General features: G+C 66.0%; 99 protein-coding genes and 2 tRNA genes (1 of these 101 cut by a window edge). 49 read left to right on the top strand and 52 right to left on the bottom strand.

The window, feature by feature from the left end:
- Positions 1–1,033, bottom strand: partial view of a tRNA epoxyqueuosine(34) reductase QueG gene (gene queG / locus E8F12_RS25355; protein WP_280327964.1) — the 5' portion only. Its footprint begins 38 nt before the window's first position; only the first 1,033 of its 1,071 coding nucleotides appear in the window; it begins with the start codon at positions 1,031–1,033; its stop codon lies off the left edge, out of view.
- Between the two features lie 68 nt (positions 1,034–1,101).
- Between queG and E8F12_RS25350 the strand changes: the two genes are divergently transcribed.
- The 13 genes from E8F12_RS25350 to E8F12_RS25290 all read left to right on the top strand — a co-directional run bounded on the left by E8F12_RS25350 (position 1,102) and on the right by E8F12_RS25290 (position 16,161).
- Entirely contained in the window at positions 1,102–2,601 is a 1,500-nt protein-coding gene (locus E8F12_RS25350) for an NAD(P)H-hydrate dehydratase (protein WP_280327963.1), read from the top strand.
- Positions 2,589–3,056, top strand: a complete 468-nt coding sequence (tsaE, locus tag E8F12_RS25345; protein WP_280327962.1) for a tRNA (adenosine(37)-N6)-threonylcarbamoyltransferase complex ATPase subunit type 1 TsaE — start codon at positions 2,589–2,591, stop codon at positions 3,054–3,056. The genes E8F12_RS25350 and tsaE overlap by 13 nt, the downstream gene beginning before the upstream one ends.
- Positions 3,057–3,064: 8 nt before the next feature.
- Positions 3,065–4,501, top strand: coding sequence for an N-acetylmuramoyl-L-alanine amidase (locus E8F12_RS25340; protein ID WP_280327961.1), 1,437 nt, complete (start codon positions 3,065–3,067; stop codon positions 4,499–4,501).
- Positions 4,498–6,384 carry a DNA mismatch repair endonuclease MutL gene (gene mutL, locus E8F12_RS25335; RefSeq protein ID WP_280327960.1) on the top strand — a complete coding sequence of 629 codons (1,887 nt, stop codon included), beginning with the start codon at positions 4,498–4,500 and terminating at the stop codon, positions 6,382–6,384. The genes E8F12_RS25340 and mutL overlap by 4 nt, the downstream gene beginning before the upstream one ends.
- Positions 6,385–6,386: 2 nt before the next feature.
- On the top strand, positions 6,387–7,361 hold the full coding sequence (gene miaA / locus E8F12_RS25330; RefSeq protein ID WP_280327959.1) for a tRNA (adenosine(37)-N6)-dimethylallyltransferase MiaA: 975 nt from the start codon (positions 6,387–6,389) through the stop codon (positions 7,359–7,361).
- Between the two features lie 102 nt (positions 7,362–7,463).
- Positions 7,464–7,718: an RNA chaperone Hfq gene (gene hfq, locus E8F12_RS25325; protein ID WP_003453015.1), complete on the top strand. Its 255-nt coding sequence runs from the start codon at positions 7,464–7,466 to the stop codon at positions 7,716–7,718.
- Positions 7,719–7,730: 12 nt separating this feature from the next.
- On the top strand, positions 7,731–9,032 hold the full coding sequence (hflX, locus tag E8F12_RS25320) for a ribosome rescue GTPase HflX (protein ID WP_280327958.1): 1,302 nt from the start codon (positions 7,731–7,733) through the stop codon (positions 9,030–9,032).
- Positions 9,033–9,128: 96 nt separating this feature from the next.
- On the top strand, positions 9,129–10,295 hold the full coding sequence (gene hflK / locus E8F12_RS25315; protein WP_280292501.1) for an FtsH protease activity modulator HflK: 1,167 nt from the start codon (positions 9,129–9,131) through the stop codon (positions 10,293–10,295).
- On the top strand, positions 10,295–11,164 hold the full coding sequence (hflC, locus tag E8F12_RS25310; RefSeq protein WP_280327957.1) for a protease modulator HflC: 870 nt from the start codon (positions 10,295–10,297) through the stop codon (positions 11,162–11,164). Before hflK ends, hflC begins: the two co-directional genes overlap by 1 nt.
- Positions 11,165–11,269: 105 nt before the next feature.
- Positions 11,270–11,455 carry a DUF2065 family protein gene (locus E8F12_RS25305; protein WP_003453007.1) on the top strand — a complete coding sequence of 62 codons (186 nt, stop codon included), beginning with the start codon at positions 11,270–11,272 and terminating at the stop codon, positions 11,453–11,455.
- 34 nt (positions 11,456–11,489) lie between these two features.
- Positions 11,490–12,674 carry an ATP phosphoribosyltransferase regulatory subunit gene (locus E8F12_RS25300; RefSeq protein ID WP_280327956.1) on the top strand — a complete coding sequence of 395 codons (1,185 nt, stop codon included), beginning with the start codon at positions 11,490–11,492 and terminating at the stop codon, positions 12,672–12,674.
- Between the two features lie 101 nt (positions 12,675–12,775).
- Positions 12,776–14,071: an adenylosuccinate synthase gene (locus E8F12_RS25295; RefSeq protein ID WP_280327955.1), complete on the top strand. Its 1,296-nt coding sequence runs from the start codon at positions 12,776–12,778 to the stop codon at positions 14,069–14,071.
- Positions 14,072–14,226: 155 nt separating this feature from the next.
- Entirely contained in the window at positions 14,227–16,161 is a 1,935-nt protein-coding gene (locus E8F12_RS25290; RefSeq protein WP_280327954.1) for a methyl-accepting chemotaxis protein, read from the top strand.
- Positions 16,162–16,282: 121 nt separating this feature from the next.
- Here the strand turns inward: E8F12_RS25290 and E8F12_RS25285 are convergent.
- A tRNA-Leu gene (locus E8F12_RS25285) sits at positions 16,283–16,369 on the bottom strand.
- A 110-nt stretch (positions 16,370–16,479) separates the two neighbouring features.
- Positions 16,480–16,566: transfer RNA gene (locus E8F12_RS25280), tRNA-Leu, on the bottom strand.
- 205 nt (positions 16,567–16,771) lie between these two features.
- Here E8F12_RS25280 and rnr point away from each other — a divergent pair.
- From rnr to alr, 8 genes are all read left to right on the top strand, one after another.
- Positions 16,772–19,492: a ribonuclease R gene (gene rnr / locus E8F12_RS25275; protein WP_280327953.1), complete on the top strand. Its 2,721-nt coding sequence runs from the start codon at positions 16,772–16,774 to the stop codon at positions 19,490–19,492.
- Positions 19,489–20,235 (top strand): 23S rRNA (guanosine(2251)-2'-O)-methyltransferase RlmB, encoded by a 747-nt coding sequence (rlmB, locus tag E8F12_RS25270; RefSeq protein WP_280327952.1) that lies wholly within the window; start codon positions 19,489–19,491, stop codon positions 20,233–20,235. Before rnr ends, rlmB begins: the two co-directional genes overlap by 4 nt.
- Before the next feature lie 235 nt (positions 20,236–20,470).
- Positions 20,471–20,878 (top strand): 30S ribosomal protein S6, encoded by a 408-nt coding sequence (gene rpsF / locus E8F12_RS25265; RefSeq protein ID WP_280292508.1) that lies wholly within the window; start codon positions 20,471–20,473, stop codon positions 20,876–20,878.
- A 28-nt stretch (positions 20,879–20,906) separates the two neighbouring features.
- Positions 20,907–21,137: a 30S ribosomal protein S18 gene (gene rpsR / locus E8F12_RS25260; protein WP_003452992.1), complete on the top strand. Its 231-nt coding sequence runs from the start codon at positions 20,907–20,909 to the stop codon at positions 21,135–21,137.
- Positions 21,138–21,172: 35 nt separating this feature from the next.
- Complete coding sequence (locus tag E8F12_RS25255) at positions 21,173–22,066, top strand: hypothetical protein (RefSeq protein ID WP_280327951.1); 894 nt, start codon at positions 21,173–21,175, stop codon at positions 22,064–22,066.
- A 21-nt stretch (positions 22,067–22,087) separates the two neighbouring features.
- A complete protein-coding gene (gene rplI / locus E8F12_RS25250) occupies positions 22,088–22,534 on the top strand; it encodes a 50S ribosomal protein L9 (protein WP_280292510.1) in 447 nt (148 codons plus the stop codon).
- Between the two features lie 156 nt (positions 22,535–22,690).
- Positions 22,691–24,085, top strand: coding sequence for a replicative DNA helicase (gene dnaB / locus E8F12_RS25245; protein WP_280292511.1), 1,395 nt, complete (start codon positions 22,691–22,693; stop codon positions 24,083–24,085).
- Positions 24,086–24,156: 71 nt separating this feature from the next.
- On the top strand, positions 24,157–25,233 hold the full coding sequence (alr, locus tag E8F12_RS25240) for an alanine racemase (protein ID WP_280327950.1): 1,077 nt from the start codon (positions 24,157–24,159) through the stop codon (positions 25,231–25,233).
- A gap of 98 nt (positions 25,234–25,331) precedes the next feature.
- Here alr and E8F12_RS25235 read toward each other — a convergent pair whose 3' ends face one another.
- A complete protein-coding gene (locus E8F12_RS25235) occupies positions 25,332–27,239 on the bottom strand; it encodes a diguanylate cyclase (RefSeq protein ID WP_280327949.1) in 1,908 nt (635 codons plus the stop codon).
- A 209-nt stretch (positions 27,240–27,448) separates the two neighbouring features.
- Here E8F12_RS25235 and E8F12_RS25230 point away from each other — a divergent pair, with 209 nt between their 5' ends.
- The 5 genes from E8F12_RS25230 (at position 27,449) to E8F12_RS25210 (ending at position 37,886) form a co-directional block, all read left to right on the top strand.
- Complete coding sequence (locus tag E8F12_RS25230) at positions 27,449–29,740, top strand: YgiQ family radical SAM protein (RefSeq protein WP_280327948.1); 2,292 nt, start codon at positions 27,449–27,451, stop codon at positions 29,738–29,740.
- 390 nt (positions 29,741–30,130) lie between these two features.
- Positions 30,131–33,418 (top strand): transglutaminase family protein, encoded by a 3,288-nt coding sequence (locus E8F12_RS25225; protein WP_280327947.1) that lies wholly within the window; start codon positions 30,131–30,133, stop codon positions 33,416–33,418.
- An 89-nt stretch (positions 33,419–33,507) separates the two neighbouring features.
- Complete coding sequence (locus tag E8F12_RS25220; RefSeq protein WP_280327946.1) at positions 33,508–36,006, top strand: circularly permuted type 2 ATP-grasp protein; 2,499 nt, start codon at positions 33,508–33,510, stop codon at positions 36,004–36,006.
- Positions 36,006–36,941 carry a transglutaminase family protein gene (locus E8F12_RS25215; protein ID WP_280327945.1) on the top strand — a complete coding sequence of 312 codons (936 nt, stop codon included), beginning with the start codon at positions 36,006–36,008 and terminating at the stop codon, positions 36,939–36,941. Before E8F12_RS25220 ends, E8F12_RS25215 begins: the two co-directional genes overlap by 1 nt.
- A 96-nt stretch (positions 36,942–37,037) precedes the next feature.
- The gene (locus E8F12_RS25210) at positions 37,038–37,886 is read left to right on the top strand and encodes a mechanosensitive ion channel family protein (protein ID WP_280327944.1); all 849 of its coding nucleotides are present in this window, start codon (positions 37,038–37,040) and stop codon (positions 37,884–37,886) included.
- 151 nt (positions 37,887–38,037) lie between these two features.
- Here E8F12_RS25210 and E8F12_RS25205 read toward each other — a convergent pair whose 3' ends face one another.
- The 5 genes from E8F12_RS25205 to E8F12_RS25185 all read right to left on the bottom strand — a co-directional run bounded on the left by E8F12_RS25205 (position 38,038) and on the right by E8F12_RS25185 (position 40,868).
- On the bottom strand, positions 38,038–38,484 hold the full coding sequence (locus tag E8F12_RS25205) for a GNAT family N-acetyltransferase (protein WP_280327943.1): 447 nt from the start codon (positions 38,482–38,484) through the stop codon (positions 38,038–38,040).
- Between the two features lie 4 nt (positions 38,485–38,488).
- Positions 38,489–38,863, bottom strand: coding sequence for a DUF393 domain-containing protein (locus E8F12_RS25200; protein ID WP_280327942.1), 375 nt, complete (start codon positions 38,861–38,863; stop codon positions 38,489–38,491).
- Between the two features lie 10 nt (positions 38,864–38,873).
- The gene (locus tag E8F12_RS25195; RefSeq protein ID WP_280327941.1) at positions 38,874–39,305 is read right to left on the bottom strand and encodes a DUF3465 domain-containing protein; all 432 of its coding nucleotides are present in this window, start codon (positions 39,303–39,305) and stop codon (positions 38,874–38,876) included.
- A gap of 99 nt (positions 39,306–39,404) precedes the next feature.
- Positions 39,405–39,992 (bottom strand): TIGR00730 family Rossman fold protein, encoded by a 588-nt coding sequence (locus E8F12_RS25190; RefSeq protein ID WP_280327939.1) that lies wholly within the window; start codon positions 39,990–39,992, stop codon positions 39,405–39,407.
- A gap of 252 nt (positions 39,993–40,244) precedes the next feature.
- Positions 40,245–40,868, bottom strand: coding sequence for a LysE family transporter (locus E8F12_RS25185; protein WP_280292523.1), 624 nt, complete (start codon positions 40,866–40,868; stop codon positions 40,245–40,247).
- A gap of 120 nt (positions 40,869–40,988) precedes the next feature.
- Here E8F12_RS25185 and azu point away from each other — a divergent pair, with 120 nt between their 5' ends.
- Complete coding sequence (gene azu, locus E8F12_RS25180; protein WP_280327938.1) at positions 40,989–41,438, top strand: azurin; 450 nt, start codon at positions 40,989–40,991, stop codon at positions 41,436–41,438.
- A gap of 169 nt (positions 41,439–41,607) precedes the next feature.
- On the opposite strand, the gene E8F12_RS25175 is transcribed toward azu, so the two are convergent.
- Positions 41,608–42,507, bottom strand: a complete 900-nt coding sequence (locus tag E8F12_RS25175) for a LysR substrate-binding domain-containing protein (RefSeq protein WP_280292525.1) — start codon at positions 42,505–42,507, stop codon at positions 41,608–41,610.
- Positions 42,508–42,713: 206 nt separating this feature from the next.
- Here E8F12_RS25175 and E8F12_RS25170 point away from each other — a divergent pair, with 206 nt between their 5' ends.
- The 8 genes from E8F12_RS25170 (at position 42,714) to E8F12_RS25135 (ending at position 52,112) form a co-directional block, all read left to right on the top strand.
- Positions 42,714–44,204, top strand: a complete 1,491-nt coding sequence (locus tag E8F12_RS25170; RefSeq protein WP_280327937.1) for an aldehyde dehydrogenase family protein — start codon at positions 42,714–42,716, stop codon at positions 44,202–44,204.
- 28 nt (positions 44,205–44,232) lie between these two features.
- On the top strand, positions 44,233–45,516 hold the full coding sequence (locus E8F12_RS25165; protein ID WP_280327936.1) for an FAD-binding oxidoreductase: 1,284 nt from the start codon (positions 44,233–44,235) through the stop codon (positions 45,514–45,516).
- 393 nt (positions 45,517–45,909) lie between these two features.
- Entirely contained in the window at positions 45,910–47,031 is a 1,122-nt protein-coding gene (locus tag E8F12_RS25160) for a branched-chain amino acid ABC transporter substrate-binding protein (protein WP_280327935.1), read from the top strand.
- A 271-nt stretch (positions 47,032–47,302) separates the two neighbouring features.
- Positions 47,303–48,217: a branched-chain amino acid ABC transporter permease LivH gene (locus E8F12_RS25155; RefSeq protein WP_280327934.1), complete on the top strand. Its 915-nt coding sequence runs from the start codon at positions 47,303–47,305 to the stop codon at positions 48,215–48,217.
- 2 nt (positions 48,218–48,219) lie between these two features.
- Positions 48,220–49,506, top strand: a complete 1,287-nt coding sequence (livM, locus tag E8F12_RS25150) for a high-affinity branched-chain amino acid ABC transporter permease LivM (RefSeq protein WP_280327933.1) — start codon at positions 48,220–48,222, stop codon at positions 49,504–49,506.
- Complete coding sequence (locus E8F12_RS25145) at positions 49,503–50,375, top strand: ATP-binding cassette domain-containing protein (RefSeq protein WP_280327931.1); 873 nt, start codon at positions 49,503–49,505, stop codon at positions 50,373–50,375. Before livM ends, E8F12_RS25145 begins: the two co-directional genes overlap by 4 nt.
- Positions 50,372–51,088 (top strand): ABC transporter ATP-binding protein, encoded by a 717-nt coding sequence (locus E8F12_RS25140; protein WP_280327930.1) that lies wholly within the window; start codon positions 50,372–50,374, stop codon positions 51,086–51,088. Before E8F12_RS25145 ends, E8F12_RS25140 begins: the two co-directional genes overlap by 4 nt.
- An 85-nt stretch (positions 51,089–51,173) precedes the next feature.
- The gene (locus E8F12_RS25135) at positions 51,174–52,112 is read left to right on the top strand and encodes an ornithine cyclodeaminase family protein (RefSeq protein ID WP_280327929.1); all 939 of its coding nucleotides are present in this window, start codon (positions 51,174–51,176) and stop codon (positions 52,110–52,112) included.
- Between the two features lie 28 nt (positions 52,113–52,140).
- On the opposite strand, the gene E8F12_RS25130 is transcribed toward E8F12_RS25135, so the two are convergent.
- Positions 52,141–52,464, bottom strand: coding sequence for an antibiotic biosynthesis monooxygenase (locus tag E8F12_RS25130; protein WP_280327928.1), 324 nt, complete (start codon positions 52,462–52,464; stop codon positions 52,141–52,143).
- Positions 52,465–53,041: 577 nt separating this feature from the next.
- Here E8F12_RS25130 and E8F12_RS25125 point away from each other — a divergent pair.
- Positions 53,042–53,806, top strand: a complete 765-nt coding sequence (locus tag E8F12_RS25125; RefSeq protein ID WP_280327927.1) for an SDR family oxidoreductase — start codon at positions 53,042–53,044, stop codon at positions 53,804–53,806.
- Here E8F12_RS25125 and E8F12_RS25120 read toward each other — a convergent pair.
- The 7 genes from E8F12_RS25120 to E8F12_RS25090 form a co-directional block, all read right to left on the bottom strand.
- Positions 53,784–54,698 (bottom strand): glycerophosphodiester phosphodiesterase, encoded by a 915-nt coding sequence (locus E8F12_RS25120; protein ID WP_280327926.1) that lies wholly within the window; start codon positions 54,696–54,698, stop codon positions 53,784–53,786. The two genes, E8F12_RS25125 and E8F12_RS25120, sit on opposite strands and share 23 nt — an antisense overlap.
- Before the next feature lie 249 nt (positions 54,699–54,947).
- The gene (locus tag E8F12_RS25115; RefSeq protein ID WP_280327925.1) at positions 54,948–55,520 is read right to left on the bottom strand and encodes a HupE/UreJ family protein; all 573 of its coding nucleotides are present in this window, start codon (positions 55,518–55,520) and stop codon (positions 54,948–54,950) included.
- Between the two features lie 40 nt (positions 55,521–55,560).
- Positions 55,561–56,175 (bottom strand): urease accessory protein UreG, encoded by a 615-nt coding sequence (ureG, locus tag E8F12_RS25110; RefSeq protein WP_280327924.1) that lies wholly within the window; start codon positions 56,173–56,175, stop codon positions 55,561–55,563.
- A gap of 14 nt (positions 56,176–56,189) precedes the next feature.
- Positions 56,190–56,864 carry an urease accessory UreF family protein gene (locus tag E8F12_RS25105; protein ID WP_280327923.1) on the bottom strand — a complete coding sequence of 225 codons (675 nt, stop codon included), beginning with the start codon at positions 56,862–56,864 and terminating at the stop codon, positions 56,190–56,192.
- Positions 56,861–57,361 carry an urease accessory protein UreE gene (gene ureE, locus E8F12_RS25100; RefSeq protein WP_280327922.1) on the bottom strand — a complete coding sequence of 167 codons (501 nt, stop codon included), beginning with the start codon at positions 57,359–57,361 and terminating at the stop codon, positions 56,861–56,863. Before ureE ends, E8F12_RS25105 begins: the two co-directional genes overlap by 4 nt.
- A gap of 170 nt (positions 57,362–57,531) precedes the next feature.
- The gene (locus tag E8F12_RS25095) at positions 57,532–58,167 is read right to left on the bottom strand and encodes a TetR family transcriptional regulator (RefSeq protein WP_280327921.1); all 636 of its coding nucleotides are present in this window, start codon (positions 58,165–58,167) and stop codon (positions 57,532–57,534) included.
- Between the two features lie 293 nt (positions 58,168–58,460).
- Positions 58,461–58,988 carry a phage infection protein gene (locus E8F12_RS25090; protein WP_280327920.1) on the bottom strand — a complete coding sequence of 176 codons (528 nt, stop codon included), beginning with the start codon at positions 58,986–58,988 and terminating at the stop codon, positions 58,461–58,463.
- Between the two features lie 283 nt (positions 58,989–59,271).
- Here E8F12_RS25090 and E8F12_RS25085 point away from each other — a divergent pair, with 283 nt between their 5' ends.
- Complete coding sequence (locus E8F12_RS25085; protein ID WP_280327919.1) at positions 59,272–61,320, top strand: AsmA family protein; 2,049 nt, start codon at positions 59,272–59,274, stop codon at positions 61,318–61,320.
- A gap of 7 nt (positions 61,321–61,327) precedes the next feature.
- On the opposite strand, the gene osmE (E8F12_RS25080) is transcribed toward E8F12_RS25085, so the two are convergent.
- The 6 genes from osmE (E8F12_RS25080) to E8F12_RS25055 all read right to left on the bottom strand — a co-directional run bounded on the left by osmE (E8F12_RS25080) (position 61,328) and on the right by E8F12_RS25055 (position 65,320).
- Entirely contained in the window at positions 61,328–61,666 is a 339-nt protein-coding gene (gene osmE / locus E8F12_RS25080) for an osmotically-inducible lipoprotein OsmE (protein WP_280328096.1), read from the bottom strand.
- A 236-nt stretch (positions 61,667–61,902) separates the two neighbouring features.
- Complete coding sequence (gene osmE, locus E8F12_RS25075; RefSeq protein WP_280327918.1) at positions 61,903–62,274, bottom strand: osmotically-inducible lipoprotein OsmE; 372 nt, start codon at positions 62,272–62,274, stop codon at positions 61,903–61,905.
- A 104-nt stretch (positions 62,275–62,378) separates the two neighbouring features.
- Positions 62,379–63,644, bottom strand: coding sequence for an Hsp70 family protein (locus tag E8F12_RS25070; protein ID WP_280327917.1), 1,266 nt, complete (start codon positions 63,642–63,644; stop codon positions 62,379–62,381).
- Positions 63,645–63,734: 90 nt separating this feature from the next.
- A complete protein-coding gene (locus tag E8F12_RS25065; RefSeq protein ID WP_280327916.1) occupies positions 63,735–64,217 on the bottom strand; it encodes a hypothetical protein in 483 nt (160 codons plus the stop codon).
- 9 nt (positions 64,218–64,226) lie between these two features.
- On the bottom strand, positions 64,227–64,580 hold the full coding sequence (locus tag E8F12_RS25060) for a DUF6152 family protein (RefSeq protein WP_280327915.1): 354 nt from the start codon (positions 64,578–64,580) through the stop codon (positions 64,227–64,229).
- A gap of 293 nt (positions 64,581–64,873) precedes the next feature.
- Positions 64,874–65,320 (bottom strand): YqaA family protein, encoded by a 447-nt coding sequence (locus E8F12_RS25055; protein WP_280327914.1) that lies wholly within the window; start codon positions 65,318–65,320, stop codon positions 64,874–64,876.
- A 191-nt stretch (positions 65,321–65,511) separates the two neighbouring features.
- On the opposite strand from E8F12_RS25055, the gene E8F12_RS25050 reads away from it, so the two are divergent.
- The 3 genes from E8F12_RS25050 (at position 65,512) to E8F12_RS25040 (ending at position 67,495) form a co-directional block, all read left to right on the top strand.
- The gene (locus E8F12_RS25050) at positions 65,512–66,378 is read left to right on the top strand and encodes an oxaloacetate decarboxylase (RefSeq protein WP_280292549.1); all 867 of its coding nucleotides are present in this window, start codon (positions 65,512–65,514) and stop codon (positions 66,376–66,378) included.
- 106 nt (positions 66,379–66,484) lie between these two features.
- The gene (locus tag E8F12_RS25045; RefSeq protein ID WP_280327913.1) at positions 66,485–66,751 is read left to right on the top strand and encodes a DksA/TraR family C4-type zinc finger protein; all 267 of its coding nucleotides are present in this window, start codon (positions 66,485–66,487) and stop codon (positions 66,749–66,751) included.
- 219 nt (positions 66,752–66,970) lie between these two features.
- A complete protein-coding gene (locus tag E8F12_RS25040; RefSeq protein WP_280327912.1) occupies positions 66,971–67,495 on the top strand; it encodes a transposase in 525 nt (174 codons plus the stop codon).
- A 100-nt stretch (positions 67,496–67,595) separates the two neighbouring features.
- Here E8F12_RS25040 and ureC read toward each other — a convergent pair whose 3' ends face one another.
- From ureC to E8F12_RS24980, 12 genes are all read right to left on the bottom strand, one after another.
- On the bottom strand, positions 67,596–69,296 hold the full coding sequence (gene ureC, locus E8F12_RS25035) for an urease subunit alpha (RefSeq protein WP_280327911.1): 1,701 nt from the start codon (positions 69,294–69,296) through the stop codon (positions 67,596–67,598).
- 83 nt (positions 69,297–69,379) lie between these two features.
- A complete protein-coding gene (locus tag E8F12_RS25030; RefSeq protein WP_280327910.1) occupies positions 69,380–69,685 on the bottom strand; it encodes an urease subunit beta in 306 nt (101 codons plus the stop codon).
- A gap of 4 nt (positions 69,686–69,689) precedes the next feature.
- On the bottom strand, positions 69,690–70,190 hold the full coding sequence (locus E8F12_RS25025; RefSeq protein ID WP_280327909.1) for an N-acetyltransferase family protein: 501 nt from the start codon (positions 70,188–70,190) through the stop codon (positions 69,690–69,692).
- Positions 70,191–70,198: 8 nt separating this feature from the next.
- A complete protein-coding gene (gene ureA, locus E8F12_RS25020) occupies positions 70,199–70,501 on the bottom strand; it encodes an urease subunit gamma (protein WP_280327908.1) in 303 nt (100 codons plus the stop codon).
- 1 nt (position 70,502) lies between these two features.
- Complete coding sequence (locus E8F12_RS25015) at positions 70,503–71,342, bottom strand: urease accessory protein UreD (protein ID WP_280327907.1); 840 nt, start codon at positions 71,340–71,342, stop codon at positions 70,503–70,505.
- Positions 71,343–71,403: 61 nt separating this feature from the next.
- A complete protein-coding gene (gene urtE, locus E8F12_RS25010) occupies positions 71,404–72,102 on the bottom strand; it encodes an urea ABC transporter ATP-binding subunit UrtE (protein ID WP_280327906.1) in 699 nt (232 codons plus the stop codon).
- A 168-nt stretch (positions 72,103–72,270) separates the two neighbouring features.
- Complete coding sequence (gene urtD / locus E8F12_RS25005; protein WP_280327905.1) at positions 72,271–73,131, bottom strand: urea ABC transporter ATP-binding protein UrtD; 861 nt, start codon at positions 73,129–73,131, stop codon at positions 72,271–72,273.
- Complete coding sequence (gene urtC, locus E8F12_RS25000) at positions 73,132–74,220, bottom strand: urea ABC transporter permease subunit UrtC (RefSeq protein ID WP_280327904.1); 1,089 nt, start codon at positions 74,218–74,220, stop codon at positions 73,132–73,134.
- A complete protein-coding gene (gene urtB / locus E8F12_RS24995; RefSeq protein ID WP_280327903.1) occupies positions 74,220–75,788 on the bottom strand; it encodes an urea ABC transporter permease subunit UrtB in 1,569 nt (522 codons plus the stop codon). The genes urtC and urtB overlap by 1 nt, the downstream gene beginning before the upstream one ends.
- A gap of 216 nt (positions 75,789–76,004) precedes the next feature.
- Positions 76,005–77,270, bottom strand: coding sequence for an urea ABC transporter substrate-binding protein (gene urtA / locus E8F12_RS24990; RefSeq protein ID WP_280327902.1), 1,266 nt, complete (start codon positions 77,268–77,270; stop codon positions 76,005–76,007).
- 84 nt (positions 77,271–77,354) lie between these two features.
- The gene (locus E8F12_RS24985) at positions 77,355–77,564 is read right to left on the bottom strand and encodes a hypothetical protein (RefSeq protein WP_280327901.1); all 210 of its coding nucleotides are present in this window, start codon (positions 77,562–77,564) and stop codon (positions 77,355–77,357) included.
- A 138-nt stretch (positions 77,565–77,702) separates the two neighbouring features.
- Positions 77,703–78,299, bottom strand: coding sequence for a MarC family protein (locus E8F12_RS24980; RefSeq protein ID WP_280327900.1), 597 nt, complete (start codon positions 78,297–78,299; stop codon positions 77,703–77,705).
- A 149-nt stretch (positions 78,300–78,448) separates the two neighbouring features.
- Between E8F12_RS24980 and E8F12_RS24975 the strand changes: the two genes are divergently transcribed.
- Positions 78,449–78,718 (top strand): MoaD/ThiS family protein, encoded by a 270-nt coding sequence (locus E8F12_RS24975; RefSeq protein WP_280292563.1) that lies wholly within the window; start codon positions 78,449–78,451, stop codon positions 78,716–78,718.
- A gap of 20 nt (positions 78,719–78,738) precedes the next feature.
- On the top strand, positions 78,739–79,818 hold the full coding sequence (locus E8F12_RS24970; protein ID WP_280327899.1) for an exo-alpha-sialidase: 1,080 nt from the start codon (positions 78,739–78,741) through the stop codon (positions 79,816–79,818).
- Between the two features lie 203 nt (positions 79,819–80,021).
- Here E8F12_RS24970 and E8F12_RS24965 read toward each other — a convergent pair whose 3' ends face one another.
- The 13 genes from E8F12_RS24965 to E8F12_RS24905 all read right to left on the bottom strand — a co-directional run bounded on the left by E8F12_RS24965 (position 80,022) and on the right by E8F12_RS24905 (position 98,064).
- A complete protein-coding gene (locus E8F12_RS24965) occupies positions 80,022–82,799 on the bottom strand; it encodes a hybrid sensor histidine kinase/response regulator (RefSeq protein WP_280327898.1) in 2,778 nt (925 codons plus the stop codon).
- A gap of 111 nt (positions 82,800–82,910) precedes the next feature.
- Complete coding sequence (gene purD / locus E8F12_RS24960) at positions 82,911–84,200, bottom strand: phosphoribosylamine--glycine ligase (RefSeq protein ID WP_280327897.1); 1,290 nt, start codon at positions 84,198–84,200, stop codon at positions 82,911–82,913.
- Between the two features lie 219 nt (positions 84,201–84,419).
- Positions 84,420–86,027, bottom strand: coding sequence for a bifunctional phosphoribosylaminoimidazolecarboxamide formyltransferase/IMP cyclohydrolase (gene purH / locus E8F12_RS24955; RefSeq protein ID WP_280327896.1), 1,608 nt, complete (start codon positions 86,025–86,027; stop codon positions 84,420–84,422).
- A 90-nt stretch (positions 86,028–86,117) separates the two neighbouring features.
- The gene (gene fis / locus E8F12_RS24950; protein ID WP_028630726.1) at positions 86,118–86,438 is read right to left on the bottom strand and encodes a DNA-binding transcriptional regulator Fis; all 321 of its coding nucleotides are present in this window, start codon (positions 86,436–86,438) and stop codon (positions 86,118–86,120) included.
- Complete coding sequence (gene dusB, locus E8F12_RS24945) at positions 86,435–87,430, bottom strand: tRNA dihydrouridine synthase DusB (protein WP_280292568.1); 996 nt, start codon at positions 87,428–87,430, stop codon at positions 86,435–86,437. Before dusB ends, fis begins: the two co-directional genes overlap by 4 nt.
- Before the next feature lie 179 nt (positions 87,431–87,609).
- Complete coding sequence (locus tag E8F12_RS24940) at positions 87,610–88,965, bottom strand: DUF3426 domain-containing protein (RefSeq protein ID WP_280327894.1); 1,356 nt, start codon at positions 88,963–88,965, stop codon at positions 87,610–87,612.
- 58 nt (positions 88,966–89,023) lie between these two features.
- Positions 89,024–89,902: a 50S ribosomal protein L11 methyltransferase gene (gene prmA, locus E8F12_RS24935; RefSeq protein WP_280327893.1), complete on the bottom strand. Its 879-nt coding sequence runs from the start codon at positions 89,900–89,902 to the stop codon at positions 89,024–89,026.
- Positions 89,903–90,029: 127 nt separating this feature from the next.
- Positions 90,030–91,379 (bottom strand): acetyl-CoA carboxylase biotin carboxylase subunit, encoded by a 1,350-nt coding sequence (gene accC / locus E8F12_RS24930; protein ID WP_280327892.1) that lies wholly within the window; start codon positions 91,377–91,379, stop codon positions 90,030–90,032.
- Between the two features lie 17 nt (positions 91,380–91,396).
- Positions 91,397–91,858, bottom strand: a complete 462-nt coding sequence (gene accB / locus E8F12_RS24925; protein WP_280292572.1) for an acetyl-CoA carboxylase biotin carboxyl carrier protein — start codon at positions 91,856–91,858, stop codon at positions 91,397–91,399.
- Between the two features lie 26 nt (positions 91,859–91,884).
- Entirely contained in the window at positions 91,885–92,328 is a 444-nt protein-coding gene (gene aroQ, locus E8F12_RS24920; protein WP_151137447.1) for a type II 3-dehydroquinate dehydratase, read from the bottom strand.
- Positions 92,329–92,450: 122 nt separating this feature from the next.
- On the bottom strand, positions 92,451–94,226 hold the full coding sequence (locus tag E8F12_RS24915) for a protein-disulfide reductase DsbD (protein WP_280327891.1): 1,776 nt from the start codon (positions 94,224–94,226) through the stop codon (positions 92,451–92,453).
- Between the two features lie 125 nt (positions 94,227–94,351).
- Entirely contained in the window at positions 94,352–96,316 is a 1,965-nt protein-coding gene (locus E8F12_RS24910) for a methyl-accepting chemotaxis protein (RefSeq protein ID WP_280327890.1), read from the bottom strand.
- Positions 96,317–96,447: 131 nt separating this feature from the next.
- Entirely contained in the window at positions 96,448–98,064 is a 1,617-nt protein-coding gene (locus E8F12_RS24905; protein ID WP_280327889.1) for a PleD family two-component system response regulator, read from the bottom strand.
- Positions 98,065–98,357: 293 nt separating this feature from the next.
- On the opposite strand from E8F12_RS24905, the gene E8F12_RS24900 reads away from it, so the two are divergent.
- The 5 genes from E8F12_RS24900 (at position 98,358) to E8F12_RS24880 (ending at position 103,519) form a co-directional block, all read left to right on the top strand.
- Positions 98,358–99,428: a DUF2333 family protein gene (locus E8F12_RS24900; protein ID WP_280327888.1), complete on the top strand. Its 1,071-nt coding sequence runs from the start codon at positions 98,358–98,360 to the stop codon at positions 99,426–99,428.
- Entirely contained in the window at positions 99,428–99,952 is a 525-nt protein-coding gene (locus tag E8F12_RS24895; RefSeq protein ID WP_280327887.1) for an NUDIX hydrolase, read from the top strand. The genes E8F12_RS24900 and E8F12_RS24895 overlap by 1 nt, the downstream gene beginning before the upstream one ends.
- A 354-nt stretch (positions 99,953–100,306) precedes the next feature.
- Positions 100,307–100,678, top strand: coding sequence for a translation initiation factor Sui1 (locus tag E8F12_RS24890; protein ID WP_280327886.1), 372 nt, complete (start codon positions 100,307–100,309; stop codon positions 100,676–100,678).
- Positions 100,679–100,811: 133 nt separating this feature from the next.
- Positions 100,812–102,725, top strand: a complete 1,914-nt coding sequence (speA, locus tag E8F12_RS24885) for an arginine decarboxylase (RefSeq protein WP_280327885.1) — start codon at positions 100,812–100,814, stop codon at positions 102,723–102,725.
- Positions 102,726–102,895: 170 nt separating this feature from the next.
- Complete coding sequence (locus E8F12_RS24880) at positions 102,896–103,519, top strand: NAD(P)H-dependent oxidoreductase (RefSeq protein ID WP_280327884.1); 624 nt, start codon at positions 102,896–102,898, stop codon at positions 103,517–103,519.
- A gap of 51 nt (positions 103,520–103,570) precedes the next feature.
- On the opposite strand, the gene E8F12_RS24875 is transcribed toward E8F12_RS24880, so the two are convergent.
- Positions 103,571–104,029: a DUF2214 family protein gene (locus E8F12_RS24875; RefSeq protein ID WP_280327883.1), complete on the bottom strand. Its 459-nt coding sequence runs from the start codon at positions 104,027–104,029 to the stop codon at positions 103,571–103,573.
- Positions 104,030–104,124: 95 nt separating this feature from the next.
- On the bottom strand, positions 104,125–105,492 hold the full coding sequence (locus E8F12_RS24870) for an MATE family efflux transporter (protein WP_280327882.1): 1,368 nt from the start codon (positions 105,490–105,492) through the stop codon (positions 104,125–104,127).
- A gap of 141 nt (positions 105,493–105,633) precedes the next feature.
- Here E8F12_RS24870 and E8F12_RS24865 point away from each other — a divergent pair, with 141 nt between their 5' ends.
- Together E8F12_RS24865 and E8F12_RS24860 are read left to right on the top strand one after the other, a co-directional pair.
- A complete protein-coding gene (locus E8F12_RS24865) occupies positions 105,634–110,538 on the top strand; it encodes an alpha-2-macroglobulin (protein ID WP_280327880.1) in 4,905 nt (1,634 codons plus the stop codon).
- 173 nt (positions 110,539–110,711) lie between these two features.
- A complete protein-coding gene (locus E8F12_RS24860) occupies positions 110,712–111,242 on the top strand; it encodes a transposase (protein ID WP_280327879.1) in 531 nt (176 codons plus the stop codon).
- A 116-nt stretch (positions 111,243–111,358) separates the two neighbouring features.
- Here the strand turns inward: E8F12_RS24860 and E8F12_RS24855 are convergent.
- Positions 111,359–113,225 (bottom strand): tandem-95 repeat protein (locus E8F12_RS24855; RefSeq protein ID WP_280327878.1); only part of this gene is annotated, 1,867 nt, incomplete at its 5' end.

Here is a 113,225-nt window from a genome sequence, read left to right as displayed (position 1 = left end):
CCACATGCTCGCGCACCAGCGCCGAGGGGTATTCGCGGCGCAGGCGCAGAGCCTCCAGCACCGGGATACTTGAGGGCGCGTTGCCCAGGCCCACCGCCAGGTTGCGCAGCCAGCGCTCGTAACCGGCGCGGCGCAGCGGCGAGCCTTCGGTGCGGCTGAGGAACTCTTCCTCGCTCCAGCGGAACAGCTCCGCCAGCTCGGCGTTGTCCAGGCCGTGGCGTGGCTGGAAGTCACCCTCACCGGTGGAACGGGCGAAACGGTTCCAGGGGCAGACCATCTGGCAGTCATCGCAACCGAACACGCGGTTGCCGATCAGCGGGCGCAGGTCTTCGGGGATGCTGCCCTTGAACTCGATGGTCAGGTAGGAAATGCAGCGCCGCGCGTCCAGCTGGTAGGGGCCGACGAAGGCGGCGGTGGGGCAGATGTCCAGGCAGGCCGTGCAGCGCCCGCAGTGCTCGCTGCCGTGGGGCGGGTCCACTGGAAGGGGGGCGTCGACGAAGAGTTCGCCGAGGAAGAAGTAGCTGCCGGCCTTGCGGTTGAGCACCAGGGTGTTCTTGCCGATCCATCCCAGGCCCGCCTGTTCGGCTATGGCTTTTTCCAGCACCGGCGCGCTGTCGACGAAGGCGCGATAGTTGAACGGGCCTATGGCCTGCTCGATGCGTTCGGCCAGGTGCTGCAGGCGCTTGCGGATCAGTTTGTGGTAGTCGCGACCCAGGGCGTAGCGCGAGACGTAGGCCTTCTCCGGCTCGCCCAGGACCTTGGCCATGCGGCTGTCGCCGGGCAGGTAGTCCATGCGCAGGGAAATCACCCGCAAGGTGCCGGGGACCAGCTCATCCGGGTGCGAACGTTTGCTGCCGTGGGCGGCCATGTAATCCATCTCGCCCTGGTAGCCGGCGTCCAGCCAGCGTTGCAGATGGCCTTCGTGCTCGCCGAGCTCGACCCCGGTGATACCCACCTGCTGGAAGCCCAGTTCGCGGCCCCAGTCCTTGATGGATTGGGCGAGTGATGCGAGATCTTGCGTGGAGAGGGACATGCTGGGGCAGGAAACCGGGGCCGAGGTGGATATAATTCTGCCAGACCTCGCTGCCGTAACCGAATCCAATGCTGCCTTCTCGCGACGACCTGCCCCTTTCGCTCCATTCCGCCGACCAGGTGCGTGACCTTGACGCCCGCCTGATTGCCGCTGGCACTCCGGGTTTCGAGCTGATGCAACGCGCCGCCCATGCGGCCTGGCGCGCCTTGCGCCGCCGCTGGCCGGAGGCCGGCTGCCTCAGTGTGCTAGCCGGGCGTGGCAACAATGCCGGAGATGGTTACCTGGTGGCCGCGCTGGCCCAGCGCGCCGGCTGGCGGGTAAAGATCCTGGCCGTCGGCGCGGCGGATGCCCTGGCGGGCGATGCGGCGCTGGCGCGGGACGAAGCGATTGCCGCCGGAATCGCCATCCAGCCCTGGAGCGAATGTGCGGCCCTCGAAGGCGTGGTGGTGGATGCCCTGCTGGGCACCGGGCTGTCTGGAGCCGTACGCGAGCCCTATGCCCAGGTCATCCGCCTGCTCAACGCCAGTGGCCTGCCGGTGCTGGCCATCGACATCCCGTCCGGGCTCTGTGCCGACACCGGCCGCGTGCTGGGCGTGGCGGTGCGCGCGGACCTGACGATGACTTTCATCGGCCTGAAGCTGGGCCTGTTCACCGCCGACGCGCCGAACCAGGTAGGTGAGCTGATGTTCGACGATCTCCAGGCCGATCCCGTCCTGGTAGCGGCGACGCCGCGGGTGGCCGAACGCATGGCTGTCGGCAACCTGCAGCGTCTGGCGCCGCGCCCGCATACCGCCCACAAAGGCATGTTCGGCCATCTGCTGGTGGTGGGAGGCGACCGTGGCCTGGGCGGTGCGTCGCTGCTGTCGGCGGAAAGCGCGCTGCGCGGCGGCGCCGGCCTGGTGTCCCTGGCGACCCGTCCGGAGCATGTGCCGGCTTCGCTGGCGCGCCTTCCGGAGGTGATGTGCGCCGGGGTGAGTTCCGCCAACCAGTTGCTGGGGCTGGCGGAGAAGGCCGATGTCCTGGTGGTGGGGCCGGGGCTTGGCCAGGCCGCCTGGGGCCGCAGCCTGCTCAGCGCCGTGGCTGGCCTGGCGGTGCCGCAGGTCTGGGATGCCGATGCCCTGAACCTGCTGGCCAGCGAGCAGGTCCGGCTTCCCGCTGGCTGTGTGATTACCCCGCATCCGGGCGAAGCCGCACGCCTGCTGGGTATCCCGACCGCCGAGGTACAGGCCGACAGGCCGCGAGCCGCCCTGGGCCTGGCGCACAAATTCAATGCCGTGGTCCTGCTCAAGGGCGCCGGCAGCCTGGTGGCGGCGGCTGACGGCCGCCTTGCCCTCTGTGATCGTGGCCATCCTGTTATGGCGGGGGCCGGGCTCGGCGATGTACTCGCCGGGCTGATAGGCGCCCTGATGGCTCAGGGGATGGACGGCTTCGCCGCCACCAGCCTGGCCGTCTGGCTGCATGCGGGCGCTGGCGAAAGCCTGGCCCGGCAGGGCCGTGGGCTGGCAGCCAGTGACCTGATTCCGACCATTCGTCAGTTGCTCGAGGAGTTCTCGCCTTGCCTGAAGTGATCCTGCATGCCGAAGGCGAGGAGGCCATGCTGGCCCTCGGCGCCCGCCTGGCCACCCTGACCGGAGGACGCGGCGTCCTCTACCTGCATGGCGATCTGGGCGCGGGGAAAACCACACTGTCTCGCGGTATCCTGCGTGGCCTGGGCCATGCCGGGTCGGTGAAGAGCCCCACCTTCACCCTGGTCGAACCCTACGAAATTGGTGACAAGCACGCCTTCCATTTCGATCTGTACCGCCTCGCCGACCCCGAGGAATTGGAATTTCTGGGTATCCGCGACTACTTCGAAGGCGACGCGCTGTGCCTGATCGAGTGGCCCCAGCGGGGCGCAGGCATTTTGCCAAAGGCCGACCTGGACATTAACATTACGCCGCAAGCGGGCGGCCGTTCGCTGCGGTTGTCGCCACACACCGAGCGCGGCGAAGCATGGTGTGCCGCCCTGGCCTTGGGAGCATGAAAACAAAGATGGGGTGGGGTATGCGCTCGCGCGCACTGTTTGCCGGGATTGGGGTTCTGCTCGCGGCGTTCGCCGCTGATGTCCTGGCTGCTGCGGAGGTTCGCGGGGTGCGGCTCTGGCGCGCGCCGGACAATACGCGCCTGGTTTTCGACCTGTCCGGTCCGGTCCAGCACTCCGTGTTCACGCTGACGGCACCCAACCGCATCGTCATCGATATCAATGGCGCTCAGCTCTCGACCAAGCTGGAGCAGCTGTCCCTCAGCAATACGCCAATCACCAGCGTGCGCTCCGCCCAGCGCACACCCACCGACCTGCGGGTGGTGATAGACGTTTCCGCCGCCGTGACGCCCAAGAGCTTCGCCCTGGCGCCCAACCAGCAGTATGGCAACCGTCTGGTAGTGGACCTGTTCGACCAGGAAGCGGCTGCCAAGGAGGCCAGCGCACCCCAGGTAGCCACCGCGCCCAGCACGCCCCAGGCTCCCGTGACCCCGACCCAGCCTGCGCCCAGCAAGCTGCCGCCAGTACCGGGCGGCAAGCGCGACATCGTGGTCGCCATCGACGCCGGCCATGGCGGCGAGGACCCCGGTGCCCTCGGGCCGAAGGGGCAGCATGAGAAGAACGTGACCCTGGCGATTGCCAAGGAACTGCAGCGCCAGATCAGCCGGGAGAAGGGCTTCCGCGGTGAGCTGGTGCGTACCGGCGACTACTTCATCCCGCTGCGCAAGCGCACCGAGATCGCGCGCAAGAAGGGCGCCGACCTCTTCGTTTCCATCCATGCCGATGCCGCGCCCAGCCGCAGCGCCTTCGGTGCTTCGGTGTTCGCCCTGTCCGACCGTGGCGCCACCTCGGAAACGGCGCGTTGGCTGGCCGACAACGAGAACCGCTCCGACCTGATCGGCGGCGTCGGCAGCGTCAGCCTGGACGACAAGGACCGCATGCTCGCCGGCGTGCTGCTGGACCTGTCGATGACCGCGACCCTGTCCTCCAGCCTGAACGTCGGGCAGAAGGTGCTGAGCAACGTCAGCCGCGTCACCCCGCTGCACAAGCGTCGGGTGGAGCAGGCCGGCTTCATGGTGTTGAAGTCGCCGGACATCCCGTCGATCCTGGTGGAAACCGGCTTCATCTCCAACCATAACGAATCCCAGAAACTGGCGTCGCCCAGCCACCAGCAGGCGCTGGCGCGCTCGATCCAGACCGGTATCAAGCAGTTCTTCCAGCAGAACCCGCCGCCCGGCACCTACATCGCCTGGCTGCGTGACCAGGGCAAGATCGCCATCGGCCCGCGCGAGCATGTGGTGACTTCCGGCGAGAGCCTGGCGCTGATCGCTCAGCGTTACGAGGTGAGCATGGCCGCCCTGCGCAGCGCCAACTCGCTGAAGGACGACAACATCAAGGTCGGCCAGACCCTGAATATCCCCGCCGCGACCCTGGCGGCCCAGCCATGAGCGAGTTGCCGCGCATCCAGCTGCTGAGCCCGCGGCTGGCGAACCAGATCGCCGCTGGTGAAGTGGTCGAGCGCCCCGCCTCGGTCATCAAGGAACTGCTGGAGAACAGCCTGGACGCCGGCGCCCGGCGCATTGACGTCGAGGTGGAACAGGGCGGCATCAAGCTGCTGCGAGTGCGCGACGACGGCGGTGGCATCCCGGCGGACGACCTGCCGCTGGCGCTGGCCCGCCACGCCACTAGCAAGATCCGCGACCTAGAGGACCTGGAGCGGGTGATGAGCCTGGGCTTCCGGGGTGAGGCGCTGGCCTCCATCAGCTCGGTGGCGCGCCTGACCATGACCTCGCGCACCGTCGACGCCGAGCAGGCCTGGCAGGTGGAGACTGAAGGTCGCGACATGGAGGCCCGGGTGCAACCCGCCGCCCATCCCGTGGGCACTTCGGTGGAAGTGCGCGACCTGTTCTTCAATACCCCGGCGCGGCGCAAGTTCCTGCGCGCGGAAAAGACCGAGTTCGACCACCTGCAGGAAGTCATCAAGCGCCTGGCCCTGGCCCGCTTCGACGTGGCCTTCCACCTGCGTCACAACGGCAAGACCATCTTCGCGCTGAATGAAGCGCGCGATGCCATTTCCCGTGCCCGCCGCGTCGCGACCGTCTGCGGCCCGGCCTTCCTGGAACAGGCGCTGCCCATCGAAGTGGAGCGCAATGGCCTGCACCTCTGGGGCTGGGTCGGTCTGCCAACCTTCTCTCGCAGCCAGGCGGACCTACAGTACTTCTATGTGAATGGCCGCATGGTGCGCGACAAGCTGGTCGCCCACGCCGTGCGCCAGGCCTATCGGGACGTGCTCTACAACGGCCGGCATCCTACCTTCGTGCTGTTCTTCGAGGTCGACCCGGCGGTGGTCGACGTCAACGTGCATCCGACCAAGCACGAAGTACGCTTCCGCGACAGCCGCATGGTCCACGATTTCCTCTATGGCACCCTGCATCGAGCCCTGGGTGAGGTGCGTCCGGAGGACCAGTTGGCCGCGCCGGCCTCGACCGATGCCGTGGTGCGCCCGACGGGCCTCGCTGCCGGCGAGTTCGGCCCCCAGGCCGAGATGAGCCTTGCCGCCAATATGCTGGAGCAACCAGCGGCCGAGGCCGTCTGGCGCCCATCTTCCGGCGGTGGTTACCAGGCGCCACGTCCGCAACCGGGTCCGGGCGTGCCGATCGCCGAAGCCCAGGGCGCCTACCGCGAGTTCTTTGCCGCGCTGCCCGCCACCGCTGCGCCCGTGGCCTTGCCCGAGTCCCAGGGCGATGTGCCGCCGTTGGGCTATGCGCTGGCCCAGCTCAAGGGCATCTATATCCTCGCCGAGAACGCCCAGGGGCTGGTGCTGGTGGACATGCACGCCGCCCACGAACGCATCACCTACGAACGCCTGAAGCTGGCCATGGCCAGCGAGGGGCTCAAGGGCCAGCCGCTGCTGGTGCCGGAGTCCATCGCCGTCAGCCAGCGCGAGGCCGACTGCGCCGAAGAACATGGCGAATGGTTCCGCCGCCTGGGCTTCGAGTTGCAGCGCCTGGGGCCGGAAACCCTGGCGATCCGCCAGATCCCGGCCCTGCTGAAGCAGGCCGAGGCTGCGCAACTGGTGCGCGATGTGCTCTCTGATCTGCTGGAATACGGCACTAGCGATCGCATCCAGGCCCACCTGAACGAGTTGCTCGGCACCATGGCCTGCCACGGCGCGGTACGCGCCAACCGCCGGCTGACACAGCCGGAGATGAACGCGCTGCTGCGCGATATGGAACACACTGAACGCAGTGGCCAGTGCAACCATGGGCGTCCGACCTGGACGCAGCTGGGTATGGATGACCTGGACAAGCTGTTCCTGCGCGGTCGTTGAGCATGACTGAGCGGCTGCCGCCGGCAATCTTCCTCATGGGTCCCACGGCTGCCGGCAAGACTGACCTGGCCCTGGAGCTGGCGCGAACCCTGCCTTGCGAGCTGATCAGCGTGGATTCTGCGCTGATCTATCGCGGCATGGACATAGGCACCGCCAAGCCGGACAAGGCCACCCTGGCCGAGTTTCCCCATCGCCTGATCGATATCCGCGACCCGGCCGAGAGCTACTCGGCCGCCGAATTCCGCGCGGACGCCCTGGCCGCCATGGCAGAGATCACCGCCAAAGGGCGGATTCCCCTGTTGGTGGGCGGAACCATGCTTTATTACAAGGCGTTGCTGGAAGGTCTGGCGGACATGCCCAGCGCCGATTCCGAGGTGCGTGCCGAGCTGGAAGCCCGCGCCGCGCGCGAGGGCTGGGACACCCTCCACCGGGAGCTGGCGGCGGTGGACCCGGAATCCGCTGCGCGCATCCATCCCAACGATCCGCAGCGCCTGACCCGGGCGCTGGAAGTCTATCGGGTCAGTGGGCTGACCATGACCGCCCATCGGCAGCGCCAAGCCGCGCAAAATCTGGCCGGGAACGCGCCAGGTAAGGCGCATTTGCCTTATACTGTCGCGCATCTGGCCATTGCACCGGCGCAGCGGCAGGTGTTGCACGAAAGAATTGCGCAACGTTTTCGCCTGATGCTGGAACAGGGCTTCATCCTGGAGGTCGAAGCGCTGCGCAGCAGAAGTGACTTGCATGCAGGACTGCCGTCTATAAGGGCGGTCGGTTACCGCCAGGTGTGGGATTACCTGGATGGCGGGCTGACCCGGGCCGAGATGGAAGAGCGGGGTATCATCGCTACCCGCCAACTCGCCAAAAGGCAGTTCACCTGGTTACGCAGTTGGTCCGACCTGTACTGGTTGGATAGCCTGGCTTGCGACAATCTGCCGCGTACCTTGAAATACCTGAAGTCGGTCTCCATATTGAGCTGAGACCGAGCCGGTTACCGTCTATCCTTGGGGGTAGGGCGGAGTACCAGTCTTCTTTCTTCATTTGAAAACTAAAACGATTTTTCCCTTAAAGGAGTGCGGCATATGTCAAAAGGGCATTCGCTACAAGACCCTTACCTCAATACCCTGCGTAAGGAACGCGTACCGGTTTCCATCTATCTGGTCAACGGCATCAAGCTGCAAGGCCAGATCGAATCCTTCGACCAGTTCGTGATCCTGCTGAAGAACACTGTCAGCCAGATGGTGTACAAACACGCCATCTCCACCGTTGTACCGAGTCGTCCGGTACGTCTGCCCAGTGCTTCCGAGCAGGAGCAGCCTGAGCCGGGCAACGCCTGATAGGAGACTGCATTGTTTTTCGAACGCCCTGGTGGTGGTGAACGGGCCATCCTGGTTCATTTGGAGGGCCAAGATCCCGAGGCGCGCGAAGATCCGCAGGAGTTCTTGGAACTTGCACGTTCGGCCGGTGCGGACACGGTGGCATTCGTCTCCGTTTCCCGTCACCAGCCAACGGCCAAGTTCCTGATCGGCAGCGGCAAGGTCGACGAGTTGCACGACTTGGTCAAGGCCGAGAAGGCCGAGTTGGTCATCTTCAATCACATCCTCACGCCCAGCCAGGAGCGCAACCTCGAGCGCGCCTTCGAGTGCCGGGTGCTCGACCGTACCGGTCTGATTCTCGACATCTTCGCCCAGCGCGCCCGTACTCATGAGGGCAAGCTGCAGGTCGAACTGGCCCAGCTCAATCACATGAGCACGCGGCTGGTGCGTGGCTGGACCCACCTTGAGCGCCAGAAAGGCGGTATCGGCCTGCGTGGCCCGGGTGAAACCCAGTTGGAAACGGACCGCCGCCTGCTGCGGGTGCGCATTCGCCAGATCAAGCAGCGCCTGGAGAAGGTCCGCAGCCAGCGCGAGCAGGCACGCCGCGGGCGCAAGCGCGCGGATATCCCGGCAGTCTCCCTGGTGGGCTACACCAACGCCGGCAAATCCACCTTGTTCAATTCGCTGACTGCTTCCGAGGTCTACGCCGCCGACCAGTTGTTCGCCACCCTCGACCCCACCCTGCGCCGGCTTGAGCTGGATGACCTGGGACCGATCGTGCTGGCCGATACCGTGGGCTTCATTCGCCACCTGCCGCACAAGCTGGTTGAGGCCTTCCGGGCTACCCTAGAAGAGTCCGCCAACGCCGACCTTCTGCTGCATGTGATCGACGCCCATGAGCCCGAACGCATGGCACAGATCGAACAAGTGCTGGCGGTGCTGGGCGAAATCGGCGCCGAGGGGCTGCCGATGCTGGAGGTCTACAACAAGGTGGACCTCCTGGAAAACGTCGAGCCGCATATTCAGCGTGACGAAGAGGGCAAGCCCGAACGGGTCTGGCTCTCGGCGCGCGATGGCAGCGGCCTCGAACTGCTGGAGCAGGCCGTCGCCGAGTTGCTGGGCGAGGACCTGTTCGTCGGCACCCTGCGTCTGCCGCAGCGTTTCGGCCGGTTGCGAGCCCAGTTCTTCGCCCTGGGTGCGGTCCAGACAGAAGAACACGACGAGGCCGGCGATATCCTGCTGGCGGTGCGCTTGCCGCGCGTCGAGCTGAATCGACTGGTCAGCCGCGAAGGCTGGCAGCCGAGCGAGTTCCTCGAGCAACACACTTTGCAATAAAGCCCGTGTAGGTGATTTTGCCGCGGGCCGCGGGCTTGGGTAGCATGGGCGGGCGCGCCGTGGGCGCGTCTTTGCTTTATCAGTATGGAGAGCGCTATGGCTTGGAACGAGCCGGGTGGCAACTCGAATAACCAGGACCCCTGGGGTGGACGCCGTGGTGGCGACCGCAAAGGGCCACCGGACCTGGACGAGGCCTTCCGCAAGCTGCAGGACAGCCTGAATGGCTTGTTCGGTAGCGGCAAGAAACGTGGCGGCGACGAGGGTGGCGGCAGATCGGGCGGTTTCGGCCTGCTCGGCATCGGCCTGGCCCTGCTTGCCGTGGTCTGGCTTTACAGCGCCGTCTATGTGGTCGACGAGCAGGAGCAGGCCGTAGTGCTGCGCTTCGGCAAATACTACGAGACTGTTGGCCCGGGTCTGAACATCTACTTCCCGCCGATCGATCGCAAGTTCCAGGAGAACGTCACCCGCGAGCGTGCCTATAGCAAGCAGGGTCAGATGCTCACCGAGGACGAGAACATCGTCGAAGTGCCGCTCACTGTCCAGTACAAGATCAGTAACCTCCAGGACTTCGTGCTGAACGTCGACGAGCCAGAGGTCAGCCTGCAGCACGCCACCGAAAGCGCCCTGCGCCATGTGGTCGGCTCCACCGAGATGGATCAGGTGCTGACCGAGGGCCGCGAACTGATGGCCAGCGAGATCAAGGAGCGCCTGCAGCGTTTCCTCGACAACTACCGCACCGGTATCACGGTCACCCAGGTCAACGTGCAGAGCGCGGCCGCCCCGCGTGAAGTGCAGGAAGCCTTCGACGACGTGATCCGTGCCCGCGAAGACGAACAGCGCGCCAAGAACCAGGCCGAGGCCTATGCCAACGCCGTGGTGCCCGAGGCTCGCGGCCAGGCCCAGCGCATCATCGAGGATGCCAACGGCTACCGCGATGAAGTGATCGCCCGCGCCGAGGGTGAGGCCGACCGCTTCAGCAAGCTGCTTACCGAGTACCACAAGGCGCCCGAGGTCACTCGCCAGCGTCTGTACCTCGAGACCATGCAGGATGTCCTCGGCAATACCAGCAAGGTCCTGGTGACCGGCAAGGAGGGTCAGAACAATCTGCTCTACCTGCCGCTGGACAAGATGATCGACAATCGTGGCGGCAGCCCCGCCCCGGCGGCTCCGGCCGCATCGGCCTCCGCGAGCGGCAGTGACCTGGGCTCGCGCGTCGCCACCGATCTGCAGCAGCGCAATCTGCGTTCCAGGGAGAGTCGCTGATGACCAATAAATCGCTGTTTGCCCTGATCGGCGGCGTGGTGGTGGCGCTGCTCGTGTGGAGCAGCCTCTACATCGTGTCGCAGACCGAGAAGGCGGTCCTACTGCAGTTCGGCCGCATCGTCGAAGCCGACGTTCAGCCCGGCCTGCATATGAAGATTCCGTACGTCAACCAGGTGCGCAAGTTCGACGCCCGCCTGCTGACCCTGGACTCGCCGACCCAGCGCTTCCTCACCCTGGAAAAGAAAGCGGTGATGGTGGACGCCTACGCCAAGTGGCGTGTGGCTGATGCCGAGCGCTTCTACACCGCGACTTCCGGCATGAAGCAGATTGCCGACGAGCGTCTGTCCCGTCGCCTAGAGGCGGGCCTGCGCGACCAGTTCGGCAAGCGGACCCTCCATGAAGTGGTCTCCGGCGAGCGCGACGCGCTGATGGCGGACATCACGGCGGCGTTGAACCGCATGGCCAGCAAGGAACTCGGCATCGAGGTGGTGGACGTGCGGGTGAAGGCCATCGACCTGCCCAAGGAAGTCAACCGCAGCGTCTTCGAGCGGATGAGCACCGAGCGTGAGCGTGAAGCTCGCGAGCACCGCGCCAAGGGCTCTGAGCTGGCCGAAGGTATCCGTGCCGACGCCGACCGCCAGCGCCGCGTACTGCTGGCCGAGGCCTATCGCGAAGCCGAGGAAACCCGCGGTGATGGTGACGCCAAGGCGGCTTCCATCTACGCCCAGGCGTATGGCCAGGACGAGGAGTTCTATGCCTTCCACCGCAGCCTCCAGGCCTATCGCGAAGCTTTTTCCAACAAGGGTGACGTGATGGTCCTGGATCCGGGCAGCGAGTTCTTCCGCTACCTGGACAAGGCCAAGCGCTGATCAGTCTCCCGGCGGACGCTCATCGTCCGCCGGGGTGACCGGCAGGGAAAACGTGTTATCATGGGTCAGCCGGGAAATCCCGGCTTTTTTGCGTCCGCGGGAATCATGTGGCAGGAACTCGGCATTGCCTTTTGTCTGATGCTGGTGCTGGAAGGCATCCTGCCCTTCCTCTATCCGCGCCGTTGGCGCGCCGCGGTGCTTGGGTTGGCGGAGTTCAAGGACCGCCATCTCCGCCTGATGGGCCTGTCCAGCATGTTGCTGGGGACCGGCCTCCTGTATCTGCTTCACTGATGGCTTGCCGCCCGGCTGAGAGGGGATTGGCGAAATGGCAACGGTAGATCGCTGGCTGCTGCCAGATGGTATCGAAGAAGTACTGCCGCCCGAGGCGGCACGCATCGAGGCAGCTCGCCGCCAGGTGCTGGACCTGTTCCAGCGTTGGGGCTACGACTTCGTGGTCACTCCGCACATTGAATATCTCGAATCGCTGCTGACTGGCGCAGGCCAGGATCTCGACCTGCGTACGTTCAAGGTGACCGACCCGCAGTCGGGCCACCTGATGGGGTTCCGCGCCGACATCACGCCGCAAGTGGCGCGCATCGATGCCCACACCCTGCGCCGCGAAGGCCCGAATCGCCTGTGCTATGCCGGCAGCGTGCTGCATGCCAAGCCGCGCGCGCTGTCCACGTCGCGCAGCCCGATCCAGCTGGGTGCGGAGCTCTATGGTGATGCCAGTCCGGCCAGCGACGTGGAAGTCATCAGCCTGATGCTGGAAATGCTCGAACTGGCCGCCGTGCCCGACGTGCACATGGACCTCGGTCATGTCGGCATCTACCGTGGCCTGGCCAAGGCTGCGGGGCTCTCCGGCGAAGTCGAGCGCAGCCTGTTCGACGCCCTGCAGCGCAAGGCGGTGGACGAAGTCGCCGAGCTGACTGAAGACCTGCCGCGCGAACTGGCCTCCATGCTCCGTGCCCTCGCCGAACTGTGCGGTGGACGTGAGGTCCTGGATCTGGCCCAGGGCGTGCTGATGGATGCACCTAATGACGTGCATGTCGCGCTGGACGAGCTGATCGCCATCGCCGACGCCCTCGAATTGCGTTACCCCGAGCTGCCGCTCTATTTCGACCTGGGCGAGCTGCGCGGCTATCACTATCACACCGGGGTGGTGTTCGCCGCCTTCGTGCCGGGCGTCGGGCAGTCCATCGCCCAGGGCGGCCGCTACGACGACATCGGCGCCGACTTCGGTCGTGCCCGCCCGGCCACCGGTTTCTCCACCGACCTGAAGACCCTGGTGACCCTGGGCAACATGGCGCTGGACCAGCCGGTTTCCGGTATCTGGGTACCGGACAGCCACGACCCCTACCTCTGGTACGAGGTCAAGCGCCTGCGCGCCGATGGCCAGCGCGTGGTCCAGGCTCTGCCGGGGCAGGAAGTGGCGAACGCGCAGGAGGCCGGTTGCGATCGCCAATTGGTCCTGCGTGAGGGGCGCTGGCAGGTGGCGGCGCTTTCCTAAAGGTGGCTTCATGGTCGGCGCAGGTGGCCGGCCACAAACGAGTTTCCGTGTTTTCCGCCGGCGGCTGCCGGCATCGAGCTTCTGCGAAGAGGACAAGTGTTATGGGTAAGAATGTCGTAGTCCTGGGCACCCAGTGGGGTGATGAGGGTAAAGGCAAGATCGTCGATCTGCTGACCGACCAGGCTGCCGCCGTCGTGCGTTATCAGGGCGGCCACAACGCCGGCCACACCCTGGTGATCGACGGCGAGAAGACCGTGCTGCACCTGATCCCGTCCGGCATCCTGCGCGAGAACGTCGAGTGCCTGATCGGCAACGGCGTGGTGGTCGCGCCGGATGCGCTGCTGCGTGAAATCACCAAGCTGGAAGAGAAGGGCGTACCGGTGCGCGAGCGCCTGCGCATCAGCCCGGCTTGCACCCTGATCCTGCCGTACCACGTGGCCCTGGACCAGGCCCGCGAGAAAGCCCGCGGCGATGCGAAGATCGGCACCACCGGTCGCGGCATCGGCCCGGCCTACGAAGACAAGGTCGCCCGTCGCGGTCTGCGCATCGGCGACCTGTTCCACCGCGAACGCTTCGCGGCCAAGCTGGGCGAGCTGCTGGACTACCACAACTTCGTGCTGCAGCACTATTACAAGGAGCCGGCGGTCGATTTCCAGAAAACCCTGGACGAGGCCCTGGGCTACGCCGAGCTGCTCAAGCCGATGATGGTCGACGTGGCTGCGCGTCTGCACCAGTTGCGCAAGCAGGGCGCTTACATCATGTTCGAAGGCGCGCAGGGCTCGCTGCTGGACATCGACCACGGCACCTACCCCTACGTCACCAGCTCGAACACCACCGCCGGCGGCACCGCCACCGGTTCCGGTTTCGGCCCGCTGTACCTGGACTACATCCTCGGTATCACCAAGGCCTACACCACTCGCGTGGGGTCCGGCCCGTTCCCGACCGAACTGTTCGACGAAACCGGCGCCTTCCTGGCCAAGCGTGGCCACGAGTTCGGCTCCACCACCGGCCGTGCCCGTCGCTGTGGTTGGTTCGATGCCGTGATCCTGCGTCGCGCCATCGAGATCAACAGCATCTCCGGCCTCTGCCTGACCAAGCTGGACGTGCTCGACGGTCTGGAAACCATCCGCATCTGCACCGGCTACAAGGACCAGAACGGCGAGGTCCTGGTTGACGCGCCGACCGACGCCGACAGCTACATCGGCCTGCAGCCGGTCTACGAGGAAATGCCGGGCTGGAGCGAATCCACCGTCGGCGCCAAGAGCCTGGAAGAACTGCCGGCCAACGCCCGCGCTTACATCAAGCGCGTCGAAGAGCTGGTGGGTGCGCCTATCGATATCATCTCCACCGGTCCCGACCGTAACGAGACGATCGTCCTGCGTCACCCCTACGCCTGAGTCTCCTGACTCCTCCAAAGGGCCGCCCAGTGCGGCCCTTTGTCGTTTCTGTGGCTGCGAATGTCGCGCTGCTGATCGGCACGTACTTTGCTGGTGCTCAATAAATCCGTGTTGTCGCCGTTATAGCGGTAACGGTCGTTAAGGAGCCACAAGTCGTGTCAGCCATCCTCTCCCTGTTGCAAAGTCGTTTGCTGCGTCCGGTCTTCATCGCCCTGGGGCTGGCCCTGCTGGTGCAGGTGGTGGTGGCTGTTGCCCTGACGCGAAGCACAGTGAATTCCCTGGTTGATGAGCTGGGTGTGAGGCTGGGGAGCGATACCAAGCGCCTGGCCGGCGACCTCGAACTGGCCGGGCAGGAAGTGTCCGGTAGCCTGAGCGCACTCTCCGGCAAGACCCGCGAGCGCCTGGGTGCCTCTCTCAGCGAGCGGCTCCAACAGGAGCAGGGCCAGCTGCGTCAGACCCTGGAGCAGAACCTCAGGGAATCGGCCAACGACCTGGCCCAGTTGCTCGCTGCCGTGGCGCCGCGAGCCATGTGGGACAACGACGTGCCGACGCTTTCCGAGTTCGCCCGCCGCGCCCAGCGCAATCCCAATGTGCTCTTCGTGGTCTACGACGATGCTACCGGTCAGCATCTGACGCGTTACCTCAATCGCGAAAATCCCCAGATCAAGGCCCTGCTGGCCAAGGGGCAGGGGGAGCGGGCGCTGGACAAGGTGCTGAACGCGGCGGCCGACGATCCTTCCGTCTACTTGGTGGACGCCTCCATCAGCCCCAATGGCGTGGAGATCGGCAAGGTGCGCATGGGGGTGTCCACGGCTTCGGTGGAGCAGCAGCTGAAGGCGCTGGACCAGCGCTTCGCCGCCCTGATCGCCAGTGGCGGCGAGCTGGTGGGCGAGAGCCTTGCCGGCGCCGCCAGCGAAAGCAGCACGGCACTGACCGCGCGCCTGCAGTCGGCGCGCGAGGCGGCCGGCAACATGAGCGCCGGTACCCGTCAGGCAGTGGAGGCGGCAGCGGGAGAGTTGCGCTGGCGCATCGGCCTTGGGCTGGTGCTGGTAGGCCTGGGTATGCTGCTGGTGCTGGCCCTGGTGCTCGGGCGGCGCGTGGTGGTACGTCTGCGGCTGCTGATCGGTGCCCTGGATGACCTGGCCGCCGGTGAGGGCGACCTGACCCGCCGGGTCAAGCTGGACAGTCGCGACGAGGTGGGTGAGATGGCCGCGGCGGTGAACCGCTTCGTCGACAAGTTGCAGCCCATAGTCCGCGAGGCGGGAGAGGTGGCGCAGCGCACCGGGGTCGAGATCGTGGCGTTGTCCCAGCGCAGCCAGTCGGCCGAGGCGGCGGCGCAACGCCAGCGCAGTGAAGTGGAGGGCAGCCTGAATGCGCTGTCCGGCATGGTGGCGGAGGCCCAGGCCGAGAGCCATGCGATGCAGAGCACCTTGCGCCAGGTCGGCGAGATCCGCCAGGCCGCTCAGGACAATGCGGCCATCGCGCGCAAGGTGGGTGGCCTGATCGAGAACCTGGAAGCACGGGTTCAGAACGGTTCCGCGGTGATTGAGCGGCTGGCGCGGCAGAGCGAGCAGATCGAGATGGTGTTGTCGGTTATCCATGGCATTGCCGAGCAGACCAACCTGCTGGCGCTGAACGCCGCTATCGAGGCGGCCAGGGCAGGGGAGAGCGGGCGCGGTTTCGCCGTGGTGGCGGACGAGGTGCGCGCGCTCGCCAGCAAGACCCAGCAATCCACCGGCGATATCCAGGAACACATCACCGCCCTGCAGACCGGGGCGCGCGAGGCGGTGGCGGCCATTTCCCAGGCCCGGGAGCGTGCGGTCGAGGGGTTGGAGGCGCTGCGTGACAGCGAGCGCCTGCAGCAAGGTGTGCAGCAGGCCGTGGAGCAGGTGCACGGCGCGGTGCAGGCGGCGGCTCGCGCGGCCGAGCAACAGGCAGCTGGCGCCGATGGTGTACGTGGCCGAGTGGATGTTATCCATGCCGAGGCCAGCCTGGCGGCCGAAGCGGTGGCCGCGACTGCCAGCAGTGGGCGGGTGCTCGCTGGCCTGGCCGATCAGCTCAAGGCCAGCCTCGGGCAGTTCAAGGCATAGAAGGAGGCCAAGGGCGGGCCGGGCGCAAGCCTGGCCCCATTGCGGGATCGGGGTGGCGGGGCTGATCGTCGACATGCAGAAAGCACAAAGCCGAGCTGAGCTCGGCTTTGTGTTTGAAGAGTGGTGCCCAGGAGAAGACTCGAACTTCCACGGTGTTGCCACCGCTAGGACCTGAACCTAGTGCGTCTACCAATTCCGCCACCTGGGCACATTGCGATGATCGCTCATCGACTTATACGGACTTCATCGAGGTAGTCGATACGGATCCGTACGATCCGTTAAACGCGAAACCGAGCTGTGCGGCTCGGCTTCTGAAAATGGTGCCCAGGAGAAGACTCGAACTTCCACGGTGTTGCCACCGCTAGGACCTGAACCTAGTGCGTCTACCAATTCCGCCACCTGGGCACTGGATGCGATGATTGCTCATCAGCTTCCGGTTACAACGTCTCAGCGACGCTGTGGGCGCGAACTATACGAGCCGACTTTTGTGTTGTAAACCCCTGAGCGCGAAAAAAATTATTCTTCCGCCTAAGCTGACCGACAATCGGAATTCGCGCTTCAATAGGCATATGGCAAACCCAACTATGAATGAACAGGTGATCACTCTCTAATGGCCGATTGGCAGAACCTCGACCCCGAGGCCGCTCGCGAGGCGGAAAAATACGAGAACCCCATTCCCAGCCGCGAGCTGATCCTGCAGCGCCTCGACGAGCGCGGTGCGCCTGCCAGCCGGGAACAGCTGGTGGAAGAATTCGGCCTGACCACCGACGAACAGCTGGAGGCTCTGCGTCGCCGCCTCCGCGCCATGGAGCGTGACGGCCAGCTTATCTATACCCGCCGGGGCACCTATGCGCCGGTCGACAAGCTCGATCTGATCTGCGGCCGCATCAGTGGCCACCGCGACGGCTTCGGCTTCCTCATTCCCGACGACGGCAGCGACGACCTTTTCCTCAGCCCGGCGCAGATGCGCCTGGTATTCGACGGTGACCGAGCGCTGGCGCGAGTTGCCGGCCTCGACCGACGTGGTCGTCGCGAAGGGGCGCTGGTGGAAATAATCGCGCGCGCCCACGAAACCCTGGTTGGCCGCTTCTTCGAGGAAAGCGGGATCGCCCGCGTGGTCGCGGACAATCCGAAGATCCAGCAGGAAGTGCTGATTGCCGCGGGCAAGCAGGGCACTGCCAAGCACGGCCAGTTCGTCCAGGTGAAGATCGAGCAGTGGCCGAGCAATTTCCGCCTGGCCCAGGGCGAGGTGGTAGAGGTGCTGGGCGACTACATGGCGCCGGGCATGGAGATCGAAGTCGCCCTGCGCAGCTATGACCTTCCCCACGAGTGGCCCGCCGCCGTGGTCAAGGAGGCCGCGAAGCTCAAGCCCGAGGTGGCCGAGAAGGACAAGGAAAAGCGCATCGACCTGCGTGACCTGCCGCTGGTCACGATCGACGGCGAGGACGCCCGCGATTTCGACGACGCCGTCTATGCCGAAGCCCGCAAAGGCGGCGGCTGGCGCCTGATCGTCGCCATCGCCGACGTTTCCCACTATGTAAAGGTGGGCTCGGCGCTGGACGAGGAAGCGACCAATCGCGGCAACTCGGTGTACTTCCCGGAAAAAGTCATCCCGATGCTGCCGGAGGTGCTGTCCAACGGCCTCTGCTCCCTGAACCCGCTGGTGGACCGCCTGGCCATGGTCTGCGACATGACCATCTCCCGCGCAGGCAAGCTCACTGGCTACGAGTTCTACGAAGCGGTCATCCATTCCCATGCGCGGCTCACCTACACCAAGGTCAGCCAGTTCCTGGAAACCCCGGAGTCGACCGAGGCCAGGCTGTTCGCCGAGCAGCTGCCGAACCTGGTCAAGCCCCTGGAGCAGCTCTACAAGCTCTACAAGGTGCTGCTGGCGGCTCGCCAGGTGCGTGGCGCCATCGACTTCGAGACCCAGGAGACGCGCATCGTCTTCGGCGCCGACCGCAAGATCTCCGAGATCCTGCCGACCCAGCGCAACGACGCCCACAAGCTGATCGAGGAATGCATGCTCTGCGCCAACGTGGCCACTGCGCGCTTCCTCTTGCAGCACGAGATCCCGGCGCTCTACCGCATCCACGATGGCCCGCCGAGCGAGCGCCTGGACAAGCTGCGGCAGTTCCTCGCCGAACTGGGGCTTTCCCTCAACCGCGGCAAGGGCGAGCCGACCCCCAGCGACTACCAGGCGCTGCTGGAGAAGGTGCGCGAGCGTCCGGACTTCCACCTGATCCAGACGGTGATGCTGCGCTCCCTCAGTCAGGCGGTGTACAGCCCCGATAACGTCGGGCACTTCGGCCTCAACTACGACGCCTATACCCACTTCACCTCGCCCATCCGTCGCTACCCGGACCTGCTGGTGCACCGCGCCATCCGCAGCCTGATCCGCTCCAAGCGGGCCAGCGACCACGTGCAGCGCGCAGGCGCGGCGAGCATGCCCAAGGCGCGCATCTATCCCTACGACGAGGCGCGCCTGGCACAGCTCGGCGAACAATGCTCGATGACCGAGCGACGCGCCGACGAGGCCACCCGCGACGTCACCAACTGGTTGAAGTGCGAGTACATGCGCGACCGCGTGGGCGAGACTTTCCCCGGCGTGATCTCGGCAGTGACCGGTTTCGGCATCTTCGTCGAACTGATCGACATCTATGTGGAAGGCCTGGTGCACGTCACGGCGCTGCCGGGCGACTACTACCACTTCGACCCCATCCACCATCGCCTGTCCGGTGAGCGCAGCGGCCGCAGTTTCCGCCTGGGCGACACGGTGGAAGTCGTGGTGGCGCGGGTCGACCTGGACGAGCGCAAGATCGACTTCGAGCTTTCCGAGAACGTCCTCAGCGCCCCGGTGGGTCGCAAGAAGCGCGGGCAGGAGAAGCCAGCGCCCAAGGCCGTGGCCGAACCCCGTGTCGGCAAGGGTCGTGGCCGCGGCGCCAAGGCCGCTGCGCGCGCTGCCCAGGAAAAGCCCTGGCATGAACCCCAGGCCGCGGTGGCGCCGCGTCGGCATCGCGCCGGCAAAGTCCAGGCGCTGCCCGACGTGCCGCCGGAAATGCTCGCCCAGGCCGAGGAAATGCTCGGCAACACCGATGTGAGCAAGAGCCGCGCCCTCAAACAGGCCCTGCTCAGCGAAGCCAAGCAGGGTGCCAAGGCCAGCAAGGGCAGCCGTCCGGCGCAGAAGCCCTTGGACAAGCCGGGCAAGGTCGAGGCCAAGCCGCCGAAGAAGAAGGCCAAGGCAGCGAAGGCCAAGGTCGCCAGCAAACCCTCGAAGCACCGTAAAGGGCCGCCCAAGCCCAAGGCGCCCACCAGCAAGGTCAAGAAATGAGTCAGTTGGAAAAGGTCTACGGCGTGCATGCCGTGGAGGCGCTGCTGCGCCATCATCCGAAACGCGTGAAGCAGCTGTGGCTGGCGGAAAGCAGGCATGACCCGCGGGTCCAGGTCCTGCTCGACCTGGCCGGGCAGCACCGCATCGCGGTCGGCCACAAGGACCGCCACGAGTTGGACGAGTGGGCCGAAGGCGTGCACCAGGGCGTGGTGGCCGAAGTTAGTCCCAGCCAGGTCTGGGGCGAGAACATGCTCGACGAATTGCTCGAGCGGACCCCGGGGGCGCCCTTGCTGCTGGCCCTGGATGGTGTCACCGATCCGCACAACCTCGGCGCCTGCCTGCGCACCGCCGATGCTGCCGGAGTCCTGGCGGTGATAGTACCCAAGGACAAATCCGCCACCCTCAATGCCACAGTGCGCAAGGTGGCCTGTGGCGCGGCGGAAGTGATGCCGCTGGTGGCGGTGACCAATCTCTCGCGCACCCTGGAGAAGCTGCAGAAGAAGGGGCTCTGGGTGGTCGGTACGGCCGGCGAGGCCGAGCAGGAGGTCTACCAGCAGGACATGACCGGCCCCACGGTGCTGGTCATGGGGGCCGAAGGCAAGGGCATGCGACGGCTGACCCGCGAGCACTGCGATTACCTGGTCAAGCTGCCCATGGCTGGCAGCGTCAGCAGCCTGAACGTCTCGGTGGCGACAGGCGTCTGCCTGTTCGAGGCGGTGCGGCAGAGAAAGCTGAAGGCCTGAAACCCGAGGTCTCCAGGCTTGGCGGGGCTCGATGCAAGGTCGGGCTCCGCACACCCGTTTCCAGCTGTTCAAATAATCGACAATCTTCCTTGCGTGGCATCAACCCCTTCTCTAGAATGTCGCCCCTTGCCGTGAGGGCAGGCTATTGCGTGCCCTCTCACCGGCAAGCCAAAACGAGATATTCACTCCTTGCCTGACCACTATGTTGGCAGGCTACAACCCGTAAGGAGCATTTATGCGTCATTACGAAATCATCTTCCTGGTTCACCCGGACCAGAGCGAGCAGGTTGGCGGCATGGTTGAGCGCTACACCAAGCTCATCGAAGAAGACGGTGGCAAGGTTCACCGCCTGGAAGACTGGGGCCGTCGTCAGCTGGCCTACGCCATCAACAACGTTCACAAGGCTCACTACGTGATGCTGAACGTTGAGTGCAGCGGCAAGGCCCTGGCCGAGCTGGAAGACAACTTCCGCTACAACGATGCCGTCATCCGCAACTTGGTCATCCGTCGCGACGAAGCCGTCACTGGCCAGTCCGAGATGCTCAAGGCCGAGGAAAACCGCAGCGAGCGCCGCGAGCGCCGTGAGCGCGTTGAAACTGACGTTGCCGCAGAAGGCGACGACAGCGACAACGCTGACGAGTAATCCACGGGTCTATTGAGGAGCCAAGTTCATGGCACGTTTCTTCCGTCGTCGTAAGTTCTGCCGTTTCACCGCTGAAGGCGTGAAAGAGATCGACTTCAAGGATCTCAACACCCTGAAGGCTTACATCTCCGAAACCGGCAAGATCGTTCCGAGCCGTATCACCGGTACCAAAGCCAAGTATCAGCGTCAGCTGGCTACCGCTATCAAGCGCGCCCGCTACCTGGCCCTGCTGCCCTACACCGACAGCCACGGTCGTTGAGACCGGACCGTCGACTAGGTAAGGGATAGATCCCAATGCGCGCTCTGGCAGAGTTCATCATGCGCGGTCGCATGCAGGCCATCCTCGTGGTGGCGGGTGCAGCGGCCCTGCCGTTGATGTTCTGGCTGAGCGCAGCCGCGGGCAGCCTGGTGCTGCTGCGGCGTGGTGTGAACGATGCTCTCGGCATCCTTGCCTGGGCTCTGCTACCGGCCCTCGGCTGGTGGTACTTCGGCGAACCGCGCACCCTGATGGTGTTGCTCGGCGCGCTGGGGTTGGCCCTGGTGCTGCGTTCCAGCGTGTCCTGGACGCGGGTGCTGATGATCAGCGTGGCGCTCGGGCTGCTTTACAGCCTGGTGCTGGGCGCGGTGTTCCGCGAACCCATTACCGCCATGGCGGCGGAGCTGGAAAAGCTCATGCCGCAGGTGATGGGTGGCGTCTATTCGCAACTGGCGGATGACGAGCGAGCGCGCCTGGGAGCCATGATCGCGCCGGTCCTGACCGGCCTGATCGCGTCGCTGCTGCAGCTGGTCAGCGTGCTGAGCCTGATGCTCGGCCGCTACTGGCAGGCAGCCTTGTATAACCCCGGTGGTTTCGGTGGCGAGTTCCGCGCCCTGAAATTGTCGCCGGCGCTGGCCTTCGGGCTGTTGGCCGCCATGCTGTTGGGTCCGAACCTGGGCCTGGAGCTGGCGATGCTGACGCCGATCTGCAGTGTACCGCTGGCAATCGCCGGGCTGGCCCTGCTGCATGGGCTGGCCAAACAAGGCGGACTGGCCGGTTTCTGGCTGGTGGGGTTGTACGTGTCGCTGCTGCTGTTCATGCAACTGGTCTATCCGTTGCTGGTGGTCCTGGCCATAGTCGACAGTCTGATTGATTTTCGCGGACGCAAGGCGCGCAAGAATGGCGCCGGCCCTGCGAACGGTGAAGGTTAAAAGTTAAGAGGTAAGACTCAAATGGAAGTCATCCTGCTCGAAAAAATCGCCAACCTGGGCAACCTGGGCGACAAGGTGAATGTAAAGGCCGGTTACGGCCGTAACTACCTGCTGCCGCAAGGCAAGGCCACCGCTGCTACCGCTGAGAACGTTGCTGCGTTCGAAGCCCGCCGCGCTGAGCTGGAAAAGCAGGCCGCCGACAAGAAGGCCAACGCCGAAGCTCGCGCTGCCCAGCTGTCCGAACTGGAAGTGACCATCACTGCCAGCGCTGGCGACGAAGGCAAGCTGTTCGGTTCCATCGGCACCCACGACATCGCTGACGCCCTGACCGCCTCCGGCGTTCCGGTTGCCAAGGCTGAAGTCCGCCTGCCGAACGGCACCATCCGTCAAGTTGGCGAGTACGACGTTGCGCTGCACCTGCACACCGACGTCGAAGCGACCGTCAAGCTGATCGTGATCGCTGGCTAAGAGCCTTTTCACGATCTCGCCGTAGATCGTGGACAGGTTCGTCGCAAGTCGTCGAGTGGACTTGCACTCAGTTGCAAGGCCGCTAACATCGGGCACGTCATCGCGAAAGCGATGCCGTGCCCGATGTCTTTCTACCCCAAGATTCTTTCTGAGCCCATGAACGATATCTCCGTCCCGGAACAGTTCGACCTGCAAACCTCCGCCCTGAAAGTGCCGCCGCACTCCATCGAGGCCGAGCAGGCCGTCCTCGGGGGCCTGATGCTGGACAACAATGCCTGGGAGCGCGTGCTCGACCAGGTGTCCGACGGCGACTTCTATCGCCACGATCATCGGCTGATCTTCCGCGCCATCTACAAGCTGGCCGAGCGCAACATGCCGTTCGATGTGGTCACCCTGTCCGAGCAATTGGACAAGGAAGGGCAGTTGCCTCAGGTCGGTGGCCTGGCCTACCTCGGCGAATTGGCGAAGAACACTCCGTCGGTGGCCAACATCAAGGCCTACGCCCAGATCATTCGCGAGCGCGCCACACTGCGCCAGCTGATCGGCATCAGCACCGACATCGCCGACAGCGCCTATTCGCCCCAGGGGCGGACCGGGGAAGAGATCCTCGACGAAGCCGAGCGGCTGATTTTCCAGATCGCCGAGGCGCGGCCCAAGACCGGCGGCCCGGTGGGCATCAACGACATCCTGGTCAAGGCCATCGACCGCATCGACGAGCTGTTCAACAACGGCGACGCCATCACCGGCCTATCCACCGGCTTCAACGACCTGGACAACCTGACCAGCGGCCTGCAGCCGGCCGACATGATCATCGTCGCCGGCCGTCCGTCCATGGGTAAGACCACCTTCGCGATGAACTTGGTGGAAAACGCCCTGATGCGCAGTGACAAGGCGATCCTGGTGTATTCACTGGAGATGCCCTCCGAATCCATCGTCATTCGTATGCTCGCGTCCCTCGGGCGCATCGACCAGACCAAGGTCCGTGCCGGTCGCCTGGACGACGATGACTGGCCGCGACTGACCTCCGCGGTCAACCTGCTCAACGACCGCAAGCTGTTCATCGACGATACCGCCGGCATCTCCCCCTCCGAGATGCGCGCGCGTACCCGCCGCCTGGCCCGCGAGCACGGCGAGATTGGCCTGATCATGGTCGACTACCTGCAGCTCATGCAGATCCCCGGCTCCAGTGGTGACAGCCGGGTGAACGAGATTTCCGAGATCTCGCGCTCGCTGAAGGCCCTGGCCAAGGAGTTCAACTGTCCGGTGATCGCCTTGTCCCAGCTGAACCGCGGACTCGAACAGCGCCCGAACAAACGCCCGATCAACTCCGACCTGCGCGAATCCGGGGCGATCGAGCAGGACGCCGACATCATCCTGTTCGTGTACCGCGACGAGGTTTACCACCCCGAGACCGAGTTCAAGGGCGTCGCCGAGATCATCATCGGCAAACAGCGTAACGGTCCACTGGGTACCGCGCGGCTGGCCTTCCTCGGCAAGTACTCGCGCTTCGAGAACCTCGCGCCAGGTGCCTACCAGTTCGACGACGAATAAGCTGCAGATCAATGAATGCGGGCGCCCAGGCGGTATGATGGGCGCCCGTTTTCGTTCATGAGCCTGCCGCAATGCGTCCGCTGATCGCCGCCGTCGACCTTTCCGCCATTCGCCACAACTATGCCGTCGCCAAGCGCTGCGCGCCCGGCCGGCAGGCCTTCGCGGTGGTCAAGGCAAATGCCTATGGCCATGGCGTGCGCGAAGTGGTCAGCAGCTTGCACGGTGAGGCGGACGGCTTTGCCGTGGCTTGCCTGGAAGAGGCCGCCGAGGTTCGCGCCCTGGATGACCAGGCCCGGGTACTGCTGCTGGAAGGCTGCTTCGAGGCGGCCGAGTACCAACTGGCCGCCCAGCTTGGGCTGGACCTGGTGGTGCAGGGATCGGAACAGGCCGAGGCCCTGCTCGCTGCCGAACTGGCGCGGCCGCTGAACGTCTGGCTCAAGCTGGACTCCGGCATGCACCGCCTGGGTTTCACCGCGGACGACCTGCGCCGCTGGCACGGGCGTCTGCGCGGCGCCGCGCAGGTGGCGGAACTCAACCTGATCAGCCACTTCGCCTGCGCCGACCTGCGCGGCCACGAACTCAACGAGGCCCAGCTGGAGGCCTTCCTCGATCTGCTGACCCTGGACTTCGACCAGCGCAGCCTGGCCAACTCGGCGGCGATCCTGACCATGCCCGCCGCCCACATGGACTGGCTGCGTCCCGGCATCATGCTCTACGGCGCTTCGCCCTTCGCCGACCTCAGCGCCGCCGAGCTGGGCCTGAAGCCTGCCATGAGCCTCAGCGCCCAGCTGATCGCTGTGCGTGAGATCGCCGCAGGGGAAACCGTGGGCTACGGCGCCACCTGGGAGGCGGCCCGGCCGTCGCGCATCGGCACGGTCAGCTGCGGCTATGCCGACGGCTACCCGCGCCACGCGCCCAGCGGCACCCCGGTGGTGGTCAATGGCCGCCGCGTACCCCTGGTCGGTCGCGTTTCCATGGACATGCTGGCGGTGGACCTGAGCGACATGCCGCAAGCCCGGATAGGCGACCCGGTGGAGCTCTGGGGCGCCCAGCTGCCGGTGGACGAACTGGCCCAGGCCTGCGGCACCATCGGCTACGAGCTGCTGACCAAGGTCACCGCGCGGGTGCCGCGGCGTTATCTGGCCTGAAGGTAATCACCTGTAGGAGCGAATTCATTCGCGAAGGGTGTGTCGGGCTTCGCTGCGCTCGCGGAACGCCGCCCGACCCAACCTACGGGCCCGTGTTGTTAGAGCAGCCCACTGCGAATCTTCAGCACATCCAGCTGCAGGCTGGCCTCGCTGGACAGTTCGCCATCTTCGCCGAACACCGCCAGTCCCGAGCGGCCGCGGGCCTTGACCTTGTACAGGGCCCGGTCGGCGGTCTGGTAGAGCCCGGAAAAATGCTGGGAGTGCTGCGGGAAGAGCGCCACGCCGATGCTGATGGTCACCGACAGCCGCTCCGCGCCGTAGCACACCGGGGCGGCCAGTTCCTCCAGCAGGCGCCGGGCCAGGTCGCAGGCCTGGACTTCGGCGTCCGGCCCGCCGATCAGCACGGCGAATTCGTCGCCGCCCAGGCGCGCCACCGCGTCACCGCCGCGCACGTGCTCGCGCAGGCGCTGGCCGATGGTGCGCAGCATCTCGTCGCCGGCGTCGTGGCCGAAGCGATCGTTGATCGGCTTGAAGTTGTCGAGATCGATCAGCATCAGCGCCAGCGCTTCTTCGTGGCGCTTGGCGTTGGCCAGGGCCGACTCGGTGCGCTCGATCAGGTAGCGGCGGTTCGGCAACTCGGTCAGCGGATCGTGGAAGGCCGCATGCTGCAGGGCCCGCTCGCGCTCGCTGAGGCGCGCGTTGGCCGCGGCCAGTTCGGCGGTCCGGGCGGTGACGGCGGCTTGCAGTTCGTCGGCGCTGGCCTGCATCTGCGCCAGGCGTGCGGCCTTCTCGCGGTCGGCCTGCTCCAGGGCGGCGGCGCGTTCCTGCTTGAGCATCTGGATGCGGTAGGCCAGGGCGAAGGAGAAGAGGATGGATTCGGCGGCGACGGCGATGGGGAACATGTAGGCGGTGAAGTTGATCGGCTGGATGATGCCGGCGGCACGCATCACCAGCACCGCGGTGCTGATCAGCACGGTGCCGTAGCCGATCAGGTAGAGGCGCGCCGGGATGAAGCCCTGGCGCCAGCGGATCAGCGCGCTGATCAGGGCGGTGGGCACCGTCACTATCGGGGTCAGGGCGATCAGGATGGCACCCTCCGCGCGGTAGCCGAAGACGTTGATCAGGATGGCGATGGCGTAGAGCACGCAGGCCACGTTGAACAGGCGGTCGGCCCAGCGCAGGCCGCGGCGGGTGTACAGCAGCTCCTGGGTGAAGCGCATGACGAAGATGCCCCAGAGTGCCGGCAGGGTGATGCGGTCCAACCACAGGGGCACCGGCGCATCCGGCCAGAAGTACTGGAAGCCGTGCCCGGTCATGCTGAGGATGAACACCAGCGCCGAGGCGGTGGCCAGCACGTACCAGAGGTAGGCGGGGTCGCGCAACGCCACCAGGATGAACAGGTTGTAGAGGAAGAGCGCCAGGATCACCCCGTAGACCAGGCCGAAGCCGAGGTTCTCGGTGGCCTTCAGCTCCTTGAGGTCATCCAGCTGCCAGACCTTCAACGGGAAGGAGTTGCCCGCCGGATCGAAGCTGCGGAAGTACAGGGTCAGCGGCTGCGCGCCGATTTCGGGCAGCTTGAACAGCATGCGCCGGTAGGAGTAGTCGCGAGTCTCGGCGAAGGGCAGCGCTTCGCTGGACTCTCGGGCCATCCAGCCGCCGTTGCCGTCCGGCAGGTAGAGACTGACCCGATAGACGGTAATGCCGGCGTTCTCCAGCCACCACTGCTTCGGGGCGTCGTTGCTGCGGCTGAGCTGCACCCGCACCCACCAGACGCTGCGGCTCTGGCCGACGCTGGCGCGGCCGTTGGCCGGCGTGAAGCGCTGCTGCACCGCCGGGCTGGCCATGTCCTGAATGCCCAGTTTGCCGTCCGGGTCTTCCAGCAGGTCGATCTGCTCATTGAGTGACGCGCCGCTGCTCTGCGGGGTCAGCTCGAAAGCCGCCTGCGCTGGCACGGCGACGCCGAGCCAGCAAAGGAGCAGGAAGAGGGGGAGGCTTGGACGAGGCACCGCGCACGCTCCTTGTAAGAGTTCTACTACGACGGCCTGGCGGTTCTTATGTCGGCAGAAGTATAGCGATCTGGAGAATTTGTGATCACTCTGTAAGTAATTTCCTACAGGCTTGCGTTCGGCCTAGCAGAAACCCAGCGCGGGCGTCGGGTTTGCTCAAAATTTGTGCTATATTGCGCGCCCCGTGAAAAGCCCGCTGGTCAAAAAATATGCAAGCTGCGAAGCCGCTGTTCGACTATCCGAAGTACTGGGCCGAGTGTTTCGGTCCCGCACCCTTCCTGCCGATGAGCCGGGAAGAGATGGATCAGCTCGGCTGGGATTCCTGCGACATCATCATCGTGACCGGCGATGCCTACGTCGATCATCCGTCCTTCGGCATGGCCATCATCGGTCGCCTGCTGGAGTCACAGGGCTTCCGCGTGGGCATCATCGCCCAGCCGGATTGGCGTTCGAAGGACGACTTCATGAAGCTCGGCGAGCCGAACCTGTTTTTCGGCGTGGCAGCGGGCAACATGGACTCCATGATCAACCGCTACACCGCGGACCGGAAAATCCGTTCCGACGACGCCTATACCCCGGGCGGCCTCGCGGGCAAGCGCCCGGACCGCGCCAGCCTGGTCTACAGCCAGCGCTGCAAGGAAGCCTATACGCACGTACCGGTGGTACTCGGTGGCATTGAGGCGTCCCTGCGCCGCATCGCCCATTACGACTACTGGCAGGACAAGGTGCGCCGCTCGATCCTGATGGACGCCACGGCCGACATCCTGCTCTACGGCAACGCCGAGCGCGCCGTGGTGGAGATTGCCCAGCGCCTGTCCTGGGGTGAGACCATCGAAAGCATCAGCGATGTGCGCGGCACCGCCTTCCTGCGCCGTGACACCCCCGAAGGCTGGTTCGAGATCGACTCCACCCGCATCGACCGTCCGGGCAAGATCGACAAGATCATCAATCCCTACGTCAACACCCAGGACACCGCCGCCTGCGCCATCGAGCAGGAGAAGGGCCCGGTGGATGACCCGCAGGAAGCCAAGGTGGTGCAGCTGCTGCCCAACCCGCGGCTGACCCGCGAAAAGACCGTGATCCGCCTGCCGTCATTCGAGAAGGTGCGCAACGACCCGGTGCTCTACGCCCACGCCAACCGCGTGCTGCACCTGGAGACCAACCCGGGCAACGCCCGCGCCCTGGTGCAGAAGCACGGCGAGGTGGACGTCTGGTTCAACCCGCCGCCCATCCCGATGACCACCGAGGAAATGGATTACGTCTTCGGCATGCCCTACGCCCGTGTCCCGCACCCGGCCTATGGCAAGGAGAAGATCCCGGCCTACGAGATGATCCGCTTCTCGGTGAACATCATGCGCGGCTGCTTCGGTGGCTGTACCTTCTGCTCCATCACCGAGCATGAAGGCCGCATCATCCAGAACCGCTCGGAAGAGTCGATCATCCGCGAGATCGAAGAAATCCGTGACAAGGTGCCCGGCTTCACCGGCGTCATTTCCGACCTGGGCGGCCCCACCGCCAACATGTACCGGATCGCCTGCAAGAGCACCGAGATCGAGAAGCACTGCCGCAAGCCGTCCTGCGTCTGGCCGGGCATTTGCGAGAACCTCAACACCGACCACTCGGCGCTGATCCAGCTGTATCGCTCGGCCCGCGCGCTGCCCGGGGTGAAGAAGATCCTCATCGCCTCCGGCCTGCGCTACGACCTGGCCGTGGAGTCCCCCGAGTACGTCAAGGAACTGGTGACCCACCACGTCGGCGGCTACCTGAAGATCGCCCCCGAGCACACCGAGGAAGGGCCGCTGGGCAAGATGATGAAGCCCGGCATCGGTTCCTATGACCGCTTCAAGCAGATGTTCGAGAAGTACTCGAAGGAAGCGGGCAAGGAGCAGTACCTGATCCCGTATTTCATCGCCGCCCACCCCGGCACCACGGACGAGGACATGATGAACCTCGCCCTCTGGCTCAAGCGCAACGGCTTCCGCGCCGACCAGGTGCAGGCCTTTTACCCGTCGCCCATGGCCAGCGCCACCGCCATGTACCACTCGGGCAAGAACCCTCTGCGCAAGGTCACCTACAAGAGCGAAGGGGTGAAGATCGTCAAGAGCGAGGAACAGCGTCGTCTGCACAAGGCCTTCCTGCGCTACCACGATCCCAAGGGCTGGCCGATGCTGCGCGAAGCCCTGGAGCGCATGGGCCGTGGCGACCTGATCGGCAACGGCAAGCACCAACTGATTCCGGCCTACCAGCCCGCCACGGACGAGTACCACAGCGCCCGGCGCAAGAACTCCACTCCGGCCGGCAGCAAGAAGGTGGGCAAGGCGATGCTGACCCAGCACACCGGCCTGCCGCCGCGCGGCAGCGACGGCAGTAATCCCTGGGACAAGCGCGAACAGGCCAAGGCCGCGGCTTTCGCCCGCAAGCAGGCGGAGAACAAGGCGGCTGCGTCCGAGAAGGGCGGTGGCAAGAAGAAGCCGGCCAAGCGGCCGGTGGCGCCGCGCTGATGGAAACGCCAGCCTTTGGGCTGGCGTTTTTGTTTCCGGGTCGGCCAGACTTCGAGAAGGGACCCGCACCGGGGCTGTGGAGTTACCAAAGGCCGTAGGATGGGTGGAGCAACGCGATACCCATCATTCGCCCCCACAGGTATTCGCAGCGCTTATGACCAATCGGCCTAAAAAGCCCGGCGCGAATTCCGTTGTTCTTCATTTTAGGCCGCTAGGCTTGGAGTTCACCCGCCAGTTGCGGCCGCTCGCGAACCATTTTTGTGCGGTCGTGCCATCCGGGTGCGAAGACGGCCCGTTTCCAGTGCTCGGACGGGCCGAAAATCAACGGTTCGGGGGCTGGCACAAGTCTTGCGCGGCTCCCACATCGTCCAGGCCCGCAGGAGGCACGCCGTGTCGATCCATGTCGCTCTGCACCACGTCACCCACTATCGCTACGATCGCGAGGTCAACCTCGGCCCGCAGATCATCCGCCTGCGGCCGGCGCCCCACAGCCGTACGCGAATCCTCGGCTATACCCTGAAAGTGGCGCCCGGCAAGCACTTCATCAATTGGCAACAGGACCCCCAGGGCAACTACCTGGCGCGGCTGGTCTTCCCGGAAAAGACCCGCGAGATGAAGGTGGAGGTCGACCTGGTCGCCGAGATGGCGGTGTTCAACCCCTTCGATTTCTTCCTCGAGCCCTACGCCGAGCAGATTCCCTTCAGCTACACCGCCGACGAGCAGCGCGAGTTGGCGCCCTACCTCAGCTGCCTGCCGGAGACGCCGCTGTTCGCCGATTACCTGGCGCGCATCGACCTTACGCCCAAGCGCAGCGTCGATTTCCTGGTGGCGCTCAACCAGCAGCTGTCGCGGGATATCCGCTACCTGATTCGCATGGAGCCCGGCGTGCAGAGCCCGGAAGAGAGCCTGGAGAAGGCCTCCGGCTCCTGCCGCGACTCGGCCTGGCTGCTGGTGCAGCTGCTGCGCCATCTGGGGCTGGCTGCACGCTTCGTCTCCGGCTACCTGATCCAGCTCACCGCCGACCAGAAGTCCCTCGACGGTCCCAGCGGCACCGCGGTGGACTTCACCGACCTGCACGCCTGGTGCGAGGTCTACCTGCCGGGCGCCGGCTGGATCGGCCTGGACCCGACCTCCGGCCTGTTCGCCGGGGAGGGCCATATTCCCCTGGCCTGCAGCCCGGAACCGTCCTCGGCGGCGCCCATCAGCGGTGCGGTGGAGGAAAGCGAGTGCGAGTTCGCCCACGAGATGCGCGTCGAGCGGGTCTGGGAGGCGCCTCGGGTGACCAAGCCTTATAGCGAGGAACAATGGCAGGCCATCCGCGAACTGGGCGCACGCATCGACGCCGACCTGGTTCGTGGCGACGTGCGCCTGACCATGGGCGGCGAGCCCACCTTCATCGCCATCGATTACCCTGACGATCCCGAGTGGAACACCGCCGCCCTGGGGCCGCACAAGCGCCTGCTCGCCGCTGACCTGTTCTACCGCCTGCGCCGACACTATTCGCCCCAGGGGCTCGTGCACTTCGGCCAGGGCAAGTGGTATCCCGGCGAGCAGCTGCCGCGCTGGTCGCTGAACTGCTACTGGCGCCGCGACGGCGAAAGCCTCTGGCAGGACCCGGCGCTCTATGCCGACGAAAGCCGCAGCTATGGCGCCGACGCCTTACTCGCCGCGCGCTTTCTCAAGGGAGTGGCCGGGCGCCTGGGCGTTTCGGCGGAGCACCAGTTCCCGGCGTTCGAGGACTGGTTCTACTACCTCTGGCGCGAGCGCAAGCTGCCCGCCAACGTCACCCCGGAAGATGCGCGCCTGGCCGACCCGCTGGAGCGCGAGCGCCTGCGCCGGGTTTTCGAGCGAGGCCTCGGGGATGTGGTCGGCCAGGTGCTGCCGCTGGCGCGCAGTGCTGCGGGCGACGCCTGGGAAAGCGGCCGCTGGTACCTGCGCGACGAATATTGCCGGCTGATCCCCGGCGATTCGCCCCTGGGCTACCGCCTGCCGCTGGACTCCCAGCCCTGGGCCAGTGAGGCCGACTATCCCTATGTGAATCCGGCTGATCCCGGCCAGACCTTCCCGCCATTGCCTCGTGCCGCGCAGATCCGCCAGCAACTGCGTGACGGCGCCCCGTGCCCCACGGCACAAGCCCGCGAGCCGCGCCTGCACCAGTCCGCCGCCGGTATCGTCCGCACCGCCCTTTGCGCCGAGCCCCGCGAGGGCCGGCTCTACCTCTTCATGCCGCCCCTGGACGAGCTGGAGGCCTATCTGGAACTGGTCGCCGCCATCGAGGCCACGGCCGGAGAACTGGACTGCCCGGTGCTGCTGGAAGGCTATGAGCCACCCAGCGACCCGCGCCTGGTCAATTTCCGCGTTACCCCGGACCCGGGAGTGATCGAGGTGAACATCCACCCTTCGGCCAACTGGGACGAACTGGTGGAACGCACCGAATTCCTCTACGAAGCGGCGCGGCAGAGCCGGCTGTCCAGCGAGAAGTTCATGGTCGACGGCCGCCATGTCGGCACCGGCGGCGGCAACCATTTCGTGCTGGGCGGCGCCACGCCGGCGGACTCGCCCTTCCTGCGCCGTCCCGACCTGTTGCGCAGCCTGATCAGCTACTGGCACAACCACCCCTCGCTGTCCTACCTCTTCTCCGGCCTGTTCATCGGCCCCACCTCCCAGGCACCGAGGGTGGACGAAGCGCGCAACGATGCCCTCTACGAACTGGAGATCGCCTTCAGGCAGATGCCCGAGCCCGGCGCCGACTGCCCGCCCTGGCTGGTGGACCGGTTGTTGCGCAACTTGCTGGTGGACGTCAGCGGCAATACCCACCGCGCCGAGTTCTGCATCGACAAGCTCTACTCGCCGGACAGCAGCACGGGCCGCCTCGGCCTGCTGGAACTGCGCGCCTTCGAAATGCCGCCCCATGCGCGCATGAGCCTGGCCCAGCAATTGCTCCTGCGCGGCCTGGTGGCGCGCTTCTGGAACGAGCCCTACCAGCCGCCGAAGCTGGTGCGCTGGGGCACCGAGCTGCATGACCGTTTCCTCCTGCCGCACTTCGTCCAGCAGGACTTCGAAGACGTGGTCCATGAGTTCAACGCCGCTGGCTATCCGCTGCGCGGCGAATGGTTCGCCCCGCACTTCGAGTTCCGTTTCCCGAAATATGGCGACTATTCGGTGAAGGGCATCGACCTGGAATTGCGCCAGGCCCTGGAACCCTGGCACGTGCTGGGCGAGGAGGGCGCCGCAATCGGCGCCGTGCGCTACGTGGACTCCTCCCTGGAGCGGGTGCAGCTGAAGGTCAGCGGCATGACCCCGGACCGCTACGTGCTCACCTGCAATGGCCATCCCGTGCCGCTGCAGCCCACCGGGCGGGTCGGCGAGTTCGTCGCCGGCGTGCGCTATCGCGCCTGGCAGCCGGCCTCCTGCCTGCAGCCCACCATAGGCGTGCAGGCGCCGCTGGTGTTCGACCTGGTGGACACCTGGATGCAGCGCTCCCTCGGCGGTTGCCAGTACCATGTGGCGCACCCTGGCGGGCGTAGCTACGACAGCTTCCCGGTGAACGCGTACGAGGCGGAAAGCCGGCGCCTGGCGCGCTTCTTCCGTCACGGGCACACCCCGGGCAAGCTGCAGGTCGGTCAGCCGCTGGTCGACGACGAACTGCCCATGACCCTGGACCTGCGTCGCCTGTAGGCTGCAAGGGTGGTGTCCCGGCCGGCGCCGCTGCGGCCGGGCGCCGCGTCCGCTAAAGTTTCCCTGCTGCCCTTCTGCCGAGCCTGTCGATGTCCGAGCTGCTAGACAACTATCCCCTGACCGCCACGGCCTATCACGAGCTGCTGGATGCCGAGGGCGCGGTGCGCTCGCACTGGCAGCGCCTGTTCCAGCAACTGGAGCGCGCCACGCCCGCCCAGCTGAAGCAGCGCCAGGAGCTGCTGGCGCGGCAGATCCAGGAAAATGGCGTCACCTACAACGTTTACGCCGACCCCAAGGGCACCGACCGTCCCTGGGAACTCGACCTGCTGCCCAACCTGCTCTCGGCCGAGGAATGGCAGCCCATTGCCGCCGGCGTGGCGCAGCGCGCGCGCCTGCTCAACGCCATGCTGGCCGACCTTTATGGCGAGCAGCAGCTGCTGGCCGAGGGGCTCCTGCCCAGTGAGCTGGTTTTCGGCCATCCCAACTTCCTCTGGCCCTGCCAGGGCGTACAGCCGCCCGGCGGCATCTTCCTGCACAGTTACGCGGTGGACCTGGCCCGCGACGCCGACGGCCGCTGGCACGTGCTGGCCGACCGCACCCAGGCGCCCTCCGGCGCTGGCTACGCCCTGGAGAACCGGCAGATCGTCTCCCGCGCCCTGCCGGAGCTCTACCGCGACTTGCGGGTGCAGTACCTGGCCGGCTACTTCCGCACCCTGCAGGAAACCCTGATCAGCCAGGCCCCCAGCGACGGCGAGACGCCCCTGGTGGTGTTACTGACCCCGGGGCGCTTCAACGAGACCTATTTCGAGCACCTTTACCTCGCGCGCCAGCTCGGCTTCCCGCTGGTGGAGGGCCATGACCTGACGGTGCGCGACGCCACCCTCTACCTCAAGACCCTGGGCGGCCTGAAGCGCGTCCACGCCGTGCTGCGCCGCCTCGACGACGATTACTGCGACCCGCTGGAGCTACGCACCGATTCGGCCCTGGGCGTGCCCGGCCTGCTGGACGCGGTGCGCCACGGCCGGGTGCTAGTGGCCAATGCCCTGGGCAGCGGCGTGCTGGAGTCGCCCGGCCTGCTCGGCTTCCTGCCACGGGTCAGCCAGCGCCTGCTCGGCGAAGAGCTGTTGCTGCCCACGGTGGGCACCTGGTGGTGCGGCACCGGGCAGGGGATGGGTAAGTCCCTGGAGGGCCTCGCCGGGCTGGTGATCAAGCCGGCCTTCCCCTCGCAGAGCTTCGAGCCGCTGTTCGGCCACGCCCTGGAAGATGGCGCCCTGCTGTCCCTGCGCAAGCGCCTGCAGGCCCATCCCCATGCCTATGTCGCCCAGCGCATGGCGCAGCTGTCCCAGGCGCCGGTCTGGCAGGGCGACGGCGAGCGCGGCGAGTTGCAGTCGCGGGCCATCGGCATGCGCGTTTTCGCCGTGGCCGGCAGCGACGGCCGCTACTGGGTGATGCCCGGCGGCCTGACGCGCGTGGCCTCGGCGGCCGATGCCGAAGTGGTCTCCATGCAGCGCGGCGGCGCCAGCAAGGACACCTGGGTGCTGGCCGACCTGCCGGTGGTGGGCGAGCCCCTGCGCCCGCGTACCCTCGGCGCGCGCGACCTGATCCGCCAGGACCCCTACCTGCCCTCGAGGGTGGTGGAAAACCTCTACTGGTTCGGCCGTTATGGCGAGCGCTGCGATGACGGCGCGCGCCTGCTGCGGGTGGTGCTGTCGCGCTACGTGGATGCCGACGGCGACGAACAGGCGCTGCAATCGGCCCTGCAGCTGGCCGGCGCCATCGGCCTGCTGCCGCTGGGCGACGAGCCCCTGGAGGAGCGCCTGCTGGCGGCCCTGCTGGACGACGAATGGCCCAGCAGCGTCAGCGCCAACCTGCGTCGTCTGCACTGGGCCGCGGCCCAGGTGCGCGGCCGGCTGTCGCGGGAGAACTGGCACGCGGTGCTGGAGCTGAACCGCGAGGCCCAGGCGCTGGACCCTGCGCGCACCGACCTGGGCGAGGCCCTGGACTTCCTCAACCGCCTGCTGATGTCCCTGGCGGCCCTGTCGGGCTTCGCCCTCGACGACATGACCCGCGACGACGGCTGGCGCTTCCTGATGATCGGCCGGCGCATCGAGCGGGTGCAGTTCTATGCCGAGAGCATCGCCGGTTTCCTCGAAGGCGGCGCCGCCTGGGACCCGGTTGCCCTGGACTGGCTGCTGGAGCTGGGCAACAGCACCATCACCTACCGCTCGCGCTACCTGGCCTCGCCGCAGCTGATCCCGGTACTCGACCTGCTCCTCCTGCACGAGCAGAACCCCCACGCCCTGCGCTTCCAGTTGCAGGCGCTGGAGCGCTCCCTGGGGCGTCTGCACCTGGAGTTCGGCGCGCCCCAGGAGCTGGTGCTCAGCGGCCTGATCGGGCGCCTGCTGGCCTTCGACCTGGCGACCCTGGAAGACCCGCTGTTCGGCAGCGAAAGCCTCGATGAAGTGCTCGCCGGCCTGGCCGGGCTGCTGCGGGAGATCGCGCAGAACGTCGGACAGGTCTCCGATCGCCTCGGATTGCGCTATTTTGCCCACGTCGACGATGTCAGCCAGCAAACGGTGTCCACCTGATGCGAGCGCAAGCCCAGTCCATCGCCCCTGTGCAGGGCGCCCGCTACCAGGTGTTCCACGACACCCACTATCGCTATTCGGCGCCGGTTTCCCTGTCCCAGCAGCTGGTCCACCTCTGGCCGCGGGACTGCCCCTGGCAGCGGTGCAGCGGCCAGCAATTGCTGGTGGAGCCGGAGCCCACCCTGCGCCAGGACCTGCTGGACGTGTTCGGCAATCCGCTGACGCGCCTGGCCTTCGAGCGCCCTCATGACGAATTGCAGGTGAACACCCGCCTGCAAGTCGAGGTGCTGCCCCACGGTCCGATCGACCTGGCTGCCTCGCCGGCCTGGGAGCTGGTGCCGGCGAGCCTGGCCTATACCGGCCGCGCCTTGTCGCCCATCGAACTGGACGCCTGCCGCTACCGGGTGGAGTCGCCCTATGTGCGCATCAAGCGCCAGTTCGCCGAGTACGCCGCCGGCAGTTTTCCGGCGGGTCGGCCGCTGCTGCAGGGCACGGCCGCGCTGATGGAGAAGATCTTCAGCGAGTTCGCCTTCGATGCCGACGCCACCCAGGTGGCGACGCCGTTGACCGAGGTGCTGGAGCGCCGTCGCGGGGTCTGCCAGGACTTCGCGCACCTGATGCTCGCCTGCCTGCGCTCCCGCGGGCTGGCGGCGCGCTACGTCAGCGGTTACCTGCTGACCCAGCCGCCGCCCGGTCAGCCACGGCTGATCGGCGCCGATGCCTCCCACGCCTGGGTGTCGGTCTACTGCCCGCGCAGTGGCTGGGTGGATTTCGACCCCACCAACAACATCCTGCCCAACCTGGAGCACATCACCCTGGCCTGGGGTCGCGACTTCTCCGATGTCTCGCCCCTGCGCGGGGTCATCCTCGGCGGCGGCAGCCACGACCCCGAGGTGCGGGTGACCGTGATGCCGCTCTGGGAACTCGCCGTTTAATTCGTAGGATGGGCGCACGATGCCCGGCGGACAGGCACTTTACCGGCGCCGTGCTAGCTTTTTCGAGGCCACTTCTCTCCTGCAAGGTGCTTCGCCATGGATGAAACAACGATCGTCAATGTAGGTACCGAGAAAGTCAGCGCGTTCATGACCACTGTCATGCAGTACGCCACCACCTTCGGCATCAAGATCCTCGCGGCCATCGCCTTCTGGGTGATCGGCCGCTGGCTGATCAACTTCGCGGTAAGCCTGGTCCAGCGTTCCCTGGAGCGGCAGAAGGCGGACCCGACCGTGCTGCGCTACGTCGGCTCCTTCATCACCGTGACCCTGAACATCCTGCTGGTGGTGGGCATCCTCGGCTACTTCGGCATCCAGACCACCAGCCTGGCGGCACTGATCGCAGCGGTCGGCCTGGCCATCGGCATGGCCTGGTCGGGACTGCTGGCGAACCTCGCGGCGGGTGGCTTCATCATCGTCCTGCGGCCGTTCAAGGTGGGCGATTTCATCAGCGCCGGCGGGGTGGTCGGCACGGTGAAGGAGATCGGTCTGTTCGCCACCACTATCAACACCCCGGACAACGTGATGACCCTGGTGGGCAACAACAAGATCTTCAGCGACAACATCCAGAACTTCAGCCACAACGACTTCCGCCGTGTGGAGCTGAAGGCCCAGTTGTCCGGCGCCGCCGACTACCAGGCCGCCGTTGCCCTGCTCAAGCAGCGCATCGCCGCCATCTCCAACGTCCTCACCGACCCGCCGGTGGATGTGGAAATCCTCGAGTTCAACCTCGTTGGCCCGGTGCTGGCGGTGCGTCCCTACTGCCACAACGACAACTACTGGCAGGTGTATTTCGACTCCAACCGCACCATCAAGGACGCCCTCGGTACCGACTTCCCAGCGCCCATGCCGGCGCAGACCATCATCGTGCAGCAACCGCAGGGGTAATCTGTCGGCAATTCGACGGGCAGGCCCGCGGCCTGCTTGGCGAATGAATTCGCCCCTACAAGCTTCGTAGGATGGATCGGGCGGCGCTCAGCGAGCGGAGCGATACCCATCGCCACCGATACCGCATGGGGATCGCGAGCCCGACCCGGGTCTATTCCTTGACCAGGTGCAGGACGGGAAACGCCTTGCCCAGGGCGTCGATTTCCGAGCGACCGGCCCGGACGAAGCCCATGCGCAGGAAGAAGCCCACTGCCTGCGGGTTCTGTTCGTTAACATCGACCGTCCGGGCCCCACAAGCCAGGGCGTGCTCCAGCAGTGCGCGGCCGATGCCCCGGCCATGCTGCGCGGGATCGACGAAGAGCATGTCCACCCGGTCTCCGGTCGTACCGATGAAACCGGCGATGCGGCCTGCGGCGTCACGCAGGCAGGTGAGCCGCATTGAATCCAGATAGGCGTCGCGTACCAGGGGCTTGAAGAACTGGATGTCGTCTTCGCCGAGGAAGTGGTGGGTAGCGCGCACCGCGCTTTCCCAGACCTCCACCAGGCGCTGGCGGTCGGCGGGGGAGAGGGACGTCAGGGTTTCGATCGTTGTCGTCATAGGGTCACCAGTGGTGCAAGGCCTTGTTCCAGCGGTAGAGCAGGCGGGCGAAGGCCTTGTAGGCCAGTTGCGCCAGGCCGTGGATGAGCGGCAGGGAGAACAGCCGGGCCTTCCATTCCTCGCCCGGCGAGTGGCGCCAGAGCACGATGAAGGCATCCACACCCATGCGCTTCACGCCCTGCTCGTCCACCAGGTGCAGGCGTTCGCGGACGTATTCGAGGTTCTCGCCGATTTCACCGACCGCGGCGTTGTCCTGGTGGATGTCCGCCCATTCCACCTGGCAAGCGGTGGTCTTGCCCTTCTGGCCCTCGATGCTGGCTTTGCACACGGGGCAGGCGCTGTTGTAGTAGACCTTGATCCGCCCGTCGTCGCCTGCCATGCGCTGCTCCCTACTCGTAGGTGCGGCCCTTGTGCTTGAGCCAGCCGCCGACATGGCGACCGGCCGGATCATGGTGGGTCCAGTGGATCACACCGCCCTTGGCGTTCCATTCGTACTCGCCGAAGAAACCCACCTCGTCGCCTTCGCGCAGGCCGTCGATGCGCGGGGCCAGGTCGATATTGTGCGCCACCAGCAGCGACAGTCCATCGGCGGTTTTCAGGATGAAGCGCTGATGGCGGCTGCCCTTGAGGTCATCGCGCAGGACCTTGGCCACCACGCCCTTGCCTTCGATCTGGAGGTCGCTTTGACGCTGCTCGAAGGCCTCGCGCAGCTGGCCATCGGCAGAGGCGTGCTGCTCGGCGGGGGAGAAGAGTTGCGGATTGCGCTCGTAGACGCCGTAGAGGCCGAGGCCCAGGGCGAGGATGAGGAGGATCTTCTTCATGGGGCAGGTCCTTTGCGTGGCCCGGCAGGGAGTCAGGATTCTGTACGAAAACTGCCTGAGCTCGGCGACCTTTCGTACAGAATCTAGCCGGGCCAGGGATCAATGAGGCTTGCGATCGACCCACTTCGGGGCGCTGCTGGGGCGCCAGGCTTCCAGGCGGTCGAGCAGGGTCTCCGGGTGGCCGCCGACCTGCAGCATGCCGCGGTGCTGGTCGCGGACGAAGCGCTCTTCCACCAGGTGGTCGAGGAAATCGGTGAGCTTGTCGTAGAAGCTGTTCACTTCCAACAGACCCAGCGGCTTGCTGTGGTAGCCGAGCTGGCCCCAGGTCCAGATCTCGAAGAGCTCTTCCAGTGTGCCTAGGCCGCCGGGCAGGGCGATGAAGGCGTCGGAGAGTTCGGCCATGCGTGCCTTGCGCGCGTGCATGCCATCCACCACTTCCAGGCGGGTCAGGCCCTTGTGGCCGATTTCGGCGTCCATCAGGCTCTGCGGAATCACCCCGATGACCTCGCCACCGGCGGCCAGGGCCGCATCGGCGACCGTGCCCATCAGGCCAACCGCGCCACCGCCGTAGACCAACGTGATGCCGCGCTCGGCCAGGGTGTGGCCCAGGAGGGCGGCGGTTTCACGGTAGATCGGCTTGGCGCCGGGGCTGGCACCGCAGAACACGCAGATGGAACGCAAGGGCATGGGGGACTCCTGGTGCGAAAAAAAGCGCGCAAGAGTACCGGCTTCGGCCTCGGGCTCCAAGCTGTGCGAGTGGTCAGCTTCCGAACGGTAGGACGGCAGGGCTATTCGGCGGAAGCGCCGCAGGCCCCGGCGGCGTAGGCGGCGAGCAGGCTTTGCAGGAAGTTCATGGCACATCTCCTTATGGATGAATGGCGCCATGCTAGGGCCGCCTCGCACGGCCCGCCCGTTGATTGTCTCGATCAGCCCTATAGGTCAGGCCAGTTTCAGCAGTTCCGCCGCCGTCATTCCCGAAAGCCCCAGCAGGCACAGGCCGCAAGCCAGGTAGGTGAGGCGGTGCCAGAGGGTGGAGGCGGCGCGGCGGAACCAGTCCACCAGGCCGGCACAGATGAAGCACCAGAGCAGCGAGGACAGCATGAAGCCGCCGAAGAAGACCGCCAGGTGCATGGGCGTCGGCTGCGCTACGCCAACGGCTGCCATGGCACCGCCCATGGCGGCCCAGTAGACGATGTTCTGCGGGTTGGTCAGGGACAGCGCCGCGCCCGAGGCGAAGGCGCTGCCGCTGGCGCCGCCCTCTTCGGTCGAGGGCGGCGGCGGCCGGTGGGCGTCGCGCAGTGACTGCAGCCCGAGCCAGCCGAGGTAGAGGGCGCTGGCGATGGTCAGCGGATAGCGCACGGCGGCGCTGTCCAGCAACAGGGCGAGACCCGTGAGGCCAAGCGCGGCCCAGGTGGCGTCGCCCACCAGCGAGCCGATCTGCACCATCAGTGCGGGTTGGTAGCCACCCCGCAGGCCGCGTCGCAGGGTTTCGCTGAAGACCGCACCGGGCGCGGCGTTGAACACGAAGCCCAGGAGCATCGCGGCGATGAAGAAGGACAGCATGGGGGGTGAAACTCCTTGTAAACAGGGTTGCGGCCAGTTGCCGCAGGTCATGGGAACTCGCCGGCAAATCGGGCAGTCTCCCTAGTTGGGCCTTTTGCCCATTCTGCCAAGGAGACTCCCATGATTCGCAAGCTCGTCGTTGCATCCGTGCTGGCCCTGGCCAGTGCACCTCTGCTGGCTGCTGAATGTACCGTGGATGTGCAAGGCACTGACCAGATGACTTTCGATACGAAGGAAATCAAGGTCAGCAAAAGTTGCAAGACCTTCACCGTGAACCTCAAGCACTCCGGCAAGCTGGCCAAGAACGTGATGGGCCACAACTGGGTGCTGAGCAAGACCTCCGATGCCCAGCCCATCGCCACCGAAGGGATGACCGCAGGCCTCGACAAGGACTACCTGAAGGCTGACGACCCCCGCATCATCGCCCACACCAAGATGATCGGCGGTGGCGAGAGCGCCAGCGTGACCTTCGAGGTGTCCAAGCTGGCCGCCGGCGAGAGCTACGAGTTCTTCTGCTCCTTCCCGGGGCACGTGTCGATGATGAAAGGTACCCTGGCCCTGGTCGACTGACCCACAGGTGGATACGAAAAGGCCGCTCCGTGTAGCGGCCTTTTTTGTTTCTGGAGCGACCGCCGGGTTCATTCCGTTTTTTCCTGAAGCCTCGGGAAGTCATGTCCCTGCTCCTGTGGGGGCGAATGAATTCGTTCCCACAGGAAAAGAATCGCCTGCAGTGATCCTGTTACAGCGGTTCCTGATCCATCTGCTCCAGCATCCAGCGCACGAAGTCGCGCACCTTGGGTACTTCGGCCACGTGCTCAGGGTAGGCCAGGTAGTAGGCGTTACGGCTGGGCATGGGGTGGTCCCAGGGGATCACCAGCTTGCCTTCGGCCAGTTCCTCTTCCACCAGAAAGCGTGGCAGCAGGGCCACGCCGCAGCCGGCCTGGGCGGCACGGATGCACATGTAGGAGGTGTCGAAGCGCGGCCCGTGGTAGCTGTGCTCGGTGTGCCGGTCCTGGCTCTGGAACCATTCGTGCCAGGCTTCCGGGCGGGTGGCGTTCTGCAGCAGTACCAACTCGGTGAGCTGGGTCGGTTCGGTGAAGGGCTGCGTGGGCATCACGCTCGGTGCGCAGACCGGCACCACTTCCTCGCCGAACAGGCGGATGCACTCGGCGCCAGGCAAGGCGCCCTGGCCGAAGAAGAAGGCCAGGTCGCAACGGCCCTGGGTCAGGGCGGTGGGCTCCAGCTCGTTGCGCAGGTCAAGGTGGATGTTCGGGTGGCGCAGGCGCCAGCCCTTGAGCCGGGGGATCAGCCAGCGCGCACCGAAAGTCGGCGGGGTGGCCACCCGCAGCACGTCGGTGTCGCCGCCGTAGGACAGCATGTAGTGGGTGGACATCTCCACCTGGGTGAGGATCTTGCGTACCTCGGTGAGGTAGAGCGAGCCCGCCGGGGTCAGCTGCAGGCGTCGGCGCACGCGGCGGAATAGCAGGTGCTGGAGCAGTTCCTCCAGTTGTGCCACCTGCTTGCTCACCGCGCTCTGGGTCAGGGCGAGCTCCTCGGACGCGCGGGTGAAACTGAGGTGCCGGGCCACTGCCTCGAAACATTGCAGGGCGGTGATCGAGGGCATGTGACGTTTCAGCATCGGGTTTCTCTTGTACGGGCTGATACATGAAATAACGGAATGATATGTGTCGGAAAGGTCGTTTGTTGGCAAGCCCTTTTCGCGGATATTACTGGTGCCATTCCGACTCGGCTCTGATCGGTAAGAGCGAGCTTGCTGGCGAACGCTTCGCGAGCAAGCTCGCTCCTACAGGTATGGAGCCATCATTTTCTGTGACAGGAGTTCCCATGGTTGCCGCACTGCTTGACCGCCTCGGTGTCGATTCATCCCTCTACCAGCAGGGCGAGCACGCCGTCCATTCGCCCATCGACGGCAGCCGCATCGGCACCGTGCGCCTGGAAGGCCGCGCCGAGGTGGAACAGAAAATCGCCCGCGCCTTTGATTCCTTCGTCGCCTGGCGCAAGGTACCGGCGCCACGCCGTGGCGAACTGATCCGCCAGTTCGGCGAAGTGCTGCGCCAGCACAAGGCGGAACTGGGCGAACTGGTGTCCTGGGAAGCCGGCAAAATCACCCAGGAAGGCCTGGGTGAAGTGCAGGAAATGATCGATATCTGCGACTTCGCCGTCGGCCTGTCGCGCCAGCTCTACGGCCTGACCATCGCCTCCGAGCGCCCCGGCCACCACATGCGCGAGACCTGGCACCCGCTGGGCGTGGTCGGCGTGATCAGCGCCTTCAACTTCCCGGTCGCGGTCTGGTCCTGGAACGCCGCGCTGGCTCTGGTCTGCGGCAACCCGGTGGTGTGGAAACCGTCCGAGAAGACCCCGCTCACTGCCCTGGCCTGCCAGGCGCTGTTCGAGCGCGTGGCGAAGAATTTCAGCGACGCGCCGGCGCATCTCAGCCAGGTGGTGATCGGCGCACGCGAGGCTGGCGAAGCCCTGGTGGACGATTCGCGCGTGGCCCTGGTCAGCGCCACCGGCAGCACCCGCATGGGCCGCGAAGTCGGTCCCAAGGTGGCGGCGCGCTTCGGCCGCAGCGTGCTGGAGCTGGGAGGCAACAACGCCATGATCCTCGCCCCCAGCGCCGACCTCGACCTGGCCGTGCGCGCCATTCTCTTCAGCGCCGTCGGTACCGCCGGCCAGCGCTGCACCACCCTGCGCCGGCTAATCGCCCACGAATCGGTGAAGGCCGAGATCGTCGAGCGCCTCAAGGCCGCCTACGCCAAGGTGCGCATCGGTCATCCGCTGGAGGGCAACCTGGTCGGCCCGCTGATCGACCAGCAGAGCTTCGACGCCATGCAGCGCGCGCTGGAACAGGCCCGCGGCGAAGGCGGCAAGGTCTTCGGCGGCGAGCGCCAGCTGGCCGCGCAGTTCCCCAGCGCCTACTACGTGTCGCCGGCCATAGTCGAAATGCCGGGGCAGAGCGCCGTGGTCTGCCACGAGACCTTCGCGCCCATCCTCTACGTGGTCGGCTACAGCGATTTCGCCGAGGCCATCCGCCTGAACAACGCGGTTCCCCAGGGGCTGTCCTCCTGCCTGTTCACCACCGACGTGCGCGAGGCTGAGCTGTTCCAGTCGGCGGTGGGCAGCGATTGCGGTATCGCCAACGTCAATATCGGCCCCAGCGGCGCCGAGATCGGCGGTGCCTTCGGCGGCGAGAAGGAAACCGGCGGCGGCCGCGAGTCCGGCTCGGATGCCTGGAAGGCCTACATGCGCCGCCAGACCAACACCGTGAACTATTCCCACGAGCTGCCGCTGGCCCAGGGCATCACCTTCGACTGAGCGGGTTCCGGCCCTAAGGATTGACCCCATGACCCTGCGCCAGGAATGCCTCTGGGAATATCTGACGCCCGAACTGCCGGAAAGCCCCGTGCTGCACGGCGAGGTCAAAGTCGATGTGTGCGTGATCGGGGCCGGTTTCACCGGCCTCTCCGCCGCCCTGCACCTGCTGGAGGCCGGCAAGCGCGTGTGCCTGCTCGAAGCCCACACCGCCGGGCACGGCGGTTCCGGGCGCAATGTCGGGCTGGTCAACGCCGGCATGTGGATACCGCCGGACGAGATCGAGGCCGGCCTTGGCCGCCAGGCTGGCGAGCGACTCAATCGGACCCTGGGGGCCGCGCCATCGCTGGTGTTCTCCCTGGTCGACCGTTACGACATCGACTGCCAGCTGCGCCGCGAAGGCACCCTGCACATGGCTCACAACGCCCGTGGCCAGGCCGACCTCGCCAGCCGCTGCGAGCAGTGGCAGCGCCGTGGTGCGCCGGTCGAGCTGCTGACCGGCGCCGCCTGCCGCGAAGCTACCGGCACCGACCGGATCGCCGCCGCGTTGCTCGACCGCCGCGCCGGCACTCTCAACCCCATGGGCTATACCCGTGGCCTGGCCCGCGCCGTGAAATACCTGGGCGGCCAGCTCTTCGAACATTCGCCCGTGCTGCGGCTGGAGCGCCAGGGCGCCGACTGGTGCGTGATCAGCGAACATGGCGCGGCCATCGCGCCCCAGGTGGTGATTGCCTCCAACGCCTACACCGAGGGCGAGTGGACCGAGCTGCGTCGTCACTTCTTCCCCGGTTACTACTACCAGGTGGCGTCCACGCCCCTATCGGGCGAGGCCGCCGCGCGCATCCTGCCGGGCGGGCAGGGCTCGTGGGACACCCGCCAGGTGCTCAGCAGCATCCGCCGCGACGCCGATGGCCGCCTGCTGCTTGGCAGCCTGGGCGACGGCTCGCGTAAGCCGGCCTGGTTCCTGCGCGCCTGGGCCGACCGCATACAGCGCCACTACTTCCCGTATCTCGGCAAGCTGGACTGGGAGTTCACCTGGACCGGCCGCATCGATTTCACCCCTGACCACCTGATGCGCCTTTACGAACCGGCGCCCGGCCTGCTGGCCTTCACCGGTTACAACGGACGCGGGGTGACCACCGGCAGCGTGGTGGGCAAGGCGTTTGCCGAGTACCTCCTGAGCGGTGATGCAGAGGTGCTGCCCATGCCATTCCAGCCCATGCGGGCGGTGGCGGCGCCGGGGCTCAGAAGCTCGCTCTACGAGGCTGGATTTTCGCTGTATCACGCGGGGCAATGTCTGCGGGTCGTGATCTAGACCGCATCCTACGAACAGTGTTTGAGGGCGTGATGCATGTCGCGAAAAAATTGCACTGCACAGCTTTGAAGCATGGGGTTCTTTCTTGCAGGATGGAGGGGACGAGGGTAGGGCGGTAACAGTGCGCTGTGGGAAATTTCGCGCACCAGTGATGTGCAAAGAGGTACCGTGGGGCTATTGTTACCAACCGTGCTGGCATGCTGATGCCAGGCGGGTTGCAGGCACGCCTGCGGGATTATTGAATCGATTTGGAAGTTATTGATTCATAAGAATAAAAATAAGAAAAAAGGAGGTGGGAAAGGCCTTTCAGGGCGCGGAGCAACTACAAGAATTAATGGCACGCCACTTGCTGAATACGAGCGCTAACCCTAAAAACCTCAGGAGCAAAACTCCATGTCGCAGAAGATTTTCAGAAAAGGCTTTCTGGCTCTGGCGGTTACCACCGCGCTGGGCGTTTCTTCCGTTGTACAGGCTGATGTTGTCATCGGCGTTGCCGGGCCGCACACCGGCGCCAACGCTTCCTTTGGCGAACAATACTGGCGCGGCGCCACCCAGGCCGCCGAGGACCTCAACGCCGCCGGCGGTATCAACGGCGAGAAGATCAAGCTGGTCAAGGCTGACGATGCCTGCGAGCCGAAGCAGGCCGTCTCCGTCGCCAACCGCCTGGTCGACCAGGACAAGGCCATCGCCGTGGTCGGTCACTTCTGCTCCTCCTCGACCATCCCGGCTTCCGAGGTCTACGACGAAGCGGGCGTCATCGCCATGACCCCCGGCTCCACCAACCCGGCCGTGACCGAGCGCGGCCTGTCCGGCATGTTCCGCATGTGCGGCCGTGACGACCAGCAGGGCATCGTTGCCGGCGACTACATCGTCGACAAGCTCAAGGCCACCAAGGTCGCCATCATCCACGACAAGGACACCTACGGTCAGGGCCTGGCCGACGCCACCAAGGCGCAGCTGGCCAAGCGCGGCGTGAAGGAAGTCCTGTACGAAGGCCTGACCCGCGGCGAGAAAGACTTCAACGCCCTGGTCACCAAGATCCGCGCCACCGGTGCCGAGGTCGTCTACTTCGGCGGCCTGCACCCGGAAGCCGGCCCGCTGGTCCGCCAGATGCGCGAGCAGGGCCTGACCGCCGTGTTCCTCTCTGGCGACGGCATCGTCACCGACGAACTGGTCACCACCGCCGGTGGCCCGCAGTACACCAAAGGTGTACAGATGACCTTTGGCGCCGACCCGCGCAAGATCCCGGACGGCAAGGCAGTGATCGAGAAGTTCCGCGCTGGCGGCTTTGAGCCCGAAGGCTACACGCTCTATGCCTACGCCACCCTGCAGGCCCTGGCTGCCGGCTTCAATGGCGCCGGTTCCAACGATCCGGCCAAGGCTTCCGAATGGCTGAAGAGCCATCCGGTGCAAACCGTAATGGGCAAGAAGGAGTGGGATGCCAAGGGCGACCTGAAGGTCTCCGACTACGTGATCTACGAGTGGGACGACAAGGGTAAGTACGCCCAGCAGTGATGGCCGGTTCGCGTGACCCGTAAGGGCCGCGAACCTTTAGAACCTGCTCACGATCGAGGGGTCGTGAACAGGCTCTTGACTCGGCTGACCGGCCAGATGCCACCCGCATCTGGCCGGTCGGTGCATTCCGGGAAACTGCTGAAGTCCTTTTCTGCTTGAGCCGGGTGTGGAAGCACCCGATTTGACACGGTAATTCAGTGGTGCCCGTCTGATTCCACTCGCGGAGGCCGACCGAACCCAAGGTCGGTCCCCCAAAAGACGAGACTGAGTGATGGACGGTATTATCCTGCAACAGCTGATCAACGGGCTGACCCTCGGGGCGGTCTACGGTCTGATCGCCATCGGCTACACCATGGTTTACGGCATCATCGGCATGATCAACTTCGCCCATGGCGAGGTGTACATGATCTCCGCCTACCTCGCTGCGATCACCATGGCCCTCCTGGCCTTCTTCGGCCTGGAATCCTTCCCGCTGATCATCCTCGGCACCTTGCTGTTCACCATCCTGGTGACTGGCGTGTACGGCTTCGTGATCGAGCGCATCGCCTACAAGCCACTGCGCAACTCGACCCGCCTGGCGCCGCTGATCTCCGCCATCGGCATGTCGCTGATCCTGCAGAACTACGTGCAGCTCAGCCAGGGAGCCCGCCAGCAGGGCGTGCCCACCCTGCTCGACGGCGCGCTGAAGTTTCACGTCGGTGACGGCTTCGTGCAGCTCACCTACACCAAGGTGTTCATCCTGATCGCCGCCTTCCTCGGCATGGCGGTGCTGACCTACATCATCCAGCGCACCAAGCTCGGCCGCATGTGCCGCGCCACCCAGCAGGATCGCAAGATGGCCTCGATCCTCGGCATCAACACCGACCGGGTGATTTCCTACGTGTTCGTCATCGGTGCCTCCATGGCCGCCCTGGCCGGCGTGCTGATCACCATGAACTACGGCACCTTCGACTTCTATGCCGGCTTCATCATCGGCATCAAGGCCTTCACCGCCGCGGTGCTCGGGGGCATCGGCTCGCTGCCCGGGGCCATGCTCGGCGGCATCATCCTCGGCATTGCAGAGGCGCAGTTCTCCGGCATGGTCAACACGGACTACAAGGACGTGTTCAGTTTCTCCCTGCTGGTCCTGATCCTGATCTTCCGTCCCCAAGGCCTGCTTGGCCGTCCGCACGTCGCGAAGGTGTAAGCATGTCCTCGGCTATCGCAAGCAAATCCATCGATATCAAAAAAGGCCTGCTGGATGCGGTGCTCGCCGGCCTGCTGGCGCTGATCGTGTTCGGCCCCATCGTCGGCGTGGTCCTCGACGGCTACAGCTTCAACCTGGAGTTCAAGCGGGTCGGCGCGATGATCGGCGTCGTCATGCTCGGCCGCTTCGCCCTGAGCCTGTACCTGCAGACCGCCCGCGGCGAGCTGCTGATACAGCGCTTCGAGAGCGCCAGCTCCGGCGTCCACGTGCGCGCGCCCGACTACAAGACCCGGCTGCGCTGGATCATTCCGCTGATCATGCTCGCCGCGGTGATTTTCCCGCTCTTCGCCGGCAAGTACCTGCTCACCGTGGTCATCCTCGGGCTGATCTACGTGCTGCTGGGCCTCGGCCTGAATATCGTGGTGGGTCTCGCCGGCCTGCTCGACCTCGGCTACGTGGCTTTCTATGCCATCGGCGCCTACGGCCTGGCGCTCGGCTACGAGTACCTGGGCCTGGGCTTCTGGTCGGTGCTGCCGCTGTCGCCGCTGATTGCGGCGATGGCCGGTGCGCTGCTCGGCTTCCCGGTGCTGCGCATGCACGGTGACTACCTGGCCATTGTCACCCTGGGCTTCGGCGAGATCATCCGCCTGATCCTCAACAACTGGCTGGACTTCACCGGCGGCCCGAACGGCATGTCGGTGCCCTCGCCGACGTTCTTCGGCCTCGAGCTGGGCCGGCGGGCCAAAGAGGGCGGGGTGCCCTTCCACGAGTTCTTCGGCATCGCCTACAACCCCAACCTGAAGTTCCTGTTCATTTACGTGGTGCTGTTCCTGGTGGTGATGCTGGTGCTCTACGTCAAGCACCGGCTGACCCGCATGCCGGTCGGGCGCGCCTGGGAAGCGCTGCGCGAGGACGAAATCGCCTGCCGTGCCATGGGCCTGAACCATGTGCTGGTGAAGCTCTCGGCGTTCATGCTGGGGGCCTCCACCGCCGGCCTGGCCGGGGTGTTCTTCGCCAGCTACCAGGGCTTCGTCAACCCCTCGTCCTTCACCTTCTTCGAGTCGGCGCTGATCCTCGCCATCGTCGTGCTCGGCGGCATGGGCTCGACCGTCGGGGTGGTGATCGCCGCCTTCGTCCTCACCGTCGCCCCGGAGCTGCTGCGCGCCTTCGCCGACTACCGCGTGCTGCTGTTCGGCATCCTCATGGTGCTGATGATGATCTGGCGGCCGCGCGGGCTGATCCGCATCAGCCGCAGCGGCTTCACCCCGCGTAAAGGAGTCGCGCCATGAGCGAATACATCCTCAGCGTCGAGCACCTGATGATGCACTTCGGCGGCATCAAGGCGCTCAATGACGTCAGCCTGAAGATCAAGCGCGGCTCCATCTCCGCGCTGATCGGCCCCAACGGCGCGGGCAAGACCACCGTGTTCAACTGCCTGACCGGTTTCTACAAGGCCACCGGCGGGCGCATCCAGCTCAACACCCGCGAGACCAGCACCGACATCATCAAGGTGCTCGGCGAGCCCTTCCAGCCGACCGACTTCGTTCGGCCCGCGCAGTTCGCCAGCCGCCTGCACTACAAGATGTTCGGCGGCACCCACCTGGTGAACCGCGTAGGTCTTGCGCGCACCTTCCAGAACATCCGCCTGTTCCGGGAGATGTCGGTGGTGGAGAACCTGCTGGTGGCCCAGCACATGTGGGTCAACCGCAACCTGCTGGCCGGCGTGTTCAACACCCCGGGCTTCCGCAGGGCCGAGGAGGACGCGCTGAACCACGCTTTCTACTGGCTGGAGGTGGTGGACCTGGTGGACTGCGCCAACCGCCTGGCCGGCGAACTTTCCTACGGCCAGCAGCGCCGTCTGGAGATCGCCCGCGCCATGTGCACCCGGCCGCAACTGATCTGCCTGGACGAACCGGCCGCCGGCCTCAACCCCGCTGAAACCGAGGCGCTCAGCCGGATCATCCGCAAGCTGCGCGACGAACACGACCAGACCGTACTGCTGATCGAACACGACATGGGCATGGTGATGAGCATTTCCGACTACATCGTGGTGCTGGACCACGGCGAAGTGATCGCCGAGGGCAATCCCCACGCGATCCGCCACGATCCCAAGGTAATCGCCGCCTACCTTGGCGCCGAAGAGGAGGAAGTGGCATGAGCGCGCCCCTCCTGGAGTTCAAGGATGTCGACGTCTTCTACGGCCCCATCCAGGCCCTGAAGAAAGTCAGCCTGCACATCGACGAAGGCGAGACGGTGAGCCTGATCGGCTCCAACGGTGCGGGCAAGTCGACCCTCTTGATGTCGATCTTCGGCCAGCCGCGCGCGGCGGCCGGGCAGATCGTCTATCACGGCACCGACATCACCCACCGCTCCGCGGACTACGTCGCCTCCAACGGCGTCGCCCAGTCGCCGGAAGGGCGCCGGGTGTTCCCCGACATGAGCGTGGAGGAAAACCTGCTGATGGGCACCATCCCCATCGGCATGGACCATGCCGACGAAGACATGCAACGCATGTTCGAGCTGTTCCCGCGCCTCAAGGAGCGGCGCAACCAGCGCGCCATGACCATGTCCGGCGGCGAGCAGCAGATGCTCGCCATCGCCCGCGCGCTGATGAGCCGGCCCAAGCTGCTGCTGCTCGACGAGCCGTCCCTGGGTCTCGCGCCCATCGTGGTCAAGCAGATCTTCCAGACCCTGCGGGAGCTGGCGCAGACCGGCATGACCATCTTCCTCGTCGAGCAGAACGCCAACCATGCGCTGAAGCTCTCCGACCGCGCCTACGTGATGGTCACCGGGGAAATCCGCATGAGCGGCACGGGCGAGGAACTGCTGGGCAACCAGGACGTCCGCAACGCCTACCTCGGCGGTCACTGACTGCTGTTCCTCCCCTCTCCCTCTGGGAGAGGGGCCGGGGGTGAGGGTGGTTTGCCCAGCCCTCGGTCCTGCCAAGGAGCTCGATATGCAATCTGTCCGTTTCTTCACCAACGCCGACGTCGCCGCGGCGCTGGCTTATCCACAACTCATCGAGGCCCTGCGCAAGGGCCTGGCCAACCCGGCCGAGGCGCCGGTGCGCGCCTGCCACGCCCTGCCGGACGACGCGACGCTGCTGTGCATGCCGGTCTGGCAGAAAGGGCAAGGCGTCGGGGTGAAACTGGTCACCGTGTTCCCGAACAACGGCGCCAAGGGCCTGCCCTCGGTCGCCGCGCTCTTCACCCTGTTCGACGACGCCACCGGCCAGCCCCTGGCGGTGCTGGAGGCCTCCGAACTCACCGCCCGTCGCACCGCCTGCACCTCGGCCTTGGCCGCCAGCGCGCTGGTGCGCCATGACGCCAGCCGCCTGCTGGTGGTGGGCACCGGCGCCCTGGCCGCGCACATGGTCCGTGCCCACAGCGTGGTGCGCCAATACGAACGTGTGGATATCTGGGGCCGCGACCCGGAAAAGGCCGCGGCACTGGCGCGCCAGCTCGGCGCCGAGGGCTATCCCGTGCAGGTGGCCGCCGATCTGCAGACCTGCGCCCAGCAGGCCGACTGCATCAGTTGCGTCACCACCTCGACCTCGCCGCTGATCCTCGGCGACTGGCTGCGGCCGGGCTGCCACCTGGACCTGGTGGGCGCCTTCCTGCCGACCATGCGCGAAACCGACAGTGCGGCGGTGGCCCGCTCGCGCATCGTGGTCGACACGCGCGCCGGCGCGCTGGAAGAGGCTGGCGACCTGCTCTTTGCCATCGCCGACGGCGCCATCAGCGAACAGAGCATCCACTTCGAGCTGAGCGACCTGCTCCACGGCCGCGGTCATCGCCAGACCAACAGCGAGATCACCCTGTTCAAATCCGTCGGTTACGCCCTTGAAGACTTGATTGCCGCGCAGTTGTTATTGGCGAGTGCGGAATCGCAATAGAACAACTTTCTTGTAGATTCGCCGCCGTTCAGAACTCCTCGTCCTCTTCGGCGACAGGCAGCTTGGCCGCCAACACCTCCACCCGTTCGATCTTCGGCGGTTCGCTGAACAGTTCGCCCGCGCGCTCCATCAGCGCCGCGGCGACCTGGCCGGCAAGGTGGGCCTGCAGCCCGAGGTCATTTTCGAAGGCGTCGAAGATGCCGAAGCTTTGCTGACCCAGGCGCAGGGCGAACCAGGCGGTGGTGTCGGGCTCCTCTGCCACCAGCGGCAGGCCGGCGCGGAGGAAATCCTCCACTTCGGCGACTTTGCCCGGCTTGGCTTCCAGGCGTACCAGCAAGGCGACTTTGACCATGACCCGATCTCCTCTGTGGCTAGGCAGAGAAGTCTAGGCCCGTGGGGAAAAGGGTCGGGCCCGCCTGTCCGAACGGGGATATCCACAGGCGCTGCTGCTGTGTGGACTCTTGTAGGGGCGAACTCATTCGCCAAGCAGGCCGTAGGTCTGCCCTTGAACGCCAGCTGGGGCTGCTGTGCAGCCCTTGGCGAATGAATTCGCCCCTACAGCGGATTGGCAAGGCTGCGATGTACCCACAAATCCTGTGTAGCGTTCTGTGGATAACTTGGGAGCAGTCGCTTCCACGCCCCGCAATCCGCCGCCCTGAAAGGCTTGCTCATAAACTGACCAGACACGGTTTATCCCAAAGAAACAGCGGGTTAGCCCTTTCATCCACCGCTATGCCCAATCCGCAGACTTGTCCCCGCCAACTGTGCGAAAAACTGTGGATAAGCTTGGGAAGCCTGGCTCTGTCCCAGTCGCGACGGGGGCTGCGTGGTCCTGATGCTTTTTTCGCCAACTGCGCCACCCTGTGGATGGCGTAACCTATGCCGGTCAAATCGCAGATGGCCTCGTGCCCAGGAGCAAGGAGAACAGCATGACTTCCACCCTATTCATCACCGGCGCCACCTCGGGATTCGGCGAAGCCTGCGCCCGGCGCTTCGCCCAGGCCGGCTGGTCGCTGGTGCTGACCGGCCGCCGCGCGGCGCGGCTGCAGGCACTCAAGGACGAACTCTCGGCCTTGACCGACGTGCACACCCTGGAACTGGATGTGCGTGATCGCGCGGCAATGGAAACGGCCATCGCCGGCCTGCCGGCGAAGTACGAGAAGATCCGCGGGCTGATCAATAACGCCGGCCTGGCCCTGGGCGCCGACCCCGCGCCCAAGTGCAACCTGGACGACTGGGACACCATGGTCGACACCAACATCAAGGGCCTGATGTACAGCACACGCCTGCTGCTGCCGCGCCTGATCGCCCACGGCCGTGGAGCGAGCATCGTCAACCTGGGGTCGGTGGCGGGCAACTGGCCCTATCCGGGCAGCCACGTGTACGGCGCCACCAAGGCCTTCGTCGCCCAGTTCTCGCTGAGCCTGCGCAACGACCTGGTGGGCACCGGCGTGCGGGTCTCCAACATCGAGCCGGGCCTGTGCGAGAGCGAGTTCTCCCTGGTGCGCTTCGGCGGCGACCAGGCCAAGTACGACGCCACCTATGCCGGCGCCGAAGCGATCCAGCCGGAAGACATCGCCGAGACCATCTTCTGGATCATGAACCAGCCGGCCCACATCAACATCAACAGCCTCGAGCTGATGCCGGTGAGCCAGACCTGGGCCGGTTTCGCTATCGATCGCTCAGGGAAGTGAGGCGGGTGGAGCGCCCGAGCAGTTGCAGGGCGCGATCCGGGTAGTCGGTGATCAGGCCATTGGCGCCCATCTCCAGCAGGTGGCGCATGGCCGGTTGCTCGTTGATGGTCCACATCTGCACCGCCAGGCCGCGCTGCAGCGCGGTCAGCATCAGGCTGTCGCTGGCCACCTGCAGGCCGCCGCTGCGCTCGGGAATCTGCAGGGCCTGGTAGGAGGGACTGACCAGGCTGCCGAGGCCGATCCAGTTCAGCGCCACCAGCAGGCGCACCGAGGTTGGCCCGGCCGAGGTGGCGACGCCGGGGCAGACTTCGCGGAAGCGCTTCAGGCTGCGCTCGTAGAAGCTGCCCACCAGGACCCTCTCCCGCTGGTCGTGCTCGTCCAGCAGGGCGCAGAGCTGCTCCTCCATGCCGACGTCCGGCACCTTGATCTCCACCACCTTGGGCCGCTCCGGGAAGCGCGCCAGCACCTCGGCGAAGGTCGGGATACGGATGCCTTGGCCACGGTAGGGATGACTCTCGCCGCCATCGGCGCTCCAGCGGTAGCCGGCGTCCAGCGCTTGCACTTCGGCAAGGCTCAGGTCGGCCACCTTGCCGCTGCCGTTGGTGGTGCGGTCCACCAGCGGGTCGTGCAACACCACCAGCTCACCCTCGCGGGTGCGGCGCACATCCATTTCCAGCATGTCCACATTGAGGGCGTTGGCGCGCTCGAAGGCGAACAGGGTGTTCTCCGGCCAGAGGCCGCGGCCGCCGCGGTGGGCGATCACCAGGGGCTTGTCGCCGAAGCTGGCGAGCACGCCGGGGCGCTCCGCCGGGCGGCTGGTCAGGGCCAGCGCCAGCAGGGCGATAGCCAGGAGGAAAAGGGGCGCGAGAAAGAAACGGGCGAAGCGCTTCATGTTGTTCTTATCCGTAGGACGTTGACGGGCGTGCCGAATCAAACGCGGGGACTATGACAAAGACGTGAAGGCGAGGCGAGAGGGAGGTGAACGGGTTGGGATGTTGGTCGATTTGTCTTGCAAATTGTGGGGGCGATTTCAATCGCTTAGGGCAGCGCAGCTGCCCCGTGATAGATCAACGGGCAGACCTGCGGTCTGCTTAGCGAATGAATTCGCCCCCACAAGGAGCTGGGCGTCATCTGACGGGCTTCAGCCCGCCAGCAACCACACACCGGCACCCGCCGAAACCCCACCGGCGATGCGCACCAGCGGCGCGGCGGCCCGGGGCAGGGCGCGGACAAGGCCGTAGCCGGCGGCATGCAGGGCTGCGGTGGCGGCGATGAAGCCGGCAGCGTAACCCCAGGGGCTGGTCAGCTCGGGCAGTTCCAGGCCGTGGGCGACGCCATGGGCCAGGGCGAACAGGGCGGTCAGGCCAGCGGCCAGCCCCAGCGGCGGGCGCACGGCCACCGCCACCAGCAGGCCGAGGGCCAGCACTGAGCCGGCGATGCCGGTTTCCATCAGCGGCATTTCCAGCCCGGCGAAGCCCGCCAGGCCGCCGAGCAGCATGCTGCCGACGAAGGTCAGCGGCAGCGCCCAGCGCGTCGAGCCCTGTTGCTGCGCGGCCCACAGACCGACGGCGAGCATCGCCAGCAGGTGGTCGAGGCCGGTGACCGGGTGGGCGACGCCGGCCATCAGGCCGGACTGATCGTGGCCGGCATGGGCGAAGGCCATGGCCGGTGTGAGGAAGAGGGCGATGGCGAAGAGCGACTTGCGCAGGTTCATGGTGAGGCTCCTTGAAGGCGAATCCTGTCAGGCGAAGTGGTCAGGCGGCGGTCAGCAAGCCCTGCTTCTCGATGAAGGCAATGATCTCGTCGAGGCCCTGGCCGACCTTCTGGTTGCTGAACACGAAGGGCCGCTCGCCGCGCATCTTGCGGGCGTCACGCTCCATCACTTCCAGCGAGGCGCCGACCATGGGCGCCAGATCCACCTTGTTGATCACCAGCAGGTCCGACTTGCAGATGCCGGGGCCGCCCTTGCGCGGCAGCTTGTCGCCGGCGGAAACGTCGATCACGTAGATGGTCAGGTCGGAGAGTTCCGGGCTGAAGGTGGCAGACAGGTTGTCGCCACCGGACTCGACCAGGATCAGGTCCAGGGCGGGGAAGCGGCGGTTGAGCTGGTCCACGGCTTCCAGGTTGATCGAGGCGTCCTCGCGGATGGCGGTGTGCGGGCAGCCGCCAGTCTCGACGCCGATGATGCGCTCGGGCGCCAGGGCCTCGTTGCGCACCAGGAACTGGGCATCTTCCTGGGTGTAGATGTCGTTGGTCACCACCGCCAGGTTGTAGCGGTCGCGCAGAGCGCGGCAGAGGGCTAGGGTCAAGGCTGTCTTGCCGGAGCCGACAGGGCCGCCGATGCCTACGCGCAGGGGTTGGCTGTTCATATGCTGTGCATCTCCTAGGAACGGAACAGACGGCTGTATTGGCGCTCGTGCGCCATGCTCGCCAGGGCCAGGCCGAAGGCGGCGCTGCCCCAGCGGGCCGGGGGGATTTCAGTGGCCTCGCGCTGGGCCTGCTCCAGACGCGGTAGCAGGGCCGAGGTCAGGCGCTGGGCGGCCTGCTGGCCCAGCGGCAGGGTTTTCATCAGTACGGCGAGCTGGTTTTCCAGCCAGCCCCAGAGCCAGGCAGCCAGGGCGTCCTGCGGGGTGATGGACCAGGCGCGGGCGGCCAGGGCCCAGGCCACGGCGAGGCCGGGTTGCTCGAGTTCCTCGAGCAAGGCGCGGCCGGCCTCGTCCTGTTCGGGCAGGTCGTTCAGCAGTTGCTGCAGGGAATAGCCCATTTGCCGGCTTTCCAGGTGCAGCTCTCGTGTCTCGCGGCTGGCGCGGTGGCGCCCGGCCAGGGTCTTGAGTTCGGCCCAGTCGCCCTCTGCGGCGGCTTCGCAATGGGCCAGCAGCAGCGGCGCCTCGAAGCGCGCGAGGTTCAGCAGCAGCTGGTCCTCGATCCAGCGCGCGGCGCTGTCCGGGTCATGCACCAGGCCAGTGTCCACCGCCAGCTCCAGCCCTTGGGAGTAGCTGTAGCCGCCGATGGGGAGCTGGGGACTGGCGAGCCTGAGTAGCTGCCACGCAGTGTTCACTTGCGCACACCGAACTGGTGCAGGCGCGGTGCGTAATTGAAATCCGCCTCGAGCTGGTGGGAATGGTGGTGGCCGCCGCCGTAGGCGCCATGCTCGGGCTGGAAGCCGGCTTCGACCTGCGCCACCGTGGCGCCGAGCTGTTCCAGCATGGCCTTGAGCACGTAGTCGTCCAGCAGTCGCAGCCAGCCGTCGCCGATCTGCAGGGCGACGTGGCGGTTGCCCAGGTGGTAGGTGGCACGGGTGAGTTCGAAGGCGCTGGCGCAGGTGACGTGGAGCAGCGCCTCCGCGCGGGCGCTGACGCGCACCACGCGGCCATCCTGGGCGCGCAGGCAGTCGCCATCGCGCAGGGGCGGCTGGCCCCGTTCGAGGAACAGGCCGACGTCCTCGCCCTTTACCGTGAAGCAGCGCAGGCGGCTCTTGCTGCGTGCCTCATAGGTCAGCAGCAGCTCTTCGTCCCAGTTCGATCGGGTTTCTATTCGTTCGTGAATGACCAGCATCGGGGGAATCCGGCAGTGTGCAATGCCGGGTCCAGAGCAAGGCCCTTGCCAAGATGGGCAGATGCCTGTTCATGCGCCGTGGCGCGGGTGCCTGCCTGCCTGTGGGGCGCGAGTGTGGTCCGAGATAGTGCGCAGCGCACCAGGCGGGTGCGCCGTTGCTGGCGCTTCGGTCAGCTTTGCGGCTTGCCCGGCCCGAGCCAATGCTTGCCGCCGATCATGATGAAGCGCAGCTGCTGGGTGATCTTGGCGGCAGGGCGCAGGTGCGGCGGCAGGTTGTCCGCTGGCGGGTCGATCAGCTCGGGCAGGGTGGCGAACACCGTCTTGACCACCAGGTCGGCCACCAGGTCCAGGCCGTCGTCTTCCAGTTGCGGCATGCGCTTGACCAGCTTGAGGTCGGCGGCCAGATCGGCGGTGATACGCAGGCGCAGCGCGCCGATAGCCTGGCGCACCGGCTGCGAGCCACCGTACTGCTCGCGGGCGAGGAAGAGGAACTGGCCACGGTTGGCGGCCACGGCGTCGAGGAAGATGCGCACCGAGGCTTCGATGATGCCGCCCAGTTCGAGTTCGTTGCGTCGCACCATGCGAATGGTGGCGCGGAAGGTCTCGCCCACTTCCTCCACCAGGGCCAGGCCAAGCTGGTCCATGTCCTGGAAATGGCGGTAAAAACCGGTAGGCACTATGCCGGCGTTGCGCGTCACTTCCCGCAGGCTCAGGCTGCCGAAGCCGCGGCCGCTGTCCATCAGAAGGCGCGCGGCGTCCATCAAGGCCTGGCGGGTGTGCTGCTTTTGTTCCGAGCGTTGGGTCATGGACGCGGCCAGTGGCGAAAGTGCGGCGCACTCTAGCAAATGGCCTTTGCGGGCGTCGAACCGGTTTCGGTGGGCAGGTGTTGGCTGTAATTCGATCGCGAAAGCTGTCGGGGCGGGCGGGTGGAGCACGCTTCATCGGTCCACCATGGGCGCCCAAGCCTGGCATCGGTGGTGGATAGGAAAAGCGTTAACCACCCTACCGGGCCGCTTTGCGGCCCTTCGCGAATGAATTTGCCCCCACAAACAAAAAGCCCGGCATCCGCCGGGCTTTGAAGGGGTAGAGCGCGCGTCGATCAGCTCATGCGCTGGGCTTGCAGCAGACGGTCGGAGCCACCTTCGGCGACGCGGAAAGCATTGGTGCGATCGGAGCCGCTTTCAGCGATGCGGTTGGCACCGGTGCGGTCGGAGCCGCTTTCAGCGATGCGGTTGGCACCGGTGCGGTCGGAGCCGCCTTCGGCGATGCGGTTGGCACCAGTGCGGTCGGAACCACCTTCGGCGATACGGTTGGCGCCGGTGCGGTCGGAGCCGCCTTCGGCGACGCGGTTGGCACCGGTGCGGTCAGAACCGCCTTCGGCGACGCGGTTGGCGCCAGTGCGGTCGGAACCGCTTTCAGCGATGCGGTTGGCACCGGTGCGGTCGGAACCACCTTCAGCGACGCGGTCCAGGACCATGAAGCTGCCTTCAGCGGCGACCGGGTCGACGACCTGGATGTAGGTACCTTGCTTGGACTCGCCCAGCACCGGCTGGGGATCGGACGGCAGGGCGAAGACGCTGGTGCTCAGGGTGGCGATGAACAGGGCGGCGAAGGCTTGGGTTTTCATGATCTGGGCTCCTCGAAGGGGCTGGAAACTGGGTACGGAGCCAATCTTACGGATAGGGGGCTGATTAAAAAGTGATCACTCGCGATAGCAAACATCGACGCCGTTGATGTTGCTATAGCGCCTTTATAATCAAGGCCTTGACGCTATATTGCCGGCTCTTTCGCGGCCCTGTCCGCGCGTTGCCCTGCGACGAGTCTGAGTATCCCGGCGCTTTTTCGGGTCGATAGGGAATGGACATCACACCGCGCTGCCTGAGGCTGCGGTGGGAAAAGGGGAGAAGTGCATGACGCTAGGTCTTCGCATCCTGGCCAGGACGGTACTGGCGCTGGCGCTGCTGCTGGCAGCCTGGTTGGTACTGGTCGCCACCTTCGACTGGAACCGCATCAAGCCCGCGCTGAACGAGCGGGTATCCGCTGAGTTGGGTCGCCCTTTCGCCATCGAGGGCGACCTGCGGGTGATCTGGCAGCGGGAAGTCGGGGAGGGCGGTTGGCGGGCGCTGGTGCCCTGGCCTCATTTCGTTGCCGAAGAGCTGCACCTGGGCAACCCTGAATGGGCCAAGGGCGGGGATTTCGTCAGCCTGCAGCGGGTGGAGTTCCGTGTCGCGCCCCTGCCGCTGCTCTGGCAGCAATTGAGCATTCCGCGCATCGAACTGGGTGGCCCCCAGGCCAGCGTCAAGCGCCTGGCCGATGGCCGCAACAACTGGACATTCGAGCTGCCGGCCAAGGCGGAAGGCGAGGCGGAAAAGGCCTCGGGCTGGACCTTCGACATCGGCACCATCGGCTTCGACAAGGGCCGCGTCCAGGTGGACGACGCCCTGACCCGCACCCGCCTCGACGTCCTGGTCGACCCCCTGGGCAAACCCATTCCCTTCAGCGAGCTGCTGCCTGCCAAAGGTGCCAGGCCGGCGACGGTCAATGCCCAGGATTACGCCTTCGCCTGGCAGGCCAAGGGCAGCTACCAGGGCCAATCGCTGAACGGCAGCGGCAAGGTGGGCGGGTTACTGGCGCTGCAGAATGCCGACTTGCCCTTCCCGCTGCAGGCCGAGATCAAGGCCGGCGATACCCGCATCGTCCTGATGGGCACCCTGACCGACCCCCGGCAGCTGGGCGCCCTCGACCTGCGCCTGCAGCTATCCGGCAAGAGCCTGGCTCAACTCTATCCGCTGATCGGCGTGACCCTTCCGGAAACCCCGGCCTATGCCACCGATGGCCGGCTGCTGGCGAAGTTGCAGGAGCCCGGCGGAGCGGAGTTCCGCTACCAGGGCTTCAATGGCCGCATCGGCGGTAGCGATATCCATGGCGACCTCACCTACGTCGCCCGCCAACCGCGCCCCAGCCTATCCGGCAACCTGACATCGGAGCAGCTGCGTTTTGCCGACCTTGCGCCGCTGATCGGAGCCGATTCCAAGGCCGCGCAGCAGGCCCGTGGCGTCGCCAGCCGGCAACCGGCGGACAAGGTTCTGCCGGTGGAACAGTTCCGCACCGAGCGCTGGCGGGTGATGGACGCCGACGTGACCTTCACCGGCAAGCGCATCCAGCACGGCGAGAAACTGCCCTTCAGCAATCTCTTCACCCATGTACTGCTCAACGATGGCCAACTGAGTCTGGAGCCCCTGCGCTTCGGCGTTGCCGGCGGCAGCCTGGACGCCACCATCCGCCTCGACGGCCGCCGCGCGCCCCTGACCGGCAAGGCGCGGCTGCAGGCCAACCACTTCAAGCTCAAGGAGCTGTTCCCCAATGTCCAGGCCATGCGCAGCAGCCTGGGCGAGCTCAACGGCAAGGCCGACCTCGCCGGCACCGGCAATTCGGTGGCCGCGCTGCTGGGGACGGCCAGCGGCAATCTGCAGATGCTGGTCAACGACGGCACCATCAGCCGTAACCTGATGGAAATCGCCGGGCTCAACGTGGGCAATTACCTGGTGGGCCGGTTGTTCGGCGACGAGGAAGTGAAGATCAATTGCGCGGCGGCGGACCTGGGCATGAAGGACGGCCTGATGACCCCGCGGCTATTCGTCTTCGATACCGAGAACGCCCTGGTGCAGATTGACGGCAGCGCCGACTTCCGCAACGAACGGCTGGACCTGCGCGTCAATCCGGAGTCCAAGGGCATGCGAGTTTTCTCGCTGCGTTCGCCCCTGTATGTGCGCGGGACTTTCAAGAATCCCCAGGCAGGGGTGCAGGCTGTGCCGTTGATGGTGCGTGGGGCGGGGATGGTGGCGCTGGGTGTGGCGGTGGCGCCGGCTGCGGCCTTGCTGGCGCTGGTGGCGCCTGCGGCCGGAGGCGAGGAAGGCAATGCCTGCGCGCCGCTGCTGGAGCAGATGCGCAAGCGCTAGGCGCGGTTCAGAGCTGGTCGCGCTCCACCTGTTCGCGCTGGCCGCAGGTCATGAAGCCCTTGTGGCGCACGCGGCCGGTGCTGTCGAAGCTGACGTGATAGGGCTGCTGGTGGCCTTCCTCGTTGAGGATGTAATTGTTGCAGGAACCTGGATGCACGCTGCGCTGGGTGATGGAAGAGGGGCGGCCGCCGATGATCAGCACCTGCTGGCGGCTCATGCCGGGCTCGACATCCTTCACAAGGGGTTGATCGCGGAAGGTGAAATAATCCGTGGGGTTTTCGATCTTGCTGGCGCAGCCCGCCATCGATGCCAGGGCACAAGCCATGACAAGCGCTTGCTTGTACATCATGGGGTCCTCGTGGGTTAACGCAATTGAAACACTGCGCTTGGAACATCGGAAAGTGGGGAGAGTTCGCCTGAGAACGGCCGAAGATCGAGCAGGCGATGGACGGCATTGCGCCAGCAGCTGGCGAATTGCCTGGAGCAAGGGTCGAAAGCCACGGCTGGCGCGGCTTAAAGCTGTCAGAGGTGGCGAAGTGATGGTTGTCGATCCGCTCGAGCTTTTCTGCGAAATGCGACTGCTCAGTAGCCGCCGCCGCGATCGACTTTCTTGCTACCGGCTTTCTCGCGTTCGGCAGTCTCGCGCTGCGCGCAGGTCATGAAACCCTGCTCCTCCACCCGGCCGCTGCCATCGAAGCTGACGTGGTAGGCCTGCTGGTGGCCGTCCTGGTTGAGGATGTAGTTGTTGCAGATGCCGGGGTTCACGGCTCGGCGAATGGAGGAGGATGGCGGACCGCCGATGGTTTTCACCTGTTGCTCGGTCATGCCGTCCTCGACCTGCTTGACCAGCGGCTGGTCACGGTAGGTGTAGTAGTCGGTGGGGTTTTCCATCTTGCCGGCGCACCCGACCAGCGAGGCCAGGGCGCAGGTCAGGATCAACGCTTGCTTGCTCATGGCGGACCTTCCCAATCTGGCGCGGGATTGCCCCGCGATGGGTTTCAGCCTAGTCCGCCAGGCCTGCCCGACCGTTCGGAGCGGGCCTTTTTACCGATGAGCGGTCAGCCGTAGCGTTTCCTCGCCTCGATGGCCAGACCGCTGCCGATGCTGCCGAACAGGTTGCCTTCCACCTGGCGGGCATTGGGCAGCATGGCGGCGACGCTCTGGCGCAATGCCGGGATGCCGCTGGAGCCACCTGTGAAGAACAGGGTGTCGACCTCCCCGGCGCTGACGCCAGCCTGCGCCAGCAGGGCGTCGACGCTGGCGCGGATGCGCACCAGGAGCGCGTCGATGGCTTCCTCGAACAGCGGGCGGGTCAGCTCCACGGCCAGGCCCGGCTCGACGCGTGCCAGGTCGATGCGGCGCCTGTCGGCCTGGGTCAGCTCGATCTTGCTCTCCTCCACCTGCATCGCCAGCCAGTGGCCGGCGCGCTGCTCGATCAGGCTGAACAGGCGATCGATGCCGGTGCCGTCGACTATGTCGTAGCGCATGTTCTTCAGCGCCAGCTGCGACTTCTGTGCATAGACGGCGTTGATGGTGTGCCAGGTGGCCAGGTTCAGGTGGTAGCTGGTGGGCATCAGCGCGTCGCTTTTCATCCGGCTGCCGTAACCGAACAGCGGCATCACGCCGGCCAGCGAGAGCTGCTTGTCGAAATCGGTCCCGCCGATGTGTACGCCGCCGGTGGCGAGGATGTCGTCCTGGCGCTCGGCCACTTCGCGGCGCTGGGGCGACAGGCGCACCAGGGAGAAGTCCGAGGTACCGCCGCCGATGTCGACGATCAGCACCAGCTCCTCGCGCTCGATGCCGCGCTCGTAGTCGAAGGCCGCGGCAATGGGTTCGTACTGGAAGGAAACTTCCTTGAAACCGAGCCTCTGCGCCACCGCCACCAGGGTGTTCTGCGCCTCCTGGTCGGCCTCGGGGTCTTCATCCACGAAGTACACCGGACGACCCAGTACCACCTGCTCGAACTCCCGGCCGGCCGCGGCCTCGGCGCGCTTCTTCAACTCGCCGATGAACAGCCCCAGCAGGTCCTTGAAGGGCAGGGCGCTGCCCAGCACCGTGGTCTCGCTTTTCAACAGGGGAGAGCCCAGCAGGCTCTTCAGCGAGCGCATCAGGCGGCCTTCGTAGCCTTCCAGGTATTCGTGCAGGGCCTGTCGGCCATAGGCCGGACGGCGCTCCTCGGTGTTGAAGAACACCACCGAGGGCAGGGTGATCTTCTCGTCCTCCAGGGCGATCAGCGGCTCCACATCCGGGCGCCACCAGCCGACGGTGGAATTGGAGGTACCGAAGTCGATGCCCAGGGCGCGGGCGGGGAGGACGTTGTTCATGCTGCGGGTGTTCCGGGAAAAAACGGCCGCGCAGTTTACGCGAGCGGGACGAGGATTGCTGCCGTCCCGCAGCGCACTTCGTCGCGGCGGCTAGATGTAGGCCAGCAGCCGGCCGGCCGACATCACCCCGCACCAGATCAGGATCGACAATGCCACCTGCAACCTTCCGGCAAGGGGAGGCCGCACATCCCAGTCGGTCAGGTGCTTCGACCAGCATGCGCGGAACAGCAGCGCATTGGCGATGCCCAGCCCCACCAGCAGGAGCTTGAGCTGCAGCAGCCAGTTGCCCAGGAGCGGCCCGGCATCGGCGGCGAACAGGCAGAAGCCGGTGCCCAGTTGCAGCAGCAGCCCGGCGACGCCGATCGGCGTGAGACGCCGCGATGCCTCGAGCAGCGGCACGTCCCGGGCGGCGCCGAGCAGGCGCAGGTCGAGCAGCAGCATCGAGCCCAGCAGCATCACCAGGCCCGCCAGATGCAGCAGGTTGGCCGCCGGATAAAGCACCTCTGAGTTGCGCATCAGGGCGCCAAAGCTCGATGCCTCCAGGCGCTCGGCCCAGGGCAGCAGCGCGTCCATCGCCACGTCTCAGCGCAGCTCGATCGTGCGCCCGTCGACGATGATGCGCTCGGCGCGGATCTCCGCCGTACCGTCCTTGCGCGGGTAGCCGACTATGGTCACCGTCTTGCCGCTGGTCAGATCGGCCTCCGGCAGCCCGCGTGCCTTCATGCGGTTGATGGGCGCCAGCACCACATGCCATTCACGGCCTTCATAGTCGATGGTCACGTGGGCATGGGGGTTGCGGTAGGCCACCTCCTTCAGCGGCGCCTCGATGGACAGCGTCTTGTCCGCGTCGTAGGAGCTCCAGCCGTGGTGGGCCAGGGCGGCAGTGGCGCCCAGCACCAGGGAGAAGAACGCGATCAGCAGGGAGAGCTTTCTCATGGTATTGGCCTCCAGGCAGCGACCCGGAAAGCGTAGGCGCTGAATCCGCGGTCGGCGCGCGGGGCAGTATTCCGAAACACAATGCGGGAGTTCCCTGGTGTAGGGGGATATCGTTTTTCATATCCACCCGCGAGGGCGATTCGCTTCCGATGGTGGATCGGTGAAGCGTGATCCGCCCTACGAAAACCCGCTCCAGGTCAGTTCGTAGGTTGGGCCGGGCGGCGTTCCGCTGAGCTAAGCGAAGCCCAACATTCCGGGCGCCATTGTTGGGCTTCGCTTAGCTCAGCGCCAACCTACAAGAGCCCGCTCCAGCCCAGGGTCAGGGCGGCGAGCACCAGGTATCGCCCGGCCTTGGCCAGGGTCACCAGCATCAGGAACACCCAGAAGGATTCCCGCATCACGCCCGCCACCAGGGTCAGCGGGTCGCCGATCACCGGCACCCAGGCCAGCAGCAGCGACCAGCGTCCATAGCGGTGGTAGAAGGCCTGGGCTTTTTCCAGCTGCGCCTGCTTCACCGGGAACCAGCGGCGCTCACGGAAATGCTCCAGGTAACGTCCCAGCAGCCAGTTCACCAGGGAGCCCAGCACGTTGCCGCAGGTCGCCACTGCCACCAGCGCCCAGGCCGGATAGGCCTCGGATAACAGCAGGCCGACCAGCAGCGCTTCCGACTGGAGTGGCAGCAGAGTGGCGGCGCCGAATGCGGAGAGGAACAGGCCCAGGTAGGCGGTGAATGCCAGCACGTGGAGGTCTCGGTAAAGCGGGGCGCCAGTGTGGCGGCCGACGAAGGGCAGGACAAGGCGCAGGGGTGTTAAGCGGACTGAAAGACTGATCCGTTAGAATGGGCGCAGTCTGACAATGGAAAAACGGGGGCGCCGGCTCCAGAGTTGTGGAACCGGCTTCATCCTGACCCCCTCTGATCTTGGGTGCCCTTATGCGTAGAGCTTCTCATCACGAGTTGCGCACGGCTTTCCGTGCGTTGCTGGATTCGGATTCCTGCTTCCACACCGCTTCGGTGTTCGACCCCATGTCCGCCCGCATCGCCGCCGATCTCGGCTTCGAAGTCGGCATCCTCGGCGGTTCGGTGGCCTCCCTGCAGGTGCTGGCTGCACCCGACTTCGCGCTGATCACCCTGAGCGAATTCGTCGAGCAGGCCACCCGCATCGGCCGCGTCAGTCGCCTGCCGGTGATCGCCGACGCCGACCATGGCTATGGCAACGCCCTCAACGTGATGCGCACGGTGGTCGAGCTGGAGCGTGCCGGCATCGCCGCGCTGACCATCGAAGACACCCTGCTGCCGGCCCAGTTCGGCCGCAAGTCCACCGACCTGATCCCGGTGGAAGAGGGCGTCGGCAAGATCCGCGCGGCCCTGGAAGCGCGTGTCGATCCGGACCTCGCCATCATCGCCCGGACCAACGCCGGCGTGCTCGACGTGGACGAAGTGATACGCCGCACCAAGGCCTATCAGGCTGCCGGCGCCGATGGCATCTGCATGGTCGGAGTGGCCGACTTCGAGCACTTGGAACAGATTGCCGAGAACCTGCAGATTCCCCTGATGCTGGTCACCTACGGCAACCCCAAGCTGCGCGACAACGAACGCCTGGCCCGCCTTGGCGTGCGCATCGTGGTCAACGGCCATGCCGCCTACTTCGCCGCCATCAAGGCCACCTACGACTGCCTGCGCGATCAGCGCCAGGTCGCCACCGGTTCCGAACTCAGCGCCACCGAACTGACCCACAAGTACACCCAGCCCGAGGAGTACATCGTCTGGGCCGAGGAGTTCATGGACGTCAAGGAATAGGCCCACCACGACTTCCGCTTGTCGCCTGCCGACCCCCACCCTTGCAAAAGGGCGGACCCTGGCCCCATAAATCGGTCAGGACCCATCAAGAACGTGGGAGGTCAGCATGGCCAGCGGTTGGGCCGGCGACGGCGCCGTCCAGGAACAGATCGACAGCACCATCGAAGACGCCATCCAGCGCGCACGCAGCCAATTGCCGACGGGGGAGAGCCTGACGCATTGCGAAGAATGCGATGCGCCCATTCCCGAAGCCCGGCGCAAGGCGATTCCCGGCGTGCGGTTGTGCGTTGCCTGCCAGACCGAACACGACAAGGAAAACGCCGCCTTCACCGGGTACAACCGGCGGGGGAGCAAGGATAGTCAGCTGCGTTGAGTCGTTAATCCAGAGTTGCTGGCGAGCAGGAGTGTTGGGCTTCGCTTCACTCAGCCGCAACCTACAGTGTCGGCCGGGCTTTCGTAGGTTGGGTTGAGCGTAGCGAAGCCCAACAATCCCACGTTCTCGTGCGCCATTTTCGTCCCCTATATCGGAACCGCCCTTGAGCTCCGCTTTCTAGACTGCCCGCTCGGCATTCGTACCAGGGCGGGTGGGGCCATGCGCTATCGACGTGCGTTCGTGCCGGGCGGCACGTTCTTCTTCACGGTCAATCTGGCGGATCGTTCGCAGCGATTGCTGACGGAGCATGTCGATTGGCTGCGCTTTGCCTTTCACCGGGTGAAGAAGCGTCACCCCTTCGAAATTCCCGCCATGGTCGTACTACCCGAGCATCTGCATGCCATCTGGGTGCTGCCGGAAGGGGATTCCGACTTCCCACTGCGCTGGGCTCAGATCAAGGCAACCTTTTCGCGGTACCTGCCCGTGCATGAGCCGGTGACCGACTCCCGACATGGGAAGCGGGAACGGCAGATCTGGCAACGGCGGTATTGGGAGCACCAGATCCGCAGCGAACAGGACCTGACGCGGCATATGGATTACATCCACATCAATCCGGTGAAGCACGGATATGTCCGGCGCGCCGCGGATTGGCCGCATTCGTCGATCCACAAATACATCCGCGCCGGCGTGATGAGCGCCGATTGGGCGTGTGAGCCAGGTGATGGGGTTTTCGGTGAGCGGTAGGTTGGGCTGAGCGCAGCGAAGCCCAACGGCGGAGTTATCCATCAGTTGGGTGTTGGGCTTCGCGTAGCTCAGCCCAACCTACGAGTCCTATCCAGCAGCGTCAGAACAGGAAATACCGCTGCGCCAACGGCAGCACCTCGGCCGGCTCGCACCAGAGCAACTGTCCGTCGGCCTTCACCTGGTAGTTCTGCGGGTCGACTTCGATAGTCGGGGTGTAGTCGTTGTGGATCAGGTCCTTCTTCTGCACGTCGCGACAGCCTTTGACCACGCCGATCTGCTTCTTCAGGCCGAGACGCTCGGGGAGGCCGGCGTCGAGGGCGGCCTGGCTGATGAAGGTGATGCTGGTGGCATGGCGGCTGCCGGCGTAGCTCGCGAACATCGGCCGGTAGTGCACGGGTTGCGGCGTGGGGATGGAGGCGTTGGCGTCGCCCATCAGGCTGGCCGCGATCGCACCGCCCTTGAGGATGAGGCTGGGTTTGACGCCGAAGAAGGCCGGACGCCAGAGCGCCAGGTCGGCCCACTTGCCCACCTCCACCGAGCCCACTTCATGGCTGATGCCGTGGGTGATGGCCGGGTTGATGGTGTACTTGGCGATGTAACGTTTGGCGCGGAAGTTATCGTTGCCCGGTGCATCCTCGGGCAGGGCGCCGCGCTGCTTCTTCATCTTGTCGGCGCTTTGCCAGGTGCGGGTGATGACTTCACCGACGCGGCCCATGGCCTGGCTGTCGGAGCTGATCATGCTGAAGGCACCGAGGTCGTGGAGGATGTCTTCGGCGGCGATGGTTTCGCGGCGGATGCGGCTCTCGGCGAAGGCCACGTCCTCGGCGATGCTCGGGTCCAGGTGGTGGCAGACCATGAGCATGTCCAGGTGCTCGTCGATGGTGTTGCGGGTGAAGGGCCGGGTCGGGTTGGTGGAGCTCGGCAGCACGTTGGCGAAGCCGCAGGCCTTGATGATGTCCGGCGCGTGCCCGCCGCCGGCGCCCTCGGTGTGGTAGGTGTGGATGGTGCGGCCCTTGAAGGCGCCCAGGGTGGTCTCGACGAAGCCGGATTCGTTGAGGGTGTCGGTGTGGATGGCCACTTGCACGTCGTAGCGGTCGGCGACCGAGAGGCAGTTGTCGATGGCCGCCGGGGTGGTGCCCCAGTCCTCGTGCAGCTTGAGGCCGATGGCGCCGGCCTTCACCTGTTCGATCAAGGGCTCGGGCAGGCTGGCGTTGCCCTTGCCGGTGAAGCCGATGTTCATCGGGAAGGCATCGGCGGCCTGGAGCATGCGCGCCAGGTGCCAGGGGCCGGAGGTGCAGGTGGTGGCATTGGTGCCGGTGGCCGGCCCGGTGCCGCCGCCGATCATGGTGGTGACGCCGCTCATGAGGGCTTCTTCGATCTGCTGTGGGCAGATGAAGTGGATGTGGGTGTCGATGCCGCCGGCGGTGAGGATCATGCCTTCGCCGGCGATGACTTCGGTGCTGGCGCCGATGGCGATGGTGACGTTGGGCTGGATATCCGGGTTGCCGGCCTTGCCGATGGCGTGGATACGCCCGTCCTTGAGGCCGACGTCAGCCTTGACGATGCCCCAGTGGTCGATGATCAGGGCGTTGGTGATCAGGGTGTCGACCACCTCCGCCGCCAGCAGCTGGCCCTGGCCCATGCCGTCGCGGATCACCTTGCCGCCGCCGAACTTCACTTCTTCGCCGTAGGTGGTGAAGTCCTTCTCCACTTCGATCCACAGGTCGGTGTCGGCCAGGCGCACCTTGTCGCCGACGGTGGGACCGAACATGTCGGCGTAGGCTTGTCTGCTGATTTTCATTGCATGGGTTCCTGTAGGGTGCGCCGTGCGCACCGCTGACTATTGCCTGGTGCGCGCGGCGCACCCTACGAATCTGCCCGGCGTTACAGGTCGCCCATGACCCGGCCGGCGAAGCCGAATACGCGGCGTAACCCGGCCAGCTCTACCAGCTCCACCTCGCGGCTCTGGCCGGGCTCGAAGCGCACGGCGGTGCCGGCCGGGATGTTCAGGCGCATGCCGCGCGCGCTGTCCCGATCAAAGCTCAGGGCGTCGTTGGCTTCGAAGAAGTGGTAGTGGGAGCCGACCTGGATGGGGCGGTCGCCGCTGTTGGCGACGCTCAGGGTCAGGGTGTGGCGGTCGGCGTTGAGTTCGATCTCGCCGTCCTGGATCTGGTATTCGCCGGGGATCATCGCGTCACTCCAGGATCAGTTGCATGAAGGTAAGGTCGAGCCAGCGGCCGAACTTGCGGCCAACCTGGGGCATCTGCGCGGTGGTGACGAAGCCGAGGCGTTCGTGCAGGCGGATGGAAGCGGCGTTCTCCGACTCGATGGCGGCGACCAGCACGTGCAGGCCAGCTTCACGGGCGCGGTCGATCAGCGCCTGCATCAGCGCTGGACCCAGGCCTTGGCCGCGCTGGTCACCGCGCACGTAGACCGAGTGCTCCACGGTGTGGCGGAAGCCTTCGATGCTGCGCCAGGTGCCGTAGCTGGCGTAGCCCAGCACCTCGCCCGCCGCGTTCACGGCCACCAGCACCGGGAAGCCGGCGGCATTGCGCTCGGCCAGCCAGGCGCGGCGGTTGGCCAGGTCGACCAGGGTTTCGTTCCAGATCGCCGTGGTGTTCTCCACGGCGTCGTTGTAGATGGCGAGGATGCCGGGGAGGTCTTGGTCCCGGGCGTCGTGAATTTCATGGGTCATGGCAATGGTCACGCAATGGGTTGGTGGACGGTCACCAGCTTGGTGCCGTCGGGGAAGGTGGCTTCGATCTGGATCTCCGGGATCATCTCCGGCACACCGATCATCACCTGGTCGCGGGTCAGCAGGGTGGTGCCATAGTGCATCAGCTCGGCCACGGTACGGCCGTCGCGGGCGCCCTCCAGCAGGGCCGCGGAGATCAGCGCCATGGCTTCCGGGTAGTTGAGCTTCAGGCCACGGGCGAGGCGGCGTTCGGCCACCAGCCCGGCGGTGAAGATCAGCAGCTTGTCTTTCTCGCGGGGAGACAAATCCATCTCAGGTACTCCAGATTCTCGGGGGCTTGGCCTCGCGGCCGAGCAAGGCAGGGCGCAGCAGGCGCCAGAGGTCGATCAGCCAGGCGCGGGCGTGCAGCGCCTCGGAGGCGAGGCAGCGGGCCACCAGCAGGCCGGGCAGTTGGGTCAGGTCGCCACGGCCGGCACAGGGGTGGTCGCGGCAGCGTTCGAGCAGGCCGGCGTCGATCTCGCCGGTGGCGATCAGGGTGGCGAACACCGGCTGGCCGGCCAGGCCGATGGGCGAGTCGAGCAGGCCGTCGTTGCCCTCGATGCGCTGGCGTTCGTGCCAGAGCAGCGTGCCGTTCCGACGGATATCCAGCTGGGCCTGAAAGTGGCCTTCGGCGAAGCGTTCACCGGCGGCCGGGCGACCGAGGGCGACCATGTCCCAGTAGCAAAGGCGGGCGTCGTCGGCCAGCTCGATGCGGGTGGCGATTTCGGCCTGGGCGCCGGAGAAGACAATGGTTTCCTGGGGCAGCCATTCCAGGGTGGCGCCGGCCTCGACGCTGAGTGCCACGTCCTGGAAGGCCGGGTTGGCGGCGCGGTACCACTTGGCCGCGCCGGGGCTGGTGAGCTGCGCCCAGGCCCGCTCGCCGACGTGGGCGGAAATGTCCAGGCGATCACCGCCGACGATGCCGCCGGGCGGGTGGACGATGATGTGCTGGCAGACTTCCGGACCTTCGGCATGCAGATGCTTCTGCACCCGCAGCGGACCCTGGTGGCGGCGCAGAACCGGGCGCGTGGCGGCGCCGTCACGGGCATAGCCGAGCTCCAGCTGGGCATGCCAGCTGGGAGTGAAGAGGGCAGTGTCGGCAGGTGCGTTCATGGCGTGCTTTTGTAGGGTGGGTTAGCCGCGAAGCGGCGTGACCCACGCGGTGCAATGGTGTTCATATTGCCACGAGGCCACGGACGCCCTCGGCCTCCATGTTCTCGCCACGGCCTTGCTGGACGATCTCGCCCCGGCTCATCACCAGATACTGGTCGGCCAGTTCGGCGGCGAAGTCGTAGAACTGCTCCACCAGCAGGATGGCCATATCGCCGCGCTCGGCGAGCTTCCTGATCACCGCGCCGATTTCCTTGATCACCGAGGGCTGGATGCCTTCGGTGGGCTCGTCGAGGATCAGCAGGCGCGGCTGGCTGGCCAGGGCACGGCCGATGGCGAGCTGTTGCTGCTGGCCGCCGGAGAGGTCGCCGCCACGGCGGTGCCGCATTTCCCGCAGCACCGGGAAGCGTTCGTAGATGGATTCCGGCACCGTCTTGGCCTGCCCGGCGGGGAAGCGGGAGAGGCCCATCAGCAGGTTCTCCTCCACCGTCAGGCGCGGGAAGATCTCGCGGCCCTGGGGCACGTAGGCGATGCCGGCATGCACCCGCTGGTGCGGCTTGAAGCTGGTGATGGCGCGGCCTTCCCAGCTCACCGCGCCCTCTTTCGCCGGTATCAGCCCCATCAGGCACTTCAGCAGGGTGGTCTTGCCGACGCCGTTGCGCCCGAGCAGGCAGGTGACCTCGCCCACCTTCGCTTCGAAGGAGAGGCCGCGGAGAATATGGCTGCCGCCATAATACTGGTGGAGCTTGTCGACTTGGAGCATGTGTCTGTTCCTCTTTGGCCAACGACGGCGCTGGCTTTGGTAGGTTGGCGCTGAGCCTGCGAAGCCCAACGAGGCGCACGCAGTGCGCCCTGTCGGTGCCGGCTAGTCCTGCGGACCGGTTGTTGGGCTTCGCTTCGCTCTGCGCCAACCTACGTTGGTGTTCTTCCTTCAGCGGCCGAGGTAGACCTCGATGACCTGTTCGTTGGCTTGCACGTCCGCCAGGGAGCCCTCGGCCAGCACATGGCCCTGGTGCAGCACGGTGACGTGGTCGGCGATGCTGCCGACGAAGCCCATGTCGTGTTCCACAACCATCAGCGAGTGCTGGCCGGCGAGGCCCTTGAAGAGCTCGGCGGTGAATTCGGTTTCGGCATCGGTCATGCCTGCCACCGGCTCGTCGAGCAGCAGCAGTTGCGGGTCCTGCATCAGCAGCATGCCGATCTCGAGGAACTGCTTCTGGCCGTGGGACAGGAGGCCCGCCGGGCGATTGCGCGAGGCTTCCAGACGGATCACCGCCAGCACCTCATCGATGCGGTCCTTCTGCTCGCTGGAGAGTTTCGCCCGCAGGCTGACCCACACGGACTTGTCGGTCTTCTGTGCCAGTTCCAGGTTCTCGAACACCGACAACGCCTCGAACACCGTGGGTTTCTGGAACTTGCGGCCGATGCCGGCCTGGGCGATTTCCACTTCGCTCATGCGGGTCAGGTCAAGGGTCTCGCCGAACCAGGCCGTGCCGGTGTCGGGACGGGTCTTGCCGGTGATCACGTCCATCAGCGTGGTCTTGCCCGCGCCGTTGGGGCCGATGATGCAGTGCAGTTCGCCGACGCCTATGTAGAGATTGAGGTCGTTCAGCGCCTTGAAGCCATCGAAGCTGACGCTGATTTCTTCGAGGGTGAGGATGGTGCCGTGACGCACGTCCAGGCCCGGGCCGGCGACATGGCCGAGGCCCAGCGAATCGCGGCCGCTGCCGGCGTCGCGGTTGGGGTCGAAGAGGGGTTCGAGCATGAGTTCGGGTACCGGGGCTGCACGCATTTACTTGTCCCCCTTTTTCACCAGGCCGATCACGCCCCTGGGCAGGTACAGCGTGACCAGGATGAACAGAGCGCCGAGGAAGAACAGCCAGTACTCCGGGAAGGCCACGGTGAACCAGCTCTTCATGCCGTTCACCAGGCCGGCGCCAAGCAGTGGGCCGATCAGCGAACCGCGCCCGCCGAGGGCGACCCACACGGCCGCCTCGATGGAGTTGGTGGGCGACATCTCGCTGGGATTGATGATGCCCACCTGGGGCACGTAGAGCGCGCCGGCCAGGCCGCAGAGCACGGCCGACAGCACCCAGATGAACAGCTTGTAGCCGCGCGGGTCGTAGCCGCAGAACATCAGGCGGTTCTCGGCGTCGCGCAGGGCGGTGAGCACCCGGCCGAACTTACTGCGCGCAAGGCGCCAGCCGAGCAGCAGGCTGCCCACCAGCAGGGCCACGGTGGCGAGGAACAGCACGGCGCGGGTGCCCGGCGCGGTGATGTCGAAGCCGAGGATGCGGCGGAAGTCGGTGAAGCCGTTGTTGCCGCCAAAGCCCGTCTCATTGCGGAAGAACAGCAACATGCCGGCGAAGGTCAGGGCCTGGGTCATGATCGAGAAGTACACGCCCTTGATCCGCGAGCGGAAGGCGAAGAAGCCGAACACCAGGGCGAGCAGGCCGGGGGCCAGCACGACCAGGCACAGCGCCCAGAGAAAGTGCTGGGTGCCGGCCCAGTACCAGGGCAGCTCGGTCCAGGCGAGGAAGCTCATGAAAGCCGGCAGGCCGCTGCCCGCCGCCTCGCGCATCAGGTACATGCCCATGGCGTAGCCGCCCAGGGCGAAGAACAGACCGTGGCCGAGGGACAGCAACCCCGCGTAGCCCCAGACCAGGTCCAGGGCCAGTGCCACTATGGCGTAGCAGAGAATCTTGCCCACCAGGGTCAGGGTGTAGGCCGAGACCTGCAGCGGGTTGTCCGCCGGCAGCAGGTGCAGCAGCGGCAGGGCCAGCAGGACCGCCAGCACCAGGGTGCCGATGGCCAGCGCAGTGCGCGGGCCGAGGGTGGCCGTGGTACGGGCGAGCAGGGTCTGGTTGAGTGGTTGAGTCATCAGTCGATCACCCTGCCTTTTAACGCGAAGAGACCCTGGGGCCGCTTCTGGATGAAGAGGATGATCAGCGCCAGGATCAGGATTTTGCCCAGCACGGCGCCGATCGAAGGTTCGAGGATCTTGTTCGCCACGCCCAGGCCGAAGGCGGCCATCACGCTGCCGGCCAACTGGCCGACGCCGCCCAGCACCACGACCAGGAAGGAGTCGATGATGTAGCCCTGGCCGAGGTCCGGGCCGACGTTGCCGATCTGCGACAGGGCCACGCCGCCGAGGCCGGCTATCCCTGAGCCGAGGCCGAAGGCGAGCATGTCCACGCGGCCGGTGGGCACGCCGCAGCAGGCGGCCATGTTGCGGTTCTGGGTCACGGCGCGGACGTTGAGGCCCAGGCGCGTCCTGTTCAGCAGCAGCCAGGTGAGGGCCACCACGAACAGGGCGAAGCCGATGATCACGATGCGGTTGTATGGCAGCACCAGGTTGGGCAGTACCTGCACGCCGCCGGAAAGCCAGGCGGGGTTGGCGACTTCGACGTTCTGCGCGCCGAAGATCACCCGCACCAGTTGGATCAGGATCAGGCTAATGCCCCAGGTCGCGAGCAGGGTTTCCAGCGGGCGGCCGTAGAGGTGGCGGATCACCGTACGCTCCAGGGCCATGCCGATCAGCGCGGTGACCAGGAAGGCCACCGGCAGCGCCACCAGCGGGTAGAGGGCGAGCAGTTCCGGAGTCAGGCGCTGGAAGCCCAGTTGCACCATGTAGGTGGTGTAGGCGCCGAGCATCAGCATCTCGCCGTGGGCCATGTTGATCACCCCCAGCAGGCCGAAGGTGATGGCCAGGCCGAGGGCCGCCAGCAGCAGGATCGAGCCCAGGGACAGGCCGCTGAAGGCCTGGCCCAGCAGCTCGCCCACCAGCAACCGGCGCTTGACCTGGGCCAGGCTGGTTTCGGCGGCGATGCGCACCGCGGCGTCGGTTTCCACGGCCGGGTCGAGCAGGGCTTCGAGGCGGGTGCGGGCCAGCGGATCGCCGGTTTCGCCGAGCAGGCGCACGGCGTTGAGGCGGATGGCCGGGTCGGGGTCCACCAGTTGCAGATTGGCCAGGGCCAGGCTGATGGCATCGCGCACGCCCGGGTCTTCCTCGGCCACCATGCGCTGGTTGAGCAGGGCCAACTGCGCGGGCTTCGCGCTCTTCTGCAGCTGGCGGGCGGCTTCCTGTCGCGTGGTGACGTCGACGGCGAGCAGCTGGTGGCTGGCCTGGGTGGTGATCAGCAGACCGCGCAGGCGGTTGTTCAGGCGCAGTTTCTTCGGTGGGCCTGCAGGTATGGCGTCACCTTCGGCGGGGTGGAAGGCGCCGTCCCGTTCGATGAAGGCCAGCTTGCCGGCGATGGCGAAGCGGCCCTGCTGCAGGGCGTCCAGCAACGGCTGGCGCGCGGCGCCGGGTTCGGCGGCCCAGCGCTCCAGCAGTTTCGCCTGCTGCGCCGGGTTGGCGGCGGCGAAGTCGTTGGCGTCGCCGGCCAGGGCTTCGACAGGAAGCAGCAGGGCCAGGGCGAGGAGGATTCGGTAGAGGGCAGATGGCATACGGATTTCCTTCGGAATGCACCGTCAGCTCCCTCTCCCTCTGGGAGAGGGTTGGGGAGAGGGCGGCCGGCAGCTCCGTGCCAGCGATACCCTCTCCCCGGCCCCCCCGCTTCGCGGTCCCGCCCAAACGCAGAGCGTTTGGGCGCTCGCAGGCGCAGGAAGCGATGCTTCCAACAGCGCGCCTGCTCGCTCCGCAAGCGGGAGAGGGGAGGTCGGTCAGTTCGACTTCACCGCGTAATCCGGCTTCTTGTCGTTGCCGGGGATGAAGGGGCTCCAGGGCTGGGCGCGCAGCGGCCCTTCGGTCTGCCAGACCACGGAGAACTGACCGTCTTCCTGAATCTCACCGATCATCACCGGCTTGTGCAGGTGGTGGTTGGTCTTGTCCATGGTCAGGGTGTAGCCCGACGGCGCGGCGAAGCTCTGGCCGGCCAGGGCTTCGCGGACCTTGTCGACGTCCGTGGTGCCGGCCTTCTCCACGGCCTGGGCCCACATGTGGATGCCGACGTAGGTGGCTTCCATCGGGTCGTTGGTCACCGCGGTCTGGTAGTTGGGCAGATTCTTGGCCTTGGCGTAGGCCTTCCACTGCTCGACGAACTTGCCGTTCACCGGGTTATCCACCGACTCGAAGTAGTTCCAGGCGGCCAGGTGGCCCACCAGCGGCTTGGTGTCGATGCCGCGCAGTTCCTCCTCGCCCACCGAGAAGGCCACCACCGGTACGTCGGTGGCTTCCAGGCCCTGGTTGGCCAGTTCCTTGTAGAAGGGCACGTTGGAGTCGCCGTTGACGGTGGAGATCACCGCGGTCTTGCCGCCAGCGGAGAACTTCTTGATGTTGGCGACTATGGTCTGGTAATCGCTGTGGCCGAAGGGGGTGTAGACCTCTTCGATGTCCTTGTCGGCCACACCTTTGCTGTGCAGGAAGTTACGCAGGATCTTGTTGGTGGTGCGCGGGTAGACGTAGTCGGTACCCAGCAGGAAGAAGCGCTTGGCGCTGCCGCCGTCTTCGCTCATCAGGTATTCCACCGCCGGGATGGCCTGCTGGTTCGGCGCGGCGCCGGTGTAGAAGACGTTCGGGGAAAGCTCCTCACCCTCGTACTGCACCGGGTAGAAAAGCAGGCCGTCGAGCTCTTCGAACACCGGCAACACGGACTTGCGCGACACCGAGGTCCAGCAGCCGAAGACCACGTCCACCTTGTCCTTGGTCAGCAGCTGGCGGGCTTTCTCGGCGAACAGCGGCCAGTTCGAGGCCGGGTCCACCACCACCGGTTCCAGTTGCTTGCCGTTGACCCCACCCTTGGCGTTGATTTCGTCGATGGTCATCAGCGCCATGTCTTTCAGCGAGGTCTCGGAGATCGCCATGGTGCCGGAGAGGGAGTGCAGGATGCCGACCTTGATGGTCTCGGCCGCCTGGAGGGTCCAGGACATGCCCATGGCGGCGATGGATGCGGAAAGCGTGAAAGCCCTGATCAGGCTGCGACGTTGCATGGGTCGGTCTCCATTCTCACAAGTATTTGAAATAACTGCGTTTATTGGTCTGGTGTGCTGGGCAGTATTCAAAAGTCTTCCACGTCACCCTTGGTCGGACGGCGGCCGTTGCCGCGCGCTGTGCAGCAGGTGCAGGGTGATCTTGCGCAATTCAGGGTTGCTGACTTCGAGGTAGGTCCTCAGCAATTGCTGTGCCTTTTTGACCGGATGGATGGAAAAGTGCGGTAGCAGCGCGGGGCGAACCAGGGCTTGGCGCGTATAAACGCCCACGCGGTCGGCGACCTGGGCATTCACCGAGGGGCAGGAACGGAGGTGGGGGCGGTAGGTTGGCGGCGCTCTGGTTGAGCGTCTTGCGCACTATCCAGGTGCGCAAGACCCGCTGCAGTGCCGGGTGGTGCTCTTTGGCGGGGCGGGCGGCGTTGCGTCGGCCCGTCAGGGCACCATGTAGTTCCTCACGCCGGTGAAGATGATCTGCGCGGCGAGTGCGCAGACGAACAGGCCCATCAACCGGCTGACGATCTGCAGGCCCTGGTCGCCGAGGATGCGTTCGATGCGGTCGGAGAGGTAGAGGATGGCGCCCACGGTTGCGCTGGCGATGGCGATGGCGATCAGCGCGGTGAGCTTGTCGTTCCAATGCAAATGGCCCGCGCCCATCACCAGCATGGCGCCGATGGTGCCCGGGCCGACAGTGAGGGGGATGGTCAGCGGCACTATGGTGACGTCTTGCTGCACGTTGTCGGCCTGTACCGCCGGATTGCCCTGGGCCATGCCGAGGGCGGAGATGAAGAGCACGGTGCCGGCGCCGATGCGGAAGGCATCGATGGTGATGCCGAAGACATTGAAGATGGCCTGGCCGAACAGGTAGAGCAGGGCGCTGGCCACCAGGGTGCCGAGGGCGACTTTCCAGGCGAGCTTCTTGCGCTCCTTCACCGTGTGGCCACGGGTCAGGCCGATGAAGCAGGAAAGTACGAAGAAGGGGCTGTAGAGCACCAGCATCTTCAGGTACAGGCTGGAAAGGCTTTCAAGCATGGTGGGGGCATCCGTTCGTCGCTACCAGGACCGCCCGCTCAGTGTAGGTTCTGGCGGCTGCCCTGCCATTGGGCGCACAACTATAACCGTGCCGCGGGGGTCGGCTATACCTTCTTCCACTGGGCGTTTTGCCGCGCAGGGAGCCGTTCATGGCGCATATCAGCTTCACTCCCAACCTGCAGCGTCACCTCGACGTCCCCGAGTTGGACGTCGCGGCCGCTACCGTGGCCGCCGCGCTGGACGCGGCCTTCGTTGCCAATCCGCGCCTGCGCAGCTATCTGCTTGACGACCAGGGGCGCCTGCGCCGGCATGTGGCGATCTTCGTCGACGCCCAGCAAGTGAATGACCGCCGCCGGTTGAGCGATCCGGTGGGGCCGGCCAGCGACATCTTCGTTGTCCAGGCGCTGTCCGGCGGCTGAGTCGGGATAAGGAGAAGGACATGAGCCGATGCATCCATGTAGCGACCCGAAAGGGTTTGCTGCGTTTCGAAGCGCAGGGCGGCAGCTGGCGCCTGGCCCGCCAGGACTTCCTCGGCGAGCCAGTGAGCATGCTGCTGGCCGACCGGCGCGACGGCCACCTCTACGCGGCCCTGCACCTGGGCCACTTCGGACCCAAACTGTGGCGCTCGGCGGACGCGGGCCGCAACTGGGAGGAGCTACCGGCCCCGGCCTTCGCCCAAGCCGCCGAGGGCGAGGACGGGCCGTCGGTGGAGATGATCTGGTGCCTGGAGCCAGGCGGCGTTGATCAGCCCGGGTCGCTCTGGGCCGGCACCATTCCCGGCGGCCTGTTCCGCTCCCGCGACCACGGCAGCTCCTGGGCGCTGGTGGATAGCCTCTGGCAGCGCCCGGAGCGAGCGAATTGGTTCGGCGGCGGCTATGACCAGCCGGGCATTCATTCCATCTGCGTCGATCCGCGCAATAGTCGCCACCTGACCCTGGCCGTGTCCTGCGGCGGCGTCTGGCACAGCGAGGACGAAGGCGCCAGCTGGAACTACCGCACCCGCGGCATGCGTGCCGCCTATATGCCGCCGGAGCGCGCCGAGGAGCCGGACATCCAGGACCCGCACCGGATGGTGGCCTGCCCGGCGGACCCGGAGCGGCTCTGGGTGCAACATCACAACGGCATTTTCGTCAGTTCGGACCGCGGGCTGAACTGGCGTGAAGTGCAGGAGGCCGGGCCGTCCACCTTCGGCTTCGCCGTGGCGGTGCACCCGGCCGACCCGGACTGCGCCTGGTTCGTACCAGCGGTGAAGGACGAGTGCCGGGTACCGGCGGACCAGCGCCTGCGGGTGACCCGCACCCGCGACGGTGGCCGGAGTTTCGATGTGCTGGAGCAGGGCCTGCCGCAGCAGCTCTGTTATGACCTGGTGTACCGCCATGGGCTGGATGTGGATGCCAGCGGGCAGCGCCTGGTGATGGGCTCCACCACCGGTCATCTGTGGGTGTCGGAGGACCAGGGCGATAGCTGGAGCCTGGCGGCCGGATATCTACCGCCGATCTTTGCGGTGAGGTGGGGGTAGGGCAGGCCTGCGGCCTGAACAGCGAATGAATTCGCCCCTGCAGGAAAGGCACCAAGTCCCGGCTGGCACGGTCAGCCCCCTCTCCCGCTGGCGGGAGAGGGTTGGGGAGAGGGCTGTTGGGTTTGGCAAGGAATTGAAAGGCAGGCCTGTGGCCTGCTTTTGCGATTGAAATCGCTTCCATAAGTAGCTGCCAGCGGGCGCCGTCAGCTATGCATCGCGTGCTGTTCGCGCAGTTCCTTCTCGGCCACCCAGTACTCGATCAGTTCGCGCAGTTGCGAGAGTTCCACCGGCTTGGCCATGTGGCCGTCCATGCCGGCGAGGCGGGCGCGTTCCTTGTGTTCGCTGAGGATATGGGCGGTGAGGGCGACCACCGGGGTGCGCGGGCGTTGTTCGATGTTCTCCCAGTTGCGCAGCATCTCGGTGGCGGTGAAGCCGTCCAGAACCGGCATCTCGCAGTCCATCAGCACCAGGTCGTAATGCTGGTTCTTCATGGCGCTCAGGGCTTCCTCGCCGTTGCTGGCGGTGTCCGGCTCGAGGTTGAGCTTGCTCAGCATGCCGCGGATGACCTTGGTGGAAATGCTGTTGTCCTCGGCCACCAGGATGCGGAAGTCGCTGGGCACGTGCAGCGGCTCGCTGACCTGGGAGCCCGGCAGCGAAATGGAGCCGCCCATCCTGCGCTGGTTCAGCTCGTCGGCCAGGGTGGTCTTCAGGGTGTAGCCGGCCACCGGTTTGGCGAGGATGCGCTTGATGCCGGCGTTGCGGGCGATGATCTTGCTCGGCGCGTTGCTGATGCCGGTGAGCATGATGATCAGGATGTCGTGGTTGAGGCTGGGGTCTTCCTTGATCTTGGCCGCCAGCTGCATGCCGGTCATGCCGGGCATGTCCTGGTCCAGCAGGACCACGTCGAAGTACTCGCGCAGGTGCGCCTTGGTCCGCAAAAGGGCCAGTGCTTCCTTGCCGGAGGGCACCGCGCTGACCTGCAGGCCCCAGGCGCCGCACTGCTGCACCAGCACCTTGCGGCAGGTGTCGTTGTCGTCCACCACCAGCAGGCGCGCGCCTTCCAGTGGGCTGTCGAGGTCGGCGACGGGGCGTTCGAGGTACTGGCTGTCCAGCGGCAGGGTCAGCCAGAGGGTGCTGCCCTGGCCGGAACCGCTCTGGATGCCGAAGTCGCCGTTCATCAGGCGTACCAACTGGCGGGCGATGATCAGGCCGAGGCGGCCGCCGACCTTGCTGGCGGTGAGGAAGTCGCGGCTCTGCAGCTCGGCGTTGAGCAGGGCGTCGCGCTCGCCGGCCTCCAGGGGCCGGCCACTGTCCTGCACGGCTACGCGCAGGCGCGGTGCGCTGGTGCTGTTGTCCAGGGCGACCACCAGGAGGATTTCGCCTTCGTCGGTCTGCTTGAAGGCATTGTCCAGCAAGCTCAGGAGTATCTGCCGCAGGCGCGTGGGGTCGCCGCCAACCACGCGTGGCACCTGTGGCTGCATGAAGCTGATGAGTTCGACCCGCTGCTGCTCGGCCTTGGCACGGAAGATGTCGAGGCAGTCGTCGATCATGGCGTTGAGGTCGAACTGCACGTCGTCCAGCTCGATCTGGCCGGATTCCAGCCTGGAGATGTCGAGGATCTCGTTGATCAGGGTGAGCAGCTCGTTGCCGGAGCTGTGGATGGTCTGCACGTAGTCGCGCTGCTTGGCCGACAGCGGCGTGCCGAGGAGCAGTTCGGTCATGCCCAGCACGCCGTTCATCGGGGTGCGGATCTCGTGGCTGATCTTGGCGAGGAATTCGCCCTTGGCCTTGAGTTCGGCGGAGCTGGCGGCCAGTTCACGGCTGACGCTGAAGGCTTCGTACTGGATGCGCCGCTGGCGCTCGCTCAGGGCCATGCTGAGGAACACGCCGCTGACGGTGGAGACTGCCAGCAGAACATAGGCCAGCCAGTCGGATTGCAGGCGCCAGTAGCCGAACAGGGCTGGCAGGGCAGCCAGAATGGCGACACTGAACAGTCCAAGGGCGAGGCTGAACAGGCGCGCCGGGCGGTAGCCGTGCTGCCAGTGATGGACGGACACGGTGAACATGCTGACGCTGGCGATGGCCGCGAGCACGTAGACCAACTGGTTGAACTGCAGCTCGGTGACGATCAGCAGCAGGGCACCGGTAAGGCTGATGAGCACAATCTCGCCGATCAGCATGCCGGTCAGCGGCGTGCTCGGACAGACCTTGTGGAAGAAGCTGGTGGTGAAGGCCAGGGCGCAGAGCATCGCCAGCAGCATGGCGAGGTTGGCGATCTGCGGTTGTGCACTCTGCCATTCGCCAAGCCAGGGCGAGCTGATGCCCAGCAGGCTCAGACCGGTGACGATCAGGCAGGTCTGCGCGGCGGCCAGCCAGAGGCTTACGCCGGCGCGGGAATAGGCATAGCGCATCAGGTTGTAGAAGACCAGCATGACCAGGCCACCCAGCAGCAGGCCGTACAGCAGCGGACGGGTGTCGTCGGCGGCCATCAGCGCCGAGGACTGCAGGGTGATGGTCGGCCGCAGGGCGTGTTCCGAGGCCAGGCGCAGGTAGATGTCCAGGGGCTCCTGCTGGACCGGCAGCGGCAGGAGGAAGTCGCGACTGGGCAGAGGACGCTCGCTGAATGGCAGGCGGCTGCCGGTGCGGGTGTGGGCCACCAGTTCTTCGCCCTTGAGGACGTAGAGGTCGAGATAGGCCAGGTAGGGGGCGAAGATGCGCAGCAGCTGCTCGTGCTGGCTCGGCGGAAGTTGGTAGTGCAACCAGAGGGCACTGCCGCTGCCGGGGGTGTAGAGCTGGTCGAGGTCGGCTGGGGTGAACTGGGAAAGGGCCTGCTGGGTCCGCACTTCCTCCAGCTGGAGGTTGGCGCTGGGATCGAGCAGCATGCGCCACTGCCGCTCCTCGGCCGCCTGGGCGGGCAGCAGATACAGCATGGCCAGCAGCAGGCTGGCGATCATTCCTGTGGCAATCCTGAGCCGGGGCACAGTCGAGGTCCCTTCGTGGGTGAGTGGCCGGATTATAGCCAAGCCCCTATCGCGCGGAATATAACCATGGCGGCCACCGGGCCGCCAGGGTCTTGGCCATTTACCCGATCTTTACCCTTCGCCGCGTTCGCGGGCGATGGCTCGGTAGCCGATGTCCTTGCGATAGAAGCAGCCGTTCCAGCGGATCTTCTCCGCCAGACGGTAGGCCTGTTGCTGAGCGTCGGACACGCTGCGGCCGATGGCAGTGGCGCAGAGCACCCGGCCGCCGGCGGTGACGATCTGGCCGTCCTTCAGGGCGGTACCGGCGTGGAACACCTTGCCGTCGAGGGCCGCGGCGTCGGCCAGGCCTTCGATGACGTCACCCTTGGCGTAGTCGCCCGGGTAGCCGCCGGCAGCCAGCACTACGCCCACGGTGGGGCGCGGGTCCCAGGTGGCTTCGACCTTGTCCAGGGCCTTGGCCAGGGCGGCCTCCACCAGTAGGACCAGGGAAGACTCCAGGCGCACCATGATCGGTTGGGTTTCCGGGTCGCCAAAGCGGCAGTTGAACTCGATGACCTTGGGCGCGCCGCTCTTGTCGATCATCAGGCCGGCGTAGAGGAAACCAGTGTAGACATTGCCTTCCTCGGCCATGCCGCGCACGGTTGGGTAGATCACTTCGTCCATTACCCGCTGGTGCACATCGGGGGTGACCACCGGGGCCGGCGAGTAGGCACCCATGCCGCCGGTGTTCGGGCCGGTATCGGCGTCGCCGACGCGTTTGTGGTCCTGGCTGGTCGCCATGGGCAGCACGTTCTGGCCGTCGACCATGACGATGAAGCTGGCTTCCTCGCCGTCGAGGAACTCCTCGATCACCACACGCGAACCGGCGTCACCGAAGGCATTGCCGGCGAGCATGTCGCGCACGGCCTCTTCGGCTTCGGCGAGGGTCATGGCGACGATTACGCCCTTGCCCGCGGCCAGGCCGTCGGCCTTGATCACGATGGGCGCACCCTTCTCGCGCAGGTAGGCCAGGGCCGGCTCGACTTCGGTGAAGTTCTGGTAGTCGGCGGTGGGGATCTTGTGGCGGGCGAGGAAGTCCTTGGTGAAGGCCTTGGAGCCTTCCAGCTGGGCCGCGCCTGCGGTGGGGCCGAAGATGGCGAGATTACGGCGGCGGAACAGGTCGACCACGCCTTTCACCAGCGGCGCTTCCGGGCCGACTATGGTGAGCTGCACGTTCTTCTCGGCGAAGTCGGCCAATTGCTCCAGGGCCAGCACGTCGATGGCGACGTTCTCGCACTTGGCTTCGGTGGCGGTGCCGGCGTTGCCCGGGGCGACGAAGACCTTCGCTACGCGCGGGTCCTGGGCGACCTTCCAGGCCAGGGCGTGTTCGCGACCGCCGCTGCCGATGATGAGTACGTTCATTGAGTTCTCCTTCAGGAGGCGGGCCCGCGGCCCGAATGGTGGATAAGAAAAGCGTTATCCACCCTACAAAAGCGTTTATGCACGAAAGTCGAGGTCGCGATCGGGCCGGTAGATGCAAGGCGCCCGGACCTTCACCCAGCGGAGTTGCCTTCTGGCAATGAGCATGGGGGAAGGGCCGGGCAACGCCGCAGATGCCTGTCCGAGTGCGGCCGTATCCGCTTAGTGGCGGAAGTGGCGCATGCCGGTGAAGACCATGGCAATACCGGCTTCGTCGGCCGCGGCGATCACTTCGTTGTCACGCATGGAGCCGCCCGGCTGGATCACGGCGGTGATGCCGGCCTTGGCCGCATTGTCGATGCCGTCGCGGAAGGGGAAGAAGGCATCGGAGGCCATCACTGCGCCTTTCACTTCAAGACCTGCATGCTCGGCCTTGATGGCGGCGATGCGGGCGGAGTTGACGCGGCTCATCTGGCCGGCGCCGACGCCGACGGTCTGGCGGTTCTTGGCGTAGACGATGGCGTTGGACTTGACGAACTTGGCCACTTTCCAGGCGAAGATCAGGTCGTGGACTTCCTGCTCGCTGGGCGCGCGCTGGGTGACGATCTTCAGGTCTTCCGCCTTGATCATGCCGATGTCGCGGCTCTGTACCAGCAGACCACCGTTGACGCGCTTGAAGTCCCAGCCCGGGGCACGGTCGGCCGGCCACTCGCCGCACTCGAGGAGGCGGACGTTGGCTTTGGCGGCGACTACGGCGCGGGCGTCGGCGGAGATTTTCGGGGCGATGATCACTTCGACGAACTGGCGCTCGACGATGGCCTTGGCGGTTTCGCCGTCCAGCTCGCGGTTGAAGGCGATGATGCCGCCGAATGCGGATTCGGTGTCGGTGGCGTAGGCCAGGTCGTAGGCCTTGCGGATGCCGCCTTCGTTCTCAGGCACTACAGCCACGCCGCAGGGGTTGGCGTGCTTGACGATGACGCAGGCCGGCTTGACGAAGCTTTTCACGCACTCGAGTGCGGCGTCGGTGTCGGCTACGTTGTTGAAGGAGAGTTCCTTGCCCTGTAGCTGCACAGCGGTGGAAACGCTGGCCTCGCCCTTTTTCGGTTCGACGTAGAAGGCCGCGCTCTGGTGCGGGTTCTCGCCGTAGCGCATTTCCTGGGCCTTGATGAACTGGCTGTTGAAGGTGCGCGGGAAAGCGCCGCGGCCTTCAGTGGACAGGGTGTCGCGAGCCTGGTCGATAGTGCCCAGGTAGTTGGCGATCATGCCGTCGTAGGCGGAGGTGTGCTCGAACGCCTTGAGGGCCAGGTCGAAACGCTGGGCGTAGGTCAGGCCACCGGCCTTGAGGCCTTCCAGGACGCTGGCGTAGTCGCTGGCGTTGACCACGATGGCGACGTCCTTGTGGTTCTTCGCCGCGGAACGGACCATGGTCGGGCCGCCGATATCGATGTTCTCGATGGCGGTCGGCAGGTCGCAGTCAGGCTTGGCGACCGTGGCTTCGAAGGGGTAGAGGTTGACTGCGACCAGGTCGATCGGCTTGATGCCGTGCTGCTCCATCACCGCGCCGTCGAGATCGCGACGACCGAGGATGCCGCCGTGGATCTTCGGGTGCAGGGTCTTCACTCGGCCGTCCATCATTTCCGGGAAGCCGGTGTAGTCGGCGACTTCCACCGCAGCGATGGCGTTGTCCTTGAGCAGCTTGTAGGTGCCGCCGGTGGAGAGGATCTCCACGCCGAGGGCAGCCAGTTCACGGGCGAACTCGACGATGCCGGTCTTGTCGGAAACGCTGATCAGGGCACGGCGAACGGGAAGGCGAAGGGTTTGGTCGGTCATAACGATTCCAGAAAGGCTACAGGCTACAGGCTGCAGACCCAGGGCAGGCGCGGCTTGCCTGCCGCATGTTGCCCCTAGTCCGCGGCCGCTTTAAAGGAGGTCGTACTGCTTGAGCTTCTTGCGCAGAGTGCCGCGGTTGAGGCCGAGCATCTCGGAAGCCTTGGTCTGGTTACCCTTGACGTAGTTCATCACGGATTCCAGGAGCGGCGCTTCCACTTCGGAAAGCACCAGGTTGTACACGTCCGTGACGGCGGCGCCCTCAAGATGGGCGAAGTAGTTGTGCAGTGCCTTTTCGACACTGCCGCGCAGGGTCTGACCCTCTGCGGTAGGCGCCGTCAGGTGCTGTTTCAGGTTGGCGTTGTCGCTCACGGGTGTTGCCCCATCAAAAAAATTCTCGGTCATCGTCGTCATGCGGCCTTTTCCCCTTCGTTGTGACGTTCGACGAAAAACTCCCGAACGTTGGCGCACTGCGCGTCCGTGGACTCCAAACGATTGAACTTGGCGCGAAACTCCCTGGCGCCGGGCAGGGTCGCCAGATACCAGCCGACATGCTTGCGGGCGATGCGAACGCCCATCTCATCGCCATAGAAGGCGTGCAGTGCGGCAAGGTGCTCCAGCAGTATCCGTTCCACTTCGATCAATCCCGGCGCCGGCAGCAATTCTCCGGTCGCCAGGTAATGCGCGATCTCGCGGAAGATCCAGGGTCGCCCCTGGGCCGCTCGACCGATCAACAGGGCATCGACGCCGGTGGCATCGAGGACCTGTCTGGCTTTCTGTGGCGAATCGATATCGCCATTGGCGAAGACCGGAATCGACACCGCCTGCTTGATCGCCGCGATGGTGTCGTACTCGGCTTCGCCGGTGTACAGGTCGGCGCGGGTCCGGCCATGCACGGCCAGGGCCTGGATGCCGGCCTGTTCGGCGATCTTCGCCACCGTGATGCCGTTCCTGTTCGATCTGTCCCAACCGGTGCGGATCTTCAGGGTAACCGGCACGTCGACGGCCTTGACCACGGCGTCGAGGATCTCGGCCACCAGGGCCTCGTCCTTCATCAGCGCCGAGCCGGCGGCCTTGTTGCAGACCTTTTTCGCCGGGCAGCCCATGTTGATATCGATGATCTGGGCACCGAGTTCGACATTGGCCCTGGCCGCTTCCGCCAGCATCTCCGGATCACCACCGGCTATCTGGACGGAGCGGGGCTCCGGGTCCCCCTCGTGGAGCAGGCGCAGCCGCGACTTGCGGCTGTTCCACAGGCGCACGTCGCTGGTGACCATTTCCGATACCACCATGCCGGCGCCAAGGCGACGGCACAGCAGGCGAAACGGTCTGTCGGTCACACCCGCCATGGGGGCGAGTATCACCGGATTGGGCAAGGCATAAGGGCCAATGCTTACCGCCGACATAGGTCTTCCCTGTTGTGGGGCCTGCACAGATGAGTTCTGGGGGAGTTCGAAAAAGGGTGGGCATAATACCCGCTCTGGATGACTGGATAAAGGCTGTTTTGAACAAATTCTGAACAGCCCGGCTCTTATTGCCGAGAGTTAGCCATGCCTTGGAAGCGCCGGAATCCGGCGCTTGCGGGTTATTCGGGGGAGTGGAAGCTGAGGCTGTAGTTAACCGCCTTGGTACCCGGGTCGAGGATGTCCAGGGAGATGTGGATGGGGGTCTGGGGAGGCATTTCCGCCTGTCCGGCCAGCTCGCCGGAGAGGTACTCGCCGGGCTTGAAGCGGCGGCTAGCCAGCAACTGGCCATTGATGTCGGCAAAACGCAGCTCCAGCAGCGGGAAAGGCTGGGAGAACGGGGCGCGGTTGTAGAGGATGGCGTCCACCACCAGGGCGCCGGAGAACTCGGGATGGCTGCGGACCACCAGGTTGCTGCTCTTGATCAGTTCGATGTCGACCTTGGAGGGCAGCTGGCAGCCGATTTCCGGGCAGATCTGCTCGAACCAGGGGCGGTACTGGTCCTGCCGGGCCAGCTCGGCGAAGTGGTACCAGACGTACTGGATGGCCAGGGCGGCCACTGCGATCAGGATCAGCAGGCCCCAGCCAATCCAGCGGCCCCAGGGGCGCTTGCGCCGCTGCCAGTCCAGCTGCAGCGGCTCTTCGTCGATATTGAGCAGGCCTTCCTCGCGCAGGGCGGGTTCGCTGCGCGGGTGCTGCATGCGCGGCGCTTCGGCCACCGACGTCTCGTCCGCTTCTTCGTCCAGGTCCTCGTCGAGCATTTTCGGCTCGTCGTCGCGGGCCGGGCCGAGGCTGAAGTCCGGACCGGGCTCGTCTTCCACCAGGTCCATGGTCAGGCTGGGCTCGGTGCGTGGTGCGTGGGTCGGTCTGGGCGGTTCGGCCAGAGGGCGTGCAGCGGGCTCGGCGTGCAATTCGAAGTCGGGCTCCGGCTCGCTTTCGGCTTCGGGCTCGACGACGGTCGTGCGTTCCTCCGCTTCCAGCAGGCTTTCCGCCCAGCCTTCGTCCTGGCTGTCCTTGGCGGACGGCGGCTCGGTGGGTGCGGGCGCGTCCGCGCCGAGCAGATCGCGGGACAGTCGGCGCTCTTCCTGCTCCAGCTTGGCCAGTTCCTCGTCCAGGTCGAGGCTGTCGAGGTCCAGGTCGTCGTGGATCCACAGGGTGTCGTCGCTCGGCGCCGTGGCCGGTGGCGGGGCGGGCGCTGCGGCGGGTTGCTTGAGCACGGTGGCGACGCTGGGTACCGGCGTGGCAGGGGCCGAGACTGCCGGGCTGACGGGCGCGGAGGCAGGCGCCGGCGCCTTGGGATTGTCGACCGCCGTTGCCGCAACCGGCTTGCCCTTGGCGGCCAGCAGCTGCTGCGCCGCGTTGTACACCTGCAGGCAGGCACCGCAGCGAACGGCGCCATGGGCCACCGCCAGTTGGGCGCGGCTGACGCGGAAACTGGTCTGGCAATGCGGGCACTGGGTGACGAAGCTGTCGGTCATGCGGCGATCCGGTCGAAACGTTAGGCTATTTTACTCGATCCACTGAGTTTCCAGCGTTTCAGCGGCGCACGCCACTGATGCGTACCCAGCCGTCCTTCTCCGCGGTGGGGTCGAGGTCGAAGGCGTCGGCGTAGGCCGTGCGCACTTCCTCGGCCTGCTCGGCGAGGATGCCCGACAGTGCCAGGCGTCCGCCGGGCGCCACCAGGCTGGTGATCTGCGGGGCCAGGGACACCAGTGGGCCGGCGAGAATGTTGGCCACCACCAGTTCGGCGGGTTTGGCCGGCAGGTCGGCGGGCAGGTAGACCGGAAAGCGCGCCGGGTCGATGCCGTTGCGCAAGGCGTTGTCGCGGGAGGCTTCCAGCGCCTGGGGGTCGATATCGGTGCCCACCGCCTGGCGCGCGCCCAGCAGCAGGGCGGCGATGGCGAGGATGCCCGAGCCGCAGCCGAAGTCGAGCACTTCGCAGTCGGCGAGATCCTGGCCGTCCAGCCATTCCAGGCAGAGAGCAGTGGTCGGGTGGGTGCCGGTGCCGAAGGCCAGTCCCGGGTCCAGCAGCAGGTTCACGGCGTCCGGTTCGGGGGCTTCGTGCCAGCTCGGCACGATCCAGAGGCGGCGGCCGAAGCGCATGGGCTGGAAATTGTCCATCCAGCTGCGCTCCCAATCCTGGTCTTCGATGCGCTCGATCTGGTGCTCCGGCAGCGTACCGCCGGTCAGCAGTTCCAGGTGCGCCACCAGGTTGGCTTCGTCGGTATCGGCCTCGAACAGGGCGAGCAGGTGGGTGTGAGTCCAGAGCGGCGTGGTGCCCAGGTCCGGCTCGAAGATCGGCTGGTCTTCGGCGTCCATGAAGGTCACGGACACGGCGCCGACTTCCAGCAGGGCGTCTTCGTAGGTTTCCGCCTGTTCCGGGGTGATGGCGAGACGGACTTGTAACCAGGGCATGGCGGGACCTCTTGAAAATTCAGCGTGCACGTGCGGCAGGCGCGCAAGCTTACTTGAGCACAGGCCGGAAAAACACAAGGGCCGCCTTATGGCAGCCCCTGTATTGTGGATCAGGCACCGATGGTGATCAGTGCTTGTCCATGCCGAGTTTCTTTTCCAGGTAGTGGATATTCACGCCACCCTTGCAGAAACCCTTGTCGCGAGTGAGGTCGCGGTGCAGCGGGATATTGGTCTTGATCCCGTCGACGACGATCTCATCGAGGGCATTGCGCATGCGCGCCATGGCCTCGTCGCGGCTGTTGCCGTAGGTGATCAGCTTGCCGATCAGCGAGTCGTAGTTCGGCGGAACCGCATAGCCGCTGTACAGGTGCGAATCGACGCGCACGCCGTTGCCGCCCGGCGCGTGGAAGTAGGTCACCTTGCCCGGGCAGGGCATGAAGTTGTCCGGGTCCTCGGCGTTGATCCGGCACTCCAGCGCATGGCCACGGATGACCACGTCTTCCTGCTTGATCGACAGCTTGTTGCCGGCGGCGATGCTGAGCATTTCCTTGAGGATGTCGATACCGGTGACCATTTCGGTGACCGGGTGCTCCACCTGCACGCGAGTGTTCATCTCGATGAAGTAGAAGCGACCGTTCTCGTAGAGGAACTCGAAGGTGCCGGCGCCACGGTAGCCGATCTCGACGCAGGCCTGGACGCAGCGGTCCAGCACTTCGGCACGGGCCTTCTCGTCGATGCCCGGAGCAGGGGCTTCTTCCAGGACCTTCTGGTGACGGCGCTGCAGGGAGCAGTCGCGGTCGCCGAGGTGGATGGCGTTGCCCTGGCCGTCGGAGAGTACCTGGACTTCGACGTGGCGCGGGTTGGTGAGGAACTTCTCCAGGTAGACCATGGAGTTGCCGAAGGCCGCACCGGCTTCGGTACGGGTCAGTTTGGCCGACTTGATCAGCTCTTCTTCCTCGTACACCACGCGCATGCCGCGACCACCGCCGCCGCCTGCGGCCTTGATGATCACCGGATAGCCCACTTCACGGGCGATGGCCAGAGCGGTTTCCTCTTCCTCCGGCAGCGGGCCGTCGGAGCCCGGAACCGTCGGTACGCCGGAGCGCTTCATGGCGTCCTTGGCCGATACCTTGTCGCCCATCAGGCGAATGGTGTCGGCTTTCGGGCCGATGAAGGCGAAGCCGGATTTCTCCACCTGTTCGGCGAAGTCGGCGTTCTCGGCGAGGAAGCCGTAACCCGGATGGATCGCAGTGGCGCCGGTGAGTTCGGCGGCGCTGATGATGGCCGGGATGCTCAGGTAGGACTGGGCTGCCGAAGCCGGACCGATGCAGACGGTCTCGTCGGCCAGGGACAGGTGCATCAGCTCACGGTCGGCCGTGGAGTGCACCGCCACCGTCTTGATGCCCAGCTCCTTGCAGGCGCGCAGGATGCGCAGGGCGATCTCGCCACGGTTGGCGATCAGGACTTTTTCCAACATCGCAGGCTCTCCGCGGTTCAGACGATGGTGAACAGCGGCTGGTCGTACTCAACCGGCTGACCGTTTTCCACCAGGACGGATTCGATCACGCCGCTGGTCTCGGCCTCGATGTGGTTCATCATCTTCATGGCTTCGACGATGCAGAGGATGTCGCCTTTCTTCACGCTCTGGCCGACTTCGACGAAGGAAGCGGTGGTCGGGGACGGCGAACGGTAGAAGGTGCCGACCATCGGCGAGCGCACCACGCTGCCGTTCAGCTTCGGCGCGGCCGGAGCGGCGGCTTCGGCGGCGACCGGGGCTGCAGCGGCAACCGGGGCGGCTACCGGAGCGGGAGCGGCAGCGTAGATCGGCTGGCCGGCGAAGGCCTTGTTGCTGTGGCGGCTGATGCGCACGGACTCTTCGCCCTCGCGGATCTCCAGCTCGTCGATACCGGATTCTTCCAGCAGTTCGATCAGTTTCTTGACTTTACGGATATCCATTAATCATCAACTCCCAAGGGGTGAGGTCAGGGGCGTTCAAGGTGTTCTAGCGCCGCGTCCAGGGCCAGGCGGTAGCCGGTGGCGCCCAGACCGCAGATCACTCCCACTGCCACGTCGGAGAAGTAGGAGTGATGGCGGAAAGGTTCTCGTTTGTGCACGTTGGACAGGTGCACTTCGATGAATGGGATGCTCACTGCGAGCATCGCGTCACGTAGGGCGACACTTGTATGCGTGAAAGCAGCAGGATTGATGATGATGAAGTCCACTCCCTCGCCGCGGGCAGCGTGGATTCGATCGATCAATTCGTACTCGGCATTGCTCTGCAGATACATCAGGTGATGGCCGGCCTCACGGGCGCGCCGCTCCAGATCCTGGTTGATCTCGGCCAGGGTGGTTGCGCCGTACTTGTCGGGCTCGCGGGTGCCCAGCAGGTTGAGGTTGGGGCCATGCAAGACGAGCAAGGTGGCCATGCTGTTTGATCCTTATTGGAGGCGAGGCGGCACTATGCCGGAAAGCCGAAAAGGCTGTCCAGTTGTCAACAATAGTCGACAAGATGCCCGGTGATTACGGCAAATATATGACGTTACATGCATCAGTGCGATGCGTTCACCTGTTGCAGACGAGCGGCGAAGGCCTTGGCATCGACTTCACCTACGACACGCAGATCGGCCAATTCGTCACCCTTGCCATCGAAGAACAGGATGGCGGGCGGGCCGAACAGCTTGTAGCGGTCGAGCAGCGCGCGCTGTTCGGCGTTACTTTCGGTCATGTCAAAGCGGATCAGTCGGTAGCCGCCCAGTTGCGAGGTCACCTCCGTGGCGGTGAGCACTTCACGCTCGATGACCTTGCAACTAATGCACCAGTCGGCATACCAGTCCAGCAACAGCGGCTGGTCAGAAGCCTTGGCGTCGCTCAGGGCGGCGTCGAGTTGCGCCGGGGTCTTGATGGTCTGCCACTGGTCGTCAGCCGGTACGGTTGCCGGCGCACCAGCAAGGTGCACACGGCCGAGGGGGCGCAGTGGGTCGGACTCGCCCTTGAGGGCGCCGGTCCAGGCGGCTACCGCATAGACCAGCAGCACTAGCCCGGCCAGTTGCGCCAGGCGCTCGCGGGGCGCCTTGGGGGTGAATTCCAGGGCGCCGAGGAAGAGTGCAGCGCCGCCTGCCAGCAGGCCCCAGAGGCCGAGGGCCAGCGGGCCGGGCAGGACCCGTTCGAGCATCCACACGGCTACCGCCAGGAGCAGCACGCCAAAGGCGTTGCGCACGGCCACCATCCACTGGCCGGCCCTGGGCAGCAGTGCGCCGCCGCCGGTGGCGAAGAGCACCAGGGGTGCGCCCATGCCGAGGCCGAGGGCGAAGAGCTTCAGACCGCCACCCAGGGCGTCGCCGCTTGCACTGATGTAGAGCAGGGCGCCGGCCAGGGGAGCGGACACGCAGGGTGATACCAGCAGGCTGGAGAGCACGCCGAGCAGGGCCGCGTTCCAGATCGAGCCACCCTTGGTGCTGCCTGCCAAGGTATCCAGCGGGCCGCTGATGAAGCGCGGCAGGCGCAGCTCATAGAGGCCGAACATGGCCAGGGCGAAGAAGGTGAAGAAGCCGGCGAAGGGCACCAGTACCCAGGGCGACTGCAGCCGCGCCTGGAGGTTGAGTTCGGCGCCGAATACCCCCATCAGTGCGCCCAGCAGGGCGAAGCAGGCGGCCATTGGCAGCACGTAGGCGAGCGACAGCACCAGGCCGCGGCCACCGCCCGCCTGGCCGCGCAGGACCACGCCGGAGAGGATCGGCAGCATCGGCAATACGCAAGGGGTGAAGGTCAGCCCCAGGCCGGCGAGGAAGAACAGCGCCAGTTCGTGCCAGTTCCAGCCCTTGCCACCGGCGTTGCCAATCTCACTGCCGCCATTGGTGGGCGCACCCTCGGCCAGCTTGAGCACTTCGGTTTCCGGCGGGTAGCACAGGCCCTTGTCGGCGCAGCCCTGGTAGGTCACCCGCAGTTCGGCCGGCGGTTTGCGCGCGGGGTCGATGGGCAGGTCGACGTCCAGTACGCCGTAGTACACCTCGACCTCGCCGAAGTATTCGTCGGTCTTCTGCTTGCCGGCGGGCAGCGCCGGTTGGCCCAGGCCGCTGTCGGCGGGTTCGGCACGGAACTGGAAACGATGGCGATAGAGGTAGTAGCCCTCGGCATTGGTGAAGCGCAGCTTCACCGAGGTCGGTGAGCTCTCCACCAGGCTGAGGCGGAAGGCCTCGCGTACCGGCAGGAAGTCGCCGCTGTTATTGAGGGACGCTCCCAGGTTCGGGCTCGGGCGGTTGTCCAGCAACCCTGCGGCGACGGGCAGGGCCACCAGCAGCAGGATCAGGCTAAGCAGGCGGCGCATGGAGATCTCTTGGTCGGAAAGTGCCCGCATCATAGCGAACCTCGGGCCTTTCCTGCAGGTTCGCAGCTGTAAGCAGCTTTGTCCCACGTTGATGTAGGGGCCCAGGCGCGACAATAGGTCGCGCCTCAGACGCGGAAAGCCTGCACCGCCGTGTGCAGTTGACCGCCCAGGCGCAGCAGGCGCTCGCCCTGGCTACGGCTTTCGCCGATGCGTGCCAGGTTGTCGCCACCCTGCTGGTGGATCTGCTCGCTGTGGTCGCGGATATCGCGGACCGCGTCGCTCTGCTGGGCAGTGGCGTCGGCGATGCGCTCGGCCATGCTGGCGATGGTGCGGATGGCGCTGACCACTTCCACCAGCGCGCCATCGGCAGCGGCGGCCTGCTCGGCGCTGGTCTCGGCGTGCTCCACCTGGACGCGCATGGCGTCCACCGACTGCCGCGCAGCCTGCTGCAGGCGCGCGATCAGTTGCTGGATCTCGGCGGTGGCGCCGGCGGTGCGCTGGGCCAGGGAGCGGACTTCGTCGGCGACCACGGCGAAACCGCGGCCCATTTCACCGGCGCGGGCGGCCTCGATGGCCGCGTTGAGCGCCAGCAGGTTGGTCTGCTCGGCGATGCCGCGGATGACCGTCAGGACCTTGTCGATGGTCTCGGTTTCCTCGGCCAGGCGCTCCACCGCCTGGGCGTTGTTCTGCACCTCGCCCACCAGTTGGTGCAGCCCGGCCAGGCTCTGGTCGATCACGCTCTGGCCTTGTTCCACGGCGCGCCCGGCGTCGCGGCTGGCATCTGCGGCCAGGCTGGCGTCGGCGGCCACCTGCTGGATAGTGCTTTCCAGTTCGCCCAGGGCGTCGCGGATCTGTGCGGTGCCGCCGGCCTGGTCCTCGGCCCCGGCGTGCAGCCCGTTGTTCAGTTCGGCCAGGGAGCTACTGCTGCCGGCCACCTGTTCGGCGTGCTGGCGGATGGTGCCCACCAGTTCGCCCAGATAGTCCCGGAGGCGGTTGAGGGAGTCTTCGATCAGGCGCAGGTCGCGAGTGCTGGAGCCCAGCGCCATAGGCTGGCTGAAATCGCCGTCGGCCCAGGCTCCCAGGGCGCCAACCAGCCGACCGAGCACCTGGGTCAGGCGACGCTGGATGCGGTCGATGGACAGGGCGATGAGCAGGATCAGGCCGATCATCAGACCCTGGATCAGCCGAACCTCGCCCTGGATGCGGCCGTGCTCGGCGCGCACCTGGGGCTCCAGGGCGGCGAGCGCCGCTTGCAGGGCATCCACCCGCTGGGCGGTCGTGGCGACCAACTCGGCGCGGCGCTGGATCAGTTCGCGGGTGCGCGCCAGTTCGTCGGGGTAGCGCTTGAGGAGGCCCGCCAGCTCACGCTTGAGGGCGGCGCCGCGGTCCTCGGCCTGGCCGGCTTCGCTGCTGCTTTCCAGGCCCATCATCGCGGCGAAGTCGTCGGCTGCCGAGCTGCCGCTATCGGCCACGCCGAGCAGAGGTAACTGCTCCAGCCGGACGCTGTCGTGGCCCAGGGCTTCCAGTTCGCGCAGGACGTCGGCGGCCAGGTCGTCGCGACCGCTGGCCACCAGCTTGGCGCGGGCTTGGCTCAGGCGGTTGAGGTGCTGGGCGGCGGCGAACAGCGGCGCACGGTAGTCGGCGGCGGCCGCCGTGCTGCCCGAGTCGGCGTACTGGGCCAACTGGTCGAGGGCGCCGGCGATCTCCCGCTCGGCCTGGATCAGCAGTCCTTGCGGGTCGCCCGCCAGCTTGCCGGCGGCCAGCAGTTCGCCACGGGTGAATTCGCGCAGATCATTGAAGCTCGGCAGCAATTCATCGGTGAGTTCGGCGGGCAGTTGGCCGAGGCGCTGTTCCAGGCTGTCGATGCCCTGGCTTGCGGCGCTGTGGCGCAAGGCGTCGCCGTTCGTGAGGTAGGCCTGGACGTTGTCCGCCACCTCGCCGCGGAAGCGCTGGGCCAGCTCCAGGTACTGCTCCATCAGCTGGTAGGGTCGCTCCAGGGCCTGTTGCGACCACCAGAGGGTCGCCCCCAACGCCAGGCACACGGTGACCAGCAGCAGGGTTATCAGGTTGGTGAGCAGTTTCAGGCGCATCGGAACCTCGGCAGACAATCAGCCTGTCCAGGGTCCGCGCTGTATGCCTGGGCATCTGCGGGGCCGCGAACGGGCTCTGAGAGATGGCCAGATGATATTGCTGTTTAGTGACAATCCTGTGACGGCAGGGGTCAGTCGTGGTGCAGCGCCACCCGGTTGCGTCCGCTGTGTTTGGCGCAATAGAGCGCTTCGTCCGCCTGCTTGGACAGTTGGTTGATGTCCAGGCCGTCATGCAGCTGGGCGATGCCGCAGCTGAAGGTACAGGACAGATCGTGGGGCTGCGCCGGGTAGCGGATCTCGGCGAAGCGCCGGCGGATCTCCTCCAGCACCCGGTGCGCGGCTTCCAGGTCGGTGTCCGGCAGCACCACGGCGAATTCCTCGCCGCCGTAGCGGCCGATGTGGTCGGTCTTGCGCAGGCGTTGCTTGAGGAACAGGGCCAGGCTCTTGATCACCCGGTCGCCCATGGGGTGGCCGTAGGTGTCGTTGACCTTCTTGAAGTGGTCGATGTCTAGCATGGCGAAGCACAGCGGCTTGCCGTCGCGCCGCGCCCTGGAGCTGGCGTCTTCCAGCAGCTGCAGGGTATGGGTGTGGTTGAACAGACCGGTGAGGCTGTCACGGACCATGCGCGCCTTCAGGCTGCGCGCTCGGGTGGCGCGGGTGCGAACCGTGGCGATCAGGTGGCGCGGCTTGATCGGCTTGGTGAGGAAGTCGTCGCCGCCTTCGCTCATGGCGTCCAGCTGCTTGTTCAGGTCGTCCTCGGCGGACAGGTAGATGATCGGCACGCTGACGTAACGCTCGTGCTGGCGGATCACCTTGGCCAGCTCGGTGCCCAGGCACTCGGGCATGTACATGTCGAGGATGATCAGGTCGGGCTGGAAGTCGGCCAGGGCCAGCAGGGTCTGCACCGGCTCGGTGATGACCCGGGTGACGATGCCGGCGGAGTTGAGGATCAGCTCGGTATGGGTGGCCTGGGCGCGGGAGTCGTCGACTATCAGCACCCGGAAGGGGTCGTAGTGGGCGGTGCGGGTCAGGGTCTCGAGCTTTTCCAGCAGGGTGGAGGCGTCCAGGGCGCCGGTGAAAAATTCCTGGCCGCCGGCGCGCACGGCCGCCAGGCGGGTCGGGGCATCAGTTTCCTCGTGGCTGAAGAAGATGATCGGCAGCTTCTGCTCCAGCCCCTGCTGGGCCTCCCGCGCCAGCTCCAGGCCCTGGCCCGGTCCGGCGAAATCCACTTCCAGGACGATGGCAGCCGGGTGCCGTTCGGCCATGGCCGCGCGGAAGGCGCTGGCGCTGTCCAGGCGTTGGGCGTTGAGGCCGAAGAACTCCAGTTGCTGGGCCAGGCGCCCGGCGCGGTCCTCGCTCTGCAGCGCCAGGTACACCGGTTTGCGCAGGGGCGGCAGGAAGGTCTGTTCGAACTGGTCGCCGTGGCGCAGTCCGGTGCGCGAGAGGCGCTGCATCAGCAGGCTGAGTTCGGTGATCAGGTCGCTGGACAGCCGACCGCGATTCTCCTCCACGCCGCGCAGGCAGTCGCCGATGGCCACCGCCAGGCGGCTATGCTCGGTCTGCTCGAAGCGTTCGGCGTAGCGCTGCAGGTTGAGGCTGGCCTCAGCCAGTTCGGTCATGCAGGCCAGGCTCCACTCGCTGCGTTGCAGGCGCTGCCAGATCTCCAGCACATGCCGGGCCTGGTTGATGACGCGCTGGGCGAAGTGATTCTTGAGGCGGTCGCGGCTCGGATCTTCGTGCTCGGTCATGGCCCGGCTTCTTGAGGGGGTGTCGCCTGGCGGCGACCAGAATGATGGCGCCATGCTATCACCTTGTGACGAGTACGCTAGTGTCATCTGTCCCGCTATTGCCACATGCTCCGGGTAGATGTCGTCAATTTGCGACCCGGAGGTTTACAGGACCGGCACACCGGCTGATGGTTTGGCCCGCCGCCACTGCGCGGCGGTCGCGCTTCCCTTATAGTGCTGGGCTCGGCCACAACCACCGCGGCGGATCGTGGTCGAACCTTATCCGTGCTGATCGAAACTTGAAGGACACTGCCATGCTGGACTGGAAGAAGCGTATGGGGGACGCGCGTGACCGCGTCGATGATTCGGTTGACGACGTGCGTAGCTACCTGGGCGGTATCTGGCTGAGCCGTGCCCTCGCCAGCCTGCTGGTGGTCTACCTGCTGGCCTGCGTGGTGGTGGGCTGGTACTGGAGCCGCGAGCCCGATCTCCTCCCGGTACAGCAGAATGCTCAGGCTGCCGCCGAGCGGGCGGGGCGGCAGATGGTCAGCGGCTACACCACGGTGGAAACCCTCAAGACGGTCGCCCAGACCCTGCTCGACAAGAGCGGCGGCTATGTGTCCAACGACCTTGCGCCCCCCGGTCTGTGGCTGGACAACATGCCCAGCTGGGAGTACGGCGTGCTGGTCCAGGTGCGCGACCTGTCCCGCGCCCTGCGCAAGGACTTCGCCCGTTCCCAGTCGCAGTCCACCGAAGACCCGGACCTGGCCAAGGCCGAGCCGCGTTTCAACTTCGACAACAAGAGCTGGGCGCTGCCCGCTTCCGAGTCCGAGTATCAGGATGGCATCCGCTCGCTGGATCGTTACCTGGCCCGACTGGCTAACCCCAATCAGCCAAACGCGCAGTTCTATACCCGCGCCGACAACCTGAACAACTGGCTGGGCGACGTCGCCACCCGCCTCGGTTCGTTGTCCCAGCGCCTCTCCGCCAGCGTCGGCCGGGTGCGCCTGAACACCGACATCACCCCGGAAGCGGCCGTCGCCACCGGCAAGGTGCCGGAAGTGAGCGAGGAAATCGTCGAGACCCCGTGGCTGCAGATCGACAACGTCTTCTATGAAGCCCGTGGCCAGGCCTGGGCGCTGTCCCACATCCTGCGCGCCATCGAGGTCGATTTCGCCGACGTGCTGGCGAAGAAGAACGCCACCATCAGCGTGCGCCAGATCATCCGCGAGCTGGAGGCGGCCCAGGAGCCCCTGTGGAGCCCCATGGTGCTGAACGGGAGCGGCTACGGCGTGCTGGCCAACCATTCCCTGGTGATGGCCAACTACATCTCCCGTGCCAACGCGGCGGTAATCGACCTGCGCCAGCTGCTGGAGCAGGGCTGATGGCCATCGACGAACGCGAGGCGGCCCACCGCGCCGCCTCCGACGCCGAACAAGTGGCCTGGGTCGACGAGCAGGACCGCCCTCTCGGCGGCCTGCCGCGCGCCGAGCTGCGCGAGCGCGGACTGATCTCCCGCGGAACCTTCATCCTGCTGTTCAATTCCGCCGGCCAGCTCTGTGTGCATCGCCGCACCCTGAGCAAGGCGCTCTATCCGGGCTACTGGGATGTGGCGGCCGGCGGCATGGTGCAGGAAGGCGAGGACTACGCTGATTCCGCCGCCCGCGAGCTGGAGGAAGAGCTCGGCGTCAGTGGCGTGCCCCTGTGCGAGCATGGCCGCTTCTTCTTCGACGAGCCGGGCAACCGCCTCTGGGGCGCGGTCTTCTCCGCCGTCTCCGACGCGCCGCTGAAGCTGCAGCCGGAAGAAGTGCTGGAGGCGCGTTTCATGACCGTGGACGAGGCGCTGGCGCAGAGCCCCTGCTGCCCGGATTCGCTCAAGGCGCTGCAGCTGTACCTCCAAACCTTGTAGGTTGGGCAGAGCGCAGCGAAGCCCAACGAATGAATTTCCGGCAACCCCGGCCGTTGGGCTTCGCGTAGCTCAGCGGAACGCCGCCCGGCTCAACCTACGAAAGGCGCACCAAAGCCGCGCGCGGCGCGGGTTTGTGCAGAATCCCGGACCTTTTCGTGCGGGATGCTGCACGGAGTCGCCATTTTGTCGATCAATGGCGCATTTTCGTACTTAGCATTCGCCGCGAATGCTGCTAAATTTCGCCCCCTTTCAACCCTGGCCTCCCGGCCAGGCTGCGCTGCCCCTGCCAGAGTGGGGCTTCGCGGTCGGCACCCCGCCGACCAGTCGCTATCCTGACCCCTACGAGGAAAGCCGGTGGTCAAGAAAGCTTCGTCCTTTGCCGCCCTCGGCGGTTTGGTGTACTCCACCGACAGCGGCCGGCACTGCCCGGAATGCCGCCAGCCCCTCGATGCCTGCATCTGCAAGCAAGCCACTGTGCCTGCTGGCGACGGCATTGCCCGAGTGCGCCGGGAAACCAAGGGCCGTGGCGGCAAGACCGTCACCAGCGTCAGCGGCGTGCCGCTGGCCGAAGACGCCCTGAAGGAGCTCGCCAGCGCGTTGAAGCGCCGCTGCGGAACCGGTGGAGCACTGAAGGACGGCGTGATCGAGATCCAGGGCGACCACGTGGACCTGTTGCTTGAAGAACTCGCCAAGCGCGGCTTCAAGGCCAAGAAATCCGGCGGCTGAGCCACGGCTTTCTAAACTGACCGCAGGAAAACGCGGTCAACACTCCAACGTCACACGACCGAATTAACCTTTCCAAGCCCGCCCGGCACGATCCGGCGGGCCTGGCACTTTTCTATCCCACAGGGGGAAACCGATGTCTGCACGACGCACGCGCAAGGACGATGGCAGCAGCTGGACCGTGGCCGACAGCCGCAGTGTCTATGGCATTCGCCACTGGGGTGCCGGCTTTTTCGCGATCAACGAAGCCGGCCGCGTCGAAGTTCGCCCGCGCGGCCCGCAGAGCGCGCCGTTCGACCTCTTCGAGCAGGTAGAAAAATTGCGCGAGGCGGGTCTCAGCCTGCCGCTGCTGGTGCGCTTCCCGGACATCCTGCAAGAGCGCGTGCGCCAGCTGACCGGCGCCTTCGACGCCAATATCGAACGCCTGGAATACCAGAGCCGCTACACCGCCCTGTACCCGATCAAGGTCAACCAGCAGGAGGCGGTGGTGGAGAACATCATCGCCACCCAGAACGTCTCCATCGGCCTGGAAGCCGGCTCCAAGCCCGAGCTGCTGGCGGTGCTGGCGCTGGCGCCCAAGGGCGGCACCATCGTCTGCAACGGCTACAAGGACCGCGAGTTCATCCGTCTGGCGCTGATGGGCCAGAAGCTCGGCCACAACGTCTTCATCGTCATCGAGAAGGAAGCCGAGGTCCAATTCGTCATCGACGTCGCCGCCGAGCTCAAGGTAGCGCCGCAGGTGGGCCTGCGCGTGCGGCTGTCGTCCCTGGCCTCGTCCAAGTGGGCCGACACCGGCGGCGAGAAGTCCAAGTTTGGCCTGTCCGCCGCGCAGATCCTCTCGGTGGTCGAGCGCTTCCGTGAGGCCGGCCTGGACCAGGGCGTGCGCCTGCTGCATTTCCATATGGGCTCGCAGATCGCCAACCTGGCCGACTACCAGCACGGCTTCAAGGAAGCCATCCGCTACTACGCCGAACTGCGCAGCCTCGGCCTGCCGGTGGACCACATCGACGTCGGTGGCGGCCTGGGCGTCGACTACGACGGCACCCACTCGCGCAACGCCAGCTCGATCAACTACGACATGGACGACTATGCCGGCGTGGTGGTGGGCATGCTCAAGGAGTTCTGCGACGCCCAGGGCTTGCCGCACCCGCACATCTTCTCCGAGAGCGGCCGCGCCATGACCGCGCACCACGCCGTGCTGGTGATGCAGGTGACCGACGTCGAGCGCCACAACGACGAAGTGCCGAAGATCGAGGATATCGAGGCACTGCCCGAGGCCGTACGCTGGCTCGCCGAGCTCCTGGCGCCGACCGACGCCGAGATGGTCACCGAGACCTACTGGCGCGCCACCCACTACATGAGTGACGTTGCTGCGCAGTACGCCGAAGGCAAGCTGACCCTGGCTGAGAAGGCCCTGGCCGAGCAGACCTACTTCGCCATCTGCCGCCGCCTGCACAACCAGCTCAAGGCACGCCAGCGTTCCCATCGCCAGGTGCTCGACGAGCTGAACGACAAGCTGGCGGAGAAGTACATCTGCAACTTCTCGGTGTTCCAGAGCCTGCCGGACACCTGGGCCATCGACCAGGTGCTGCCGATCATCCCCCTGCACCGCCTGGACGAAGAACCGCTGCGCCGTGCCGTGCTGCAGGACCTGACCTGCGACTCCGACGGCAAGATCAACCAGTACGTCGACGAGCAGAGCATCGAGACCAGCATGCCCGTGCATGAGGTGCGCGAGGGTGAGGACTACCTGCTGGGCGTGTTCCTGGTGGGCGCCTACCAGGAAATCCTCGGCGACATGCACAACCTGTTCGGCGACACCGACTCGGTGAACGTCTACCAGCGCGAGGACGGCAGCGTGTACCACGCCGGCATCGAGACTCACGACACCATCGAAGACATGCTGCGCTACGTGCACCTGTCACCGGAGGAGCTGATGGCGCACTACCGCGACAAGGTCTCCAGCGCCAAGCTGAGCCCGCGCGAGCGCACCCAGTACGTCGACGCGCTGCGCCTGGGGCTGACCCGCTCCTCCTACCTCTCGTCCTGACGGCAGCGCTGAATGAAAAAGCCCGGCCTTGTGCCGGGCTTTTTCATGGGAGACGGGATCCTTCTCTGTAGGAGCGAGCCGCGTCCATGACCCGACGAGCCCCCTGGCAAATTCCTCCATTCAGCGCTTTCATTTCCGCCAGCCTTTCTCAATCTGTCGGGAGCTTGCCTGTGCCACGCGTCCTTCTGATCGAATGCAGCCCCAACGACCAGGCCTCGCCCGGCGGCCAGCTGGCGCGGGAAATGGCCCGGCGTATCCACCCGAAAGCCGAAGTGACGGTGCGCAACCTCGTGCGCGACCCGCTGCCGCCACTCTGCGCCGGCTATGCCGAGGCGGTGGTGGGCAAGTCCAACTGCGAGGAGGAGGCCTTCCTCCTCTCCGAGCAGCTGATCGGCGAGCTGGAGGCCAGCCAGTACCTGCTGATCTCCACCCCGATGCACAACTACATGGTGCCGGCGGCGCTGAAGCTCTGGCTGGACTACGTGGTGCGCATCCGCCGCACCTTCGAGATTCACGATGGCCAGCGCATCGGGCTGCTGGAGGATCGGCCCACCTTCGTGGTGCTGAGTTCCGGCGGGCATTACCTGGGGGCCAAGGCCAAGCAGATGGACTTCCTCTCCCCCTACCTGCGCCATGTGCTGGGCATCATTGGCCTGCACCATGTGGAGTACATCCACTTGCAGGGCCTGGCGGGTGGTGAGGTGGAGGTGGCTACCGCCCTGCAGCAGGCGCGGGAGCGATTGTCCTTCAACCCGGTGTTCGCCGCCGAACCCTACCCTGACGTGCTCGTGTAGGTTGGGCCGGGCGGCGTTCCGTTGAGCTACGCGAAGCCCAACGGCGCCAGCTCAGCTCCCGATCACTCCGAAGCCCCGCGCCATCAGCGCCGCCAGCAGCGGCATGATCAGCACCAGTAGCAGTTCCAGGCGGATGGTCATGATCACCAGTTTCGCCTTGCGCGGGCTCAGCTCCGGCACCTGGCCGGCCTTCAGGGTATTGCGCCAGTTGAGGAAGACGAAGGTGGGGTAGCTGGAGAGCGTGGCGATCAGCACGAACAGCCCCATCTTGGCGTGGAACACCGAGTTGTGCAGGTAGTAGTCCACCCCCTTGCCATACCAGAACACCCGCGCCAGGCCGGTGACCAGCACCGCTCCGGCGCTGAGGCCGTAGGCCATGTCGATGCGCACCAGGCTGCGGGCGCGCTCCAGGTCCAGGGGCAGCTTGAACAGGCGGTGCTCGAGGGTGAGCAGGGCGAACAGTACGAAGATCGACAGGAAATGCAGGTACGCGGCGACGGCTTGTCCCATGGGAACTCCTTCAGGTCATCAGGTCGGTTGTGGTTATGGTCATCCTTGGCGGGGCTGGGCTTGCCCCGCTTGCGGCCGGTCTGCCCGGCATCGCACTACATTCGCTCCGCTCCTTGTGCGTGCGTGCCGGTGAACCAGGCATCGCGCTCGTTCAGACGCCAGGCCAGGCTGCCCAGGCTGATCCCGCGCAACAGCATGAACGCGAGGAAGGCCAGCCAAAGTCCGTGGTTGCCGAGAAACTGTAGCCCCCATCCCAGCGGCAGGCTAAGCGCCACCGCCACCAGCATGGCGTTGCGCATCTCCCGGGCGCGGGTGGCGCCAATGAAGAGGCCGTCCAGCAGGTAGCTCCAGACGGCCACCAGGGGCAGCGCAGCCAGGTAGGGCAGGTAGAGGTGGGCGACCGCGCGCACCTCCGCGATATCGCTCTGCAGGTCGATGAACAGTCCGCCGCCGACCAGGAAGAACAGCGCGAAGGCCAGGCTCGCCAGCAGTGACCAGCCCCCGGCCACCAGCAGCGCGCGGCGCAGGCCGGCGCGGTCCTGCGCCCCGATGGCGTGGCCGCACAGGGCCTCCACCGCGTGTGCCAGCCCATCCAAGGCGTAGGCCGTCACCAGCAGGCCATTGAGCAACAGGGCGTTGGCCGCCACCGTGGCATCGCCCAGGCGGGTGCCCTGCACCGTCAACATGAAGAACACCAGTTGCAGCGCCAGGGAGCGGATGAAGATGTCGCGGTTCACCGCCAGCAGTGGCCGCCAGGTGCGCCAGAGCCGCAGCGCCGGCCAGTCGATGTGGCCGGGTTTGCGCCGCAGGGCCCCGCGGGTCAGCGCCAGGCCAGTCAGCGCTCCGCACCACTCGGCCACCGCCGCCGCCTTGGCGGCGCCGGCCACACCCCAGTCCAGCCCCAGCACGAACCACAGCGCCAGGGCGACGTTGATCAGGTTGGTGGTCAACAGGATCGCCAGCGGCGCGCGGGCGTTCTGGGTACCGAGGAACCAGCCCACCAGGGCGTAGTTGGCCAGCGCCGCCGGCAGGCCCAGCAGGCGCAGGTGGAAGAATTCGCGGGTCAACTGGCCCAACTCCGCAGAGGGCGTCATCAGCGCCAGGGCGAAGTCGCTGAAGGGGACCGCCAGCAGGCCCAGCAGCACCGCCAGCATCACTGCCAACCCCAGGCCCTGCAGCAATACCTGACGCAGCGCGCCACCATCGGCGCGTCCGGCGGCTTGGGCGGCAAAACCGGTAGTACCCATGCGCAGGAAACCGAGCACGCCGATCATCAGGGTGTAGAGGGTGCTGCCCACTGCCACCGCGCCCAACTGGTGGGCGTGGGGCAGGTGGCCGACCACCGTGCTGTCCACCAGCGCCACCATGGGCACGGAAATGTTCGAGAGGATCATGGGGGCGGCCAGCGCCCAGACCTTCCTGTGGGTCGGGGAATGCCGCCAGGCGTCGAGGAACAGGCTCATGCAGGGCTCCAGTCAGGCCGCGCAGTATAGCGGCGCTGGGATTCGTGAGGTGCATCGCTCCCGCCGTCATCCAGACACCACTGAAGCGCTGCGCTGGTCTATAGTTCGCGGCCTATACGCACTCCCCATCGAGAGCCCGCCATGCCGAAGAAAGGACTACTTCTGGCCCTGGTGCTGAGCCTGCTCAGCGCCTGCGATTCCTCCACCCCTGAGCAGCCGGCGAGCAAAGCACCGCCCGCTGCCACCCAGCAGGCGGCCCGCCCGGCTGTCGACACCGCCGCCCTGGCCAAGCGCTACGCCGGCCGCGAGCTGAACGTCATCGACGTTTCCGAGGTCCAGCTCGACGGCGCCAGCGCCTTGTCGGTGACCTTCTCGGTTCCGCTGGACCCGGAGCAGAAGTTCGCCGAGCGCCTGCACCTGGTGGACACCACGAGTGGCAAGGTGGATGGTGCCTGGGAGCTTTCCGACAACCTGATGGAGCTGCGCCTGCGCCACCTGGAGCCCAAGCGCAAGCTGGTGCTGACCATCGACCCCGGCCTGCACGCGGTGAATGACGCCCGACTCGCCGAGGAACACGTCACCCGCCTGGAAACCCGCGACCTGCAGGCCACGGTCGGCTTCGCCAGCCGCGGCTCGCTGCTGCCCACCCGGCTGGCCGAGGGCCTGCCGGTAATCGCGCTGAACGTCGACAAGGTCAATGTCGACTTCTTCCGGGTCAAGGCCGAGGCGCTGCCCGGCTTCCTCGCTCGCTGGGGCAAGCGCGGCACCCTGGATATCTGGGAATCCCGCGAGCTGCTGAAGATGGCCGAGCTGGTCTACACCGGCCGCTTCGACCTCAATCCCGCGCGCAATACCCGTGAAACCCTGCTGCTGCCCATCGCCGGCCTCGAACCCATGAAGCAGCCCGGCGTCTACCTGGCGGTGATGAAACAAGCCGGCAGCTACGACTATTCGAACCCGGCGACCCTCTTCACCCTGAGTGACATCGGCCTGTCCGCCCACCGTTACCGCGACCGTCTGGACGTCTTCACTCAGGCCCTGGAAGGCGGCGCCGCCCAGGGCGATATCGAGCTGGAACTGCTGGACGGCGAAGGCCGCGTGCTGGCCCAGGGCAAGACCGATGGCAAAGGCCACGCCGAACTGGCCCTGGCGTCCAAGGCCGAAGTGCTGATCGCTCGCCAGGGCGAGCAGACCAGCCTGTTGCGTCTGGCCGCGCCGGCCCTGGACCTGGCCGAGTTCGACATCGCCGGCCCGGCCAGCCATGCCCTGCAGTTCTTCGTCTTCGGCCCGCGCGATCTCTATCGCCCGGGGGAGACCGTGCTGCTCAACGCCTTGCTGCGTGACGTCGATGGCCGCGCGGTGGCGGGCCAGCCGGTGACCGTGGAAGTGCGCCGTCCGGACGAGCAGGTCAGCCGCCGCTTCGTCTGGGAAGCCGGGGAGGGCGGGCTCTACCAATACCAGCTGCAGCTGGCCGCAGAAGCTCCGACCGGGCGCTGGCAGCTGCTCTTCGACCTGGGCGATGGCAAGCCGCAGCTCTATGAATTCCTGGTGGAGGACTTCCTCCCCGAACGCCTGGCCCTGGAGCTCAAGGGCAGCGACCGGCCCTTTGCTCCCGGCGAGAATGCCCGCTTCGACGTCCAGGGGCGCTACCTGTACGGCGCGCCGGCATCCGGCAACCGCCTGAGCGGCCAGCTCTACGTGCGCCCGCTGCGCGAGGCGGTGAAGGCGCTGCCCGGCTACCAGTTCGGCTCGGTGACCGAAGAGGAGCTGAAGCAGGACATCGAACTGGAGGAGACCCAGCTCGACGCCGATGGCAAGACCCGGCTGGACATAGAGACCCGCTGGCGCGATGCCAAGTCGCCGTTGCAACTGATTCTCCAGGCCAGCCTGCAGGAGTCCGGCGGCCGTCCCATCACCCGCCGCCTGGTGCAGCCGGTCTGGCCGGCCGAACGCTTGCCGGGCCTGCGTGCCTTGTTCGACGGCGAGGAAACCGACGCCGACAGCCTGGCCGAATTCGAGCTGCTGGTGGCCGACCCCGCGGGCAACAAGCTGGCCGCCGACAACCTCAAGGTGCGTCTGGTGCGCGAGCGCCGCGATTACTACTGGAACTTCTCCGAGAGCGACGGCTGGACCTACCACTTCAACGAGAAGTACCTGAACCTCGCCGAGGAACAGGTGCGGGTGGCCGCCGGCGGCACCGCCAAGGTCAGCTTCCCGGTGGAGTGGGGCCCCTATCGGGTGGAAGTGGAAGACCCGCAGACCGGCATCACCAGCAGCCTGCGCTTCTGGGCCGGCTACCGCTGGCAGGACAACGCCGGTGGTGGTGCCGTGCGTCCGGACCAGGTCAAGCTGGCGCTGGACAAGCCGGCCTACGCCGAAGGCGATACCGCCAGGGTCACCATCACCCCGCCCAGCGCCGGCAGCGGCTACCTGCTGGTGGAGTCCGCCGACGGTCCGCTCTGGTGGCAACCCATCGAAGTCCCGGCAGGCGGCAAGGCCTTCGACATCCCGGTGGCCAAGGCCTGGGCGCGCCATGATCTCTACGTCAGCGCCCTGGTGATCCGCCCCGGCGAGCGCAAGGCCAGCGTCACGCCCAAGCGCGCCGTGGGCCTGTTGCATCTGCCGCTGGAGCGCGCTCCGCGCAAGCTGGCGCTGACCCTGACTGCGCCGGAAAAGATGCGCCCCAGGCAACCGCTCAAGGTCCAGGTGCAGGCGAAGAACGCCGACGGCAGCATTCCCAAGCAGGTACGCGTGCTGGTGGCGGCGGTGGATGTGGGCATCCTCAATATCACCCGCTACGTCACCCCCGACCCTTTCGCCGCGCTGTTCGGCCGCAAGGCCTATGGCGCCGACCAGCTCGACGTCTATGGCCAACTGATCGAAGCCGGCCAAGGGCGTCTCGCCTCCCTGGCCTTCGGTGGTGACGCCGCCCTGGCCGGCGGCGGCAAGCGCCCGCAGACCAGCGTCACCATAGTCGCCCTGCAGAGCGCGCCGGTGACCCTGGACGACCAGGGCCAGGGCGAAGTCAGCCTGGACATTCCCGACTTCAACGGCGAACTGCGCCTGATGGCCCAGGCCTGGACCGACGAGCGCTACGGCATGGCCGAGGCCAAGACCGTGGTCGCCGCGCCCCTGGTGGCGGAACTGGCCGCGCCGCGCTTCCTCGCCGGCGGCGACCAGAGCACCCTGGCGCTGGACCTGACCAACCTGTCCGGCAAGCCCCAGCGCCTGGACGTGGAACTGCTGAGCGGCGGTCAGCTCGACCTGGCCCAGAGCGGCGGCGCCCAGACGGCGCCGATCCAGCTCGCCGACGGCCAGCGCACCACTTTGCGCATCCCGGTGCGGGCGCTGGGCGGTTACGGTCAGGGCGTGTTCAAGGTACGGGTCAACGGCCTGGAGCTGCCGGGGGAGAACCTGCCGCCGTTCAGCCGCGAATGGACCCTCGGCATACGCCCGGCCTATCCCGCGCAGCTTCGGCAGTTCCGCGCCGTCCTCAAGGGCGAGCCCTGGAACCTGCCGGCTGGCACCCTGAATGCCTTCGAGCCGGACGGCCGCGAAGCCCTGCTGCAACTCTCCAGCCGTCCGCCGCTGAACCTCGGCGAACAGATCCGCGCCCTCAAGGCCTACCCCTATGGCTGCGCCGAGCAGACCACCAGCGGCCTCTACCCCTCGCTCTACGCCGACGCCGAGTCGCTCAGGCGCCTGGGACTGGAAGGCGAACCCGATGAGCAGCGGCGCAAGTCCCTCGAACTCGGCATCGAGCGCCTGCTGGGCATGCAACGCCACAACGGCAGCTTCGGCCTGTGGAGCGCCGACAGCGAAGAGGAGTACTGGCTGACCGCCTACGTCACCGACTTCCTCCTGCGCGCCCGCGACCAGGGTTTCGCCGTGCCGCCGGAAGCCCTGAAGAAGGCCAGCGAGCGCCTGCTGCGCTACCTGCAGGAGCGCAGCCTGATCGAGGTCAGCTACAGCGAGAGCGCCGACCACACCCGCTTCGCCGTGCAGGCCTACGCCGGCTACGTCCTGGCGCGCAGCCAGCAGGCGCCCCTCGGCGCCCTGCGCAGCCTCTGGGAGCGCCGCGCCGACTCCCGCTCCGGCTTGCCGCTGGTGCAGCTGGCGATCGCCTTCAAACTGATGGGCGACGCGCCGCGCGCCGATGAGGCCCTGCAACTGGGCCTGCGGGTGCAACGCGAGAGCCGTGACTGGCTGGCCGACTACGGCAGCCCACTGCGCGACCAGGCGCTGATCCTCGCCCTGCTGGAAGAGCACGACCTCGCGGCGGACGCCCGCGAACAGCGGCTGTTCGAACTGGCCGACCTGGTGGCCGGCTCTCAGTGGCTCTCCACCCAGGAACGCAATGCCCTGTACCTGGCCGGCCGCGGTCTGCTGGCCAAGCCCGAACCGAACTGGAGCGCGAAGCTCACCGCAGGCGACCAGCAGCGTGAGCTGAACAACCAGCAACCGGGCCTCAAGCTGGACAGCGCGCTGCTCGCCGAGCCGCTGCGCATCGAATCCGGCAGCAGCGAACCGCTCTACCAGCAACTGACCCTCTCCGGCTACCCGTTGATGGCGCCGCCTGCCGGTGGCGAGAACCTCACCATCCGCCGCGAATTCCTCGGCGTGGATGGGGAGCGTCTCGACCTGAACGCCCTGGAGAGCGGCGAACTGGTGCTGGTGCACCTGGCCGTCGAAGCCAAGGAACGCGTGCCCGACGCCCTGGTGGTGGACCTGCTGCCCGCCGGCCTGGAACTCGAAAACCAGAACCTCGCCCAGAGCGCCGCCAGCCTGGACGACGCCAGCAGCGCGGTGAAGGAGTGGCAGAAGTCCATGCAGAACGCCGCCATCAAGCACCAGGAATTCCGCGACGACCGCTACGTGGCCGCCCTGAATGTGAACGAATACGACACCACCCACCTGCTCTACCTGGCCCGCGCCGTCACCCCCGGCACCTACCGCGTGCCGCCGCCCACGGTGGAGTCCATGTACCGGCCGAACTGGCAGGCACTCGGCGAGGCGCCGGAGCAGTTGGTGGTGAGGGGGAAATAGGGCAGACCCCGACAGCCCTCTCCCCCAGCCCCTCTCCCTGAAGGGAGAGGGGAGTTCATCCGTGCCAATGCGGATGGGGTGTAGCGGATGGACGTGCGGTCTCCGGCATGACGTCAATGCAGACTCGTAGCCCGGATGAAATCCGGGAAATCGTGCGACAGGGAGGTCGAAAAATGGTCGGCTACCGCAGGTCTCGGGTGCCCGGCGCCTGCTATTTCCTGACGCTGGCGCTGCAGGACAGGCGTCGAGATCTGCTGGTCAGATACTGCGGTGACCTTCGCCAGTCCATTAGGAAGGTCATGATCCGAAAGCCCTTCAGGCTGCCTGTCATCGTGGTCCTGCCCGATCACCTTCATATGCTGATGGAGCTACCGCAGGGAGATGCGGACTTCTCTTCTCGTGTGCGTATGTTGAAGTCGGGATTCGTATCCCTGCTGCGCAAGCAGTCCGACGTGGACCTCAGGTTCAACGCGAAAGGGGAGGCCAATATCTGGCAGCGGCGTTTCTGGGAGCACATGATTCGCGACGAGCGGGACTATGCCGCCCATGTGGATTACATCCATTTCAATCCGGTGAAGCACGGCGTGGTGAGCTCCGTACGTGACTGGCCGCTCTCCAGCTTTCATCGGTTCGTCCGCCAGGGCCTGCTGCCTGCCGATTGGGCTGGGGGCGTGGAAATGGAAGTAGCCAGTGCCGGAGAGTGAGTCCGCTCCCCGGATTTCATCCGGGCTACGTGGGTCGGCAAGATCGTAGCCCGGATGAAATCCGGGGAAGCGATCGATCCTGCCGCCCCGTCCCCCGGGTTTGTCCGGCAGCCCCATCACCCCGGAATGATCTGTTCGCCACCCCAGAACGATGCCCGCAACGGGTTGCCCCCGGTGATTTCAACGTTGACCAGGGTCGCCACCTCGACGAAGCCCGCAGCGGCCCCGGCGCCGTCGACATCCACCAGCACATTGGCGTCGGCGCCGGTCTGCACGATGTGGACATAGTCGGACACCAGCCCCCCGGCCGGAGCACTGCTGCCGAGCAACGCCGAGAAGTCCAGCTTGTCTCCGGCCTCGAAGCTGTAGTCGAGGATGCTGTCGACGCCCTCGCTGAGGTTGGCGTACCTGAACGTATCGGCGCCAAGGCCGCCGGTCAGCTGGTCCGCGCCCACGCCTCCGATCAGGACGTCATTGCCGCTGCTGCCGGTCAGGCTGTCGCTGAAGACCGAACCGATCATGCCTTCCATGTTCTTGTAGGAATCGTCACCGACACCAGGCAGTCCTCCGGTATTCCAGAAGCCATTGCTGCCGGCGGCGGGGTTAGTGCCTTGGTTAAGGGTGAAAATGAGCGGGCCCGTGGTGTCGGACAGGTCGAGCAGGTCGCTGCCCGCTCCACCATCCAGCGTATCGTTGCCGCCACCTCCGCGGAGGATGTCGTTGCCGCCGCTGCCGGTCAGGGTGTCGCCATTGGCCGTGCCAATCACGCCCTCCATGTTCTTGTAGGTGTCGTTCCCCAGCCCCACGCCGGAAAGATTGACGTTCGTGTCGCCGCTACTTTGAAACAGCGTGAAAGTGAGTGCGCCCGTGGCATCGGACAGGTCGAGCATGTCGAGCCCATCGCCACCGTCCAACGTATCGTTGCCAGCGCCACCGCGAAGGCTGTCGCTACCACTTCCTCCAATCAAGGTGTCATTGCCGCTGCCGCCAATGAAACGGTCGACCGCGCTACCCCCGCCGGTAAGGTTATCGTTGCCGGTTCTTCCGTCTATGAACGACGCTTGGTAGTCATCGCTGGCAAGGTTGACCGCATCGTTTTTACTGCCCTGGGCGGTGTCCAGGGTGATGGTCTTTCCGACCAAGGTGACAGTTCCCGTCGATTCGCCACCGATGTTGTCGGACAGCGTGTAGGCGAAGCTACCGAAGGCCGTCTGCTCACTGGCCGTATCGAACTCGATCAGGCTTTTGTTGCTGCCGTCTACGAATTTCAGGTTGGTCACGTTGGTCAACCCGGCACCATTGAGTCCCGTGATGCTCAGGTAGCTGCCGTCGACATCGAAATCGTTGCCAAGCAGGGTGGCGACGGAAATGACCACATGGGTGCCGCTGGACACGATCACTTTGTCATTGGTCGCCACCGGCGGATTGTTCACCAGCGTGACCGCGATGCCCAGGCTGTCAATGTCACTGGCAGTGCCGTCGCTGGTGGTCATGGTCAGCGTGTCGTCGCCACTGAAGTTGGCGGCGGACAGGTAGCCGAGGTTGGCCGCCAGCGTCGTGTTGATCTGGGCGAGAGTGCCGCTGAGGGTGAGCAGGGAACTGCTATTGCCGGAGAGGCTGGCACCACCCGCGACTGCCTGGGCGGACAAGGTGCCGTGGGCTACCTGGAGTTTCACGGTCATGTTGCCCGAACCGCTGTCCGGGTCGTCGATGCTCAGGCCGCTGATGGTCTTGAGCGTGCCAGCGGGAGTAGTTTGCGTGCCGGGGAGGGTGTTGACCGGGGCATCGTTCACCGAGTTCACAGTCAGGTCGTAGGTGTACTCGTTGCTGCCGCCGAGGCCGTCGCTGACCACGAAGGAGAAGCTGTCGCTGCCGTGGTAGTTGGCGACCGGGGTGTAGTCGAAGGTGCCGTCGGCGTGGACGGTGACCGTGCCGTGGCTGGCGGCGGTCGCGCCCAGGGCATAGCTGACGCTGTCGCCGTCG

The organism is Pseudomonas sp. BN102 (assembly GCF_029871245.1).
Taxonomy (GTDB): Bacteria; Pseudomonadota; Gammaproteobacteria; order Pseudomonadales; family Pseudomonadaceae; genus Metapseudomonas.
Note: the sequence above shows the minus strand (reverse complement) of the source record. Positions and strands in the feature narration are given on the sequence as shown.

What these genes read in the sequence shown, in the direction of transcription:
- E8F12_RS25090 (WP_280327920.1), bottom strand. Translation starts at nt 58,988, where the DNA reads ATGAAAACCCAAGCCTTCGCCGCCCTGTTCATCGCCACCCTGAGCACC.
- accB (WP_280292572.1), bottom strand. Translation starts at nt 91,858, where the DNA reads ATGGATATCCGTAAAGTCAAGAAACTGATCGAACTGCTGGAAGAATCC.
- E8F12_RS25160 (WP_280327935.1), top strand. Translation starts at nt 45,910, where the DNA reads ATGTCGCAGAAGATTTTCAGAAAAGGCTTTCTGGCTCTGGCGGTTACC.
- alr (WP_280327950.1), top strand. Translation starts at nt 24,157, where the DNA reads ATGCGTCCGCTGATCGCCGCCGTCGACCTTTCCGCCATTCGCCACAAC.
- aroQ (WP_151137447.1), bottom strand. Translation starts at nt 92,328, where the DNA reads ATGGCCACCTTGCTCGTCTTGCATGGCCCCAACCTCAACCTGCTGGGC.
- E8F12_RS25095 (WP_280327921.1), bottom strand. Translation starts at nt 58,167, where the DNA reads ATGACCCAACGCTCGGAACAAAAGCAGCACACCCGCCAGGCCTTGATG.
- E8F12_RS25185 (WP_280292523.1), bottom strand. Translation starts at nt 40,868, where the DNA reads ATGCTGTCCTTCTTCATCGCCGCGATGCTCCTGGGCTTCGTGTTCAAC.
- hflC (WP_280327957.1), top strand. Translation starts at nt 10,295, where the DNA reads ATGACCAATAAATCGCTGTTTGCCCTGATCGGCGGCGTGGTGGTGGCG.
- E8F12_RS25120 (WP_280327926.1), bottom strand. Translation starts at nt 54,698, where the DNA reads ATGAAGCGCTTCGCCCGTTTCTTTCTCGCGCCCCTTTTCCTCCTGGCT.
- E8F12_RS25070 (WP_280327917.1), bottom strand. Translation starts at nt 63,644, where the DNA reads ATGAACAACGTCCTCCCCGCCCGCGCCCTGGGCATCGACTTCGGTACC.
- E8F12_RS25205 (WP_280327943.1), bottom strand. Translation starts at nt 38,484, where the DNA reads ATGACGACAACGATCGAAACCCTGACGTCCCTCTCCCCCGCCGACCGC.
- E8F12_RS25015 (WP_280327907.1), bottom strand. Translation starts at nt 71,342, where the DNA reads ATGAACGCACCTGCCGACACTGCCCTCTTCACTCCCAGCTGGCATGCC.
- E8F12_RS25145 (WP_280327931.1), top strand. Translation starts at nt 49,503, where the DNA reads ATGAGCGAATACATCCTCAGCGTCGAGCACCTGATGATGCACTTCGGC.
- E8F12_RS24875 (WP_280327883.1), bottom strand. Translation starts at nt 104,029, where the DNA reads ATGGGACAAGCCGTCGCCGCGTACCTGCATTTCCTGTCGATCTTCGTA.
- E8F12_RS24915 (WP_280327891.1), bottom strand. Translation starts at nt 94,226, where the DNA reads ATGCGCCGCCTGCTTAGCCTGATCCTGCTGCTGGTGGCCCTGCCCGTC.
- E8F12_RS24980 (WP_280327900.1), bottom strand. Translation starts at nt 78,299, where the DNA reads ATGCTTGAAAGCCTTTCCAGCCTGTACCTGAAGATGCTGGTGCTCTAC.
- ureC (WP_280327911.1), bottom strand. Translation starts at nt 69,296, where the DNA reads ATGAAAATCAGCAGACAAGCCTACGCCGACATGTTCGGTCCCACCGTC.
- E8F12_RS24865 (WP_280327880.1), top strand. Translation starts at nt 105,634, where the DNA reads ATGCCGAAGAAAGGACTACTTCTGGCCCTGGTGCTGAGCCTGCTCAGC.
- fis (WP_028630726.1), bottom strand. Translation starts at nt 86,438, where the DNA reads ATGACGACGATGACCGAGAATTTTTTTGATGGGGCAACACCCGTGAGC.
- E8F12_RS25115 (WP_280327925.1), bottom strand. Translation starts at nt 55,520, where the DNA reads ATGAACCTGCGCAAGTCGCTCTTCGCCATCGCCCTCTTCCTCACACCG.
- urtB (WP_280327903.1), bottom strand. Translation starts at nt 75,788, where the DNA reads ATGCCATCTGCCCTCTACCGAATCCTCCTCGCCCTGGCCCTGCTGCTT.
- rlmB (WP_280327952.1), top strand. Translation starts at nt 19,489, where the DNA reads ATGAGTCAGTTGGAAAAGGTCTACGGCGTGCATGCCGTGGAGGCGCTG.
- E8F12_RS24975 (WP_280292563.1), top strand. Translation starts at nt 78,449, where the DNA reads ATGGCGCATATCAGCTTCACTCCCAACCTGCAGCGTCACCTCGACGTC.
- E8F12_RS25155 (WP_280327934.1), top strand. Translation starts at nt 47,303, where the DNA reads ATGGACGGTATTATCCTGCAACAGCTGATCAACGGGCTGACCCTCGGG.
- rplI (WP_280292510.1), top strand. Translation starts at nt 22,088, where the DNA reads ATGGAAGTCATCCTGCTCGAAAAAATCGCCAACCTGGGCAACCTGGGC.
- ureA (WP_280327908.1), bottom strand. Translation starts at nt 70,501, where the DNA reads ATGGATTTGTCTCCCCGCGAGAAAGACAAGCTGCTGATCTTCACCGCC.
- E8F12_RS25200 (WP_280327942.1), bottom strand. Translation starts at nt 38,863, where the DNA reads ATGGCAGGCGACGACGGGCGGATCAAGGTCTACTACAACAGCGCCTGC.
- urtC (WP_280327904.1), bottom strand. Translation starts at nt 74,220, where the DNA reads ATGACTCAACCACTCAACCAGACCCTGCTCGCCCGTACCACGGCCACC.
- osmE (WP_280328096.1), bottom strand. Translation starts at nt 61,666, where the DNA reads ATGTACAAGCAAGCGCTTGTCATGGCTTGTGCCCTGGCATCGATGGCG.
- accC (WP_280327892.1), bottom strand. Translation starts at nt 91,379, where the DNA reads ATGTTGGAAAAAGTCCTGATCGCCAACCGTGGCGAGATCGCCCTGCGC.
- E8F12_RS25170 (WP_280327937.1), top strand. Translation starts at nt 42,714, where the DNA reads ATGGTTGCCGCACTGCTTGACCGCCTCGGTGTCGATTCATCCCTCTAC.
- E8F12_RS25350 (WP_280327963.1), top strand. Translation starts at nt 1,102, where the DNA reads ATGCTGCCTTCTCGCGACGACCTGCCCCTTTCGCTCCATTCCGCCGAC.
- azu (WP_280327938.1), top strand. Translation starts at nt 40,989, where the DNA reads ATGATTCGCAAGCTCGTCGTTGCATCCGTGCTGGCCCTGGCCAGTGCA.
- E8F12_RS24895 (WP_280327887.1), top strand. Translation starts at nt 99,428, where the DNA reads ATGGCCATCGACGAACGCGAGGCGGCCCACCGCGCCGCCTCCGACGCC.
- ureG (WP_280327924.1), bottom strand. Translation starts at nt 56,175, where the DNA reads ATGAACAGCCAACCCCTGCGCGTAGGCATCGGCGGCCCTGTCGGCTCC.
- E8F12_RS25190 (WP_280327939.1), bottom strand. Translation starts at nt 39,992, where the DNA reads ATGCCCTTGCGTTCCATCTGCGTGTTCTGCGGTGCCAGCCCCGGCGCC.
- E8F12_RS24905 (WP_280327889.1), bottom strand. Translation starts at nt 98,064, where the DNA reads ATGACCGAGCACGAAGATCCGAGCCGCGACCGCCTCAAGAATCACTTC.
- prmA (WP_280327893.1), bottom strand. Translation starts at nt 89,902, where the DNA reads ATGCCCTGGTTACAAGTCCGTCTCGCCATCACCCCGGAACAGGCGGAA.
- E8F12_RS25125 (WP_280327927.1), top strand. Translation starts at nt 53,042, where the DNA reads ATGACTTCCACCCTATTCATCACCGGCGCCACCTCGGGATTCGGCGAA.
- hflK (WP_280292501.1), top strand. Translation starts at nt 9,129, where the DNA reads ATGGCTTGGAACGAGCCGGGTGGCAACTCGAATAACCAGGACCCCTGG.
- E8F12_RS24870 (WP_280327882.1), bottom strand. Translation starts at nt 105,492, where the DNA reads ATGAGCCTGTTCCTCGACGCCTGGCGGCATTCCCCGACCCACAGGAAG.
- ureE (WP_280327922.1), bottom strand. Translation starts at nt 57,361, where the DNA reads ATGCTGGTCATTCACGAACGAATAGAAACCCGATCGAACTGGGACGAA.
- urtA (WP_280327902.1), bottom strand. Translation starts at nt 77,270, where the DNA reads ATGCAACGTCGCAGCCTGATCAGGGCTTTCACGCTTTCCGCATCCATC.
- E8F12_RS25140 (WP_280327930.1), top strand. Translation starts at nt 50,372, where the DNA reads ATGAGCGCGCCCCTCCTGGAGTTCAAGGATGTCGACGTCTTCTACGGC.
- E8F12_RS25300 (WP_280327956.1), top strand. Translation starts at nt 11,490, where the DNA reads ATGGCAACGGTAGATCGCTGGCTGCTGCCAGATGGTATCGAAGAAGTA.
- rpsR (WP_003452992.1), top strand. Translation starts at nt 20,907, where the DNA reads ATGGCACGTTTCTTCCGTCGTCGTAAGTTCTGCCGTTTCACCGCTGAA.
- E8F12_RS25135 (WP_280327929.1), top strand. Translation starts at nt 51,174, where the DNA reads ATGCAATCTGTCCGTTTCTTCACCAACGCCGACGTCGCCGCGGCGCTG.
- E8F12_RS25255 (WP_280327951.1), top strand. Translation starts at nt 21,173, where the DNA reads ATGCGCGCTCTGGCAGAGTTCATCATGCGCGGTCGCATGCAGGCCATC.
- E8F12_RS25045 (WP_280327913.1), top strand. Translation starts at nt 66,485, where the DNA reads ATGGCCAGCGGTTGGGCCGGCGACGGCGCCGTCCAGGAACAGATCGAC.
- E8F12_RS25220 (WP_280327946.1), top strand. Translation starts at nt 33,508, where the DNA reads ATGTCCGAGCTGCTAGACAACTATCCCCTGACCGCCACGGCCTATCAC.
- E8F12_RS25175 (WP_280292525.1), bottom strand. Translation starts at nt 42,507, where the DNA reads ATGCTGAAACGTCACATGCCCTCGATCACCGCCCTGCAATGTTTCGAG.
- rnr (WP_280327953.1), top strand. Translation starts at nt 16,772, where the DNA reads ATGGCCGATTGGCAGAACCTCGACCCCGAGGCCGCTCGCGAGGCGGAA.
- E8F12_RS25065 (WP_280327916.1), bottom strand. Translation starts at nt 64,217, where the DNA reads ATGGACGCGCTGCTGCCCTGGGCCGAGCGCCTGGAGGCATCGAGCTTT.
- purH (WP_280327896.1), bottom strand. Translation starts at nt 86,027, where the DNA reads ATGACCGACCAAACCCTTCGCCTTCCCGTTCGCCGTGCCCTGATCAGC.
- urtE (WP_280327906.1), bottom strand. Translation starts at nt 72,102, where the DNA reads ATGCTCCAAGTCGACAAGCTCCACCAGTATTATGGCGGCAGCCATATT.
- mutL (WP_280327960.1), top strand. Translation starts at nt 4,498, where the DNA reads ATGAGCGAGTTGCCGCGCATCCAGCTGCTGAGCCCGCGGCTGGCGAAC.
- E8F12_RS24940 (WP_280327894.1), bottom strand. Translation starts at nt 88,965, where the DNA reads ATGACCGACAGCTTCGTCACCCAGTGCCCGCATTGCCAGACCAGTTTC.
- purD (WP_280327897.1), bottom strand. Translation starts at nt 84,200, where the DNA reads ATGAACGTACTCATCATCGGCAGCGGCGGTCGCGAACACGCCCTGGCC.
- speA (WP_280327885.1), top strand. Translation starts at nt 100,812, where the DNA reads ATGTCTGCACGACGCACGCGCAAGGACGATGGCAGCAGCTGGACCGTG.
- E8F12_RS25060 (WP_280327915.1), bottom strand. Translation starts at nt 64,580, where the DNA reads ATGAGAAAGCTCTCCCTGCTGATCGCGTTCTTCTCCCTGGTGCTGGGC.
- E8F12_RS25210 (WP_280327944.1), top strand. Translation starts at nt 37,038, where the DNA reads ATGGATGAAACAACGATCGTCAATGTAGGTACCGAGAAAGTCAGCGCG.
- E8F12_RS24970 (WP_280327899.1), top strand. Translation starts at nt 78,739, where the DNA reads ATGAGCCGATGCATCCATGTAGCGACCCGAAAGGGTTTGCTGCGTTTC.
- E8F12_RS25305 (WP_003453007.1), top strand. Translation starts at nt 11,270, where the DNA reads ATGTGGCAGGAACTCGGCATTGCCTTTTGTCTGATGCTGGTGCTGGAA.
- urtD (WP_280327905.1), bottom strand. Translation starts at nt 73,131, where the DNA reads ATGCGTGCAGCCCCGGTACCCGAACTCATGCTCGAACCCCTCTTCGAC.
- E8F12_RS25295 (WP_280327955.1), top strand. Translation starts at nt 12,776, where the DNA reads ATGGGTAAGAATGTCGTAGTCCTGGGCACCCAGTGGGGTGATGAGGGT.
- E8F12_RS25165 (WP_280327936.1), top strand. Translation starts at nt 44,233, where the DNA reads ATGACCCTGCGCCAGGAATGCCTCTGGGAATATCTGACGCCCGAACTG.
- E8F12_RS24900 (WP_280327888.1), top strand. Translation starts at nt 98,358, where the DNA reads ATGCTGGACTGGAAGAAGCGTATGGGGGACGCGCGTGACCGCGTCGAT.
- E8F12_RS25050 (WP_280292549.1), top strand. Translation starts at nt 65,512, where the DNA reads ATGCGTAGAGCTTCTCATCACGAGTTGCGCACGGCTTTCCGTGCGTTG.
- E8F12_RS24860 (WP_280327879.1), top strand. Translation starts at nt 110,712, where the DNA reads ATGGTCGGCTACCGCAGGTCTCGGGTGCCCGGCGCCTGCTATTTCCTG.
- E8F12_RS25195 (WP_280327941.1), bottom strand. Translation starts at nt 39,305, where the DNA reads ATGAAGAAGATCCTCCTCATCCTCGCCCTGGGCCTCGGCCTCTACGGC.
- livM (WP_280327933.1), top strand. Translation starts at nt 48,220, where the DNA reads ATGTCCTCGGCTATCGCAAGCAAATCCATCGATATCAAAAAAGGCCTG.
- E8F12_RS25130 (WP_280327928.1), bottom strand. Translation starts at nt 52,464, where the DNA reads ATGGTCAAAGTCGCCTTGCTGGTACGCCTGGAAGCCAAGCCGGGCAAA.
- E8F12_RS25040 (WP_280327912.1), top strand. Translation starts at nt 66,971, where the DNA reads ATGCGCTATCGACGTGCGTTCGTGCCGGGCGGCACGTTCTTCTTCACG.
- osmE (WP_280327918.1), bottom strand. Translation starts at nt 62,274, where the DNA reads ATGAGCAAGCAAGCGTTGATCCTGACCTGCGCCCTGGCCTCGCTGGTC.
- E8F12_RS25340 (WP_280327961.1), top strand. Translation starts at nt 3,065, where the DNA reads ATGGGGTGGGGTATGCGCTCGCGCGCACTGTTTGCCGGGATTGGGGTT.
- E8F12_RS24910 (WP_280327890.1), bottom strand. Translation starts at nt 96,316, where the DNA reads ATGCGCCTGAAACTGCTCACCAACCTGATAACCCTGCTGCTGGTCACC.
- rpsF (WP_280292508.1), top strand. Translation starts at nt 20,471, where the DNA reads ATGCGTCATTACGAAATCATCTTCCTGGTTCACCCGGACCAGAGCGAG.
- miaA (WP_280327959.1), top strand. Translation starts at nt 6,387, where the DNA reads ATGACTGAGCGGCTGCCGCCGGCAATCTTCCTCATGGGTCCCACGGCT.
- E8F12_RS25030 (WP_280327910.1), bottom strand. Translation starts at nt 69,685, where the DNA reads ATGATCCCCGGCGAATACCAGATCCAGGACGGCGAGATCGAACTCAAC.
- E8F12_RS25085 (WP_280327919.1), top strand. Translation starts at nt 59,272, where the DNA reads ATGACGCTAGGTCTTCGCATCCTGGCCAGGACGGTACTGGCGCTGGCG.
- dusB (WP_280292568.1), bottom strand. Translation starts at nt 87,430, where the DNA reads ATGTCGGCGGTAAGCATTGGCCCTTATGCCTTGCCCAATCCGGTGATA.
- E8F12_RS25025 (WP_280327909.1), bottom strand. Translation starts at nt 70,190, where the DNA reads ATGACCCATGAAATTCACGACGCCCGGGACCAAGACCTCCCCGGCATC.
- hfq (WP_003453015.1), top strand. Translation starts at nt 7,464, where the DNA reads ATGTCAAAAGGGCATTCGCTACAAGACCCTTACCTCAATACCCTGCGT.
- E8F12_RS25230 (WP_280327948.1), top strand. Translation starts at nt 27,449, where the DNA reads ATGCAAGCTGCGAAGCCGCTGTTCGACTATCCGAAGTACTGGGCCGAG.
- E8F12_RS25215 (WP_280327945.1), top strand. Translation starts at nt 36,006, where the DNA reads ATGCGAGCGCAAGCCCAGTCCATCGCCCCTGTGCAGGGCGCCCGCTAC.
- dnaB (WP_280292511.1), top strand. Translation starts at nt 22,691, where the DNA reads ATGAACGATATCTCCGTCCCGGAACAGTTCGACCTGCAAACCTCCGCC.